The organism is Paraburkholderia suaedae (genome assembly GCF_040812055.1).
In the GTDB taxonomy this organism is placed as follows: Bacteria; Pseudomonadota; Gammaproteobacteria; order Burkholderiales; family Burkholderiaceae; genus Paraburkholderia.
This window is the reverse complement of the sequence record NZ_JBFOAH010000004.1, coordinates 173,014-288,356: the sequence shown is the minus strand read 5'-3', so window position 1 is coordinate 288,356 and position 115,343 is coordinate 173,014. Positions and strand designations below refer to the sequence as shown.

Sequence of the window (115,343 nt, the reverse complement as noted above, 5' to 3'; positions counted from 1 at the left end):
GAAAGGTGTTCATACGCGGGTCTTCAATGCAAAGAGTCCTTGCGGGCGCTTCTGGATAATCAGCACGATGAGCAGAAGCACGGCCACCTTCGCGGCAACCGCTCCGTAGAAAGGTTCGATAAACTGGTTGATCTCGCCGAGCGCGAGCGACGAAACGACTGTCCCGGCGAGACTGCCCGCGCCGCCCAACACCACCACCATGAATGAGTCGACGACGAAGCCCGTGCCCATCGACGGATTGACGCTGGCGATCTGCGTCAATACCACGCCGGCCAATCCCGCAAGGCCAGCGCCCAGGCCGAACGCGATGCGATCGACGCGCTCGGCGGGCACGCCGAGACAGCGCGCCATGTCGCGCAGCTGCGTGGTGGCGCGCATCAGCAAGCCGAGTTTCGTGAAGCGGACCACGGCGAAGGTTGCGACGAAGATCAATACGGCCAGCACGATTGCAAACACGCGGTTGTAGGTCACGAAAAAGCCAGGCGCGACCTGCATCCCGCCGTTGAGAAAGCCGGGCGTGATGAACTCGACATTCTGCGAGCCGAATAGCACCTGAATCAGCTTGATCAACGCGATGCTGACCGCCCAGGTGGCGAGCAGGGTCTCCAGCGGCCGGCGATACAGAAACCGGATGACGAAGAATTCGAGCAACATGCCGCACGCTGCGCAGATCACGAACGCGACGGGAATCGCAACGAAAATGTAGGCGTCGAACCAACCCGGCAGATAGGCCTGCATGAAACGTTCGACGAGATACGTCGCGTACGCGCCGATCATGATGAATTCGCCATGGGCGAGATTGATCACGCCCATCAGGCCGAACACGATCGACAGGCCGAGCGCCGTCAGCAACAACACGCCGGCGTAGCTCAAGCCGCTAAACAGAATCGACAACCCCTTGCCGAGCGACAGCCATGTGTCCATGTTGCGAATGGCGCCCTGCACCGCGGCCAGCACATCCGGGTCCGAGCGGACCGAATCCTGCGCCGCAAAGTTCGCCAGCGCGGTGCGCGCGGTTTCGCTCGGCACCTCGGCCACAGCCTTGATCGCCGCCAGCCGGTCGGCCTTCACATTGCTGTTCAGACCGCGTTTGGCCAGAGCCAGCGTGAGAATGGTCGCGATGTCCGGGTCGTGATGCGCCTTGACCGCGCGGGCAACGACCGCGGGATCGAGCAATGCAAAGAACTTGTCGACTTGCCGCGCAGCCGTCGCGCGGGTGTCCTGCTGCGGCGAGAAGAGGTCTATTTCGGCGGACGCCACCGCGAGCCTTCGCATCATCACGATGCTCGGCACATAGGGCGAATCCGCCGGCGCATTCGTGCGTGGCTGAAGCGTCGCGGCGTCGAGCGCGGGGTTTCCCTGCAGCGTCGCCTGACCGTCTGCGCCGCACACCAGCGCGCCGTTACGGATCGCATCGACGACCTTGCGCGCCCACGCACGCTCATGCGTATCGTCCGACACGCCGGTCTCGACGAGTTGCTCTAGCGCAGCGGCCTTATCGCCGTTCGTCGCGCAGAACGACGTGAGCATCGCAGCGCGGCCCGGCGCGGCGCTCGCGGTAGTGGCCCAGACAAGCGCCAAACAAGCGATCGCGAACAAGATCTGCCTGAAATTGATCATGGGTGTTTCCATTCGATCTGCTACGGGGATCGGCATGCTTGCGTATGCCGATCTCACTACTGCCTGACTATTCGACAGGAACCGTCAGGCCTTGCCGATGAACGGGCTGAACGGCACCGGCTTCTCGATGTCTTTGGACTTCCACATAATGTCGAAGCCCTGAGTCGCGTTGATCGAGCCGATCATGTCGCCACGCCACAAGTACTGGGTGGAAGCGTCCATCTTCACTGTGTAACCCGCCGGGTCGACCATCGACTCACCCGCGAGCGCCTTGCGCACCGCGTCCGCGCTGGTGGACTGCGCTTTTGCGACAGCCTGCGCCCACAGATTGACACCGAGATAGGTCGACACCATCGGGTCGATGACCATGTCCGGCCGATGCTTCAGGTTGTGCGCGCTGACGTAGTTCTTCCAGTCGCTCTTGAATCGGCGATTCTGCGGCGTATCGACGTTCTGGAAGTAGCACCAGCAGCTGAGGTGGCCCACCAGTGGCTTCGTATCGAGACCTTCCAGATCGCTGTCGACCACGTCGAGGCCCAGGATCGGAATATCGGTTGCGCGCACGCCTTGATTGATCGCTTCCTTGAACATCGCCGGAATCGAATCGCCGACCACGGTCATCACGACGATGGCCTGGCCGCCCGGTTGCGCAGCGAAATCCTTGATGTCGCGCACGATCGTCTGGAAGTTCGACTGCCCGAATGGAACGTAATGTTCGCGCCATGCCGAGTCAGGAATGTTCTTCGTCTTGAGATAGCCCTTGAGCATCTTGTTGATCGTGCGTGGCCACACGTAGTCGCTGCCGATCATATAGAAGCGCCTGGCGCCGCCGCCCTGGTCACTCATCAGGTAATCGATCGCCGGGAGCACTGAGCTGCTCGGCGGCGAGTTCAGATAGACGACGTTCTTCGACTGCTCTTCTCCTTCGAAGTGAAGCGGATAGAACAGCAGACTGTCCTGCGACTCGACCACCGGCAGCACCGATTTGCGCGACACCGACGTCCAGCAGCCGAATAGCGCCGCGCATTTGTCGCGCAGGATCAGTTGCTTGGAGAGCTGCGCATACATGGGCCAATCCGACGCCGGATCGACCACGACACCCTGAAGCTTGCGCCCCAGCACGCCGCCCTTGGCGTTGATCTGATCGATCGTCATCAGTGCCGTATCTTTTAGCAGCGACTCGCCGTTAGCCATCGTGCCCGACTGCGAAAACAGCAAGCCGAGCTTGATCGGATCGCTGGCTCCCGCGGCAAACGCAGCCTTAGGTAGCGCAGTGCCCGCAGCGCTCACCAATCCGGAGCCCACTGCCGACAGGAAGGTACGTCTTTTCATTTGCTTCACTCCGACATGGATTAGAAATCGCAAACGCAAAAAGCCCGAAACCAGACATGCCGGTTTCGGGCTTTTTTGGCCGGTGCTGCTCGAGACGCCTTTGTCTTGAGCAGCGAAATGGATGCTATGGACCCCCGTTGATTACGGCGAGTCAGCGCGACTCTATAAGCAATGGCTATGCCAGAGTGCATAGTCCATCCAGTTGAGTTCCGCGAAACCCTTGGTGATCCGCAATATGAATTGATCAGTTGCGTTCTGGTCCAAGCGGAAGGCATCATAAATAAAGCAGTCTGGGTGGCTGAACGGCTGAAACCGCACAGAAAGAGTGCGCGCGCGCCCCGGCGACGTGCCACACGCACAAGCAGTGAACTTCCCCACATAGCGACCATTGGTTTTGACGAATGACCCGAATTGATGCCGGCCGTACCTCGGAGCCAATCAGAATTGGCGTGCTCTACTCGCGCTCCGGCGTGACGTCAGCCGCGGAGCTCACTCAACTGCAAGCCACCATGCTTGCGGCGGAGGAGATCAATCGCGCAGGCGGTGTGTCAGGACGCGAGATCGAACTCGTCTGTCTGGATCCGCGATGCCAGCCGCGGCGTTATTCCGACCTCGCGGAACAACTGATTCTCGAACACCGGGTTCGCGTCATCGTCGGCTGTTATATGTCCAGCACGCGCAAGGCGGTCATTCCGATTGTCGAACGGCACAATGCGCTGCTCTTCTATGCGACACCCTATGAAGGCTTCGAATACAGCCGCAATGTCATCTACACCGGCGCGGCGCCCAATCAGAACACACTGCCGCTCGCCGGTTTCATGCTCACGCAGTTCGGCTCACGCGTGAGCATGATCGGTTCAGACTATGTGTGCCCCTACGAGTCGAACCGGGTGATGAGCGATCTGATTCTCGAACGCGGCGGAGAGAAGGTGGACGAAACCTATCTGTCGCTCGATGCGCCGTGGGAAAGTTATCTCGACGTCGCAAAGCGGATCAAGCACCTCGCACCCGACTTCATTTTCTCCACGGTAGTCGGCGAAGGCATTCCGCATCTGTACCGCGCGTTTGCGCAAGTCGGGCTCGATCCGTACCGCACGCCCATCGCCAGCCACATGACCAGTGAAGCCGAAATCGCCGTAATGGGAAACGACCTCGCTCAAGGACACATCACGTCGGCCGCGTACTTCCAGAGTGTGGATACAGTCGCGAACCATGACGCCCTCGCCCGCTATCGGGCCCGCTTCGGCGACGATCAGCCGGCCAACATGTGCTGGGAAGCTTCCTATTTCCAGATGCATCTGCTCGCGGATGCGATCCGCCGCGTCGGTTCCGACGACCCGACGCTGTTGCTGCGCGTGTTGCCCGGACTCGAGTTCGACGCGCCGCAAGGCCGCGTGCGTATCGACGAGCACAATAACCACACCTACCTGCATCCGTTGATCGGCCGGGTCGACGCGCACGGCCGTTTCGACATAATCGGACGCGCGCCTGAACGCGTGAAGGCGGACCCCTACGTCGTCTCTCACAGCACGCCAGCGTGGACCTCGCACGCGCATCCTCAACTTGCACGCGCGGGAGCGGATCGATGAAGCGGACCGCGCAGACACCGGCGATCCTGCGCGACCTGCGTTCGCTAAAAGTCGTTGTGATTCATCCGCAGGATCAGGATGGCGATGAATTGCTCGCGCAGCTTCAGCGTATCGGCTGTGACGTGCAGGTATGCTGGCCGCGCCTCGACAGCCTGCCTCCCGACACCGGCCTCGTCGTCATGGCGATGCGTCCTGAGGTGCTGTCAGTCGATTATCCGTGGCTCGGAACCAGCACCTCGCCGCCGGTGATTCCGGTCGTGACCTACGAAAATCCGATCATCATCGAAGCGGTGCTGCAGTTGAATGCGTTCGCGACGATACCGTCGCCGGTTCGCTCGTTTGGGTTATTGACCGCCATCGCCGTCGCGCTCACGCAATTCAAGGCATCCCGCGCGCGCGAACGATACATCGAGCGGCTCGAGCAGAAACAGGCGAAGGTTCGGGTGATCCAGCAAGCCACGCGGATCGTAATGGACTCCCGCGGCCTGTCTGAAGAAGATGCGTATCAACTGCTGCGCTCCAAAGCCATGCTGATGCGCGAACAGATCGAGACAGTGGCCGGCGACATCGTCAAGGCACATCAAACCCTGAGTTTCTAACGTCGACAGGGTGACGTCGCGCAGGCGCAATGAGAGTTCGGAGTTTGCGCCGGCAGCGACCACCGAACACGGTCTATCATCCCGCGCGCACCGCGTGCGACCCTGGCGCATTGATCCAGGTCGATGGCGGCAAGCATCCGTGGTTAGAGAAGCGGACGCCCCGATGCACGCAGATGGTGTACGTCGAGGGCCGGACAATCAGCCGAATGAGACAAAAATCTGCGGGCAGTCGCTTGAGGAGCCGCTTGCGCACAAGCGCGACAGCTCTGGGACGAGCCCACATTCAGCGAATCTGCAAGTTGTCGATTGTCATATAGTCATCTAGACGATGAAGCACCATCACCTAACTGTCACATAGGCTTCCTAGAATGTCGCAGACGTTCCGGCGCCTGCCGGATGCATTGACGGGGTAAGCATGGACGCAATCCACATCGAACGCCTCAGCAAGACGTTCAAGAACGGCCGTAAAGCTCTCGACGATATCGATCTGTGCGTCGCGCCCGGCGAGATGGTGGCCCTGATCGGCGCCTCCGGCTCGGGCAAATCGACCCTGCTGCGGCACATCGCGGGTTTCACCGTCTCCGACGCACAGCCGTCGCAGATCTCGATTCTCGGCCGCCCCATCCAGCAGAACGGCCGCCTCGTGCGTGAGGTGCGGCGGATTCGCCGCGATATCGGCTTCGTGTTCCAGCAGTTCAATCTTGTCAACCGGCTTTCGGTCGAGACCAACGTGCTCATCGGTGCGCTCGCGCGGCTGCCTTGGTGGCGCCGCGTGACCGGCCGTTTTCCAGGCAGCGAACGGGCGCTGTCGTCTGCCGCGCTGCGCGAGGTCGGCATTGCCGAACACGCACAGGAACGCGCGGCGAACCTCTCCGGCGGCCAGCAACAGCGCGCGGCCCTCGCGCGTGCGCTGGTGCAGCGGGCCCGCATCGTCCTCGCGGACGAACCGATTGCGTCGCTCGATCCTGAATCGTCGCGCCGCGTGATGGAGATGCTGCGCACGCTGAACCGCGATCACGGGCTGACCGTGCTGGTGTCGCTGCATCAGGTCGAAATTGCGATGCAGTACTGCCCTCGCACCGTCGCCCTGCGCCACGGCAAGATCGTCTACGACGGGGCCTCGGCCGCGCTTACGGCCGATCTGTTGAAACGGCTCTACGGCGACGACGCTCGCGAACTGCTCGAAGAAACCGATAACGGCCTCGCGCAACGACATGCCGATTCCGCCCCGTTGCCGCGATACTCCTTTGCACTCGATCCTGCACACTCTGCCTGAAATACCGCGTCGCTCCGATTCACTCTGTTTTGCCAACTGGATCAAACCCAATGAAATTCCTGCGCTCACTGATCGCCGGCGCCGCTGCACTTGCGTGCGTCACTGCCCACGCCGAAGATATCAATCTCGGCATCATCTCGACCGACTCGTCCACGGTGCTGTCGCAGCGCTGGCAGCCGCTTGTCGACGACATGAGCAAGCAAACCGGTTTGCACGTCAAGGCGTTCTTCGCGACTGACTACGCCGGCATTATCGAGGGCATGCGCTTTAACAAGGTGCAGGTCGGTTACTTCGGCAATGCGTCGGCGATGGAAGCCGTGGATCGCGCCAACGGCGAGGTGTTTGCCAAGGTCACCTATGCGAACGGCGACTCGGGCTACAAGTCGGTGCTGATCACCAACGTGAACAGCCGCTTCAAGACCCTCGACGACGTCTTCAAGAATACGAAGGATGTGACGCTCGGCTTCGGCGATCCCAATTCGACGTCGGGCACGCTGATTCCCGGCTACTACCTGTTCTCCCAGCACAATGCGCCGGTGAATACCTCGTTCAAGGCAGTGCTACCGTCGAGCCATGAAGCGAATCTGCTGGCTGTGGTCAACAACAAGATCGACATTGCGACCAACAACACGGAGATGCTCGATTCGCTGAAGAAGGATCATCCGGACAAGTTCGCCCAGGTGCGCGTGCTGTGGACTTCGCCGCTCATCGCATCGGACCCGCTTGTCTGGCGCAAGGACCTGCCGCAGGCTACCAAGGACAAGCTGCGCACCTTCTTCCTGAACTACGGCAAGACCGACCCGCACGAAAAGGCGGTGATGGCCGCGATTACAGGCTATAGCGGCTTTGCGGCGTCGTCGGATGCGCAACTGCTGCCGGTCCGCCAGATCGCGCTGTTTCAGCAGAAGCAGAAGATCGAGGCCGACACGCATCTGTCCAACGACGAGCGCAAGACCCAGCTAGCCGCGCTGGATGCCAGGGTGAGCGCGCTGAACGCGGCTGCATCGAAGCAATGAGCGCGGCCGATCTGAGTACCGCGCGCCCGACGCCCCCGGTAGGCGCGCCGCCGGGCGCTCTTGTGGGCAAGCGCAGCTGGCTGTCTCTGCTAGGCTGGGTTGCCCTTATTGCGGTGCTAGGGGTGGGCTGGCACGGAGCGGATATGCGGCCGCTCGATCTGCTGGAGGACTCCGGCAACATGGGTCAGTTCGCCAAGGACTTTTTCCCGCCGAACTTCGCCGAGTGGCGCACCTATCTGCACGAAATGTATGTGACGCTGTCGGTCGCGGTGTGGGGCACGGTACTCTCGCTCGTGTGCGCTGTACCTTGCGGGCTCATGTGTGCGCGCAACATGGCGCCGCAGTGGGTCGTACAGCCGGTGCGCCGCCTGATGGACGCATGCCGCGCGATCAACGAAATGGTGTTCGCGATGCTTTTTATCGTCGCCGTCGGGCTGGGTCCGTTTGCGGGTGTGCTGGCGCTCTGGGTGCACACCACCGGCATACTGGCCAAGCTGTTCGCCGAGGCAGTGGAAGCCATCGATCCGCGTCCCGCCGAGGGCGTGCGCGCGACCGGCGCGACGAGCCTTGACGAGATCATCTATGCAGTGCTGCCGCAGGTGCTGCCCTTGTGGATCTCGTATGCGCTGTACCGCTTCGAGTCGAATGTGCGCTCGGCGATGGTAGTCGGCATGGTCGGCGCGGGCGGGATCGGCGTGGTGCTGTACGAAGCGATCCGCTCGTTCGACTATGCGTCCACCTCTGCCGTGCTAATCATGGTTATCGTCGTCGTCACGGCAATCGATCTGGCCTCCGCGTGGTTGCGCGCAAAGGTCATCTGAGGACTAAGCGGGGCCGGCCGTGCCTCGGGGGCTCGTCGCCGCAGCGGCTATTCCTTCTGTCGCGGCCGGCTTGCCCGCGGCCCCAACGATCAGTACTTCCATCCGCGTCGCGCTGCCCGGCATGGTGGCGGGCGACTTCCCTTCGGAAGCGCGCCCCCTCAACGCGTGACCCGGCGACGTGCAATCTATTCGAATGACCACGCGCTTGCGAGCGCGACCGGAACGACGCCCAATTGCCGTCACCAGTCACGTTCTTATCCGATACAAAACTTTGCCGCGCCGCTGGTTCCCCGTCGGAGCACGGCCCATCAAAGTTCCTTAGCCGCCACTTCGAGCACCAGCTCGACGAACGCGCGGCCGGCATCTTCGAGCGCGCCGGAATTGTCGATGGTGGTCAGGCGCACGCCATCCGGCAGCGAGAACGGCGCGCGGCGCGCGAGCCTTGCCGCTACCTGTTCCGCACTCTCCCGTGCACGCCTGCCGAGACGCGCCTCCAGCAATTCAGGCGCGGCGTCGATATGGACCACATTTGTGGCGGGATAGCGTTCGAGCGTGCGGTGCAAATGCTGACGCGAGCCGTTGACGACGACGGCGCAGCCGCGCGCGAGCCACGTATCGAGCTCGATGCCGATGCCGTAACGCAGCCCGTGGCTCGACCAGTCGAGCGCAAAGAGACCGAGCGCCGAGCGCAACTCGAATTCTTCGGCGGTAAGCGCAACGTGCTGCTCGCCATTGCCGCTCGGCCGCGTGATGTAACGATGCGCAAACACGATCGGTTCACTCTTCACGCGATCACGCGCAAAGCCAAGCACCGAGTCCTTGCCCGCGCCCGACGGACCCATCACATAGATCAAACAGCCGTTCATTGCTTCTCCACGTCGGCGTTCTGAAACGGTAAACGCTGCCACAGCACGAAGGACTGGCCAGGTGCAGGCTCGACAAACAGCGCTGCGCTGTCGACAACCAGCGGACCGAGTTGCGTAATCCGCTGCTGCCACCAGGCGACCAGCGCCGCGCGCTCATCCGCTGCGTCGAGCGAGTTGGACAGCGTCATATGAAAACGGAATTCGTCGAACACGTATGGATAACCCCATTCGACGAGCAACGAACGCTGACGTTCCGTCAGCGGCGCGGCCAGACGTCGCGCACGCTCGGCGGCGGACGGCTTCGCACGCAACCCGCCGAGCGTGCGCAGCGCATCGGACGCGAGCGCACGCATGTCAGCTTCCCCAGCGGAAGTCGCGGGCTGCAGTGCGACGAAATCCCCAAGTGTCGCGGCTTTCACCGGCAACACGAAAGCCCGCTGCCGGTGCGACCAGCGGCGCGCCTGATCCAGCATCTCGCCAGGGCTTACGCCGTCAGTCAGACGAAAAGGAGCGACCAGCGTGCCATGCCAGCCATAGCGACGCGGCGTTCCGATGAGTTCGCTTACCGCGCGTGCGAGCGTGTCGGGCTGCGGTGGCGTGTACGCGACGCCGTTTTCCACATCGCCGCCCAGCCATTCGCAGCCGGCCTGCCACCAGCCGGACGCGCGCGACGGCGCGTAATAGACCGCAAAACGCGCGTCGGCCGACCATTCGACCGCTTCATTGACCACCCGGGCAGCCGTGCTCATACGTCGTGTTCCACCATCAGTTGCACGCGATCGGCCGCGAAGTGCGTCACGCCATATTTGATCGGCGTGCCCTGCACATCGACATCGACGTTCTCGACCCACAACACCGGCTGCTGCCGGTTGATGTTCAGCCGTCGCGCCACTTCCGGCTCGGGCAGCACGCTGCCGATGCGGCTCCATTTGCGCAGATAGTCGGCCACACCGAACTCAGCCAGCGCCCTGGTAATGCCGCCGGTGCGCTCCAGCACCTGAGGCAGATCCGGGAAACGCGCAGCCGGGTACCAGTTGCGCGCAAAGGTGAGCGGCACGCCGTCGGACTCATGCAACGATTCGATCCGGTAGACCTGCGCGCCGGCACGCAGACCCAGCGCCTTCGCCACGTTCGGCTCAGCCTTGACCCGCACCGCCGACAGCATCGCGCCGCGCGCCGCATGATGCTGCTGACGCAGATTCTCGGTGAAACGCGTACGGCGGCCGATCGTGTAGTCGATCGCGCCCGGCTGCACGAAGGTGCCGCGCCCCTGCTCTACGCTGACAAGACCTTGTGCGGCAAGCCCCAGCATCGCGCGTCGCACGGTATGGCGGTTGACGTCGAAACGCCTGGCCAGCTCGCCTTCGCTCGGCAGACGCCCATCTTCGCCGAAACCGCTGGCCGCTATCTCGGCAGCGAGAATTTGCTCGATCTGCCTCCACACGGCGACCCCTGCGCCACGTTCGAGCTGGACGCCCGGCGCGACGGTATCGTTCGATGTCATGGTGCTGTCATTCCCTTCGGTTCAAATGTTCGTCGTGACATGCATTGTAGTGCGCGACCCGTGATGGAAATATGAAAACCAGGTAGCGCAAGCAGTATCATTTTACCTATAGACGTCTAGACGTTTAGATGAATATGTGCTCCACTAATGACTCGCTGGATCGACAGGAACACCGATGAGTGCCTCTTTCGCCTCACCTTCCTCCGCCTCGCGGCGCGCATGGATGGCCGTGTTGGCGCACACGCCGTGCGTTGAACTTGAAGCCGCATTGAACCTGGCGCTGGACGGCGCGACCCCACCCGAATTTGACTGGCTGCGGCCGCCGGAAACCGGGCTCGCGATGGTGCGCGGCCGCATCGGCGGCAGCGGCGACGCATTTAATCTCGGCGAAGCCACCGTGACCCGCGCCACGCTGCGCTTGCGTCAACCCGCCGGGCACGCGCCAGTTGGCGTCGCATGCCATCTGGGCCGCGACCGCCGCCGCGCTGAGCTCGCCGCGCTCGCCGATGCGCTGCTGCAGTTGCCGGAACGACACGCGACTCTGCGTGAACACATGATCGAACCACTCTCCTTGCGCCTGGCGGAGCAGCGTGCGGCGCGCCGCGACGAGGCCGCGTCGACACGCGTCGAATTCTTCACGATGGTGCGGGGCGACTAATGGAAAACGCGACGGACAACCCAATGAACCTTTCACAGATTGCGCTTTCCACGCTGGCGCCAGGTTTTGCCGATCCGGTCCACGATACGCAGGCTGTATTCCGCACGTTGCTCGATGCGCTGTCGCGGCCGGGCACGGTGGGCGTCATCGAGAATGTGCTGCCTGCGGCACAAGCAACGGGCACGCATCGGTCGCGCGCCGATCTCGCTGCGTTCGCGGCGCTGCTCACCCTGTGCGACTACTCGACGCCCGTATGGCTTGCGCAACCCGACGCAGCCTTGGCCGCGGCGCTGCGCTTTCACACCGGCGCACCGCTCGTCGACGACGTCCATGAAGCCGCATTTGCCTACATTCACGATACCGCGCTGTTGCCCGAGTTGGAGCACTTCTCGCTCGGCGCTGCGCAAGCGCCTGAACATTCGGTGACCTTGCTGATTCGCGTCGATGCGCTAACGGGCGGTGCGCCGGTCGTGTTGAGCGGCCCGGGCATCGAGCACACTGCGACCGTCTGTCCGGTTGGACTGCCTGAAAATTTCTGGCGCCAACGCGCCGGACTCGCGCCGCTGTTTCCGTGCGGCATCGACTGCTATCTCGTCTGCGGCAGCACGCTGATCGGCCTGCCGCGCACAACTCAAGCGAAGGTGAACTGATGTACGTAGCCGTCAAGGGTGGAGAACGGGCGATCGAAGCATCGTGGCGTCTGCTAGACAAATCGCGCCGCGGCGATACGCGGTTTGCTGAACTGAGCGTGGCGCAGATACGCGAGCAACTGCGTCTTGCGGTATCCCGCGTGATGACCGAAGGCTCGGTGTATGACGAAGATCTTGCTGCACTCGCGATCAAGCAGGCCGCCGGCGATCTGGTCGAAGCAATCTTCCTGCTGCGGGCGTATCGCACCACGTTGCCGCGTTTCGGTTACACGCAGCCGCTCGACACCGAAGCGATGGTGGTCGAACGCCGCATCTCCGCGACCTTCAAGGACGTGCCGGGCGGCCAATTGCTCGGCGCGACTTACGATTACACGCAGCGTCTGCTGGATTTCACGTTGATGGCTGAAGCGCAGGCTGCGGGCAACCACGCTGATATGAGCGCCGAGCGTGAGCGCGTCGCGGCGAAGCCGGAAGCCATGCCGCGCGTTGTCACGCTGCTGAACAAGGAAGGCCTGATCGAACAGGAATCGCCAACGCCGGGTGCCGCGGAACCCGGCGACGTGACGCGCGAACCGCTCTCCTTTCCGGCAAGCCGCGCGACGCGTTTGCAAAACCTCGCGCGCGGCGACGAAGGCTTCCTGCTGGCAATGGGCTATGCGACGCAGCGCGGCTACGCAAATTCGCATCCGTTCGCAGGCGAGATCCGGTTCGGCTCGGTGACAGTCGAAATGGAACTCGACGAACTCGGTGAAGCGGTCGAAATCGGCGAGATCGACATCACGGAATGCCAGATGATCAATCAGTTCGCCGGCAGCGGCGAGGTGCCGCCCGCTTTCACCCAAGGCTATGGCCTCGCCTTCGGCCATTCGGAACGCAAGGCAATGGCAATGGCGCTGGTGGACCGCGCGCTGCGCGCCGAAGAGCTCGGCGAAACGCTCGCGTCCCCCACCCAGGACATCGAATTCATGTTGTCGCACAGCGACAATGTCGAGGCCTCGGGCTTCGTCCAGCACCTGAAACTGCCGCACTACGTCGACTTCCAGGCGGAACTCGAACTCGTGCGCCGCTTGCGGGCGCAGCACGCTGCGCAAGCATCACAAACGGATCACGATGAGAATCAGCAGGAGCAAGCCGCATGAACGCGCCTGAAACGCAACTCGCCGCAGCGCCGTTCGACAGCGCAGCGCAAGGCTACAACTTCGCCTATCTCGACGAACAAACCAAACGGATGATTCGCCGCTCGCTGCTGAAGGCGGTGGCGGTGCCAGGATACCAGGTACCGTTCGCTTCGCGCGAAATGCCGCTGCCCTTCGGCTGGGGCACCGGCGGGATTCAGGTAACCGCGGCAATCATTGGCCGCCGCGATACGCTGAAAGTGATCGACCAGGGTTCGGATGAGACCACCAACGCGGTCAATATCCGCCGCTTCTTTGCACGCACTACCGGCGTCGCGACCACGCGCCGCACGTCGGAAGCGACCATCGTGCAGACCCGTCACCGGATTCCGGAGACGCCTCTCACCGACAAGCAGATCCTGGTCTATCAGGTGCCGATGCCCGAGCCTTTGTACCGGCTCGAACCGCGCGTCGCCGAAACCCGCAAGCTGCACGCGCTGGCCGATTACGGTTTGATCAGCGTGAAGCTGTATGAAGACATCGTGCACCACGGCGGCATTGCCACGACCTACGACTATCCGGTGATCGTCAACGGGCGCTATCTGACTTCGCCCTCGCCGATCCCGAAGTTCGACAATCCGAAGATGCATATGAACCCCGCGTTGCAATTGTTCGGCGCCGGACGCGAGCGCCGCATTCACGCGATTCCGCCGTACACGCCTGTGCGCAGCCTCGACTTCGACGATCACCCGTTCGAAGTGCAACGCTGGGATCATGCGTGCGCGCTGTGCGGCTCGAAAGAGAGCTTTCTCGATGAAATGATCGTCGACGATGCGGGCAAGCGCATGTTCGTGTGTTCGGACAGCGACTACTGCCATGACCAACGCAAACAGCAGGCAGACAGTAAAGCTGAAGGAGAATCCGCATGACACCGCTGCTGAGCGCCCGCGCCATGACGAAGCAATTTGGCGGCCGTAACGGCTGCAGGAACGTGAGCTTCGACCTTTATCCGGGCGAAGTGCTGTGCATCGTCGGCGAATCGGGGTCGGGCAAGACCACCCTGCTGAACACGCTGGCACTGCGCAGCGAAGCCGATGGCGGCACGCTGCACTACAACGCCGCGCATGGCGAGATGCTCGATCTGCGGGAGCTGTCCGAACCGCGCCGCCGTCTGCTGATGCGCACCGAATGGGGTTTCGTTCAGCAGAATCCGCGCGACGGCCTGCGCAGCGGCGTCTCCGCCGGCGCCAATATCGGCGAGCCGCTGATGGCGGTCGGCGCACGCCACTATGGTCAGATTCGCCGTACCGCGACGCAATGGATGGAGCGGGTCGAACTCGACTCCGCGCGCATCGACGAATTTCCGGCCGCGTTTTCGGGTGGCATGCAGCAACGTTTGCAGATCGCCCGCAATCTCGTCACCGGGCCCCGGCTTGTGTTCATGGATGAGCCGACCGCCGGTCTCGACGTGTCCGTGCAGGCACGTCTGCTCGATCTGCTGCGCACGTTGACGAGCACGCTGCATCTGTCGGTGCTGATCGTCACACACGATATCGGCGTGGCGCGACTGCTCGCGCATCGTTTGATGGTGATGCAAGGCGGTGAGGTCGTCGAATCAGGCTTGACCGATCAGGTGCTCGACGATCCGCAACATCCCTATACGCAAACGCTCGTTTCTTCCGTCCTGCCGGTTTGAGGTTCATGATGTCGTCCATCGAATCACGCGCCTCCGAGCGCGCTTTCATCGAAAACCCGGCGCTGATGCTGCGCGCCGTCAACATCGGCAAGACGTTCACGTTGCACGCCCAGGGCGGTGTGCAGATCGAAGCGCTCGCTGGCGTGTCGCTCGACGTCGAACAGGGCGAATGCGTCGTGCTGGTCGGGCCGTCCGGCGCGGGCAAGAGTACGTTGCTGCGCTGTCTGTACGGCAATTATCTGGCGAGCGCCGGTTCGATCGCGATCCGCTCCGACGACGATGAAGCCAGGCACGTCGCCATTACCGGCGCCGAGCCCCATGACGTGCTGCGCCTGCGGCGCAATGTCGTCGGCTATGTGAGTCAGTTCCTGCGCGTGATTCCGCGTGTCACGGCCCTCACGCTGGTCGCCGAGCCGCTGGTCTCGCACGGTGTCGCCGAGGACGAAGCGCGCGAGCGCGCCGCTGCGCTGCTGGCGCGGCTCAAGGTGCCCGAGCGGCTGTGGTCGCTCGCACCCGCGACGTTTTCCGGCGGCGAGCAACAGCGCGTGAACATCGCGCGCGGCCTGATCGCCGGGCATCCGTTGCTGCTGCTCGATGAGCCGACGGCATCGCTCGACGCTGAAAATCGTGCGGTGGTCGCCGATCTGATCGTCGAAGCGCGCGAGCGCGGTGCCGCGATCGTCGGCATCTTTCACGATGAAGATACCCGCACCAAAGTGGCCACACGCCGCCTCGAACTCCAGCCACCGCTGCGTCATGAAGCGGCGCTACATTGACTTTCAATAGCAGACTCACTACGGAGCATGTAGATGTTGATCAGGAACGCGCGCATCGTGACGCGAGACGAAGTATTTACGGGCGTGGTGCGCATAGAAGACGGCAAGCTCCGCGACGTGGAACGCGGCACGACTTCCGCGCCCGAAGCCGAAGACTGGAACGGCGACTATCTGCTGCCCGGCCTGATCGAACTGCACACGGATAACCTCGAGAAGCATCTGGTGCCGCGCCCGGGCGTACAGTGGAACACGGATGCCGCCTTCGTGATTCACGACGCACAGGTTGCCGCGGCCGGCATCACCACCGTGTTCGACTCGCTTGCAATTGGCTCGCGCTCGGATGAGGGATTGCGTGGCCGCGAATTGCAGACGCAATGCGCCGAAGCGCTGACGCGTTTCTCCGAGCGTCAATTGCTGCGTGCCGAACACTTCTTGCATCTGCGCTGCGAAATTGCGACCGCGGATGTCGTCGAAGTGTTCGATTCGTTGTGCGCCCATCCGTTGCTGCGGCTCGCCTCCGTGATGGATCACACGCCGGGCCAGCGGCAATGGCACGACCGCGACCAATGGCGCCGCTTCCAGGAGCGCAACGGCAAGCTGAGCGACGAACACGTCACGACGGCGCTCGCCGAACTGGCCGACGAACAGCAGCGCTATGCCGATGTGCACCGGCACGCGATCGTCGCACGTTGCAAGCTGCTGGGCGTGCCGGTGGCGAGCCACGACGACACGCTCGTCGAGCATGTTGAACAGGCCGCTGCGGAAGGCATCGTGCTGGCCGAATTCCCGACCACGCGCCGCGCCGCCGAAGCCGCGCGCGAGTATCGCATCTCGACGATCATGGGTGCGCCCAACATCGTGCGAGGGGGTTCGCACTCGGGTAATGTATCCGCGCTGGAACTCGCCAAGGCCGATTTGCTCGACATCCTGTCGTCCGACTATGTGCCGTCCAGCCTGTTGACCGCGGTGTTCGAACTGGTCAACAAGGCCGGCTGGAAGCTGCCGCGAGCGATGGCTACCGTGTCGGCCGAGCCGGCGCGCGCTGCCGGCCTGCATGATCGCGGCGTGATCGCGCCCGGTCTGCGCGCTGACTTCGTACGGGTGACGATGCTCGATGCGCTGCCCGTGCCGCGCGCGACCTATCGCGCCGGCGCGCGAATCGTCTAAGCGGGGGGCGGCTGGTCACGGCGGTACTGTCATGTTGTGGGCAAGCAAAGGGCGTGCGGCAACAATGGCGGACATGAGACGAACCGCCCAACTGCACCGCACGGCCGCCTTGCTCTTTCATAGCCGGTCGGCCGCCTTGGCGCGAGGCGACAAGTGGCACCCCGATGCAGCAGTGGTCACGATCAACGTGAAAAAAGTTCAGATCCGCGGATGGGACGTCCGCGGAACCCGGTTATCCCTCGCGCGATCCATGACGCAGGATACGACCAAAGAAAGGATGCTTGGGGTCGTTGAACCCGGGCGTCGAAGGATGGCCGGTTGTGACGAGCGAGTCGACGAAGGCTTCGTCATCCGCGTCCAGACGATAGCTCAAGGCCGGTTGGTAATCGTCCCATTGCGCTTCGGTACGCGGCCCGGCGATGGTCGAACTGATATATCGGCTGTTCAGCACCCATGCGAGCGCGAATTGCCCCGCGCTCAGGCCCCGCGACTGCGCATGCTCGCCAACGCGCCGTGCCAGCTCCAGAGACTCGGGGCGCCATTCGGCCTGCTGCAGGCGGCGGTCACCGCGCCCTGCCCGCGTATCGGACGCCGGCGTCACGCCCAGTTCGTACTTTCCGGTCAGCACCCCGCGCGCGAGGGGGCTATACGAAATAACGCCAAGCCCGTAGCGATGCGCGGCCGTGAGTTGTTCGGTCTCGGCCTGCCGGTTCGCAATGTTGTACAGCGGCTGGCTGGCCACGGGAGCATCCAGCCCGAGCTGCCGTGCCGTATGCGCGAATTCAGCGATCTTCCAGCCGCGATGATTCGACAAGCCGTAGTACCGTACCTTGCCGGCGCGGATCAGATCATTCAACACGCGCACCGTTTCATCGACCGGCGTGTGATGATCTTCCGCGTGAAGATAGAGCAGATCGATATACTCTGTATTCAGACGCTTGAGGCTGGCCTCGACGGCATGGATCACGTGTTTGCGCGAGGCACCGCGCGCATTGACGTCGCCCTCGACCAGAGGACTGGCGCATTTGGTCGCCAGCACCCAACGATCGCGCTGGGCAGCGATGCAACGCCCGACCACACGCTCCGAATCACCGCCGGAGTAGGCGTCGGCGGTATCGATCGAATTGACACCCTGTTCACGTGCCTTGTCGACGATGCGTGCCGCAGTCGCCTCATCGGTCGGGCTGCCGAACAGCATCGTACCGAGCGTCAGCGTCGAAACCTTGAGGCCGCTAAGACCGAGTTGCCGAAATTCCATATGAAAATGCTCCAGTAATTCAAAAGGATCTCGGCCCGTTCCAGAAATCTCCTGTGACACGCCTGTTTGATATCTGGATGTCTAGTTGAATTCCATGGGGCGAGATGAGTTGTTGGATTCCCGCTTACATCGTCGTATTAACCGCCGTACTTCTCGGCGAACTCGAGCGCTGTGAGCGCGCGAAAATCGGCCAGGGCCGCGTCGATTTGCTCCGGGGTCCAGTCCCACCAGGCGATCTGCTGCAGCCGTTCCGAAGTGCGCGCATCGACGCGAAAGCGCAGCACGCGCGCCGGCACTCCGACAACGATAGCGAACGGCGGGACGTCTTTGGTCACGACCGCGCCCGACCCGACAGCGGCACCCGTGCCGATGGTAACTCCGGGCATGACGACGGCGTCATGTCCGAGCCACACATCGTGGCCGATTTCGACCCGGTCCTGCGCGCGCCATTGGAAGATGCCGTCGTCGTCGTCGAGAGAGAGCCCGTACGAGCGGGAGCGATAGGTAAAGTGGTGGTGGGTCGCCCGCCACGACGGGTGGTTGGGCGGGTTGACGCGCACGCCGGTGGCGATGTTGGCGAACTTGCCAATGTGCGCATGGGCGATCTGATTGTCGCCCATCGCATAGCTGTAGTCGCCCATGACCGATTCGGCAACATGGCTGCGTGGGCCAAGATACGTGTAGCGGCCAAAGTCGCTGGTGCGAACGACTGCCGTCGGATGAATCTCCGGATCTTCCGACAAGACGCTGCCGAGCGCCCACGGATCGGCAGCGACGCCATGATTAATTAGCATGAAAATTCGAAGTTCAATGTTGAGGTGACAGCGACAGCGCTTGCCTCGCCCTCACATAACGAGGCTGCGCAGATAGGCGGAAGCGCGTTCGGCGCAAGCGACCAGTACGAAGGTAGCGATCAGCAGGAACGACACCGTCTGGTACTGGAACAGGTTCATCGCAGTCAGCAACTGGAAGCCGATCCCGCCCGCGCCGACGAAGCCGAGCACAAGCGACGAGCGCAGGTTTTCGTCGAAGCGGAACAGTCCGATGCCAAGTAGCGACGGCAACACGCCCGGCACCACTGCATGACTCAGCACCTGCAGGCGGCCGGCACCGGTCAGTGTCAGCGCTTCGACAGGGCCCATGTCCATGTCTTCGATCACTTCGGCAAACAGTCGCCCAAGCATGCCGACCGAATGGACGGCCAGCGCAAGTGCGCCCGGAAACGGTCCAAGCCCAACGGCGGTAACGAACAGGAGCGCCCAAACCAGATCGGGGACTGCGCGCGTGATGCCGATCAGCGCACGCGACGCGTAGTAGAGCGGCTTCGACGGCGTAACATTCGCGGCCGCCAGGATCGACAGTGGGAAAGCAAGCAGCACTCCGAACACGGTGCCGAAAATCGCCAGATCGATTGTCTCGAGCACCGGCCAGAGGTTCGGCACGAACTGGTCGAACGCCGGCGGCATGGCACGCGAAATAATGTCGGCCATACCGTGCGCGCCGGTCACCAGATCCTGCGGACGCGCCTGAACCACGATCCACGCCTGCACGAACAGGGCAAGTACGACGACTACGATGCACACCGCCCAAACAGTGCGTGCCCCCGGCGAGCCGGTGGGCGCGCGCATTTCAAGAGCATTGTTCATGACGGTTCGTCCACATAGAGGCGTGCGATCTGCTGACTGGACACTTTCGAAGCCGTCCGGTCGAATTCCAGTTTGCCACGCCGCAGACCGACCAGCCGGTCGGCGTAGCGCGCCGCCAGTTCGGGCTGGTGCAGTACGCATATCACCGCGAGGCCGTCTTCGGTCGCGAGGCGGCGCAACAGCCGCATCACCTCGTCGGCTGCTTCTGGGTCCAGACTGGCGACCGGTTCGTCGGCGAGCAACACATGCGGACGTTGCGCCAGCGCGCGAGCGACCGCGACACGCTGCGCCTGCCCGCCCGAGAGCGTGCCGGCGCGCTGGCCAGCCAGATGCAGCAGACCGACTTCGTTCAGACAGGCTCGTGCCGGTTCGATTTCCTCGCGTGGCAGGCACCCCAACACGGTCGCCAGCGTCCGGTGCCGGCCCAGCGTGCCGCAGCAGACGTTCGCCAGCACACTGCGCCGTTTGACGAGATTGGCGTTCTGCGAAATCAGCGCGAGTGGCAAACGCGCCCGCCAGAGGGCTTCGCCCGAGAGGGTGGCGAGGTCGCGTCCAGCCACCTCCACCGAGCCGGCGGTCGGCCGGTTCAGTCCTACCACGCACTTCATGAAGGTCGACTTGCCGCTGCCATTGCTGCCGAGCACGACCACCATCTCGCCCGCCTGGACCGACACGTTGAAATCACGCAGCGCGACATGACCGTTCGCGTAACGCATCGTCAGGTCATTCACGGCTAATTTGACGCCGGGCGCAAGCATGGCGCGCGGTGCTGTCGCGCGCGTTCTGGACTCGGCGGCCGCGCACACGGCCGCCGGGTCTCGCGGAATGTCACCAGATGCGCTGAACTGAATATTCACAGTTTTGCCAGGTCGATGTGAAGCGTAGAAACCAGATCACGAATCTGGTTGTAGGCGGCATCCGATTGGGGCACTGTCTTCAGCTGCGGGTTCTGGTTCGACGCGAGAAACTTCTGGTCGGATTCCGGCAACTGGTGCAGGTCGAGCGAACTCAGGACGCTTGCCAGACGGGCCTTGAAATCCGCCGGCAAATCACCGCGCACGGCGAGCGGGTCCAGCGGAATCGGATCCGATTGCCACAGCGTGATATAGGCCGCAGGATCGTACTCGCCATGCAGCTTGGCGCTCGCGATCTCTTCGCTGTTCAGCTCACCTGCGTCGACCTTGTGGTTGCGCAGCGCTTCGAACGATGCCGTATGGCTGCCCGCATAGACCCCCTTCACGCCCTTGTCCGGGTCGATGCCGTTCTTGCTCAGACCGTAGGCGGGAAACAGATGGCCGGACGTGGAAGCCGGATCGGCGTACGCAAACGAACGGCCGTTGATGTCGGTTAGCTTCTTGATGCCGGAGCCGGGCCACGTGACGATCGACGCGTAATAGGTGGCCGGCTTGCCCTGTTCGCCGGCGAACGTGGCGACGGCCTCGGCGTGCGCGACCTGGTGGGCGAGCACGTAGCCGAGCGGGCCGAATTCTCCGAATTCGAGCTTGTTATTGCGCATCGCTTCGATCTCGGCGTTATAGCTGGTTGCGACGTAGAGCTGCACGGTACAGCCGAGCTTGTCGCCGATCATCTTGGCGAGGTCCGTATAGACAGGCAGCATGCGTTGCGCCGATTCGTACGGCTCGACGCCGAAGCGAACTACGCCGTCGTTCGGACAGGTACCGGCTGCATGTGCCGCACCGGAGACGAGGCACGCTGCATACATCACGGCCGCCAAAACTTTAGTTACCTTCATATCTTCCTCTGGTTGTATTAAAAGCGCACCGAGCGATTCAACGACGAATTAAAGCTTGCCCACGGACCTCCTCAAGGGAGCGGCACGGAACTCCTGTCCATCTCGTCGCGCATTCTAGAAATTGCATGTGACACGTCTGTGTACTTGTAGAGCCGTCTAGACGAATTTTTATCGCTGCCGGCTCGAGCCTGTCCGTGTGCCCGAGAGAGCGAGGCATGCGTCATACGATGCGCTCCCCTGCCCGCCAGGTCGCGCGGGGTACGGGCAGCCCATCGTGCACCGTGACGCGCACAAAATCGGCCCGCAAACCGGGTGCGATGGCGCCGCGGTCGGACAGCCCCACCCTGCTAGCCGGTTCGGCAGATACCGTTGCGATTGCGCGCGGTAGCGTCCAGCCAGCCTTGTCGACGAGCTCGAACGCCGCGGTCAATAGGCTCGATGGCACATAGTCTGACGACAGGATGTCGAGCAACCCGGCCTTCGCGAGCTCGAGCGCCGAAACGTTGCCCGAGTGCGACCCGCCCCTCACGATGTTGGGCGCGCCCATGATCGTCGAGATACCGTGTTCGCGCGCGGCTTGTGCGGCGAGGCGGGTGGTCGGAAACTCGGCGAGTACGATGCCTTCGGCCGCCGCCTGCTCGACATGCCCGACTACGGTATCGTCGTGGCTCGCCACCGGCACGCCCAGCGCCACGCAACGCGCAACGATCTCGCGGCGGTGCTGGTCGGCGTAGCGCTCCTGCCCATCCGTAAGCTCGGCTACCACGGCGGCGAAATTTTCGTCAGTCAGCTTGCCGTGCCGTTCCTGCCAGCGGCGCCACTGGTTGCGGTCGTGCCATTGCCGCTGGCCCGGCGTGTGATCCATCACCGACGCAAGGCGAAGCAGCGGATGCGTGTAGAGTGAATCGAACACCTCAACCACGTCGGGCGCAGCGATTTCGCAGCGCAGATGCAGGAAATGCTCGGCACGCAGCAATTGGCTTTCCGACAAACGTGCGAGCACTTGCGTGCACTGCGTTTGCAGATCGCCGTTGTGCATATCCACGTCGGAACGCGCGCCGATTCTGAGCGAATCAAAGACGGTCGTGATGCCGGCCGCGGCCACCTGCGCATCGTGAATCAAGAACGCGGCGTCGATGTTCCACCGCACGCCCGGACGCGGCACGAGATGCTTCTCCAGGTTGTCAGTGTGCAGTTCGACCAAACCCGGCAACAGATAGTCCCCTTTCCAGTCAACGGCCCCGCTTGCTGACGTCGTGCCCCGCTCCAGATCCCGAATGAAACCGTCTTCGATACGCAAGGTGCCCGTAAATTCCTCGTCTCGCGTGACGACGCGAGCGTTCCTGATCAGCATCAATGTGCTCCGTGTTTGCGTCGGCCTCAGCGTGGTGGTGCTGTGGGCCGCAGCGGTAGTGGTTGTAAGTCAAGGCGGCGCGTCGCGACTTTGCGAGCGCAGCGTCGCGTGATGACGGCCATCCACGCGCGACGCGAGGTAGAAGAAGCCAATGCTAGCGTGGCCGTCCCCGGGGTTCCTGCTCACTCAGAGAACCGTTGTGGCACCCTTATTCATCTACACGTCTAGACGTATCGGGTCATGCCAGGAGACCCATGGCCCGAGCGACGCACTTCATATTTTCATCTCGGTTACCTACTACGATGCGCGACAGCTTGTCTATTTCAGCTGGCGGGAATGACAACACGATGACATCGACTAATAAAGCAGCCGCAGACGCGAGTCAGGTAGCGTCAAATCATTGCTCGACGAGTGGCCGAACGGTAATGTCGCAGTAAGGCGCGCGGAGGGAAATGGAATCGATATACGAAGTACTGCTTACTTTATCAATTCGTACCGGCACATAGCTTGATATTCCTGTCGGACCGCCAGCCGGACAATCGGAACGGGTAACTGTCACTGGTCCATCGACCCGCTGTAGGGCCGCGCTTTTACCGTTGTGGCGCCAGCGAGCGCGGCCGGCGCATTGGGTCGAGTCACCGTCGTATAGCGCGAGGCCGACGATGCATCTATGCCCGAACATGACATAGATGTAATGTCAGCGTCAGTATCGCGTCAAGGCCTGCGTAGAGAATGAAGCTTACTCGCCTGCATCGTGGTGAGGTCCGAGGCTTCTCTCATCGTTCGTGAAGCCAGATGCAACTAACTCGAGAAGGTGTTTTATCATGAATTCTCTTATCTATGCAGCGTTAATTGCCGGTGCACTGGCCGCACCCGCAGTCTCTTTTGCACAGGAAACTACAGCGCCGGTGACACGTGCCGAAGTGCGCGCGGACCTGGTGCGATTGGAACAAGCCGGTTATCGCCCCAGCACCAAGGATGTGCACTATCCAGCCGATATCCAGGCGGCGGAGGCGCGTCTCCACGAGCAAGACCTGAGCAGCACCGCGGTCGGTGGCGTGCCAATGAATGGTTCCTCGCAGTCGGGCACGCCTGCAGCGGCCGTAGGTACTCACTCGATCTATTTTGGTCATTGATGGACCGGTGCCCAGTGACTCAACCCCGCAATCGCGACAAGTGGAGCACGCCGCTTGCGATTGTCACCAGCGGCGGCGAGCTCCCCCGCCGTCCGCGCAGCTCCGATTAATCCGCCACGCGGCAAGGGCAGATCCCGCCGTAGCGTACATCTGCGCGTCGCCAAAACTATTCTGCTCTCATTGCGACAGAACCGGCGAGCGGGTTGTCTTCGGATCGCGATCGTCAAAGGCCTCGGTAGTCATGCTTCCTCGCATGCAACTCAACACGCACCGCTAACGCGAACCGCTAGCCGAAGTGGAGCAAGAACCGGCTACTGCGCAAACTCGGGTGCGGCAGGAGAATCGAATGACCCTCGAATTTCTGACCCATCAAGTCATTTTCGACAGGGCGGTCCAGCATCTTATTCAGCAGCGCGCGGCAGCGCTCTTGCCGCACGGCGGCGGCGCATATCGCAGCTACTGCGGCGGCTGTCCAGTCGGCAACTTCATCAAGCCACGCGACTACTTGACAGCAATGGAAGGCGTTCCGGTTCGCTATGTCAGCAAGCAGAAGAACGAAGTACCCGCCTACATGGATGTGGGCGTCGCAGCGCTGAAGAGAGCGCTACTGCGCTCGAAAATCAACGTGTACGACCCGCAAACGGTCGGCCTGCTGAGCTGCCTGCAAAACGTACATGACATCTTCGGCGTCTCGGAATGGGGCATCAGGCTGCGGTCGATCGCGCGCCAATTCGGTCTCAACGCCGACCGACTTGCAGACGCTGCATGAGCCTGCCGTGCTGATAAGGTCGGCCGGGCAAAGTGTAGCGAAGGCCACCTACGACAAGAACTTCGCGAACAGCGCCGGTAGCATTCACGCAGCGCTTTTACTGCACAGGCTCGAGCAAGCGCCGTGCAGTGCCGCTATGATTGCAGTTGGAGTTTTCTTACCAACCCGCTGGAGTACGTTATGCCGGAAGTCGTTGTTTATGCAGTAGCAGGCCGCTCAGCCGAGCAAAAGAAAGCGCTGATGACGGGGATTACCAAAGCTGTGGTTGACAGCCTCGGTGTCGCCGCTGAACAGGTTGTCGTCCAGATCGTAGAGTCTCCAGCCGATTCCAAATCAAGAGGCGGCATTCCGTTCAGCGAGCGCCAGCGCCTGCCCTGAACCCGCGCGAGTCCGCGTCACGACCGGCCGGTGTGCGGTGGTGCCGCGGCGAAGCGGACGCGGACGCACTCCGCCGACGCGCTCAGGTCGTGACGCTTGAGTCAGCGGGGCTGCTTGATGAACGCCTCGAACTTGCTGGCGTAATCCGGATGCCAGCGCGACAACGCAGGCCGGTTCTCCACGATATCGCCTGCCGCCCATAGAATGCGCAGTTCGTCGAGCGAACGCGGCACGTCGTTGTCGGGACATAGTATGTAGAAGTCGCCGGCGTCCAGACGCTCGCACATGAAATCGACGGTCTGATCGGGCGTCCATGCGGCGAGCGGCTTTTCCACGCGGCCGTTGCGGGTCAGCTCCGTGAACACGAAACCAGGAATCAGCAGATGTGCGCTAATCCGGCAGTCGGCGGTATTGCGCAGTTCATGCTGCAGCGCTTCGGTGAACGCTTTGAGGCCGGCCTTCGCAACGTTGTAGGCGGGGTCGCCCGGCGGCGTCGTGATGCCCTGCTTTGAGCCGGTGTTAATCACGAGCCCCGGACGACCGCGCTTGATCATGTCCGGCACGAAGATCTGCGTACCGTGGATCACGCCCCACAGATTGACGCCCAGCACGCGCTCCCAGTTCCCGGTGGGACCGAATATCCCGCTGCCGGGCTGAACGCCTGCGTTGTTCATCAACACATCCGTTCCGCCAAAGCGTTCGACGACGGCTGCGTGCAAGCGGCGAACATCGTCGGCGACGCTGACGTCGGTCTCGACGGCGAAGACGTCTTGTGTGCCGTTTGCGGTCAGCGCGGCGATTTCCTCCACCGCTTGCGCGACGCGGTCGGCGCCGAGGTCGGCAACGCAGATGCGCAGCCCAAGCTGCGCAAAGCGCTTGGCAGCAGCCAGGCCGATGCCGGCGGCGCCGCCCGTGATCACGGCGACGCCGCCCGGCGTCAGGGCAGAATGTGTCATCAGAATCCTTGTTGATGCCGGGATTGCGGCGCCACTAAGCGACTGCGATCCCGATCCGTTGGAATGGTGAGTCGACGATCCTAGCATGAACTTTTGTTGCGCGATCGACAAGGCTCCAACTCGTTAGGTTCACTAACTATGTCGCGGCCGGCTAAGACTCGCCTGCAAGAATTCGGTCACGTTCACTGCCTGTCCACTTCCCGCCGTGTACCGAACATCGCGCCGGATCCTTTACGCCCTGAACCATCGCGTATGCATACAACGAGCGTCAAGTTGCCACCGCAGGCAATTTGAGCAAGTCGAGGAACGCACGGGCGACGGGTATGAGCGGCTCACCCATGCTTGCCTTGAAAACAGCCGCGAGCTCCCAGCAGGGTTCCTCGGCCTCGTGCAGGCGCGCCGTTGCGACCGGCGCGCCGCGCATGTTGCTCGCCCTTGCGGCGGCGACCGATTCGGGCACCATGCTGATCGCGAGCCCCTGTGCGGCCAGTTCAAGCAACATCGGCATGTCGTTGACCTCGAAGCTGGTCCGGCGCTGCAGCCCTGCCGCCGCAAAACATCGGTCGACAAGCCGCCGCACGCTCCACTCCGGGCGCAGGTCGGCGAACGTTTCGTCGACGAGATCGGCCAGCGCCAGCCCGCTGGCGCCCGCAAGTCGATGATGCGTCGCGCAGACGACGACCATTCCCTCGCATGCGAACATGTGCGATCCGAGATCGTCGAGCGACGTATCGGGGGGCTGCGTGAACGCGAGGTCGAGGCGCCCTTCCCGGACCTCGTCGATCAACGTGCGCGACCCGTCCAATGTCAATTCGATATCGATCCCACCGAACGCAGCCCGAAACTGTCCTAGCGAAGCGGGCAGGTCGATGAAAGGTGCGAGGCCGTGAATCGCACCGATACTCAGCCGGCCACGTGCAAGCCCGTGAACACGCGTGACGGCATGCCGGGCGTCGCGGGCGGCAGCCAATACCCGCTGCGCCTCCGCGAACAGCACTTCGCCGGCAGGCGTCAAAGCGACTCGTCTCGTGCTGCGATTAAACAATGGTCCGCCCAGGTCTTCTTCCAGCGAGCGGATCGACGCAGACAATCCGGACTGCACGAGGTTCAGTCGCCGCGCCGCGCGCGTGAAATGCCGCTCTTGCGCGACCGCCACGAAATGTTCCAGCTGCTTCAAATCCACGTTGGCACTCTTTCTTGCAGGAACGATTAATCACGAAAACCGCACAATTGAATCAGATCTTTCTATTGGAATGGTAACTCAATCTCCGCTATCGTCGATTCTCTCGGGACGTCAACGAACACTGGGCACGGAATGCGGGCGCAGTCAGACTTGACCCGCACGCCGGCTGCGAATCCTCGCAACCTACATGGAGATTGCTTCATCATGGATTACCGTCAACTGGGCCGTTCCGGCCTGAAGGTGTCGACCATCACGCTAGGCACGATGACGATGGGCGGCAAAGGCAAATTCGCGAGCGTCGGCGCGGTTGGCCTGGACGACGCGCGCCGGCAGATCGACATGTGCATCGACGCGGGCGTCAACCTGATCGATACAGCGGACGTCTATTCGAACGGTGCATCGGAGGAAATCGTCGGTCAGGCGCTCGGCGGCAAGCGCAAAGGCGGGGTGCTGATCGCCACGAAAGCCCGCTTTCCCATGGGTGACGGCCCGAACGACCGGGGTCTGTCGCGGCATCATTTGATAGAAGCCTGCGAGGCGAGCCTGCGCCGTCTCAAGACCGATGTCATCGACCTCTACCAGGTGCACGAATGGGACGGACTCACGCCGCTCGAAGAAACGCTCGAAGCGCTCGACCTGCTTGTCCGGCATGGCAAGGTCCGCTATGTCGGCTGCTCGAACTACTCAGGCTGGCACCTGATGAAGGCGCTACATGTGAGCGAACGCGATCGTCTGCCGCGTTTCGTGAGCCAACAGATCCATTACACGCTCGAAGCGCGCGAAGCGGAGTACGAACTCGCGCCGATCGCGCTCGATCAAGGCTTGGGCATTCTCGTCTGGAGCCCGCTCGCTGGCGGCCTGCTGTCGGGTAAGCACCGCCGCGACGCGACGCCCGAGGGCACGCGTCAGCTTGCCGGCTGGACCGAACCGCCGATCCGCGACGCCGAACGACTGTGGTCGATTGTCGATACGCTTGTCGAGATCGCCAGCGAGCAGAACGTCTCGGCCGCTCAGGTCGCACTCGCATGGACGCTCGGCCGCCCTGCCGTCGCGTCGGTCATCATCGGCGGGCGCAACGAGAAGCAACTGCTCGACAACCTCGGCGCGGCGAATCTCATGCTCAGCGCCGAACAGCGAGAGCGGCTCGATAAGGTGAGTGCGCCGCCCCTGCTCTACCCGTACTGGCATCAGGCGCAAACCGCGCACGACCGTCTCTCAGTTGCGGACCTGTCACTGCTCGGGCCCCATGTCAACGCATAGAGTGTGATGCGGCCGAAATCGCCATGAACGGTTGATCGTCTACGTCGAAAAGGCAGTGAATCTCACGCTTTCCAAAGCGGGACTGGCCGATCGACGAAAGCGTACCGACGACAGCCTTAGAACGATGTGCCTATCTGGAACTGGAACTTCTGGTACTGATCGCCTGTGTGCCTGACGAGCGGAAAGCCCAAGCTCAGCTTGAGCGGGCCGATCGGCGAGATCCAGGCGAGACCCAACCCATAGCCGTAACGCAGTCCGTTGGCGCCAACGCTACTGCCTTCGCTGCCCCATACGTTGCCGCCGTCGAGGAAGGTAAAGACGCGCAACGTGCGGTCATAGCCGGATCCCGGCAATGGAATGGTCAGCTCGATATTGCCGACGACCATCTTCGAGCCACCGATGGGGTCGTTCGTGGTCGCGTCGCGTGGCCCGAGCGAACTGGGCTCGTACCCACGTACTGAGCCGATACCGCCTGCATAGTAGTTCTTGAAGATCGGATAAGGCTTGCCGTTCAATCCATTACCATAGCCGCCCTGAAAATTCAGACCGAGCACGAAGCCGCGTGCGAATGAATAATAGTATTGCGCCTGAAGGTCAGCCTTGTAGTACGGTGTATCACCGAGCGGCGAACCATATTCGGCGTTGGCTTGCGTATAGTAGCCCCGGCTTGGCACAAGCGCGCTATCGCGGGCGTCACGCGACCATCCCACCGTCAACGGCACGTTGTTGGAGACACGCCCAAAGTTTGTAACGTAATCCTTGTAGCTCTGCGGCGTATTGGCGTCGATATCCAGACGGTTCTGCTCGAACCCCAGGCCGAAATACACCATGTCGGACTCTGAGAAAGGCACGCCGAATTTGAGGTCCGCACCAGCCGTGATGATTCGGAAGCTCGAGTCGGTCGAATAGTACAAGGGCTCCGTCGTGCGGTAATAGACGTCGGTGATGCGCTTGATGCCGTCAATCGTGAAGTACGGATCGACCTGCGTGACCGTCAATGTACGGTTGGTAGTCGAGGTGTTCACATTCAGCGCGAGGCTCGTGCCCGAGCCGAACACGTTGTCCTGCGATATGCCCGCCGAAATAATTGGGCCCTCGCCCGAACCATAGCCCAAGCCGAGCGAAATGGTGCCCGTGGGCTTTTCAGTCACCTTAACGTCGATATCGACCTGGTCCGGCGTGCCTTCGACCGGCGCCGTGGTGACGTCGACATCGGTGAAGTAACCGAGGCGGTTGATCCGGTCTTTCGACAGCGCAAGACGGTTAGAGTCGAACCACGAGCTCTCCATCTCACGCATTTCACGGCGCACCACTTCGTCGCGCGTGCGGGTGTTGCCGACCACATTGATGCGGCGCACGTAGACGCGCCGGCTCGGGTCGACCTGCAACGTCAGGTCGACCGTGTGGTTCGCCTGATCGATCTTCGGCTGTGCATTGACGGTCGCGAACGCGTAGCCGTATTCGCCAAGCTTGTCGACGATCGCCTTGGTGGTGGCCTGCAGCTTTTCAGCGGAGAAGCGCTCGCCCGGTTTGATCTTGATCAGCCTGGACAGCTCCGCTTCGCGATCGAGCAGATTGCCGGCCAGCTTGATGGAGGAAATTGTGTACGGCTCGCCTTCGTGCAGCGTGACCGTCAGATACATGTCCTTCTTGTCCGGCGTGATCGACACCTGGGTCGACTCGATGCTGAACTCGAGGTAGCCGCGATTCAGGTAATACGAGCGGACGTTTTCGAGGTCACCGGTGAACTTGTCTTTCGCGTACAGGTCGTTCTTCGTGTACCACGAGAACCAGTTGGGCGTGGACAACTGCATTTCATCGCGCAGCGTACCGGTGCTGAACGCCTTGTTGCCGATGAAGTTGATCTGGCGGATCTTCGCGCTCGGACCTTCGGCTACCGAGAACAGCACCGACACGCGGTTGCGGTCGATCGGCGTGATCGTGGTGGTGACCTCGGCCGCGTAGTAGCCGCGCGTCAGGTACTGGCGCTTGAGTTCCTGCTCGGCCTTGTCGACCAGCGCCTTGTCGTAGTAACGGCCTTGCGACAAGCCGACCGCGCGCAGCGCCTTGATCAGGTTGTCCTTTTCGAACTCATGGATGCCGGAGAAATCGATCGTGCCGATGGCAGGACGCTCCAGCACCTGCACGATGACGACATTGCCTTCGGTCGCGATCTTGACGTCGTTGAAAAAGCCCGTGGCATACAGCGCACGGATCGCTTCGGACGCCTTCTCGTCGGTGAACGTGTCCCCTCGCTTGATGGGCAGGTACGCGAACACGGTACCCGGCTCGACGCGTTGCAATCCGTCAATGCGGATGTCTTGTACCACGAAAGGTGTCGTCGCGTGGGCCGACACCGCCGCCACGCTCAGGCCGACGAGAGTCATCGCCCGGCTGCGGCGTACGGTTGAAGTTTGAACAAGCATGCGAAGGGAAGCCAAATGATAGACACACACGGTGGAGACCCGAGCGCAATACGCTGTGCCGCATATCGATCGAGCGCGCGGGTGATTGAGACGCGAGTTCTATTGCACTGTGATGGCAGACAGGTCTCCAACCCTTGCAATGCCGCTCACCAGCGCCAGCACTTCCGTCATGTGTGCAGCCTCAGCGCGTTGCATGCGAAACGAGAGTTCCGCGCCGCCGGGCAGACGGAAAGTAAGAATCAGATGGGCTGCCGCACCTGCGTCCTTGCCAACCTCCCAGGCCTCGCAAGGCATTGCGAATTTCACGCTGTTTTTCTTGCTGCGAATCCGCTCCGACATACCAATAGCGTTCGACAGGGCCGCCAGCAACTCGTGCATGACTGAGCAATGCAACGCAATGCGGGAAGTCTGATTGACCTTCAACATCAAATACTGACCGTCGCCGGTCAATTCGAAACCGCGTACGGAGTCGATCGCAAGGGAGGGTTGCGGTGCCATGGAGCAGTCCAGAAGCGAGCCAGGACTGAAGTGTAGGACGTGCTCCGATGTGTTGAGTTACGCGCCGTTACTGAATCTTTAATTCATTAAACAGGTGGGTCCGACGGGCAGCGTTGACTCCAGCACTGATCCAAATGTGCGGCTCCTTGTAGGTTTCTGGTGTCGCGCGAATGAAGTTTTGATGCACCTGCGGGCGGCTATGCGACCCGCAGGCCGTTGCATTGAAACTCTCAGTTTTCTGAACGACTAAGCGCGTGCGACTGCTTGGACCATTGCGATCACAGGCAGGCACTTGACGGTTTCATACTTTCCCCACGGAAACTAATCGCTACCACGGGGCTTGCGTCGAGGACAGAGCTCAAAAAGAGAGCCGAAACGTTGCGCCAACTCGCGCGCGACGGACTGCTTTCGCGCGAGGCGCATCGGTGATTGCCTTCCGCTGTCGGTAGTGCGGAAGTCCTTCCCAGTCCACCGCTTTTGCACACAACTGTTTTGCGCAAAGAGTCACTTGCAACCGTTACGTGATAGTTCGACTCTGCACGCAAAGAGACGTCGCAGTTAGCCAGCGATGCTCATGTAGAGCAATGTGACAATGGCACGAGACCTCATCTTGAGAATGAGAACCGGTTGTCTCCAATGCCGTTCAGAGCTTGCGTCGACAGCGCGCACGGACCTCCTGAACAATTGGTAATAAAGATCTAGCCTCTGCAGGAAATGACGCTGGTGGGCCTCTATCGGGCTCTTGCCAGACCTTGCTCTGTCAGCGGCGACAACGTATTCCCGGTGCATGCGGGCACAGCGAAATGAGCTCACCCGACATCGACATCAGCCTGACGTTTCATTTGCCCTTCAGCAGAAATTCCGAGCTTTGTGTACATTCGCGCTTGGGCGTTTTGGCACACCGGCACGTGTCCGAAGGCAACCTTCTTTGTTGCGCACATCTTTTTCTGCTAAACGCCCGGCAATTGAAAGATGCACGCACCTTCTTTGATTCGATCCCAAGCAGCCAGGCAGTTCTCAAGAAATGCAGATTATGCAAAGCCCTAGCCAGTGTTCCGTCACGATCGAATATGCCGTCACATCAAGCTCGTCCTGTGCTTGTGTCAGGTACAAGCGCGCGGCTGCGGGTCATCGCACGCCGCGCTAGCGTCCCGCCAAGACGCCTTTACGTTTTACACCAAGCTCAGGAATTCTCATGCTCGGCCTAGTCCGCATCGCCCTTCGGCGACCCTATACTTTTGTAGTCCTGGCAATCTTCATTCTCATCATCGGCCCGTTGTCCGCGATGAGGACGCCAACCGACATCTTTCCGGATATCAACATCCCGGTGATCAGCGTGGTGTGGCAGTACACGGGTCTGCCGCCGGACCAGATGGTAGGCCGCATCACCTCGCCCTTCGAACGCACGTTGACAACCACCGTCAACGACGTCGAGCATATCGAGGCGGAATCGGTCGCCGGCTTCGGGATCATCAAGATATTCTTCCAGCCGGGGGTGAATATCAGCACGGCGAACGCGCAGGTGACTTCTGTCGCGCAAACGCAATTACGGCAGTTGCCCGCAGGCACGACGCCTCCTCTGATTCTCAACTACAACGCGTCGACAGTACCGATCATCCAGCTGGCACTGTCTGGCAAGGGACTCTCCGAACAGAACCTGGGTGACCTGGGCCTGAATGCCGTGCGCCCGGTTCTCACGACGGTCGCGGGCGCAGCAATTCCTTACCCGTTCGGCGGCAAGACACGTCAGGTACAGATCGACGTCGACCCCGCGGCGCTCCAGGCTCGCGGCCTATCCGCGCAGGACGTAGCGAATGCACTAGCCGGCCAGAACCTGATAACGCCGGTGGGCACTGAAAAGATCGGTGACTACGAGTACACGTTGCAATTGAACAACGCGCCATCGGAAATCAAAGCCTTGGGCGATCTGCCGGTCAAGGCGGCCAATGGCACCACGGTCTATATTCGCGACATTGCGAATGTGCGCGACGGCAGCCCGCCGCAGACCAATATCGTGCACGTCGACGGGCGGCGCTCGGTGCTGATGTCGGTGCTCAAGAACGGTTCCGTTTCGACGCTCGGCATCATCTCCGGCATCAAGCAGCGGCTTGCTGCAGGCAAAGCATCGTGGCCCGCCAACCTGCAGATCGAACCCATCGGCGACCAGTCGCTGTTCGTGCGGGCGGCCATCACCGGCGTGGCGCGCGAGGGCGTGATCGCGGCCGTGCTGACGAGCCTGATGATCCTGCTGTTCCTTGGCAGTTGGCGCTCGACGATCATCATCGCAACCTCGATCCCACTCGCCATCCTCGGCTCCATCGCGACGCTGTCCGCGCTCGGCGAGACTTTGAACATCATGACGCTCGGCGGTCTCGCACTAGCGGTGGGAATTCTGGTCGACGATGCCACGGTGACGATTGAAAACATCAACTGGCACCTGGAGCATGGCAAGGAGGTGGAGACGGCTATTCTCGACGGCGCGGCGCAGATCGTCACGCCGGCGTTCGTCTCGTTGCTGTGTATCTGCATCGTGTTCGTGCCGATGTTCTTCCTGAGCGGCGTCGCGCGCTTCCTGTTCGTCCCGATGGCTGAAGCGGTGATCTTCGCGATGATCGCGTCGTTCATCCTGTCGCGAACCCTCGTGCCGACGATGGCGAAATATCTGCTGAAACAGCATGTGCAGGACGAGCACGCCCATGATACGAAGCGCCCGGGTCCGCTCGCGCGTTTCCAGCGGGGCTTCGAAGCGCGCTTCGAAAAGGTCCGTAGCGGCTATCGCGGGTTGCTCGAACTCGCGCTGACCCACCGCCGTCCGTTCGTCAGTGGCTTCCTCGGCTTTGTCGTGCTCTCGTTCGCGCTGGTGCCGTTCCTCGGCCGCAATTTCTTCCCTTCGGTCGATTCCGGACAGATCCTGATGCATGTGCGCGCACCGGTCGGAGTTCGCGTTGAAAAGACCGCGCAGATTTTCGCGGATGTGGAAGGCGCGATCCGCCGGATCATTCCACCGGCGGATCTCGGCACCGTGGTCGACAACATGGGTCTGCCCGTCAGCGGCATCAATACCGCGTACAACAACACCGGCACGGTCGGCTCGCAGGACGGCGACATCCAGATCGCGCTAAATGACGGCCATCGTCCAACCGACGAATACGTTCGCGTCATGCGAGAGAGATTGCCGCGCGAATTCCCGGGGGTCACATTTTCGTTCCCACCGGCGGACATCATCAGTCAGATCCTGAACTTCGGCTCGCCGGCGCCGATCGACCTGCAGATTCGCGGCAATAACCTGAACGCCAACTACACCTACGCGGACCGTCTGCTGCGCCAGGTTCGCGATGTGCCGGGCGTGGTCGACGCACGAATCGAGCAGTCGCGCGACAACCCGACATTCAAGGTCGATGTCGACCGCACGCGCGCGCAATTGCTGGGCATTACCGAACGCGACGTGACGAACAGCATGGTGGTGAATCTCGCGGGTTCCAGCCAGGTCGCGCCCTCCTTCTGGCTGAACAACGCGAACGGCGTATCGTATCCGATCGTGATGCAAACGCCGCAATACAACCTCGATTCGCTCGCCGCCCTGCAAAATCTGCCGATCACGGGCAGCGGCGGAAGCACTGCCCAGATCCTCGGCGGTCTGGCGACAGTCGAACGCAGCAGCAGCAATGAGGTTGTCAGCCAGTACAACATCCAGCCGATGGTCGAGATCTTCGCGACCACCCAGGGCCGCGACCTGGGCGCTGTGGCATCCGATATCCAGCGCATCGTGCATGACAACGCCAGCACCTTGCCCAAGGGCTCGGCCGTGGCGCTGTTGGGCCAGGTGCAAACGATGAACAGCGCATTTGCCGGCATGTTGTTCGGCCTGCTTGGCGCGGTGGTGCTGATCTATCTGCTGATCGTTGTCAATTTCCAGTCGTGGGCCGACCCGTTTGTGATCGTTACCGCATTGCCTGCCGCGTTGGCAGGGATCGTCTGGATGCTGTTCGCGACCCACACGACCCTCTCCGTACCCGCATTGACCGGTGCGATCATGTGCATGGGGGTAGCGACGGCCAACTCTATTCTGGTCGTCAGTTTCTGCCGCGAACGGCTTGCCGCACACGGCGACCCGTTCAAGGCCGCCCTCGAAGCGGGCTTTACACGTTTTCGCCCCGTGCTGATGACCGCGCTGTCCATGATCATCGGCATGATGCCGATGGCGCTCGCCCTCGGCGAAGGCGGCGAGCAAAACGCGCCGCTTGGCCGCGCCGTGATCGGCGGTCTACTGTTCGCCACCACCGCTTCGCTGTTCCTCGTCCCCGTCATCTTTTGTATCGTCCACGCGCGCCCCGGGCGCGCGGCTACCCCGGCATCCGTCTCGGGAGGTCCTGCTCATGTCGTCTGAATCCACTTTTCCCGCCAATACACCGTCGCGCCGCCCGCTTCTCGTAGCGGGCGTAGTCGGCCTGCTGGTCGTCGTGGGTATCGTCGTTGCCGGCGTCACGCTGCGAGCCGCCGATGCACGCAAACTGAAAACCTGGACCGACGCCCAGGCCGTACCGACCGTCAACGTGATACAGCCCTCGCGCGATGCCAACGGCCCTTCGCTGCAACTGCCCGGCCGCCTCGAAGCGTTTACGCGGGCGCCGATTTTCGCGCAGGTCAGCGGCTATCTGAAATCATGGAGTGTCGATATCGGCGCGCCGGTCAAAGCGGGGCAGGTACTCGCCGAAATTGAAACGCCCGAGCTCGACCAGCAGCTATTGCAAGCGCGCGCGGATCTCCAGAGTGCGCAGGCGAACGCTTTGGTCGCGGGTACGACGGCCAAGCGCTGGGAAGCGTTAAGCGGCACCGATTCCGTCGCCCAGCAGGATGTCGACCAGCGCACCGCAGACTACACCGCCAAGGAGGCGATCGTAGCGGCCGCGAAGGCCAACGTCGACCGCCTCGTCGCCACCAAGGCGTTCGCGCGCATCGTCGCGCCGTTCGACGGCGTGGTGACCGCCCGCGATACCGACGTAGGCGCACTGGTCAACGCCGGCAGCGGCGGGGTGGGACAGGAGCTGTTTGCGGTCTCCGAGGTCAAGCAGTTACGCGTGTATGTGCAGGTGCCGCAGAACTACGCACCAGCGATACACGACGGCACGACCGCCATCCTGACCGTTCCCGAGTACCCCGACCAGCAGTTCACCGCGCGCGTGGTTGCAGCGTCAGACTCGGTCAATTCGAGTTCGGGCACAACGCTGGTTCAACTGCTGGTGGACAACGCTGACGGCAAGCTGCTGCCCGGCGGGTTCGCCAGCTTGAAATTCTCGTTGCCCGCCTCCGCCGATTCGCTTCGTGTACCGGCCAGCGCGCTCGTCTTCGATAGCCGCGGCGTCGTGGTCGCCACGCTCGGCGCGAACGGTCACGTGTTGTTCAAGCAGGTGAAGATCGACCGCGACCTGGGCAACGCAGTGGAGATTGGCTCAGGGCTCGCCGCAACCGATCGCGTGATCGATACACCGCCCGACGGCCTCGCTGACGGCGACAGCGTACAGATTGCGACCGACAAGAAGGCAGTTGCACATGGTTAAGTATGGACTCCCGGCGCTTCTCGCGAGCGTCGTCGCGCTCTGCGCCTGCTCGCTCGAGCCGCAATATCAGGTCCCGCCGACGCCGACCGCTGCGCAATACAAGACCTTTGGGCCGTGGACCACGGCACAGCCCGCCGACCGGATAGACCGCAACGGCTGGTGGAAAATGTATGGCGACGCGCAGCTCGACGATCTCGAAGCACGGTTGCTTGCCAACAACACCGACTTGCGCGCGGCGTACGCACACTATGCCCAAGCGCAGGCCTTTGTGGCGCAGGTCCAGTCGGGACTGTACCCATCGGTCAGTGTGAGCGCCGTGCCGCTGCGTGAGCGTCAGTCCGCTAACCGGCCGTTGCGCGTTGGCGGCCCGAACGACTACAACTCCGTCACGCTTGGCGGTGAAATCAACTACGACCTCGACCTCTGGGGCCGTGTGCGCGACTCGGTGGTGGCCGGCAAGGACGAGGCGCAGGCGACCAGGGCCGATCTGGCCTCGGTCAGGCTGAGCCTGCAGGTCGAACTGGCGGACAGTTATCTCCGCTTGCGCGGCCTCGACCAGCAAACCGAGCTGTTGAACGAGACTGTCGTGGCATACGCGAAGGCCCTGCAACTGACACAAACGTTGCATAACAGTGGCATCGTGTCGGGCCTCGACGTTTCCCGAGCGCAAACGCAACTTTCGTCGGCGAAGTCGCAGCTTTCGCAGAACCTGGCGCAACGGGCATTGATCGAACACGCGATCGCGGTCCTGGTTGGAGCCTCCGCGTCCGAGTTCAGCTTGCCGGCCCAGACCGCCGCGATCGCGTTGCCGGCGATTCCGATCGGCCTGCCCTCGACGCTGTTGCAGCGACGGCCCGACGTCGCCGCAGCGGAACGCCGGGTGGCCGAGGCCAATGCGAAAATTGGCGTGGCGCGGGCGGCCTACTTCCCGGACATCACGCTGAGCTTGCAGGGTGGTGTGCAAAGCGCAGCCTATGCCGGCCTGGTTAGCGCGCCCAATCTGTTCTGGGCGGTTGGCCCGCAACTCGTGCAGTACGTATTCGACGGCGGGTACCGTCGTGCGCAACTCGATGCCGCCAAGGCTGCCACCGAAGAAGCGGGAGAACGTTACCGCAGTGTGGTGCTCTCCGCATTCCAGCAGGTTGAAGACAACCTTGCGTTGCTGTCATACCTCGGCACTGCGCTTGGTGAGCAACGGGATGCGGCAAACGCCGCCCAGTACTCGGTCGACCTCGCGTTACATCAATATCGCCAAGGCGTAGTGGGTTATCTCGACGTCGTGCAGGCGCAGACGGTCGCGCTCGATGCGCAACGCAGCGTGCTCGACATCCAGACACGCCAGCTGAGCGCGAATGTGCAACTCCTGGATGCGCTCGGCGGTGGATGGTCGAGCGATGAACTTGCTCAAGCGGCTGCAGCGCCGGCACTCGTCGCGACGGCAACGGAACGCAGCGCTAACTGAACGCCTCTGCACCGCGCGGGAACCGGGCACAAGCGCGTTCGTGATGTTGATCAAGGAAACCGACAGACCGCGACGTCAGGGTGATATGAGGGCGGAGCCAAATACGGGTTGCAACTGAGCCCGTATAGCACCATTGGTCCGCCACTACTCGGCATCCCCGCTCGCGCGCTGTTCGACGCGTCGAATGCCGCTCATAGCGAGCGGCATCGTGCCCATTGCGCTCATCCGCCGTGAAGCGCTTTGCTCAAGCCGGCATCGGACAGCGCACAAAGCGCCACCGCCGACCAGTCATGCTCAGCGCCGAGCCCTTGCGAGCGCAACGTCAGGAACCGGTCGTGCACGAGACTTGCCAGCGGCAGCGGAACGCCGAGTGCCTCAGCGGCTGCCAGCATCAGGCGGTTATCCTTCTGGCCGAGCGGCAACGAGAAGCCAGGCGGCTGGAATTGCTGCGACGCAATCAGCGCACCGTAGATCTTGTAGGGCGGCGCGTTGAAGTTTGCGCTCGTCAACAGCTCTACCAGACGCATCGGATCGATGCCGGCCTTGCCCGCTACGGCACAGGCTTCGCCCAGCGTTTCGATGATCACGGACAGCATGAAATTGCCGATCAGTTTCACCAGGTTGGCCTGTGACGGATCCTCGCCGACAATACCCACTGATTGCCCAAGCGTTTCCAGAAGCGGCACCGCAAGCTTGAGGTGTTCCTGCGCTCCGGCCGCCATGATGAAAAGCTTGCGCGTCGCCGCGGCATCGGGCCGGCCGAACACCGGCGCGGATACGAAGGCAAGACCCGCTGCACGGTACCTGGCCGCGTGATCCTGCGCGGCGGCGACACTGATGGTGCTCATCGAGATATGGAGCGCACCCGGTTTCAGCGTGCTGGCGATGCCTTCCTCGCCGAACGTGACCGCGGCGTGCGCGGCATCGTCGGCCACCATCGTGAACACCACGTCGGCCCCCAGCGCCGCGTGGGCGGGACTCGACGCGACGCTCGCCCCCGCTTCGCGCAATGGTTCGGCGCGTGCCGGACTCCGGTTGAATACCTGCACATCATGCCCGGCGTCGACCAGGTTCTTCGCAATCGCGGCGCCCATCGCGCCCAGTCCTACAAATCCTATTTTCATAGTGACACTCCAAATGGTTCAGCCGCGCCCCTGCGCGGCCTGTTCACACTGCAAATTGATAGACCTGACGGCTCACGTCTAGCGCCACGTCGCCGTGTTCGCCCAATGCCGTCATGCCGTGCTCTTCGAGCTTCGCGATCAGCGTCGCGATTGGATAAAGGAACGTATCGACGACACCGTTGGCGATTTGCCGGGGCGGCAATCCGTAATCTGGTACGTATGCATGTCCAGCAGCATGATTGCCTCCTGTTGCAATTCAAACGCTCGCAAAATGATGACCGCAGGGGACACTGTCATGCGGCCCGGCAAACCTGTACTCCACCGCGAATTAGAAGCTGTGCCGTACGCCCACGCGCAACGCGACCTGAGTCGGCGTCGACGAAGGTGACAGATAAGTCAGATCGCCACACGGTCTCGGGTCGCGCGCGAGAACGCATTGATCAGCTCACTTCATCGCCGCTCAGCGCTCGTAGAGTTTGAAGAGCGCCTGTGTGCCGTTACGTGTAAAGCCTTGCTCGGCGAGTTTCTGATAAAGACTGCGCACCAGATCCAGACCCGGCAGATCACGTCCCATCTGAGCGGCTTCCTCATGCGCAATCCGCATGTCCTTGATGAAATGCTCGATAAAGAAGCCAGGCGCAAAATCGCCTTTCGCGATGCGTGGCCCCAGGTTATTCAACTGGAAGCCACCGGCCGCACCGCCGCCAATCGCGCTCAATACGGTCTGCGCATCCAGTCCCGCGCTGTGCGCATAGGCGAGGCCTTCGCAGACGCCCAGCATCGTCGAGGCGATCACGATCTGATTGCACAGTTTGGTGTGTTGACCTGCGCCCGGGCCGCCTTGGAACACGATGTTCGTGCCGAGGCAGCGCAACATCGGGTCGACACGCGCGAGCACGTCGGCTGCGCCGCCTACCATGATGGACAGCCGTCCTTCGCGCGCGCCGACGTCTCCGCCCGAAACCGGCGCGTCCAGCATGTGCACGCCGCGGGCCGCAGCGTGCGCGGCCAACTCTTCTGCCAGTTGCGGGCTCGAAGTCGTCATGTCGATCAGCACCGTATCGCGCCGCGCGTTCACGATCAGACCGTCGTCGCCGAGGTACAGTGCGCGCACGTCGTCCGGCATGCCGACGATCGTGATGATCACGTCGGATGCTTCAGCGAGCGCCTTCGGCGAGGCGTGCCAGGTAGCACCCGCCTCGATGAGCGGCTCCGCCTTTGCACGCGTGCGGTTATAGACGTGCAACGGATAGCCCGCTGCGGCGAGCCGCGCCGCCATCGCGCCGCCCATGATGCCCAGGCCGATAAAGCCGACAGCGGGTTTGCTTGCAGATTGATTCATGATTGTCTTATCCGGTCAGAGTTTGTCGCGCAACAGCATGGAAGTCAAAGGATGCCGGTCGGCGACCACGCCGAGTGGCGCTAGCGCGTCGTTCACGGCGTTGGTCAAGGCACCGAGCGCACCCGTCACGCCGCCCCCGGCCATCCCCTTGATTCCGGCCGCCGTCGCGCGGCCAGGCGTATGCAACGCAATGATTTCGAAGTTGGGTAATTCAGTCGAAGTGGCGATCAGGTAGTCGGCCAGCGAGCCGTTCACGTTCTGTCCGGTCGCGTCGTAGCGCGTATGTTCCCGAATGTATTGACGATGCGACTCATGGCTTGCTCAGACCGTTTACCGCTTGAGACGCCAAGATATCTCCGATCAGGTAAATCGTCAATTGACGACATACAAATTTTGAGAAAAGTTTTTGCCTGCAGATGCTCAGGTTCTACGGGGCGCCTCCCGCTGATGCTTTCTGGACTTTTCCAAGGCTTTTTATCCGATGAGTCTGCCGTTTCAATCACAGCACCAGTGATCGTCGGTCGACGAAAAATTCGAACATTTTGACACCGGGGGAACTGCGGGAGTGTAAGTTCGCGGCAATTCCGCAGAGAGGGGGCACGCACGGAACGCCGCCGCCCCAGGATGGACGCACGTGAGTCGCATCGGCGACTCAGGCGGTTAAAAAGTGATGTCCGCTAGCTGTGAATACATCGAACCGGCAGACTGCACAGCGTGTCTCGCCCGGGCAGGTCCCAGCGCCGGCTTCAGTGACGGCATGCCGGCCAGAAAGGCGCGGACGTGCATCGCAATCACCGCTACTATCCGAGCCGCAGCAATCGGGCCCTTGGTGCGAGGGCGTTCATCGAGTTTCTGACGGAAAATATTCGCACGCCGGTCTCGCGGGAGCGCAATAGCCATAGGCATTGTGAGGCACCGACGGTTCTTTACTGGTGAGCTTGACTCAACAAACGAACGCCAACTCCAGCTCGTCTCAGGCGCGTGTGCTGGCCTTATTCAACGCGCTGGCCAGAATCACTGCATCGCTATTGAGTGGGATAGACCGTCCGCGGATTCGGGGACGGTAGACCCGGTCGCCCGCGCGGATATGCTCGCCAGACAGCGCGCAACGCCCCGCCGTGGAAGCGAGGCATGGTGCCCAGATTTGCTCCTCGTAGTTGCAAAGCGTCGCGTCATGCCAACGCAACGCGAAAAGCGAATTGGGTAGTTCCTCCACGACCGTCACTGTATAGGTGCGCTTGTCACCACCGTCCAACTTACGTGAATTAAGCGGCTCCCCATTCAGGCGGGGCCGGCCGGACAGGTCCGAAGCATTCCGCCTTGGGTCTGCCGGAGCGAGAAAATGATCGATACCTGCGAGCGGCGTCGTCGCCCACTTCCCTCGAACCTCGGGCGCCGCAGTGAGTCGGTCCGGCCGCGGCGACGATGGATGGTGGGATAAGGACAACGCAGGGAAAGCAGGTGCATCACACGATTCATTTTCTGACAGGATGTCAGGATTCGTAGTGGATTCAACGTTCATGATCGTTTGTCGTCCTTACGAAATAATGAAGCAGTTGCGAACAACCACGGCTCGAAAATCTCCCCGACCTGGGGCTACTGCATGCATATGATGGAGAAGTCGACTGTACGGCGATAAACGGTCCTGCCAAGCCACGGCACGAACGTGTACTCGTTATATGCGTTGCTTCCGATATGGATCCAGCTACGTAGAACATGTGACACGGTGATTCCTTGGAGACATTAAGAAGCGAACCGGTCGGGCGGCTGTCCGCAAGTGCCATGCGGTCGTCCTGCCGAACCGCGAGCTTTGCGCTGCAATAACAGCGAGCGTGTCGCGATGAGACAAGCGTAGGTCTAGCCGGAGGGCGAGTCTACTCTACGGTTGGATATGCCGATGCCGCGTTAGCGTAAGCGGCTTATACGGACGTATAAGCGCGGCAAGGAGAGACTTAACTGAGCTTGCCCTGTAGGACGATTCTGCTGTTGAGCGGCAAACGCAAAGCAACCAGAGCTGCCATTTTGAACTGACCGCCGACACAGCCTGGATTAGCGCTGAGCGCCAGGAATCGGACCTTTGCTCACCGCTGCCAGCTAACGTGGCTTCGCGGGTGCCGACGCTTGCGGAAGATCGGCGCTCGGCTTGAGAGGCTGGCTCATGAGATTGCAACGACGATCGTTTAACGGCGTCGGGCTCGCCGCATTGTCAACGCCGCACTGTAACCGCGCGCGAATAGCCTGGCAGGAGCGCTCGCGTACGACGGCCCTCAGTGATTACGGCCGTCGGGCAGACAGGGCTTGATACCAAGCGATTCCGCCTTGCGGACGAGGTCCGGCATCGAGCGCGCATTCATTTTTCGCATCACCTGGCCACGGTGAACCTTGACCGTGATTTCGCTCAGGTTCATCTCAGAGGCGATCTGCTTGTTCAGCAGACCGGACAGGACAAAGCCCATGACCTCTTTCTCGCGCGACGAAAGAGACTGGTACGAAGCGCGCAGAACAGTTAGTGCTGCTTCTGCCGTGAGCCGCTTGCTGTCTTGCGCCAGGGCCTGAGCAACCGCGTCGAGCATATCCTGGTCTTTGAATGGTTTCGTTAAGAAATCGAGCGCGCCAGCCTTCATTGCCCTCACCCCCATCTCGATGTCTCCATGACCGGTCATGAAGACGACGGGAATTTGGATGCCGCTATCGACGATTTCCTGATGAAAAGCCATGCCGCTTTTCCCGCGGAGTCGCACGTCCAGGATGAGGCAGCTGGATCGCGCAGGGCGAGGGAACCGGAGAAATTCGTCCGGTGACCCGAACGTTTCGACGCGCAAGCCGACGGAGCGCATCAGCAACTCAAGGGCTCGCCGGATTCCCTCATCGTCGTCGACAACATACACGACGGAACCGTCAGTTGCTCCGGGTTCATCCGTGATTTGACGGATCGGTCTACTAGTCATCTGGACACCTCGCGAAGCCCAATGCGGTCGTACCCCGCTGGCATGCGCTTATTTTACGCCCCACTATTGCGCGCGTCACCGGATCACTGACAGCTCGCAGTAAGAATTCATGAGCAGGCACGAATTCACCGAACCCGCCCAGAATCCGGCGATCGCTTTGCAGTTGACTGTCGCCCCGGATGAAGTCTTGCGCTGACCAACTTGCCAATGATCCCGCAGGGGTTCGCAACGAGTAAACTGATTGTAAATCGTTGCGAGTCGCGACCGGATCGCTCTGGCTGGCCCACCCGTCGTGCGGGCTGCGCCCAATCAATAGCGCAATGCAGCGTGCAAGTGTCGGCCCTGGCCGCCGGCGGAGAGGGGGCAATGATTGTCGCCAATTATCAGACGATTGACCGCGTCTATAGGACTGAGGGTTGGGCCCTTTACCATGCCCGCCGCCTGACGGATCAGACGCCGGCGTTATTGAAGCGCCTTCCTGAACACGCCGACGCAGTCCATCGTGCTCGTTTCAAGCGCGAATATCTGCTCCTTCAAACGTTGAACGCCGCGGGCATCACGAAACCGCTGACCCTGATCGACGACTGCGGACGGCTGGTGTCCATTCTGGAAGACTTTTCGGGCGAATCGCTCGAGACCGTTTTGTGCAGCGGCCCGCGCCCCGACCTGCCTCGCTGCCTGACTATCGCGCATCACCTGGCCGAAGCACTGTCCGGCATCCACACCGCACACGTCATCCATCGAGATCTGCGGCCGGCCAATATTCTGGTCGCGACCGAAACTGGCGATGTTCTGCTGGTGGATTTCAGTCTCGCGACGACCGAGGAACACACCGTCTCGCCAGAGGACGTTGTCGTATCCGTGGGCGAGTGGGCATATATGTCCCCCGAGCAAACCGGTCGTATGAATCGTCCCGTAGATTACCGGACCGATTGCTATTCGATGGGTGTGCTGCTCTATCGCATGCTCACCGGTCAACTGCCGTTCCAGGCAAGCGATCCGCTGGAATGGGCGCATTGCCATATCGCCCGCATGCCACCGCCGCCGTGCGTCATTGCGCCGGCGGTGCCGGAACCGGTGTCGGACATCGTGATGAAATTGCTCGCCAAACTACCGGAAGATCGTTATCAAAGCATGCGTGGCGTGCAATCCGATCTCGACCGGTGTGTGGCGCAATGGCGCGCCTGCGGCCGGATCGAGCCGTTCCGGCTCGGCACGGACGATCTCTCGGATCGCTTCCAGATCCCACACAGACTGTACGGGCGCGAGCGGGAATCAGATAGGCTCCTCGGTGCATTCGAACTCGTGGCGTCCACCGGCCGGGCGGCGCTTGCGACCGTTTCCGGCTACTCGGGCATCGGCAAGTCGGCGCTGGTCGACGCCTTGCGCAAGCCGATTGTCGCAAAACGCGGTTCCTTCATTTCAGGCAAGTTCGATCAGTACCAGCGAGACATTCCCTATGCCACACTGACGCAAGCGTTTGGCGAGTTGGTGCAGCAACTGCTGACCGAAAGCGCTGCACGCCTCGCAGGCTGGCGGCAACAACTGCAGGCCGCGCTCGGGGTCAATGGCCAGGTCATTCTCGATGTGCTGCCCAAAGTCGAGTTGATCATCGGCACGCAAGCTCCGGTACCGGCGCTGCCGCCGACGGAGGCTCAAAACCGGTTCCGCCTGGTCTTCCGGCAATTCGTGGCAGTGTTCACGAGCAAGGCACACCCGCTAGTGCTCTTCCTCGACGATCTCCAGTGGATCGACCCAGCCAGTCTGACGCTCGTCGAGCACTTACTCACCCGCCCGGATACCTGTTATCTGCTGCTGATCGGGGCCTATCGCGATAACGAAGTGAGCAGGGCTCATCCGCTTATGAAAAGCCTCGGTGCGATCCATCACAGCGGCACGCCTGTGGTCGACATCCGGCTCGCGCCGTTGTCCGCCGCGCATCTAAACCAGTTGGTGGCCGACACGCTGCATGCGTCACCCGCGTCCTGCGAGCCGCTCACACAGCTCATTTGCGAGCGCACCGAGAGTAACCCGTTTTTCTTTATTCAGTTCCTGGATGCGCTGCACAAGCAGGGATTGCTGCGGCGTGACTCGCAGATGCAGGCATGGTGCTGGAACCTTGAACAGATCAAAGCGAAAGACTTTGCCGACAATGTCGTCGATCTGATGCTGAGCAAGTTACGGCAACTGCCGATCCCGGCACAGGAAGCTCTGCAGTTTGCTGCCTGCCTCGGCAACAAGTTCGACCTGCGGATGCTCGCGCTGGTCAGTGGCCACGCCGAGGTTGAGGAAGATCTAGCGCCTGCGGTGCGCCAAAATTTAATCTTACGCACCCACGGCAGCGCAAAGTTCCTGCATGACCGGATCCAGCAAGCGGCTTATGCACTGATCCCCGAACGGCGCCGCAGTGAAGTACACCTGCGCATCGGCCGTGTGCTCCTCTCGAGCATGACGGCCGACGAACTCGCCGGGCATCTGTTCGATGTGGCGAACCAGTTCAACCGGGGCGCCACACTGATCACGGCACCGGAGGAGCGCGAGCGCGTCGCCGAACTTAATCTCACCACCGGCATGCGTGCCAAGGCAGCGACGGCTTACGCATCAGCACTGGCCTACTTCGCTGCCGGCCACGCACTGGCGGCGGAGAATGGTACGAAGCGGCACGATGCGCTCACCTTCTCGCTCGACTTTCAGCGTGCCGAATGCGAATTCCTCAACGGCTATCTGATGACGGCGGAACAACGACTATCGGTGCTTTCGCACCGCGCCGCGAATCTCGTCGATAAGGCCGCCGTCGCGTGTCTGCGCATATCGCTTTATATGAATGCGGGACAGGCCGATCGTGCGGTTGAAGTGGGCCTCGAATATCTCCGTGCCGTCGGCGTCACCTGGGCGGCGCACCCGCGAAAGGAGGAGGTGCAACAGGAGTACGAGCGATTGTGGCAACGGATGGGCAACCGCTCGATCGAGCAGCTTCTCGATTTGCCTTTGATGACCGATCCCGTGTGCCGCGCCACGCTGGACGTGCTAACTGCCTTTCAGCCGCCAGCCCATGCCACCGACATGAACCTGTATGGTCTGACCGCCAGCCGCATGGCGAATCTGAGCCTCGAGCATGGAAACAGCGATGGATCGGGATTCGCCTATGTCATGCTCGGCATGACCCTCGGCCCGCAATTCGGCGATTACCGATCCGGGTTCCGGTTCGGCAAGCTTGGCGTCGAACTCGTCGAGAAGCATGGGATGGATCGCTTCAAAGCCCGCGTCTACGCGGGCTTTGGCGCCTTCATCGCTCCCTGGACGAAGCACATACGTTCAGGTCGCGCCCTACTGCGGCTCGCCTTCGACACGGCCAACGAGACCGGCGACCTCACGTTCTCGGGCTATTGCGGCAACAACCTGATCACCAATCTTCTAGGTGCCGGAGATCCGCTCGGCGATGTGCAGCGAGAAGCCGAACACGGCTTCTCGCTCGCACAGAAGATGCAGTTCGGATTGGTCGCCGACGTCATGACTACCCAACTCGGGCTGATCAAAACACTCCGCGGCCTGACTCCTGTTTTTGGCTGCTTCGACGATGCTGCGTTCGACGAAGGCCAGTTCGAGCAGCATTTGGGAGCAGAGCCGGGGCTGGCACTCGCCACTTGCTGGTATTGGATTCGCAAGTTGCAAGCGAGTTTTCACGCAGGCCACTATGCTGGCGCCGTCGCCGCGGCATCCAATGCTGAGCCGTTGCTGTGGACGACGCCATTCTGCTTCGAGGTGGCGGAATATCATTACTATGACGCGTTAGCGCGCGCAGCGCACTGTGATTGCGTAGCGGCTGACGAACGAGCCAGGCATCTGGAGGCATTGTCCGTTCACCATGAGCAGCTTCAGAGGTGGGCCAACAATTGCCCGGAGAATTTCGCGGACCGCACCGCGCTGATAGCCGCTGAGATTGCCCGACTCGGGGCGCACGACTCCGACGCCATGCGACTGTACGAACAGGCGATTCGATCGGCCCGCGAGCACGGCTTCGTCCAGAACGAGGCAATCGCTTATGAGCGCGCATCAGCGTTCTACCGGACGCGTGGATTCGAGACAATTGCCGACACCTATATGCGCAAGGCGCGTGACTGCTTTGCGCACTGGGGCGCCGACGGCAAAGTCAAGCAGATCGACGCGCGCTCGCCGCAACTGCGCGAAGATCCGGCTTTCTCGGCCGCCACTGCGTTCGGCAACGTTGCGCAACTGGATCTGCTGTCGGTCACGAAAGCGTCGCAAGCTATCTCCGGCCAGATCGTGCTCGACGATCTCGTCGACACGCTGATGCACATCCTGCTTCAAAATGCCGGGGCGCAGACCTGTCATTTGCTGCTCGCACGCAACGAGAGCCTGGTCCTCGCGGCCGAAGCGAGCGTCGAAGAGCAGACGATCCAGGTACGGCGGCATCTGGGCCAGGCGCTGACCGCACGGGCGTCGCCGGAATCGTCCCTACGCGAATCGGTGCTGCCCGCGTCTATCGCCAACTACGTGCGCCGCTCCCAGGAGCGAGTATTGCTCACGGATGCGATGCAATCGAATCCATTTGCGGCAGACGACTACTTCGCCCGCCGGCGGCCGAAGTCGGTGTTGTGCGTGCCGATCATGCGGCGCGCTACGCTGATCGGCCTGCTGTATCTCGAGAACAACCTTGCCACACATGCTTTCACGCCCGAACGCGTGACCGTGCTGGAACTGTTGGCCTCCCAGGCTGCGATCTCGCTGGAGAACGCACTGCTCTATGCGGATCTGCAGCGGGAGAATAGCGAGCGCAAGCTGGCCGAGGAGGAGTTACGGGTGCGCGAATCACGCATCCGGCGGCTGGTCGAGTCCAACATCATCGGAGTGTTCTTCTGGAACCTGGCCGGTATCGCAACCGACGCGAACGACGCGTTTCTTCGGATCGTCGGCTATTCGCGAGAAGATCTGCTGTCCGGCCGGGTCCAATGGGCCACCATGACGCCTGCGGAATATGGCGCAGCCGACGCGCGGGCGCTTGAAGAACTACGGCAGCGCGGGAGTTCCATGCCCTATGAGAAGGAATATATCCGCAAGGACGGCAGTCGCATCCCCGTGCTGGTCGGCGGCGCGCTAATGGAGGGCTCGGAGGAAAGCGGCGTAGCGTTCGTGCTCGATCTGACCGAACAGAAGGCGGCCGAGGCGGAACTCGCGGCTCGGCGGACCGCGGCCGAACAAGCAGATGAGCAGTTGCAAGCGTTGCAGGTGGAACTGGCTCATGCAACTCGCGTAACAACGCTTGGGGAACTGAGTGCATCCATCGCCCACGAAGTAGGCCAACCGCTCGGTGCGATCGTGACCAGTGGTGAGGCCTGCCTGCGATGGCTCGGCCACAGCAATCCGCAGCCCGAAGAAGTGCGGGCCTGTGTGCAGCATATGATCGGCGAAGGTAGGCGCGCAAGCCAAATTGTCCAGCGTATCCGCACGCTCACCAGTAAGGCTACCCCGCGGAAGACACAGATCGAACTCAACGAAGTGATCAATGACGTTGTATCGCTGGTTCAGCGCGAGCTCTTGAATCATCGGGTTTCGTTGAATCTCAAGCTTGCCTCCGACCTGCCTCCCCTACTCGGCGATCGCGTCCAGCTTCAGCAAGTGCTCATTAACCTGGTCATAAATGGAATCCAGGCCATGGCTGACATCAGCGACAACCCGCGTGAACTGATTATCGAGTCCCATCGGGATAACGATGGACAAGTGGTCGTCGCTGTACAGGACTCCGGGCCGGGCATCGATCCGGAAAACGCAAATCGGCTATTCGATGCCTTCTTCACCACCAAGGCCGACGGAATGGGCATGGGATTGTCGATCTGCCGTTCGATCATCGAAGCCCACGGAGGACAGGTGCGGGCGACCAACATTGCCCGCCAGGGGGCCAGATTCCAGCTTAGCCTGCCTGGGATTGGCAGCGGCGCATCGTGAAGGGCAAGCCGGTGCGGAAATCAGAGCAATAACCGGCAATGGTCGAGAGCACGATCGAGACGCATCCGTATCGACGCTACGCTCACGAACGGTCTATACATTCGTATCATTTCCGTGCAGTGGTTTCCGAGCTACGATTGATTTGGTTCGCGCGCCACATCATTTGCGTGTGGCACGCTCCGCTTCTAGTGTGTCGAGGCCCGCCGCTTGTGTCTTCTCAAATCATTTCCATCGTCGACGACGATGAGGGTGCCCGGGTGGGGACCGCAAGTCTGGTTCGTTCGCTAGGGTGGCAGGCACGAGTGTTTGCATCGGCGGAAGAGTTTCTGGAGTCAGGATTAATCGACGAAACGTCATGCCTGATTTCCGATATACGCATGCCGGGCTTGTCCGGAATCGAAATGCACGACCGTCTGCTGGCCCTCGGGTACGCAATTCCGATCATCTTCACCACGGGATTCCCCACCGCTGCCCTTGAGGCAAAAATACGGGCCAGAGGTGCCCCTCCTTTCCTCGAGAAGCCGGTCGATGCCGCCACTATCGAGCGACTGCTAAATCTCGCGCTAGGTCAGCCGTAGCGCCTTGGCAATTCGTCGGAAGGCTGCCGTCCTGCCGGGCCCCACAGGCCCTCACAGCTTCAGTTCCCGCGCGTCGTCAGACGATTTGGGCACGCATGGCTTCACGCCACCGAATTTGGCCTTTCGAACGAGAACTTTATTGCGAAGGGCGCATTTCGTCGCCTCGGCAAGTACGCGGGTTATACGCGAGTATGAAATACCTATCTACAGGCAGCGGCGTTCGAATCGTTCGTAGAATGGTTTCGTGTGCCATGGGCCTGTACCTTGTTATCAAGGCCAGTGTGCAAGTGCGATGCGCCTGACATGGTCAGTCCTTTCATCACCAGTTCGCCGATCAATCCGGTTTGTTGACGATTGATGCTCACGTTCGTCTCGGGGCTCGCGCCGTGGACCTGCTGCGCAATCGTAGCAACGCTGTCAGTCGGTGATGGCCGCCGCAATCGCGGCATATCTGAAGGAGGAGCAGACGATGTTGACCATCGTGCTGATCTACATGTCCGGCTTCCTCGCCGTCGTGGCGACAGTGCTTGTCGCGATGATTAAGACCATGGCGCTTCCGAATCGTTGAGACGAGGAAATGTCGTATCTATCCGTTGACGTTATCCGCATCTGCGTAAGTTGCCCACGCACGTTCTCGACGTAGTGGAGGTTGCCATGTTCATTCAGCCCAATCAGATAGCACTGCCTTTCTCATTCGAAGTCGACCTATGCGCATGGGCAAACGCCGTGTACGAACAAGCCGTCGGAGAGGGCTTCATTCGCGAGCCATGGGAACCTGACGATGTGATCGTCCGGCGATTGCAGGTCTACTTCCACACCGGCCTGTCGCCTGCCGAAGCTGTGAGCGCGTGCTTCTGTCTGAACCACTAGCGCCGAGCGGCCCGAGCGCGGCCATCACGCCGAAGCTCATTGGCCGCGCACTCAATCGATCCGCAGCGGATCACCGTCGAATTCGACAAGGCAGCCGAAGCCGCCATGAAACAGCGCTTCACGCGCATCTTCCGCCTTTCCCGTGGCCGCGATCTCAGCCGCGTGCAGTTCGGCATCGTCTTCCGGCGCGAACCCGAGATAGCGCACGTTGGCGTTATCCCAGCGATTGCGCGCGTTATTGGACACGCCATACACGACCGCGAAGTGAAGGTCCGGATAGTCGATACAGCGGCGCGCCACCTGCACCATGTCGCGATGGCTGATCCATGTGAAGAGGTGGCGCGGTACGGTTGGCCGGTCGTCCGGCCGGAACGAGCCGATCCGGATGCATGCTACCGACATGCCGTGCTTGTCGGCGTACAACCGGCCAAGCGCCTCGCCGAACACCTTCGAGAGGCCATAACGGCTATCGGGGCGCGGCTCGACGGTGTTGTCGATCATCCGGTCGCGACGATGAAAACCCACCGCATGGTTCGAACTCGCGAACACCACGCGCTTGACGCCCGCTTGCCGCGCCGCTTCGAACACGTTGTAGCAACCCTCGATGTTCATATCGCGGATGCGTTCCCAGCGGTCCTCATCGGGAATGCCGGCGAGATGCACCACGACGTCGACGCCCTCCATAGCCGGCAGAAGGTCCTCGAGCCGCGTGATGTCGGCGGTCACGATTTCCTCGCCTGCCTGCGCCGGTGCCTGCGGCGCAATATCGGCGAGGCGCAGTGCATAGTGGCCCTGGAAACCGGCACGGAGCACACGTCCAATGTGACCGGCCGCGCCGGTAATCAGTACTCGAGTCATTGATACCCTCTCTGTGATTCAGGTAATACGGTTAATCGATTTCGCCTTTCTGTACAGCGTAGCCGGCCAGGCGCCGATGCTGCGCTTGAAGATACGCATCGCGCGATGGCACCAGGTGCTCCCGGCATAACGTGATCAGCGATTCCCGGTCGCCGGTTCGGAGCGCCTCGATCATCTGGTGGTGGTCGGCACGCGCCTTCTCCAGATACTGAGGAAACACGATAGATACCGAACGGATGGCATGCGTGCGGCGTTCATACTCGCGAATCGCCTCGGTTAGAACCTGGCTTTCCGACAACGCGAAGAACGCATGGTGAAAGGCCATGTTCGCGCGGAACACGCGCCGCAGGTCGCCTGCGATGGCTGCTTCGTCGTGCTCTGCCTGAATTGCCCTTAACGCGTCGAGCGCCTCGCTACTGACCGGAAAAACGATGCGCCTCGCCGCGTCTGCTTCCAGCAGTTCGCGTAGCGCATACAGTTCAGTGACCTCGCGCGGTGTGAACGACTTGACCAGCGCGCCCACATTCTTGCGGCGCTCCACCAGACCGCGCCGCTCCAGTTCCGCCAGCACCTGACGTGCGACGTGGCGTTTCAGGTTGAAGCGCTCGCACAGATCGTCTTCCACGAGCCGTTCGCGCGGATGCAGAACGCCCAGGACGATCTGTTCCTCGAGCTCGTCCGAGACGCTGCGTAGCGTCTCGTCGATATTGCGGTCGCGTTCGACGGTCTTCGCAGTGGGTGCATCGGAGCGTTTGGGCGTGGCAGCGTTGCGCATAAAAGGGTCCGCAAAATGATCTAAGCCGCGAGCCTATACGAAAATATGACCGTTAACCCTTGTTTCCGTGGCCGGGAACCGTCGTGGTCATCCGCGTAGCTTGCAGAAAGTCGAAGTCGCAGCCCTCGTCGGCCTGAGTGATCGTCGTCAGGAAAAGCTTGCGATAGCCACGCTCTTCGGGATCGACCGGGCGCGCCGGCAACGCGGCGAGACGAGCTGCAATTTCCTCGTCGCTAACGGCAAGTTCGATAGACCGCTCCGCCACGCTCAGGCGAATCCGGTCGCCAGTTCGTACAATCGCGAGAGGACCGCCGATAGCCGCTTCGGGTGTGACGTGCAAGACCACGGTGCCGGACGCCGTGCCGCTCATGCGGCCATCCGAAATGCGCACCATGTCTTTCACGCCCAGCCGGCCGAGCTTGCGCGGAATCGGAATGTAGCCCGCTTCCGGCATTCCGGGTGCGCCGACCGGCCCGATCCGCTTGAGCACGAGGACGTCGTGCGCTTCCACATCCAGTTCCGGATCGTCGATCCGGCGAGCCAGATCCTCGGCGTCCTCAAAGACGACGGCGCGCCCTTCGTGCTCCATCAGGCTCGCGCTTGCCGCTGACTGCTTGATGATCGCGCCGCCCGGCGCGAGATTGCCTCGCAGCACCGCAATACCGCCTTGCGGGAAGATCGGGCGCTCGAACGGCCGGACGACGTCCTGCGCGAAGCTCGCCGGCGCGGCATCCAGCTCCTCGCCGAGCGTACGACCGGTCACAGTGAGCGCGTCGAGATGCAGCAGCCCTTTTATCTCGCGCATGACGGTGGTCAACCCTCCGGCGCGATGCAGGTCTTCCATGTAGTGCTGTCCAGACGGCTTCAGATCGACGAGCACCGGCGTTTCACGCGCCATCCGGTCGAGCTGCTCGAGATCGATGCGAATCCCGAGCCGGCCGGCGATTGCCGTGAGGTGAATGATGCCGTTGGTCGAGCCGCCGATAGCGAGCAACACCCGCAACGCGTTTTCGATCGCCTTGGGCGTCAGGATCTTCGCTGGACTCAGGTCCTGACCGATCATCGCCACGGCCTGCGCGCCGGTGCGCTCCGCAATGCGGATGCGATCGGCGGTCACGGCAGGCGCAGACGCACCACCCGGCAGCATGATGCCCAAGGCTTCCGCGATGCAGGCCATCGTGCTGGCCGTTCCCATCACCGAACAGGTTCCGACTGTTGCGACGAGCTGATTGTTGACCGCGTCGATCTCGGCTTCGTCGATCTGGTCGCCGCGGAAACTCGCCCAGAAACGACGGCAGTCCGTACATGCCCCCACCCGCTCGCCGCGATGCGAGCCGGTGAGCATGGCACCCGTCACCAGTTGAATGGCCGGAACGCCCGCCGCCGCCGCACCCATCAATTGCGCCGGGACGGTTTTGTCACAGCCACCGATCAGCACCACCGCATCCATAGGCTGGGCCCGGATCATCTCCTCCGTGTCCATCGACATCAGGTTGCGCAGATACATGCTGGTCGGATGCGAAAAGCTCTCGGCAATCGAAATCGTCGGGAATTCGACAGGCAGCCCGCCAGCCAGCATCACGCCGCGCTTGACCGCCTCGATCAATTGCGGGGCGTTGCCGTGGCACGGGTTGTAGGCGCTGCCCGTGTTCGCGATGGCGACGATGGGACGCGACAGCGCGTCGTCGGTATAGCCCGCGCCCTTGATGAACGCCTTGCGCAGAAAAAGCGAGAAACCTTCGTCGCCATAGTTCGTCAGGCCCTGCCGCAAGCCGCTTTTCTTCTCGCTCATTACCGCTCCCAAATCGTCAATGAAATTATCAATAATCTTGACGGGAATGTTACCGATACTTATAGTCCGTCTGCAAGCGATTCTTTTCCGTCGCAATCGATGCCGCCTGTCCACTCTCTCCAACAGCATTCCGCCGAGGTCTTCATGAAGCATGTCGTGGCCTATCGATCGTTGCCTCCTGCCGTTCTGGGGCTACTTCGTGAGCACTGTTCCGTCGAGCTGGTCGACGTTTCCTCCGGCGACCTGGCCCCCTTCAAGCGTGCCTTGGGCGGGGCTCATGGAATGATCGGCAACAATCTCAAGATAACGCCTGAGATCCTCGACGCAGCGCCTTTGCTTCAGGTCGCGTCCACCGTTTCGGCCGGCTTCGATGCGTTCGATGTCCCCGAACTCTCGCGCCGCGGCATCGTTCTGACGAATACGGCGGAAGAAGTCACCGAAACCACCGCCGACCTCGTGTTCAGTCTGATCCTCGCGACCGCCCGGCGCATTTCGGAACTCGCCGACTGGACCCGGCGCGGCCAGTGGACCCGGACTGTCGGTGAGGCGCAATTCGGTGTCGACGTGCATCACAAAACGCTGGGCATCGTCGGACTTGGGCGCATTGGCAGCGCGGTTGCCAAACGCGCCGCCCTCGGCTTCGGCATGGACGTGATCTATTCCAACCGCTCCCGCAACCCCGAAGCAGAGGAGCGTTACGGCGCGCAATGGCGGCCGCTGCCCGAACTGCTCGCGACTGCGGATTTCGTCTGCGTGCTTGTGCCGTTATCGCCCGCCACCGAGCGCCTGATCGGCAGCGCCGAGCTCGGCGCCATGAAGCCGTCGGCCATTCTCATCAACTGTGCTCGCGGACAGGTCGTCGACGAAGCCGCCCTGATCGCGCATCTCCGTGAAGGCCGCATTCTCGGCGCCGGTCTCGATGTGTTCGAACGAGAACCGGTGTCGCCGGACTCGCCGCTGCTCCAGTTACCGAACGTGGTGGCGGTGCCGCATCTCGGTTCCGCTACGCGACAGACGCGCGAGAACATGGCCATGCGCGCGGTGCGCAATCTCATCGATGCACTCGACGGCCAGCTCTCGTCGACCTGTGTCAATCCTGAAGCGCTCCACGCCCGTTCGTCTGCGCAACAGATCGCCGGCTGAATGGCGCGAAATACTCCCACTTCAATCAAAAGGAACACGCGATGACCTCAGTCAACCGGCCCCGTGGCGTCTACTCGCCCGTGGTCACGCCGTTCACAAGAAACCTCCTTCCCGATCACGACCGCTATGTCCGTCATTGCCGATGGCTCATCGAACAGGACGTCGGACTCGCTGTTTTCGGCACCAACTCGGAAGCGAATTCGCTGGCAGTCAGCGAGAAAATGAAGCTGCTCGAAACATTGGTTGGCGCAGACATTCCGCTTGATCGCCTGATGCCTGGCACCGGCTGCTCGGCACTCACCGACTCGGTCGAACTGACACGCCATGCGCTTTCGCTAGGGGTGAACAATGTGCTGATGCTCCCGCCGTTCTACTACAAGGGCGTCACCGACGAAGGCCTGTTCCGCAGCTATGCGCAGATCATCGAGCGCGTGGGTTCCGACGCATTGCGCATTTATCTGTATCACATCCCGCCCGTGTCGCAGGTGCCGCTCAGCCTCGCGCTGATCGAGCGGCTGCTAGCTGCTTTCCCGGGCGTGATCGCCGGCGTGAAGGATAGTTCTGGCGACTGGAGCAACACCCAGGCCATGCTCGAGCGCTTCCAGCCGCATGGCTTCGATGTGTTCGCCGGCAGTGAAACTTTCCTGCTCGCCACCATGCGTGCGGGAGGCGTCGGCTGTATCACGGCAACCGGCAACGTCAATCCGGCGGCAATCGTACAGTTGTATCGTCACTGGCAATCGGCCGACGCCGATGCCCGTCAGGCAGCACTGGATGCCACGCGAGCGGTGTTCGCGAGGTTCCCGATGATCCCCGCGCTCAAGGCAGCGATCGGCATCTATTCGAACGCGCCCGAGTGGGGCGTCGTACGTCCTCCTCTCGTCGATCTGACGCCAGCGCAGTGCGATGCGCTCGCCACCGCGCTGCGCGAAATCGGCTTCTGCATGCCGGGGGTCGAAGTCACCGCCTGATGCGGTGCAAAAACATCCGCCGGTTGCCTACGCAACCGGCGGTCTTTTGTGGCTATTCATTGCTTCGGCTTCAGGCCCAATCGTCCAGCGCATATTCGTTCAGCGCGGCTTCATCGAAGTCGAATCCCAAGCCAGGACGCGTCGGTACGGCCAGCTTGCCGTCTGCGAACGACAGTTGCGTATCCACCAGCCGACGGAAATTCAGCACCTGATCGTCAGGAAAAAACTCGACATAGCGTGCATTGGGCGTCGACGCGACCAGATGCACGTGCAGATCGTGGAACCAGTGTGGACACATCGTCACACCCACGGCCGCGGCCGACGCAGCAATCCGTCGCCATTCGCTGATCCCGCCGCATACCGCCGCGTCCGACTGAAGGATCGTGGCCGCGCGCTTGTCGAGCAGCGCCTGATGCCGCCAGCGCCCCGCTTCTATCTCACCGGTCGCTACGGTCACCGGCGTGCGCCGACTCAGTTGCGCATGGCTTTCGATGTCATCCGGACCGAAGGGCTCTTCTATCCAGTACGGGTTGAATGGCTCGTACCGGCGCATGTATTCGAGCGCGGTCGGAACGTCGGACCAGGCGTTGTTGGCATCGAGCATCAGCAGCACGTCGTCGCCGATCGCTTCTCGTGCCGCGCGGATCCGCGCTTCCTCGCTGCGCGGATCGAGCCGCCCTACCTTCATCTTCACGGCGCGAAACCCCAGTGCCACGTAACCCGCCATCTCCTCGCCGAGATGCTCGGGCGTCTTGCCTTCGAGGTAGTAACCGCCACTGGCATAGGCCGGCACCGTGGCGCTACATGTGCCGCCGAGATACCGGCTCAACGGCAGGCCCGCAGCGCGTGCATTGCGATCCCACAACGCGATGTCGAGGATGGACAGCGCCCGCATGACCGAGCCGGCACGCCCTTGCAGCAATGACTCGTCGTACATGGCGCACCAGCAGCCTTCGACATCGAGCGCTGAGCGCCCGCGCAACAGCGGCGCGAACAATTCGCGCACTGCATACGTGACCAGCATGCCGGCGCGGTTGCCGCTATAGCAAAAGCCGATGCCGTAGTGGTCATCGGCTGTCCTGACGCGCACGACGGTGTAGTCGCGGGCGGTGACCAGACGGGTCGAGAATGCAGTATGGCGGTCGAGCGGCACGCGGATGGTGCGCGCCTCCACCGAAACGATCCCCGCACGTGCCTGATAGTCGGCTTGTTCAGGTTCAACGATGACGTGTTTCATAGCAGTAGGTCGACTGGAAAAAGATCACGAGGCTCACGGGACCGATCGTGCGGCCGCGCGCCCGGTCGCAGTGGGTTGGCCCCGCTGTGCCGCCCTGACGGCTTGCGTGCCAGGGCGAGCTGCCTATGCAGCGGTGGTGTGCGTCCCGACCGACCCGCCTGCCGGGCGCCGGCCGATGACCAGCAGCATTGCCAGCACGCCGATCAGATCCACCGCCGCGCCGAGCATGAAGCCGCTGCTGTAACCGCCAAGGTACTGGACTGCCAAACCCATCATGGTCGGACCGACGATGCCCGAGATGTTGCTCATCAGGTGAACAAAGCCGCTTACGCCGCCAAGATGCCTGCCCGGCACGAGCTCGTGCATGATGGCCCAGCACGCTTGCGACGAAGCCGTCAGGAACAGCACGGCGAATGCGACAAGCACTACCGCGGGCGTCACGGAATCGACCATGCTGACGCCCACCAGGGCGAGACCCGACAGCGCGAGCGGCACGATCGCCGAGACCTTGCGCGCCAGCAGTTTGTTGCTGCTGCGCTTGAAATACGCGTCGGCGACGAGGCCCCCGCCGAAGTATCCGATCCCGCCGCATGCCCAAGGCACTGCGCTCAGAAAGCTCATGTGCTGCATGTCGAGATGCAGCGCATTGGTGAAATAGCTCGGCATCCACGAGATGAACACGAACAGCGTGTAGTTCACCGCAAACAGGCCGACGCCAAGCGCGAGCGTGCTCGGACGAAACAGGTAGCTGCGCAGCGGCGTACTTTCGTCGCCGGCTTCTGCCGGATGCGCCGCGCTGCGGCTCGCTTCGACCATCTTGCGTTCGGCCTCGCCAACCCACGCGCTTTGCGCCGGCTTATCCGTCGCGAATATGCGCCACGCGACGATCCACGCGAGCCCGAACGCCGCGATAATGACAAACGACGTGCGCCAGCCGTAGGCAATGGCAATCAGTCCCACCACCGGCCCAGCGATTGCGCTGCCTACCGTCTGGCCGGAAAACGTAAAGCCGACCATGGTCGCGGTTTCTTGCCGGGGAAACCAGTTGGTGATGGTCCGGTTGGTCGTCGAATTCATCGGACCTTCGCCGAAGCCGAACAGCGCCCGGAAGACCAGCAGCGTGCCGAAGCCAGTCGCGGCCGCAGTCAACCCGCACAGCACGGACCACGTACCCATCGCCCACGAAAACACCCTGCGCGGTCCGTACTTGTCAGCGAGCTGGCCGCCGACGAATGCGAAGATGGAATAGCCGAAGAAAAAACTGCTGAACACCACGCCGAGTTGCGACGGCGAAAGATTGAGCTCCTTGTTGAGGACAGGCGCGACGACGCCGAGTGCGGCGCGGTCCATATAATTGATCGCGCCCGCGATAAACAGCAGCAAGGCGATAATGTAGCGATACTTCCCGGTTTTCATGTTGTCTCTATTCCATGTAATTAAGGATACCGAATTTTGTGATCTGGCACTTCTATCGTGCGCCATGGAGGTACTACTTGTTGACAAGCCTGGCGGGAAGCTGCGTCAAGATCAGGCATGCGGAGACAATCAGCGACCCCGCAATCAGGAACAGGCTTGAATCAAGTGAATGTGTGACCGTCTTTAGCCATCCCACGAGCGCAGGGCTTACGAACCCTGCGAGATTGCCTGTCGAATTGATCAACGCAATGCCGGCGGCCGCACCGGTGCCGCCGAGGAAAGACGTGGGCAACGCCCAGAACATGGGTAACGCCGTAATCACGCCCGAAGCGGCCAGCGTCAGACCAAGCAACGCAATATACGTATTGTTGCCCGCGTAGGCGCACATCACGAAACCCACAGCTGCCATGCATTGCGGCAACACCACGTGCCAGCGGCGTTCACGCGTGCGGTCCGCGTGGCGGCCGACCACAATCATCAGAATCAAGGCGGCAAGATACGGCACGACGGTGAGCAGGCCGATGGTGAAGGCGTCCGTGATTCCGGAACTTTTGATGATGGTTGGCTGCCAGAAGCCAACGGCGTAAGAGCCCATCACGATCCCGAACAGAATCGTGCACAAGGTCCAGACTTTGAGCGACGTGAACACCTGGCGCACGGAACCGTGGCTTTTGGTGCGTGCTTCCGCATCGATTTCCGATGCAATGAAGTCGCGGTCCTCGATCGGCAACCACTTTGCGTCCTTCACCCGGTCGTCGAGGAACCAGAAAATGACGGCTGCCAGAATCAGCGCGGGGACAGCTTCCAGAATGAACAGCCACTGCCAGCCGGCCAGCCCCGCGTTCCCCGCGAGGCGCTGCATGATGAAGCCGGAGATTGGGCCGCCGACAATGCCCGCCACCGGGTTGCCCGCCATCAGGAAAGCAATCATCTTGCCGCGCCGGTGCGACGGAAACCAGTAGGTGAGATACAGCACCAGCCCCGGGAAAAAGCCCGCTTCGGCCACGCCCAGAAAGAAACGCAAAACGTAAAACATGGTGGGCGTCGTCACCCACGCGGTCGCGGCCGAGAGCACGGCCCACGTGAGCATGATCCGGGCGATCCAGCGGCGCGCGCCGAGCCGGTGCAGCAGCAGGTTGCTCGGCACCTCGAAGAAAAAATACCCAATGAAAAAGATGCCGGCGCCAAAGCCGTACATCGCCTCGCTGAAGTTCAGATCGCCGAGCATCTGAAGCTTCGCGAAGCCCACGTTGACCCGATCCAGGTACGCCACCACGTAGCAGACGAACAGCAAGGGCATGAAGCGCCAGGTCACTCGGGTGTAGATGGAGTTGCTTGCCGCGCTGTCAGGTATGGGTATTACCGGGGTCTGCGTACTCAAGGGTTGTCTCCGCTATTTGATTGGACTGGCTACAGGGCGGCGGCTTTCTTATGGGTGTAAATGGCCGTTCCCGCTCGCGACACGCTGAGCCACATCGGACTCAGCTCATGATGCCGATCTGCCACGGCACGAATTCGTGATCGCCCAGCCCGAGCATTTCGCTTTTTGTGCGCTCGCCCGACGCGGCTGCAAGAATGGCGTCGAAGATTTTCTGGCCCGTGCTCTGAATCGACGCAGTGCCATCCAGGATGCCGCCGCAGTTCAGATCCATGTCTTCGCTCAGACGGGTGTACATCGGCGTGTTGGTGGCGAGCTTCAGCGATGGCACGGGCTTGGCGCCGAACATTGAACCGCGCCCTGTGGTGAAGGCAATCAGATTTGCGCCGCCTGCAATCTGACCCGTTGCGGAGACGGGGTCGAAACCGGGCGTGTCCATGAATACGAGTCCGGGCTGCTTCACCAGTTCGGCGTATCGATACACTTGCATCAGCGGCCCGGTGCCACCTTTCATCGCCGATCCAATCGACTTTTCGAAGATGTTCGCGAGTCCGCCCACCTGGTTGCCAGGGCTGACCTGGCCGTTGATCTGAACGTCTCGGCCAACCGAATACTCGTCTTTCCACCAGCGGATACGCTCAACCAGCTTTTCGCCGACTTCGCGGCTGACCGCACGCCGCGTAAGCGTATGTTCGACGCCGTAGATCTCGGGTGTTTCAGAGAGGATGGCCGTGCCGCCGTGACGGACCAGCAAGTCCATCGCCGCGCCAAGCGAAGGATTGGCGGTGATCGACGAAAAGCCGTCCGACCCGCCGCATTGCAGACCGATCTTCAGGTGGCTTGCGGGCACCGTCGTGCGCTTCACGCGATTGGCATCGGGCAACAGCGCCCGGACCGCAGCCACACCGGCCTCGATCGTCCGGCGCGTGCCGCCGCTCTCCTGCATGATGAACGTGTGCAGCCGCGAATCGGCCTTCAGACCTTCCTGGTCCATCAGTCCGGCCAACTGGTTACGCTCGCATCCCAGACCGACAATCAGCGCCGCAGCGAGATTGGGATGGCGCGCATAGCCCGCCATCGTCCGGCGCAGCAGCGCCATCGGTTCACCGCTCATTTCCATGCCGCAACCGATCGAGTGCGTAAATGCGACCACGCCGTCTACGTTCGGGTAGTCCGCTAGCCGTTCCGGGGTGAACCATTCGGCGATCCTGTGTGCAACGGTGGCCGAACAATTGACTGTCGACAGTACACCGATGTAGTTGCGCGTAGCAACCTCGCCGTTATCTCTCACGATGCCCTGGAACGTGGCGCGCCCAGCTTCGGGCACCATCTCGACAGGCCGGTAGTCGGCGCCGAATGCGTAGTCCCGGTCGAACTCGCGGAACTCGACGTTATGGCTATGGACCATCGTGCCTGGCGCAATATCCGTCGCGGCGAAACCGATCACCACGTTGTACTTGCGAACGGGCTCCCCCTTTTTGATGGGCGCCGCGGCGATCTTATAACCTGCGGCCACCTGGCTGCGGCAAACAAAATCTTCCGCAGGGACCGGCGTACCGATTGCGACGTCAATGCGCGCAATTACCACATTGTCAGCGGGATGCAACCGGATCACCGGCCCGCTTACGTTCTTGCTCGTCATCTCAGTCATCAGGCATTGCCCTTCTGGAAATTTGCGCCGGGCGTTCAAAAAAGGGAGCGAAGTGCGTAATCGCTTTCTCATCTCATCATTACAATCGATGCGCCGCGGCTCGAAGTTCGAACATTTCCGGCATCTTATGGCACTTCAGTTGCGAACTCAAGAGAAAGCGCTTACTCATTTTCCCTTTATACTACCGGTCGTGCCGCCGCCTACGCGTAAATGCCGGCACCCCGAACAGGAGATTGAGATGTGGCAACAAGCTGAGCGATACCCCGACCCCCGGGTGATTTCGCTAGACCCTTCCTTCGACAAATACCGCGTGGCCTTTTCGGCGGTCGAGCGGCTGGCCACCGGCTACCGGTGGACCGAAGGTCCCGTATGGTTCGGCGATGGGCGCTACCTGCTGTGGAGCGACATTCCCAACAACCAGATGCTGAAGTGGGAGGAGGAAACGGGGGTGGTCAGCGTGTTCCGCAAACCCTCCAACTACGCGAACGGCAACACCCGCGACAGGCAGGGGCGGCTCGTCACGTGCGAGCACGGCCGCCGCGTCACGCGTACCGAATACGACGGCAGCATCACCGTCCTTCTGGATTCCTTTGAAGGCAAGCCGCTCAATTCCCCCAATGATCTGGTAGTGAAATCGGACGGCTCCATCTGGTTCACTGATCCGCCGATGGGCATTTCCGGGCACTACGAGGGGATCAAGGCGGAGCAGGAACTCCCGCACTCCGTATATCGGATCGACGGCGTGACGGGCGAAGCGTCCATAGTCACTCGCGACCTGAAAGGACCGAACGGCCTGTGTTTTTCACCCGACGAGAAGCTGCTTTACATCATCGAATCGCGCGGTGTGCCCAACCGGATGATTCACGTTTATGACATGGACGCGGACGGCCGCGGAATCGGTAAAGGGCGCGTGTTCTACGACGCGGGGGCGGGCACGATCGACGGAATGCGCGCCGACATCGACGGCAACTTGTGGTGCGGCTGGGGCATGGGCAATGACGAACTCGATGGGGTCATGGTCATTTCGCCACAAGGAAAGATGATCGGCCGGATCGCCCTGCCCGAGCGCTGCGCGAATCTATGTTTTGGCGGACGCGCGCGTAACCGGCTGTTCATGGCGTCATCGCAGTCCATTTATGCGGTACACGTCAACACGCAGGGCGCGCTGGGTGGATAACCCGGTTCGCCGCGATGCGTAGCGCGGCCACCGGCATGCGCCGGCGGCGACACTTACTTTGAAACACTGACTTGATAACCCCGACATGCAAACCAAAGCCGTATTGACCGTTGTAGAAGCTACGCAAATCCTCGAAGCCGCGCGCGCGGAAGCAGAGAAGAACGAGTGGGCAGTCACCATCGCGGTTGTGGATGACGGTGGCCATCTGCTGGCCCTGCTCCGCCTCGACGGCTGTGCGCCGATAGGCGCTTACATTGCGACCGAAAAGGCGCGTACCTCAGCGCTCGGCAGACGCGAATCGAAGCAATACGAAGACATGATCAACAGCGGCCGAACCGCGTTCCTGAGCGCACCGCTGGCCGGCACACTGGAAGGCGGCGTCCCCGTCATCGTCGGCGGGCACGTTGTGGGCGCGGTGGGCGTGTCCGGTGTCAAGCCGGATCAGGATTCGCAAGTGGCCAGGACCGCAGCAAACAGCCTCAACGGCTGATTGATTGATACACGAAATTGTTTGGAGCAAATGATGGATGAAATGATCGAGCGAAGCGGTCTGCGGGTCGCGGCTGTCCTGAGCAAATTCGTAGACGATGAAGCGTTGAGCGGGACCGGCATCGGCAGCGAAGCCTTCTGGAAAGGCTTTGCTGCCCTCGTCCACGACCTCGCCCCGAAGAACCGCGCGCTGCTCGCAGAACGCGATCGTCTGCAAGCGGAGCTGGACCACTGGCACCGCGCACATCCGGGACCGGTGCGCGATCTGAAGGCGTACCGCGCCTTTCTCGAAAGCATCGGCTATATCGTGCCGGCGAGCGCAGCCGTTCAGGCGACGACCGAGAACGTCGACACCGAAATCGCCGGGCAAGCCGGCCCGCAACTCGTCGTACCGCTGTCGAACCCGCGCTACGCGCTCAACGCTGCGAATGCGCGCTGGGGTAGCCTGTACGACGCGCTCTACGGCACCGACGCTATTCCCGAAACCGACGGCGCGGAGCGCACCGCTTATTTCAACCCGGTCCGCGGTGCGCGCGTGATCGCGCGCGCCCGCGCATTCCTCGATGAAGCGGCGCCGCTCGCCAACGGCTCGCACGTCGACGCCATCGCATATCGCGTGGAATGCGGCAAGCTCGCCGTCACGCTCAAGCACGGCTCGTCGGCATTGAAGGTTCCCGCGCAGTTCATCGGCTTTCAGGGCGACGCCGGCGCCCCTTCCGCCGTCCTGCTCAAGCATCACGGCCTGCACTTCGAGATTCAGATCGACGCAACGGACTCCATCGGCAAGACCGACGCAGCGCGCGTGAAAGACGTGCTGATGGAAGCGGCTGTCTCGACGATTATCGATTGCGAAGACTCGGTTGCCGCGGTCGATGCCGCCGACAAGGTCCAGCTTTACCGCAACTGGACTGGCCTCACCAAAGGCGATCTGAGCGAGCAGGTCACGAGGAACGGCAAGACCTTCACGCGTCGCCTGAACGCCGATCGCACATACACCGCGCCGGACGGCTCGACAGTGAAGCTGCACGGCCGCTCGCTACTGTTCATCCGCAACGTCGGCCATTTGATGACGAATCCGGCGATTGTCGATCGCGACGGTCATGAGATTCCCGAAGGCATTCTGGATGCCGTGATGACATCGCTGGGCGCGATGCACGATCTGCAAAACAAGCTCAATTCGCGGACCGGATCGATTTACATCGTCAAGCCGAAGATGCACGGCCCGGCCGAAGTCGCGTTCTCCAATGAGCTGTTCGGCCGCGTCGAAGATCTGCTCGGGCTGCCGCGCCATACCATCAAGATGGGCATCATGGACGAAGAGCGCCGCACGAGTGTCAATCTGCAGGCATGCATTGCCGCGGCATCGGCGCGCGTGGCGTTCATCAATACGGGCTTCCTGGATCGCACCGGCGACGAGATGCACAGCGCGATGGAAGCGGGTCCGATGATGCGCAAGGGTGACATGAAATCGTCGGCATGGATCGCGGCTTACGAGCGCAATAACGTGTTGGCCGGCTTGAGCTCGGGATTGCGCGGACGCGCGCAGATCGGCAAAGGCATGTGGGCGATGCCCGACCTGATGCACGCGATGCTCGAACAGAAGATCGCGCATCCGCAAGCAGGCGCGAACACGGCTTGGGTGCCGTCGCCGACTGCCGCGACGCTGCACGCGCTGCACTACCATCAAGTCGACGTTCAGGCCGTGCAGCAGGAGTTGGAAAAGACGGGCTACGACAGCGTACGCGATGAACTGCTCAACGGCTTGCTGACGATTCCTGTCGTCGAAAAGGCGCAGTGGTCGGATGAGGAAATCCGCGAGGAACTCGAGAACAACGCGCAAGGCATTCTCGGCTATGTGGTGCGCTGGATCGATCAGGGCGTCGGCTGCTCGAAGGTGCCGGACATTCGCGATATCGGTCTGATGGAAGACCGCGCGACGCTGCGCATCTCGAGCCAGCACATTGCAAACTGGCTGCGTCACGGGGTGGTGTCGGAAGCGCTGGTGAACGAAACGTTCAAGCGCATGGCGAAGGTGGTAGATGCGCAGAACGCCAACGACCCGCATTACCAGCCAATGACCGGTCATCTGGAAACCTCGCTCGCGTTCAAGGCGGCGAAGGCGCTGGTTTTTGAAGGACGGATGCAACCTGGCGGGTATACCGAGCCTTTGCTGCACAAGTTCCGACTCGGCGCGAAGTCGTAGGCGCAGCTCGCCATCGTCACCGTGGGCCAATTCAGCATGCGTCGCTGGCGGCCATCGTCGTTCGCCAGCGACAGCCCACGCTCGGCTATTGTCTCAACCCGGTTTCGAAAGCCGGGCTTTTAACGCAGGTATCGCTGCACACACGGGACGATGAACTAAGTCCAAAGCGGAGCTTAACCTCCCGACTTGTCCGATTTGCACTGCAGCCGCGTGCACGACAACACGCCAATGGTTGCGCGCCGCCCGCACTCAACCTACCGATTCACGCTCGAGCATACTGCCTTTCGCGCGTCGTTTCGCCAGCCAATGCGACAGACGATCAAACCACAGGTGCACCACCGGCGTCGTGAAAAGCGTCAGCATCTGCGAAACCATCAGGCCGCCGACAATCGCGATGCCGAGCGGTACGCGTAACTCCGCGCCTGCGCCATGACCGAGCGCGAGGGGCAGCGCGCCGAACAGCGCGGCCAGCGTCGTCATCATGATCGGCCGGAAGCGCAGCACGCACGCCTGACGGATCGCCTCGCGCGGCGATAAGCCTTGCTCACGCTCGGCAACGAGCGCGAAGTCGATCATCATGATCGCGTTCTTCTTCACGATGCCGATCAGCAGAATAATGCCGATCATCCCCATGATCGAGAGATCCTGGCCAAACAGCATCAGCGCGAGCAAGGCGCCCACGCCCGCCGAAGGCAGCGTCGAAATAATGGTGAGGGGGTGAATCGCACTTTCGTACAGGATGCCGAGGATCAGATACACCACCACCAGCGCCGCGGCGATCAGATACGGTTCGCTCGCGAGCGACGCCTGGAACGCCTGCGCCGTGCCCTGGAACGAACCCGTCAAACTGTCGGGTTTGCCTGCCGCGACTTCGGCCTGGTGAATCGCCGTCACTGCATTGCCGAGCGATTGGCCCGCCGCCAGATTGAACGAAATCGTCACGGCCGGGAACAGCCCCTGGTGATTCACCGAAATCGGCGACACGTTGTTTTCAATCTTCGCCAACGTGCTGAGCGGCACCAGTTCGTTCGTCTGCGGCGAACGGACATAGAGGTGCGCGAGCGCGTCGGTGGTCAACTGGAAGCTCGGGTCGACTTCCTCGACAACGTGGTACTGGTTCAACTGCGTGAACAGCGTGGCGATCTGTCGCTGGCCGAACGCGTCATAGAGCGTGTCGTCGATGGCTTGCGCGGTGATGCCGAAGCGCGAGGCCGTGCTGCGGTCAATCACGAGCGTGGCGCTGGTGGCGGCCGCTTGCTGATCCGAAGTGACGTCGGCGAGTTGCGGGAGCTTCGACAACGTGGCCGTCAGTACGCCCGCCCAATGATCAAGCTCATCGATATCGGGGTCCTGCAGCGTGTACTGATACTGCGCCGCGCTGATGCGACCGCCCACCTGAATATCCTGGCGGACCTGCATCGACAATGAAATGCCCATCACCTTCGCCAATTGCGGCTTTAGACGGTTGAGCACCTGCGCGGCACTGTCGTGGCGTTGACCGAATGCCTTCAGGTTGATCATCACACGGCCCTGGCTTACCGTTGGATTCGGACCCATCCAGTAGTAGACGTTGTCGACGGCGGGATCCGCTTCGATGATATTGCCCAACTGCTGCATCTTCTGCGACATCGAGCGGGGCGAAACATCCGGCGCGGCTTGCGCGACGCCCATGATCAATCCGGAGTCTTCTTGCGGAAAGAAGCCCTTCGGGATTTCGACGAACAACGCGCCGGTCGCCACGATCGTCGCGATGGTCACGCCAAGCATCAGTTTCGGACGATTCAACACCCAATCGAGACCCCGCTCGTAACGACGCTCGACCGCAACGAAGCCTCTTTCGAGCCACACCTCCAGCTTGCGCATCCGCCCAGCTTCGTCCGGCTCAGGCGCACGGATCAGCCAGCCGCACAGCATCGGCGTGACAGTCAGCGAAACGAGTGCCGACATCACGATCGCCGCACTCACCGTCACCGCGAATTCGCGGAACAGGCGTCCGACGATGCCGCCCATCAACAGGATCGGAATGAACACGGCAATGAGCGAGATCGTCATCGAGACGATCGTGAAGCGCACTTCCATCGCGCCGAGCAGCGCGGCTTTCATGCGCGGCACGCCTTCTTCGATATGCCGCATCACGTTTTCGATTACCACAATCGCATCGTCCACCACGAAGCCCACCGCGATGGTCAGCCCCATCAGCGACAGATTGTCGAGGCTATAGCCGAGCAGATACATCACGCCGAACGTGGCGACCAGCGAGAGCGGGATCGTCAGGCTCGGAATGATCGTCGCCCAGACGTTGCGCAGAAACGAGAAGATGACCATCACGACGAGCGCGATCGTCAGCATCAGCGTGAACTGCACGTCATGCACCGACGCATTGATGGTCTGCGTGCGATCGCCCACCACATGCAGATGTGCGGCCGCGGGCAGCGACGCCTCGAGAGCGGGCAACTTCGCGTTGATGTTGGCAATCGTCTGCACGACGTTGTAGCCCGGCTGCTTGTGAATATCGAGGATGATCGCGCGTTCGTGCTGAAGCCACGCCGCTTGCTGGTCATCCTCAGCGGCATTGAGCACCGTGCCGAGGTCCGATACGCGAATCGGCGCGCCGTTTTTGTATGCGACCACGAGATCGCGATACCCGGAGGCAGTCGTGATCTGGTCGGTCGCGTTGAAGATCACCGAACGATCCGGGCCGTTCAGGCTGCCCTTAGGCGCGTTCACCGTCTGCACGCCGACGATCGAGCGCACATCTTCCAGCGTGAGGCCGCGCGCGGTCAGCTTGTCGGGATCGAGCTGAATGCGCACTGCGGGCCGCTGCTGGCCGTGAAAATCGACCAGACCGACGCCGGGCATCTGCGAGATCTGTTGCGCGAGATAGTCTTCGGCGTAGCTGTCGAGCTGCGTGAGCGTGAGCGATGGCGACGTCAGCGCCAGTGACAGCAAGGTGAAGTCGGCCGGGTTGACCTTTTCGTAGGTCGGCGGATTCGGCAGATTCTTCGGCAAGGTGCCGCCGGCCGCGTTGATTGCCGTCTGCACGTCCTGCGCCGCGCCGTTGATATCGCGCGTCAAATCGAACTGGATGGCGATGCTGGTGGTGCCGAGCGAGCTGGACGACGTCATCTGCGTGACGCCCGCGATCAGCGAAAGCTGCCGCTCCAGCGGCGTGGCCACCGAAGTCGCCATGGTCTCCGCGCTCGCGCCCGGCAACTTCGCCACGACCTGGATCGTCGGGAAATCGACTTGCGGCAGCGGCGCGACGGGCAGCAGAAAATACGCCACTGCTCCGGCCAGCAGCACCGCGATTGCGAGAAAACTGGTGGCAATGCGCCGCTTGATGAACAGTTCCATCAGGCTCATGACGGATTGTCCTGGTTAGCCTGGCTGCCCGCCGCGTTCGCGTTGGCCGGCGCCTCGGCCACCGCCGCTACCGTGGTCGCGGCCACGCGCACGCCCGGGTTCAACCGGCTTTGTCCATCGAACACAACGAGATCCGTGGACGCGATGCCGCTGCGGATTTCCGTCATACCGTCGACCGTGACGCCGGTCTGCACCGGACGCATCTGCGCGATGCCGCTCGCGGTAATCACGTACAGCTGCGTGCCGTTCTGCGTGTTCACCACGGCGCGGCTCGGCACCGCAAGCCGCTGTGCATCGGTACGCACCAGCACACGTGTGTTCACCAGTTCGCCCGGCCACAGCTTGCGATCCTTGTTGGCGAACGAGGCCTTGAGCCTGATCTGGCCGGTGGTGGCGTCGACCGTGCTGTCAATGAACACCAGCTTGCCTTCGGCGAGCGCCATACTGCCGGAGCGCGTGGTCACGTTCACGGCCAGCGGTGCCTTCGCCTGATTCGCGAGCAATTCGGGCAGCACGTCCTGAGGCACGGAGAACAACACGGTAATCGGCTCCATCTGCGTGACGGTGACGATGCCGGTCGTGTCCGTCGGATGCACGATCGCGCCGATGTCGGCTTCGCGCGCGCCGACCCGACCGGTGAACGGCGCAAAGAGCGTCGTGAAGCTGAGTTGCAGGCGGTCGCTCTGCACCAGCGCGGCATCCGCGGCGACCGTCGCGGCAAGTGCTTCCACTTGCGACTTCGCCGTATCGACCGCCTGGGTGGTCGCCGCGCCGATGCCGACCAGCTTCGAATAACGAGCGAGATCGAGCCGCGCATTATCGAGCGATGCCTGGTCCTTGCGTTGCGCCGCTTGCGCTTGATGCAACTGGGCGCTCAACGGCCCCTGATCGAGTTGCGCGAGCAGTTGCCCGGCCTGCACGTCCTGCCCTTCGGTAAAGGCCACGCGCTGCAGTTGGCCATCGACGCGCACCTTGACGTCCACGGCATTGAGCGCCAGGACCGTGCCCACCGCCGCGACGCGGATCGGAAAGTCGCGGCTCGCCGGATGGCCGGCGTTCACCGGCACGGCCGGCGCCGGCTTGACGGCCGGATGCCTCGGCCAGAACCACGCAACAAGAATCACGACCAGAACGGCCAATGCCGCGATCGTCGGCGCGCGGCTTCTACGCGCACCCGGCGCCTCGTGGTTCGGATGGTCTGCAGGTTTCATGAGCGGGAAGGCGTAGAAGAGGAAGCGGGACTACTGTCGCCATCAGCGGTTATGCCGAAGCCGCCACCGAACGCGCGAAACAGGCTGACCGACGCCTGAAGGCGCGCGAGCCGTGCCTGAACCAGCGTGTCTTCGGACTGGTACAGCGTGCGTTGGGCATCGAGGACAGTCAGAAAATCGACGGTGCCGAGCGTGTACTGGGCCTGGGCAAGCGTGGCGGCTTTGCGGGCGGCGGCGGCGGCGTTCTGGTCGGCCGCTTCCGCGAGTTCCTGCTGCTGTGCCGCCGAAAGCGAATCCTCGACGTCCTGCAACGCGCTCACCACGGCCTGCTGGTAATCCGCAACGCCCTTCGCCTCGGCCGCCTTGCTTGCATGCAACTGGCCGCGCAGCGCGCCGCCGTCGAAGATCGGCGCCGCCAGCGAAGCGGCGATACTGGCAAACGGGCTCGACAGGAAATGCGACAGCGAGTTGCTGGCGAGGCCGCCGTCGGCAGTCAGCACGATGTTCGGCAGAAAAGCCGCGCGCGCCGCGCCGACGCTCTGATTCGCCGATTGCAATTGCGCTTCCTTCGAGCGGATGTCGGGACGCGTTTCGAGCAGGCTCGCGGGCAGATTCGCGCGTGGCTGCGGAATGACGATGTCGGCGAGTGGGGCTTCGCTGACCGCGAATTGTTCGGGGGCCGTGCCCACCAATACGGCGAGTGCATGCACCGCAATGTCGAGTTGCTGTTGCAGCGCCGGCACGGCGGCCTGGAAGGTGGCGAGCGCATTGCGCTGCTGCTGCACCTGCAACTCGGTCGCGACGCCCGCGGCTTGTTGCGCGAGCAGCAACTGAAGAATACGCGATGCATCGTCGGAGATCGTCCGCGCGATCGCCAGACGGCGGCGCAAACTCTGCACCTGAAAATACGTGTCCGCAACCGACGCCGTCAGCGTCAACGCAACCGTATCTCGATCGAACCCGGAGGCGCGTGCAAGCAGGTCCGCTGCACGGGCGTTGGCAGCGTTGAAGCCCCAGAAGTCGACTTCATAGCTGGCTTCGGCGAACAGGCTCTGGCTTTTGGTTGTTGAACCACGGCCCTGGTGACTGCGATCGAAAGTACTGCCGAGCGTCAGCGACGGATACTGCGGCGCGCCGGCCTTCTCGGCATTGCCACGCGCCTCTTCGACGCTCGCGATAGCCGACGCCAGCGTGAAGTTGTTGCGCAGGCTGCGCTCGACCAGCGCGTCGAGCGCGGGGTCGCGATACTCGCGCCACCAGCCGCTTCTGACCGGCACCGTACCGGCCAGCGATGCCCCCGCCGCGGCGTCGAAGGCTTGCGCCAGCGGCGCACTCGGTCGCTGATAGGCCGGCACGAGCGAGCACCCGGCCAGCAACGCGACGGCCAGCGTCCCAACCGCGGCGCACACGGCAGCGCGCACCGCCAGGGAACGCGCATGACGAGTGACAGCGCGTGAAAGCGGCACCGAACGGGGCGGCCCTGACATGGAAAAGCCTCTGGCAACGTGGAGTCTCGCCAGATTAGCCAGCGGGTCCTGTCGGCGCTTTCGCCCAAAAGTTAAAAAATTTTAATGCGGCGCAACATCACGCGAGCCGCGCCCGCCAGCGGGCCGGAGCGAACGTTCGCAGGCGTCAGGGCGCGGGATCGAGCACATAGCCCGCCCCCGCCACGGTGTGAATCAGCGCCACCGGAAAGTCGCGGTCGACCTTGATCCGCACGCGATACATGTGCATATCAATGATATTGCCGCGCGGCTCGAAATCGTAATTCCACGCGGCTTCCAGCAGCATGCTGCGCGTCACGACCTGCCCCGCGCGGCGCGCGAGGCATTCGAGCAACAGGAACTCGCGATGCTGCAGGCGCAGGTCGCGGCCGGCGCGGCTCGCGGTCCGCGCGCGTGTATCGAGCACCAGGTCCGCGCATTCAAGCCGCGCGCTCATCCGGCTGCGATCCGCGCGCCGGGCCAGCGCTTCGATTCTCGCCAGCACTTCGGCAAACGCGTACGGCTTCACCAGATAGTCGTCGCAACCCGCGCGAATCCCTTCTACCCGTTCGTTCAGTCCGCCGAGCGCCGACAGCATCAGCACCGGCGTCGTGTCGCCGCCGGCGCGCAGTTGCTGCACGAGCGCTATGCCGTCGAGCGCGGGTAAGAGCCGGTCGGTCACGATCACGTCGTAGATGCCCTCGCGCGCATAGGCGAGTCCGGTCGCACCGTCGGCCACCGTGTCAACGATGAGACCGCTCTCAGTCAAGCCGCGCGCCAGGAACTGGCTGGCGCGCGTGTCGTCCTCGATCAGAAGGATTCGCATGTGCAATCCGGATAAAGATGGCCAACATGAAAGTTTTTTCATGTTGGCGCGAAGCGCCTGTAGGGCTTTGCGCGGCATACTGCGAACATCGCGGGTAGGCGCGTAGTGTAAAACGGCCGGCCGGCTGCGGCGCGGTGCGCGCTGATTGCGTCGGCTGATTGCGTCGGCTATTGAGCTGCTCATTGACTGGATAAAGGCATGTCGAATGTACTGGTCGTCGAGGACGACGAGCAGACCCTCGCGGAAATCGTCGAGGCCCTTAGCGATCACGGCTGCACGGTGCAAGCCGCGAGCACCGGCCGCGATGGCTTGATGCTCGCGGTCGCCAACCCGTATGACGCTATCGTGCTCGATCGCATGTTGCCAGGCGGCCTCGAAGGGCTCGGCATGCTGGCGGCGTTGCGCAGCGCCGGAGTACTCACGCCGGTATTGATTCTCAGCGCACTGTCCGCAGTCGACGAACGCGTGCGCGGTTTGCGTGCCGGCGGCGACGACTATCTGACCAAGCCGTTCGAATTCATCGAACTGACCGCGCGGCTCGACGCGCTGATGCGTCGGCGCGAAGCGGCACCGGGTGTGCAGGAGTACCAGGTCGGGCCGCTGCGGCTCGACCCGCTCAAACGCGAAGTGACCTGTGGCAGCCGCCCGGTGCCGCTGCTGCCGCGCGAATACCGGTTGCTCGAATATCTGATGCAGCACGCAGGCCAGGTAGTGAGCCGCACGATGCTGTTCGAGGCGGTATGGGATTACCGCCTCGACGAGCGGACCAATGTGATCGACGTGCACATCAGCCGCCTGAGAAAAAAACTCGACCCGGACGGGTCGGCGCCGATGATCGATACCGTGCGCGGTTCGGGGTACATGCTGCATGCGCCTGACTGAACTGCACCGCACCACCGGCTTTCGCCTCGCCACGCTGTTTCTGGCGTTGTTCGGCGTAATCGCCATTCTGCTTTTCGGCTACCTCTATCGAGAGATCACCGGCTTCGAACAGGAACGCATCGACGACTGGCTGATGCGGGAACACGCCGAACTGATACGCGAAGACCCCAACGAACTGGTTGCGCGGTTCCAGCATCAAGGCGAATTCGACCCACGCCGCCAGCGCCCGTTTGCGCTGTTCGATGCCACAGGCAGACATCTTGCCGGGGGATACCCTGGCCAGCAGCCGGCAATCCCCCATTTCGACGCGCCGTTTTCGATGCGCCTCGCGAATCTGCCGGGCCACCCGCCCGGACGATGCATCGCCGCGCGCCTGTCCGACAGCCGCATCGCGTTGCAATGCCAGAACACTCGCGAGCTGGACCACTTCGACGAAGAGCTGCTCCAGGCGCTGCTTTCCACCGCCATACTCACGTTGGTGATCGGCCTGATCGGTGCGAGCCTGATCGGCATCTCGGCCATGCGGCGGCTCGATGCGGTGACCGCATCAATCGAAGAAATCGTCGCAGGCAATCTCAGCCGGCGCTTACCGGTGCATTCGAAACGGGACGACGTGGATCGGCTGGTCGGTGTAGTAAATGGCATGCTCGACGAGATCGAGCGGCTGATGCACGAGGTCAAGGGCGTGTGCGATGCGATTGCGCACGATCTGCGCACGCCGCTCACGCGAATGCTCGGCGGGCTGGAACGGGCACAGCGGCGGGCGAAAACCGAAGCGGAGTACCGTGCGGCGATCGATGAAACCATCGTCGAGACCACCGGCCTCTTGCGCACCTTCAATGCGCTGCTGCGCATTTCGGAAATCGAAAGCGGCGTGCGGCGAAAAGGCTTTACGAACGTCGATCTGGCCGCTGTCGCAGACGACGTGTTTGAATTCTACGAGCCGACTGCCGAAGACAAGGGGATCGCCTTCGAAGTGCGGCGGAGCGTCACGAGGCCGCTGGAAATTCAGGGTGACCGGAGTCTGCTGTTCGAAGCGCTGGCCAATCTGGTGGAGAACGCCATCAAGTTCGCGCCGCACGGCGGCAAGGTACGGCTCACGGTGTTCCGCAGCCGGACGGGCGCCGGCGTCAGCGTGTCCGACGATGGGCCCGGCATTGCTCGCACCGAGCAACAAGCCGTGCTGCGGCGGTTCTATCGCGGCGAGGCGAGCCGCCATACGCCGGGCAGCGGACTCGGGCTCAGTCTGGCGCTGGCGGTGGCCAACATGCACGGCATGTCGATCCGTTTCAGCGAAGCGACGCCCGGATGCGAGGTCATGCTGTACAAGCAGAACGAATAACGCCGTGTGCAAGTTCCGTGCATACAGCTTCAAGGCCCGCTGATCCTGAAAGCGGCACGATCTCCCGGTCCTCACTTGCAAGCGCCGCCATCGCGCGGAGCGCGGCGCCGACGCGGCCAGTCACCACGATCCGTTAGCCTACGTCCACGCGTGCGCCGCCATCGTCCGTTTCCGTCAGTGCGCGGCCAGCACGAACGGTCGACCGGTGAGCCGCAGATGAAGAACGACGAGCCAGCGGCGCGGACAATCGGAGGCCACCTCGAGCGGCAACGCGTCATGCCCGGCAGTCATCGTGTGGTGGTTTTTTACCGCGAACTCGAAGGCGGCGTGCGCGAATTCGCGCGTCACGATCACGCCGCCGACGATCACCGCGATCGCGAGCAGGCGGAACGACGTGGTCATGAAGAACTGCTGCGACACCGGCAATACCAGCAGCGCGATGCAGAGCACCGCCTCGGCGCCAGCGGCCGTGAGCGACGCGACCAACAGATGGGCTCGCAGCATGTCGACGGTGACTGGCTTCATAATGTGGCTTCGTGATCTGACGGAACGCGTGGTGCGACTCATCGGCATAAAAACGCCGGGCGAAAAAATTCCATCGATGTACTTACGATTGAGTTGCAATAACCTGACAAAAACAATCGACACAAGCGGCTGACAACAACGCCGCTTCACGTCTTTCGTCACTACTCGAACCGGGCTGTTGAGGGGCGATACTATCGGTCCAAGCTGAAGGAAGGCTTAAGCATGTGCAGCATATAAAGCGGATCATGACGACCCTGGTTCAACTTCGGCTGCACGAACCGGCGCTCGCACAGTTATGCAATTAAGCATTCAATGGAATCAACAATGGCGTAGTCTTCGTAGAAGACGACGAACTGATCGGCTACGGCTTCGAAGCGGGACTGCGTCAGGCAGGCTTTTACGCCTAAGCACATTACCGGATCGTAATCATCGACCGTTGCTCTTGACGGTATGATTTCGGATCGACGCAACGCGGAGCAAAAGATGCGAATCCTGGTCATCGAGGACGAGCTGAAAACGGCGGCCTATCTGAAGAAAGGCCTGGAAGAATCCGGCTACGCGGTCGACGTGGCGAACGACGGCCCGCAAGGGCTGCTGCTCGCGCAAGAAGAAAACTACGACGTGATCGTGCTGGACGTGATGTTGCCCGGCATGGACGGCTGGACCATCGTCAAGACCCTGCGCAGCACCCGTACCACGCCCGTGCTGTTCCTCACCGCGCGCGACGATGTCGACGACCGCGTGCGCGGCCTCGAACTCGGCGCGGACGATTACCTCGTCAAGCCGTTCGCGTTCGTCGAAATGCTGGCGCGCGTGCGTACGCTCGCGCGCCGTGGGCCGCCGCGCGAAAGCGACCTGATCAAGGTGGGCGACCTCGAAATGGACGTGAACCGGCGGCGCGTCAAACGGGGCGGCACCCGCATCGATCTGACGCCGCGCGAATTCTCGCTGCTGCAACTGCTCGCGCGCCGCCAGGGCGAAGTGCTGAGCCGCACGCAGATCGCGTCGTATGTGTGGGACATGAATTTCGACAGCGACACGAATGTCGTCGAGGTCGCTATTCGCCGGTTGCGCACCAAGATCGACGACAACTTTCCCGTCAAGCTGATTCACACCGTGCGGGGCGTCGGCTATGTGCTCGAGCTGAAGGACACTGCCTGATGCTCGGCCGTTCGCTGGCGCCGACGCTCGCGCTTGCATTTGGTGTCACTACACTGGCGGTGTTCGTGCTGGTCGGCAGCTTTCTGTACCTCGGGCTCGAAAAGCAGATCAAGGCGCAGGACGATCTCGACATCGTGCTTGCGGCGCGCCACGCACGGCGGCTGATGGAGGAACTCGAGTCGGCGCGGGGAATTGGCGAGCATGGCGAGCGGCTGACCAGCATCGTGCTAGGCAATGCAGCGATGTCGATGGAAGTATTCGGCCCGGACGGCAACCGGGCGCTCGCACACAACATCGCTAAGACGTTCGCAACCCCGAACGCAGCCAGCGGCGCGGCGAGCGTTGCCGTATTGCCGCGGCTCGCGCGGGTAGCCGCCACCGCGCGCATCACCGAGGCCGACATCGGCGACTGGCGCGGCCGCGCCGGCGAGCCGATTCGCGGCATCCTCACCGACGTGCGGCTGCGCAACGGCGACACGGCGAGCGTGCTGGTGGCGCGCAACATGAGCGATCGCTGGCTGCTGCTGGACCATTACCGCGACAAGCTCCACCTGGCCGGCGTGGCCGGTGTGCTGCTGGCGATGCTGCTGGGCTATCTGCTGATCCGGGCCGCGCTGCGGCCCTTGCGCGATATCGCGGCAAGCGCGAGCCTCGTGACGGTCGACCGTCTCCATACGCGGATCGCGGTCGAGCGCGTGCCGAGCGAACTGGAGGCGCTGGTGACAGCGCTGAACGCGATGCTCGAACGCGTCGAGCAGGGCTTCCAACGGTTGTCGCGTTTCACCGCCGATCTCGCGCACGATATGCGCACGCCGCTCGCCAACATGCGCGGCGCCGCCGAAGTCGCGCTGGCCCGGCCGCGCTCCGTGGATGAATACGAGTCGCTGCTGGCGTCGAATCTCGAAGAGTGCGACCGCCTGTCGAGGATGATCGAAAACGTGCTGTTTCTCGCGCGAGCCGAGCATCCGCAGTTCGTCAAACACATGCGCGAATTCGACGCGGCGCGGGAGTTGACGCACATCGCCGACTACTTCGAAGGGATTGCCGAAGAAGCGAAGGTGCGCGTGCGCGTGAGCGGCGCGGCCAATCTGACGGCCGATCTCGAACTGTTTCGCCGCGCCGTCAGCAATCTGCTCGCCAACGCGATCCGCTATACCCCGCCGGGCGGCGAGATCGTGCTGGACGCGAGCGCCTCGTTACACGCAGTGCACGTCACTGTCTCGAACGAGGGGCAGCCGATCGCCGCCAGCAATCTCGAACGGATTTTCGACCGTTTCTATCGCGTCGATCCGTCGCGCAGTACGCTGCCATCGTCGGGGTTATCGCAAGGGTCCACCGGGTCGGCGGGGCTAGGGCTTGCGATCGTGCGCACGATCATGGAGCTGCACGGCGGCTCGGTGCATGCCGAAAGCGATGCACGCAGCACACGCTTCGTGCTGACGTTCAAACGGGGCGGATGACTGCCCGCCTGTAACGGCGAGGGGTGCAGCGCCCAAGCGGCACTTTATCGCGGCGTTGCATTGTTCGTCGCGGTGGTGGCGGTGTCCAGCGATCGATCCTCCCAGGTGCCGCCCAACGCCTTCAGCAACAACACGCTCGATTCCAACCGGCGCGCGGCGATCTGATCGGCGATGCGCTGATTCGTCAAATCGATCGTCTGCGCGGTCACGACGTCGAGATAGCTGACCGCACCCGCGTTGTAGCGGTTCGTCGTGAGCCGCAACGACAGATCGGCGGCGGTGGTCGCGCGCTGCTGGCTATCGGCTTCGTCGGCAAGCGCGTGCAACGCCGACAGGTTGTCCTCGACCTGCTGGAACGCCACCAGCACGGACTGGCGATAATCGGCGACCGTGCCGTCGTACTGCGCGTTCGCGCCATGAAGCGTCGCGCTCCGCTGGCCGCCGTCGAACAGCGTGCCGACCAGTTGCGAGCCGAGCGACCAGAACAGACTCGGCGCGCTTAGCCATGGCGCAAAGAACGTGCTCTCCAGGCCAGCGCTTGCCGACAGCATCAGATCGGGGAAGAATGCCGCGTGCGCGACGCCGATTCGCGCATTGGCCGACGCCACCCGCCGCTCAGCGGCGGCGATATCGGGCCGCCGCTCCAGCAATTGCGACGGTACACCGATGGGGATGGCCGGCGGCGACCCGAGCGAGCCGTTCGGCGGCAGCGTGAAGGTCGACGCCGGTTCGCCGATCAGCGTGGCGATCGCGTGCTGCATCTGCGCGCGTGACACGTCGATGTCGGTGTCCTGGGTGCGCGTCGCTTCAAGTTGCGTGGTGGCCTGCGCGACCGCCGACGCGTCGATCGCGCCGTTGTCCAGTTGCTGCTGTAACAGCTTTAGCGCAGCGGCGTACGCCGTCACGCTGTCGTCGAGCAGCTTCTTCTGCGTGTCGAGCGAGCGTAGCGCGAAATAGTCGGCGGCCAGATCGGCGCTCATCGACAGACGCACGCCTTCGAGGTCCGCCTCGCTCGCCTCAGCGTCGGCTCGCGCGCCGGTCACGGCGTCGCGCACCCGGCCGAACAGGTCCGGCTCCCAGCTCGCCGTCACGCCCACGGAATAGTCGGGCACGGTCTTGCCGGCGCGCGCTGTGTATGCAAGGTTCTGCGAAGTTCGCGAGCGGTCCTGCGCGACGCCGGCGGTGACGGTCGGGAAAAAGCCCGCGCGCTGATAGTCGACCATTGAACGCGCCTGCTGCACCATCGCGACGGCCTTGAGCACCGTCTGGTTCGACACGTCGATGCGTGCTTCGAGCTGGTTCAGCACCGGATCGTTGAACACGGTCCACCATGGACCGCGCGGCGCCGCGTCGGCAGGCGCGGCCTGTGTCCAGCCGGGCGCCGCGCCCGCGTACTGCGCCGGCACGACGGCACTTGGCCGTTGGTAAGGCGGCAAGGTCGAGCATGCGCCGAGCAGTGCGCCGAGCAGTGTGACAACGACCGAACGGCGCAGCAGCGGCCTTGAAGCAGGCAAGGAAAACATCGGCAAATCCTTTCGATGACAGGGCTCAGCCATGCGTGGCCGGCGCGATCTGAACGAGCTGACCGGTGCGCAGAGAATCGCCGGGGTTGTCGATCACGCGGTCGGTGGCCGCGAGGCCCGTCGTGATTTCAACGTGTGTGCCGAAATCGCGGCCGATATGCACGGTCTTCAGTTGAGTGCGGCCCTGGCTGTCGACCACCGCGACCGTCACGCCGTCCGGCCGGAACAGCAGCGCGCTGACCGGCAGATCGAGCGCCGGGGTACTCGCCTTCAATTCCAGGTGCACCTGGGCGTAAGCGCCAGGCATCAACGCGCCGTCCCGGTTGTCGACGTCGACCTCGACGCGCAACGTGCGGCTCGACGGATCGATCGCGCCGCTGTTGCGCGCCACCTTCGCGGCAATGCGCCGGCCCGGATACTGCGGCGCGCTCAGATACACGCCTGTACCGGTCGTCACGTAGGGCGCGTCATCCTGCGGCACGTCGACGAACACGCGCAACTCGCTCGTCTGCTGCAGATGAAACAGCTCGCCCGACATGCCAGCGGTGCCCGGCGTGCCGCCCGCCGTCACGAGAGCGCCGACATCGACGTTGCGCGCGGTGATCACGCCGTTGAACGGCGCGGTGATCTTCTCGTACGACACCAGTTCCGCGAGATGCGCGACATTGGCCTGCGCCGACGCGAGCATCGCGCGGCGCGCTTCCATATCGCCGGTCTTGGTGTCGGCGTCCTGCTGCGCGACCGACTGGGTTTTCAGCATCGCCTGCCAGCGCTGCGCGGTGGTCTTCGCGAGGTCGAAGTTGGCTTGCGCGGTGGCTTCGTCGGCGCGGGCCTGGCGCAGTTGTGCGTCCAGCTCCGGTGCTTCGATGGTGGCAAGCGTCTGGCCGCTCGTGACGCGCGCGCCGATGTCGGTGTTCCAGTGCGCCAGAAAGCCGCTCGTGCGCGCGTAGATCGACGCTTCCGCGAACGGCATGACCGCCCCGGGCAGCAGCAGTTCATGGACGGCCGGCGCGGCGCGCGGCGTGACGACCGACACGCTGAGCATGCTCTGCGCCTGCGTCTGTTGGGTGAGCGCGGCGCTGGCTTCGCGGCGCGGCAGAATGCCGGCAAGCAGCAGGACCGCGGCGAGTCCGGTGAGCGCAAACGGCCAGAGGCGGCGATGCCGCCTGGCGATCGCGGGGGTGCCTTCGGTGGTTCCGGCAGTGTCGGCGCGCGCGCTTTCGCCGGCGCCCGGAGGCCGCGCGGACGCGGCGTCCGCAGGCTGATCGGTCCGTCCGGCAAGGCGGGGCGGAAGAGATGAATCGTTCATGGGCGAGGTCTCGTCGAAGTCATTCAATGCGGGTGGCAAGGCCGTCTTGCTGGGTGTGGGTGTGGGTGCGCGCCGCGCGGCGTCGGTCGAGCCACGCGTGCACCATCCCGTAGACGACCGGCACGAACAGCAGGGTCGACACCGTGCCGAGCGCGAGGCCGCCGATCACCGCGCGCCCGAGCGGCGCGTTCTGTTCGCCGCCATCGCCGAGACCGAGCGCCATCGGCAGCATGCCGATCAGCATCGCGAGCGCGGTCATCAGCACCGGACGGAAGCGGCTGAAGCCGGCATCGTGCGCGGCCTGTAGCGGCGGCTGGCCGCCATGGTGCAATTCACGGGCGGTGTTGATCACCAGAATGCTGTTGGCCGTCGCGATGCCGATGCACAGAATCGTGCCGGTGAGCGCCGGCACGCTGACGCGAGTGCTGGTGCTAAACAGCATCCACGCGATGCCCGCGAGCGACCCCGGCAAGCCGCTGACGATGATCAGCGGGTCGAGCCACGACTGGAAATTCACGACCATCAGCAGATAGACGAGCCCGATGGCGAACACGAGGCCGCTTGCGAGGCCGCTGAACGAATCGTGCATCGCCTGCACCTGGCCGCGCACGACGATCGACGCGCCAGGCGGCAGTTGCGGCCGGATCTGGTCGACCAGCCGGGTCACATCGGCCGCGACGCCGCCGAGGTCACGCCCTTGCGTCGACGCGAAAATGTCGAGTACCGGCTGCACGTTGTAGTGCGAGACGACGGCCTGCTGGGTGCCGCGCGTCAGTGTGCTCAACGCGCCGAGCAGATTCTGCGGTGCGGGTCCACCGGGGACCGCCGGTATCGCGCCGCTCTGCGCGACCGGAATATTGGCGAGCGCCTGCAGCGAGTTGATGTCGTACTGCGGCATCATCGCCATTAGCGGATAACTGACGCCGTTGTGCGGATCGAGCCAGAAATTGGGCGAGGTCTGCGAGCTGCCGGACAGCGCGATCAACAGGTTCTGCGACACGTCCTTTTGCAGCAGACCGGCTTGGATCGCCCGCGTGCGGTCGACATTGACGTTGATCGCCGGCGCGTCGCCGGGCTGCTGGATGCGCGCGTCGACGAGGCCGCGCACGCCGCGCAGTTGCGCGAGCAGCTTGTTGGCGACGACGCGGTTCGCGTCGAGTTTATTGCCGACGATCTGGATATCGATCGGTGCGGGCAAGCCGAAGTTGAGAATCTGGCTGACGATGTCGGCGGGCAGGAACGCGAACGAGACCCCGGGGAAATCTTTCGCGAGTGTCGTGCGCAGCTTTGCCACGTACTGCGCGGTGGGTGCGTGCTTCGGCGCGAGCGAGATCATCACGTCGGCGTCTTCCGGGCCGATCGGGTCGGACGAATCGTACGTCAGGTTGATACCGCTGACCGGCACGCCGATGTTATCCAGCAGCGCCGCGAGCTGCGACTGTGGAATCACGCTACGCACGCGCGCTTCGACTTCGTCGGTCAGGCGCGCGGTGTCTTCGATCCGCGTGCCGGTCGGCGCGCGCAGATGCAGGCGGATCTCGCCGGTATCGACGGCGGGGAAGAAGTCGCGCCCGGCGAACGGCAGCAGCGCGAGCGAGCCGATACACAGCACGAGGAAGATCACGATGAAGCGCCGCGGACTCCCCAGCGCCGCGCCGAGCACGCCGCGATAGCGTTCGCGCAGTGACTCGAAGCGCTGTTCGAACGCGGCCTGGAAGCGGATCAGACGCGCGATCGGTCCGTTGCCGCTGACCGGCGTCTGGCTGCGGGCGCGCATCAGATACATCGCGAGAGTCGGCACCAGCGTGCGCGAGAAGAAATACGACGCGATCATTGCGAACACCACCGCTTCGGCCATCGGCACGAACAGATAGCGTGCGACGCCGGATAGCAGGAACATCGGCACGAAGACGATGCAGATGGACAGCGTCGAGACGAACGTCGGCACCGCGATTTCACCGGAGCCGTTCAGGATCGCGTCGTGCAGCGGCTCGCCGTTTTCCAGATGATGCGTGATGTTTTCGATCGCGACGGTGGCGTCGTCGACGAGAATCCCCACCGCAAGCGCGAGGCCGCCGAGCGTCATGATGTTGATGGTCTGGCCGAGCGCCGACAGTGCGATCAGCGAGGTCAGCACCGCGAGCGGAATCGACACTGCGATGATCAGCGTGGCGCGCCAGCTGCCGAGAAACAGCAGGATCATCAGTGCAGTCAGCCCGGCGGCGATCAGCGCCTCGCGCGCGACGCCCACCACCGCCGACTTCACGAACACCGACTGATCCGCGAGCGCGGTGATGTGCAATGCGCTCGGCAGGCCGGCCGCGATATGCGGCAGCATCGACTTGACCTGCTGGATGATGGTCAGCGTCGAGGTGCTGCCCGACTTTTCGATGGTCAGCAGCGCGGCGCGCTTGCCGTCGCTGCGCACGATGTTGGTCTGCGGCGCGAAACCGTCGCGCACATGGGCGACGTCGCGCACATACACCACGCCGCCCGCCACCGTTTTGACCGGCAGATCATTCAGCGCCGCGACGGTGTCGGTGCTGCCGTTCATCTGCACGTTGTATTCCTTGGTGCCGATCTTCGCGGTGCCGCCGGGCAGGATCAGGTTCTGCGCGTTGACCGCGTTGACCACGTCGAGCGGCGCCAGCCCTTTGGCCTGCAACGCGCGCGGGTCGATGTCGACCATGATCTGACGCACCTTGCCACCGAACGGCAACGGCACCGCCGCGCCTTGCACGGTCGCCAGTTGCGTGCGGATCGCGCTATTGGCGAGGTCGTACAGCTGCTGTTCGGACAGCGTGTCGCTGGAGAGCCCCAGTTGCAGGATCGGCACTGTCGACGCGCTGTACGTGATGATGTTTGGCGGCAGCGTGCCGGGCGGCAGCACGCGTAGCATCGACTCCGCGCTCGACCCCGCCTCGGCGATCGCGCGATTGATGTCCGCGCCCTGATGGAAAAAGATCTTTACCACCGAGACGCCGTTCAGCGATTGCGACTCGATGTGCTCGATGTCGTCGACACTCGAAGTCAGCGCGCGCTCGTAATTCGACGTGATGCGATTGGCCATGTCCTGCGCGGAAAAGCCGTTATATGACCAGACGATGCTGACGACGGGGATGTCGATATTCGGAAAGATATCGGTCGGCGTACGCAGTATCGCAAGCGGGCCGACGATAAAGATCAGCACGGCGAGGACCACGAACGTATACGGCCGGCGCAGCGCGAGCGTGACGATCCACATGGCGGGTTCCTGAAGAGAAGCGAGGGAAGGCGCGCGTGGTGCCGGGTGCCGCAAGTGAATTAGCGGGCATACGACACGTAACGCGGGCTTCATGAGTCAGGAGTGTGAAGCTTGGGCTCTTACAGGCTGCGGTCGGCTACATTACAGTTATGTTATCTGGCGGTCTTATGACAGCCGCGATGCGTCGCGACGCCTGGATAACAGAACGGTAATCCGCGAGTCAGTGCTCCGACAGCGTGAATGACAAGAATGGGAAGCGTGGTTCAGGCCACTCATTTCTTGCTCATATCCGGAGAGACATCATGAAACTGCTTACCGCTATTGCCGTTGCCGCCCTCAGCCTGCCGTTCGGCGCGAATGCCTTTGCTCAAACGACTTCGTCAGGATTGACGCGGGCCGAAGTGATAGCGCAGTTGCAGCAGGCACAGGCCGAGGGAGTGGTGCCCACGCGAAGCAACGACTATCCGCCGTCGGAGACCACGATCGCGCGAAACCGTGAGATCTACGCGATCCAGCACGGCACGGACCGCGCAGGTGGCATGGGAACGGCGGCAGCGCCCGCCGCTCAAACGGAGTCGGTGTCGAATTGAGCTCCGGCTGGAGCACCGACGGCCCCGGCGGCGGTCCAATTCACCGCCGCATCGAAGAGCTTCACGCCCGCCGAACCCCGCTGGCCGGACGTGTCGTTGTTCAGAAAAGCGCAATGCGACGGAACGAAGCTGTGCGAGTTCAGGAAAAGATCGCCTCGATATCCGGCGACCCGTCCTTCACCTCGTCGAAGTTCAGGGTCGCTTCGATATGCTGCAGGTGTTCCAGCATGTTCGCCGCAGCCTTTACTTCGTCATGCGCTTCAATTGCATCGATCAGATCACTGTGCTCGTGATGGGGGCACGCGGGGGCGTTGGGCTTGTCGTAAAGCGTGATGACGAGACACGTCAACGGCGCGAGTTCGCGCATCATCCGCAGGAGGATTTCGTTGCCGATCATCTCCGCAATCAGCACATGGAACTCGCCTGATAGCCGGATGATGGCAGGCCGGTCATTCTGCTTGCGCGCGTCGCTTTCCTGCCGCACGTGCTTGCGCAACGCGCGCACCTGCGCGGACGTCGCGGTGCGGCTCAATAGCCTGGCCATTTCCGGCTCGATCATGCTCCGCGTGACAAATACGTCTCGCGCCTGCTGAACGCTCGGGCTGGCGATAAAGGCTCCGCGATTCGGCACCAGTTCGACCAGCCCCTCATGCGCAAGCTTGTTGAGCACTTCGCGAATTTTGGTGCGGCTGACGCCCGAGACTTCGGCGAGCCGCTCCTCAATCAATTTTGTACCGGGTGCAAGGCGATGCTCGAGCACCGCCTTCTGGATGCGGCCATAGATTTCCTCGTTGGTAAACGGCGCCTTGGGCGCGGCAGTTTTACTGGCAGGCATGGAGGAGGCTCGGCACAAAGGTCATCTCACAACGGGAATGAATTGATGATAGAGCAACCGTGAGCGTTTTTGTACACAAAATTTGGTGAAACGCTCGGGCCGAAACCTTCTTCAAGGGGCCAAGCTCACCATTTTTTTGCATACAAACGGTAATCCGCGCTTGACGCGCCTGACAGCTAAAGACCTGTTTAGCGGGCAACTTTGCGGCCTCGTTGGCCACCCTTATTTGGTGCCCATGATTCAATGTTGGTGCGTCTTGGCACCATCTTCATGCGAGCGCTTGTCGATAGCCTCCGCCATCATCCCTGCTTTTCGCTTCAGAGAAGACACTCCCGAAGCGGCCCTCTTCGTCTGCAAGGCGTCTCCAGCATTGCATACAATCAAAAATCATATTGCGTACAAACCACACGCTTTATGTTGGCATAAAGTTTGCGTTACCAGAGTCAGCAAGCAACTTTTTCCGGCGCGGCCCGCCAGAAACTACCTGATATGGACATCATGACGCAGCGCACTCTGATTGGCATGCTGACGCCGTCTTCCAACACCATTCTTGAACCGGTCACTTCGGCGATGCTCGCGGGCCTACCCGACGTCAGTGCGCATTTCGGCCGCTTCCGGGTGACTCAGATCGCATTGTCCGAACAGGCGCTGGCCCAGTTCGACGACGAGGAAATTCTCGGCGCCGCGGGCTTGCTCGCCGACGCGAAGCTCGACGTGATCGGCTGGAACGGGACATCGTCGGGCTGGCTCGGGTTTGAGGCAGACGAGCGTCTGTGCCGCAGCATCACAGAACGCACCGGCATTGCGGCGTGCACCTCGGTGCTCGCGCTCAACGAGATTTTCGCCATGACGGGCGTACGTCGCTTCGGTCTGGTCACGCCCTATCGCGACGACGTACAGGCAAAGGTCATCTCAACGTATGGCAGCGCGGGCTTCGAATGTGTCGGTGAACGTCATCTGAACAAGCAGGACAATTTCTCGTTTTCGCAAGTCAGTCCGGACACGTTGCGTGAGATGGCGCGTGAAGTCGCAAGGAGCAAACCCGACGCAATTACGATTTTCTGCACCAATTTGCGCGGCGCGCCGCTCGCTGAAGAGCTCGAGGCCGAACTCGGCATTCCGGTGTACGACACCATCTCGACGGTGGTCTGGAAAGCGCTGCGGATCAGCAGCATCGATCCACGGCGCGTCACCGGCTGGGGCAGCCTGTTCCGGGAGGTCGCATGAGCGACGCGGCGGTCTTCGACCTCGTGATCCGCAATGCGGATATCGCCACGGCGGCCGACCGCTTCACCGCAGACATCGGCGTACGCGACGGGCGCATCGTCGCGCTGGGCAGCGGACTGGCTCGGGGCGCCAGCGAGATCGAGGCAGGCGGCCGCCTCGTCACTCCGGGCGGCGTGGATAGCCACTGCCACCTGGATCAGGACACCGGCGACGACAGCGTGATGGCCGACGACTTCCTGAGCGGTACGGTTTCCGCTGCCTGCGGCGGCACCACCACGGTGATTCCGTTTGCCTGCCAGCAGAAGGGTAAAACACTGCGTGCGGCGATCGATACGTACCACCAACGCGCCGACGACCGCGCGGTGATCGACTACGCCTTCCATCTGATCGTCACCGATCCCACGCCGCATGTGCTCCAAAAGGAACTGCCGCAACTGATCGAAGAAGGATATACGTCGTTCAAGATCTACATGACGTATGACGCGCTCAAGCTGAACGATCGTCAGATCATCGAACTGCTCGCATTGGCCCGCGTCCACGGCGCCATGGTGATGATTCATGCCGAAAACGCCGATTGCATTGCGTGGCTCACCGAAGCGCTGCTGGAGGAAGGCATCACTGCACCGGTCGGGCATGCTTTGTCCCGCCCGATGCTGGTCGAACGGGAAGCGACGCATCGCGCCATCAGCCTCGCGCAGCTGGTCGACACGCCCGTGCTGATCGTGCACGTCTCCGGCCGCGAAGCGATCGACCAGATTCGCTGGGCGCAAGGACAAGGTCTCGCCGTTTATGCCGAGACGTGTCCGCACTATCTGCTGCTGACCGAAGACATGCTCGAAGATGGCCCGCGCGGCTATCAATGTATCTGCAGTCCGCCGCCGCGCGACGAAGGCAACCGCCAAGCCGTCTGGGACGGTCTTTTGAACGGTACGTTTCAGGTGCTCTCCTCCGACCATGCGCCGTTTCGCTTCGATGGTCCGCACGGCAAGCAGGTGGCCGGCGAAAACCCGCGCTTCGATCAGGTGCCCAACGGCATACCCGGTCTCGAGACGCGCATGGCCTTGCTGATGTCAGAAGGCGTGATGAACGGACGCATCGACATTCACGCCTTCGTCGCATTGACCGCGACCAATGCCGCGAAACTGTATGGCCTCTATCCGCGCAAGGGTTCAATCGTAATCGGCGGCGACGCAGATCTGGTGATCTGGGATACAGATCGTGCCTTCACGCTCACGAACGATGCGTTGCACCACAACGTCGACTACACGCCGTACGAGGGTTGGCAGATGAAAGCGTGGCCAGCGTTGACGCTGTCGCGCGGCGACGTTGTGTGGGACGGCGCACAGCCGGGCGGCGCGCGCGGCCGCGGCGAGTTCCTGCCGGCTTTGCGTGCGCAACCGGCGCAACCTCGTCGGCCGATGAACCCGCGCATTGACGCGCACCGGGTGCTACCGCGCTTTGCCTTTCCCGCCGTCTATCGCGAGTAGGCACGGCTTGGTGGGCTCGCGCGGAACATGCAGTGCTTTCGGCACCGTCCGCGCCGTTTTACACGCTGTTTTTATAACGTACGTATTGTGATTTTCTCTGGAGAGCCTGATGTCCGAACGATTTTCGCGTCGCCAATTCCTCCAACGTGCTGGCGCGGGTGCAGCCCTGGTGTCGATCGGCCTGCCGCGCTTTGCGATGGCCGCCGGGCTCACGCTTGACGACATCAAGAAGGCCGGCGTGTTGCGCATCGGCTGCGAAGCGAGCTATCCGCCGCTGACGTATCGCGACACGAGCGGCGCGATGATCGGCTACGACGTCGATCTGGCCAACGCGTTTTGCCGCAATCTCGGCGTCAAGGCGCAGTTCATCGACACGGTCTGGTCGGGCGTGATTCCGTCGCTCTACACGAAGAAGTTCGATCTGGTGATGAGCAGCCTGAGCTATACGGCCGAGCGCGAAAAACACGTGGACTTCTCCGTGCCTTACGTGGAAGCTTCGCAGGCACTCCTGATTCGGGCGGCGGATCAGAAGCGCGTCACCGGCATCGCCGGCATGAACGGCAAGGTACTCGGACTCAAGCTCGGCTCGCCCGGTCAGATACTCGAGCCGAAACTCGATGCCCAATTGAAAGCAACGGGCGGCGCGGGTTTCAAGGAAGTAAAAACCTTCGACGACCATCCGGCCGCCTATATCGCGCTGGCAGAAGGCAAAGTGGACGGCGTGCTCAACACATTGCCGACGCTTGCGCTCGTGCTGAAGAATGCGCCGGGCAAATACGCCATCGTCAAGGGCATCGGCGCGGATAATTGGGCGGGCATCGCAGCACGTACGGATGACACCGCGCTGATCGGCTTTGTCGACCAGCAGTTGCGCAAGTTCAAAACGGATGGAACTTTGCATACGCTACAGCAGAAGTGGTTCGGTTTCGACATGAACTTGCCGGATGCGATTCCGGTGCTGTCCTGAGAGCGTGGCGTCCATGGACTGGAGCATTATCGTCATGGCGTTGCCGATCCTCGCGGTCGGCCTGCTCGCCACGCTGAAAGTTTGCCTCGCGGCCATCGCGATCGGTATCGTGCTCGGCTTTGCGCTGGGTTTCGGTGCGCTCAGCCGCTTTAGGGCCGTTCGCATTGCCGTGCTGGCGTATGTCGATTTCGTGCGCGGCACACCGCTACTCGTGCAGATCTTTCTCGTCTATTTTGCGCTGCCCGTCATCGGCATCAACTTCAACGAGTACTGGGCCGGCGTCATCGCGCTCAGTCTGAACGCGGGCGGCTTCATCTGCGAGATCGTGCGCGCCAGCATGCAGTCGGTCGATCGCGGCCAGACTGAAGCCGCGCAATCCATCGGCATGCGTCACGGGCAGATCGTTCTGCACGTGCTCTTTCCGCAAGCATGGCGACGCATCCTGCCGCCGCTCACCAACGAACTGATCTCGCTGATCAAAGGCTCGGCGCTGCTGTCTGCGATCTCTGTGTACGAACTCACGCATGCCGGTCAGGAAATCATCGCAACGTATTTTTCGCCTTTCGAGATTTTCCTGCTGATTGCCCTCTACTACTACGCGTTGATCTCGGCGCTGGCGTGGCTCTCGCGCTACCTCGAACGGCGACTGCCGCAATACTGACTTCATGAGCTCGGGTCCCCGCATGTCTTCCACCGTTACCGCCTCCGACCTGCCCGCAGCGTCCGCCATGGACGCCGCCGCGCGCATGCATGAAGGGGGAGCTGCACCGCTGCTGTCCATACAAGGGCTGCACAAGCGCTTCGGCGACAAGGTCATCCTGCCCTCCGTCTCGCTCGAGGTCGGGCACGGCGAGACCGTGGTTCTGATCGGGCCATCGGGTTCCGGCAAGACCACGCTCCTGCGCTGTGTCAACTTTCTGGAGAGACCGGACGGCGGCACGATCCGCCTTGCCGGCCAGCGTATCGGGCTGTCCGAGCAGGGCCGCGCGCTGCCAGAAGGCGAACTGGCGCGGCAACGCAGCCGCTTCGGCTTCGTGTTTCAGCGCTTCAACCTGTTCGCGCATCTGAGTGCGCTGGATAACGTCGCCACCGGCCCCCAGCGTGTCTTGGGCCTCTCGCGCGATGCGGCTCGCGCTCGCGCCCAGGTTGCCTTGGAAAAAGTCCACCTCGCGCAGCACGTCGGCAAGCGGCCCGCGCAACTCTCCGGCGGCCAGCAACAACGCGTGGCAATTGCCCGCGCACTCGCAATGGAGCCGCAGATGATCCTGTTCGACGAGCCGACCTCGGCCCTCGACCCGGAACTCGTCAACGAAGTGCTCGACGTGATGCGCGAGCTCGCCGCGGCCCACATGACGATGATGGTCGTCACACACGAAATGAGCTTTGCGCGCAACGTCGCGCATCGGGTTGTCTTCATGGATGCCGGCGCCATCGTCGAACAAGGTGCGCCCGGCGACGTCTTCGGCCGTCCGCGCGAAGAGCGCACCCGGCGTTTCCTGAAGCACCTGCACACCTGACCCGGACCGGACCACCTGACTGATGACTGTCCCACCTATCGAGCTTGACCTTGACCTTTTGCTGCACGGCGCCACCGTCGTGACGATGGACCCGGCTCGACCGCTGCTGAACGATGCGGCCATCGGCATACGCGGCAACCGTCTCGCCTTTGTCGGCCGCGCGCAGGATCTGCCTGTGCAGACTCGCGCGCGCACCACGCGCCGGCTTGCCGGACGCGTCATCGTACCCGGCTACGTGAACGTCCATACCCATGCCATTCTGTCGATGGTGCGTGGCGTCGCCGAAGACCTGGGCTTCGCGCCCGCCTACACGCCAGGGATTCCGCACGGCCATGACGTGCGCCCGGACGAAGCTATCGCGCTGGCGCGTCTGGGCGCGCTCGAAGCGATGCTGTTCGGCTCGACGCTGATCAACGACAGCTACGTCCACGCTGACCTGACGATGGAAGCCATGGCCGAGCTGGGCCTGCGTGTCTATTCATGCGGCCGCCTGCACGACGTCGATTTTTCCGGCGTGGCGGACGGGCGTTGGGAATACCATGCCGCGACCGGCGAGCGCACGCTCAACGATGCGCTGGCGCTCGCCGACCGCTGGCATCGCAAGGGCAATGGCCGCACCGGCGTGCAACTGGCCGTGCACGCGCCCGACACCTGTTCCGACGACTTTCTGCGTCTGATTGCCGATGCAGCGCGCTCGCACGATCTGGGCGTGACGACACATCTCGCGCAAAGCCGTACCGAAGTCAGCGTGGTGAAGCAGCGTTGCGGTAAAAGCCCGGCGCAGTTGCTCGACGAGGTCGGGCTGCTCAACGAAAGGCTCGTGGCGGCACATTGTCTGTATCTGGACGACGACGACATTGCGCGCGTCGGACGCGCCGGCATCACGGTGGCGCACATCCCCAAGGGGAACGCGACGGGCGGCACGATGGCGCCCACGCCGCGTCTGCGCGACGCCGGCGCGCGCATTGCTCTGGGCACCGACAACATGCACGCCGACATGACGGAGGTCATGCGCTGGGCGCTGGCCATTGCGCGCATCCAGTTAGGCGAAGTCTCGGCGGACTGGCAGCCCGCCGATGCGCTCACCATGGCGACGCACAACGGCGCGCAGGCGATGGGCCTCGGCGACGAACTCGGTCGCCTGAAGACGGGCTGGCTGGCCGACCTCGCCGTGTTCGATTTCCAGCGCGCGCATCTGACACCGCATCCCAATCCGTTGGGCACGCTGGTACATACGGGACTTGGACGCGATGTCGAGATGGTCATCGTGGATGGGCAGATCGTGGTGGACGGCGGCGCCCCCACCCGTTGCGACGCCGACGCCGTCATCGCCGCGGGAAAGCATGCCGCCACGCAACTATGGAAAAGGGCAAGCGCATGAGCACCCCGCACAGTGTCGTCTCGCAGTCGAAGCACGGCGCAGCGGGCGCCCCGCTCGCAGCTTCTCAAGCACGCACGTCGCAAACCGGTGCCGCCGTGCAGATGCGCGGCATCCGGCATCGTTTCGCCGCCGTGCCGGTGATCGAAGACGTCACGCTTGAAATTGCCGCAGGGGAACTGGTTGCGTTGCTCGGCCCATCGGGGTGCGGCAAGAGCACCTTGTTGCGCATCCTTGCCGGTCTGCAGGTGCAGTCCGAGGGCGAAGTGCATATCGGTGTCCAACGCGTGGACGGCCTCGCGCCACGCCAGCGCGGCGTGGGCATTGTCTTCCAGAACTACGCGCTGTTTCCGCACATGACGGTCGCCGCCAACGTCGCCTATGGTCTCGAAGCCAACGGCGTCTCGCGTCGGGATGCCGCTCGGAAGGCCATGCAGATGCTCGAGATGGTGCGCATGCAAGCCTTTGCGAAACGCTATCCGCGTGAGTTGTCGGGCGGTCAGCAGCAACGCGTGGCACTGGCCCGTACGCTTGCCGTCGAGCCGCGCATCCTGCTGCTCGACGAGCCTTTTGCGGCGCTGGACAAAAACCTGCGGCTCGATATGCAGATCGAAATCCGCCGTCTGCAGCGCGAACTGAACATCACGACCGTGATGGTGACGCACGATCAGGAAGAGGCCATGAGCATGGCCGACCGGGTCGCGGTGCTCAATCGCGGGCGGCTGGAACAATACGACTCGGCGGTGGCGATCTACGATCAGCCCGCCACCCCCTTCGTCGCCACCTTCGTCGGTACGGCGAATCTGCTGCCGGTCGCCCTGGGCGTGCAGGGCGACCAACGCCTGGCACAGTTCGCCGACGGCGCCGTGCTGGCCGTTCCTCAGCCAGGTCCGTGGCGCGAGCCCGGGCCGGCCCTGCTGGCCGTTCGCCCGGAACAATGGACGTGGCAGCTGCCACAGCCCGGCGCCAGCGCGCGTCAGCTGCTGGCTACCGTGCAATTGGCCATGCCGATCGGTCCGATGCTGGTGGTCGATCTGCAGACCGATGCCGGACAGACCGTGAAGATTTCCGTGCCACGCGCAGAGGGTCCCGACTTGCGCGCGGGCACGCGCGTCGCGCTCGATTTCAAGCCGGGTGCGCGGGTGCGCACGTTCAACGCGGCGCAACCCAGTGCCGCCAATGTTTAGCGCAGGGGCAAGATCGTCATGGTCCAACCTGTCGCCCGTTTGGTTATCCCGCTTCATGCTGTTCAACTATCCATCTGAGGTCCTATGTCGCTGATCGATCAACAACGTCGCAAGCTCCTGCAAATGATGGGAGCAGCGGGCGCCGTCGGCCTGTCGCTCGGTAGCCCGCTTGCCATGGCGGCATCCGAATCCGTTGCCGCTACGACCTTTCCGGGCGCATGGGAAGAGTCGCAACGCAAGATCCTGTTGCCGGCGTTTCGCAAGGCCGCAGGCGTGAGCGCGGTGCTCACCGCATCGCAAGCGGTCGACACGCTGACCAAACTGGTGGCCGCGCGCAACAACCCGCCGTTCGACGTCGTCATGATGGACGAGGGTCCCTATCTGCAGGGCATCGCGCAAGGCGTTTTCGAACCCATCCCGGCGGCCCGCGTGCCGAATCTCGCGAATCTGCCCGCGCACTTCATCGACCCGAAGGGTCTGGGCGCGTATGTGTCCGCACAGGTCTACGGCATCGCGTACAACACCGAGCGCGTGAAGACCGCGCCGAAGTCGTGGAACGATCTGCTCAAGCCGGAATTCAAGGGCCGCGTCGGGCTCGTCAGCCTCGACTCGACCTTGGGCACGGCATGGATGGTGGCGCTCGCCAAGAAGCTGGGCGGCGACGAAGATCACATGGACCCGGCGTTCGACTACATCAAGCGCCTGATGCCGAATGTCGGGGCCGTCGCCGCTAATCCGGGCGCGCTCGGCACGCTGTTCCAGCAAGGTCAGGTGGACATTGCCTGCCACTACATCAATAACGTGGAGTCGCTCAAGGCCAAGGGCGTGCCGGTGGCGCTCGCGCGCCCCGACAGCAACTGGGGCATGGTGCGCAGCACGATGAACATCGTGAAGAACACCCGGGCGGCGGATCTTGCGGCCGCGTATATCAATACCGCGTTGAGCGTCGAAGTGCAGCAGCAAATGACCAGTGCGCCCTACTACGTCGCGCCGACCAACGCCAAAGTGCCGTTCGGCGCAGCGCTCGCCGAGATTGCTCGCAACGCCAACGGGATGGCGTCGTTCGTGCAGGTCGACTGGGCACGCATCAATCCGCGCCGCGCGGAATATATCGACCGTTTCAACCGTCTGGTCAAGGTCTGACGCACCATGAACGCGAATCGCCGGATACCGCGCGACTGGCTGCTCGTGCTGCCGCTGGGCCTGTTCTTCATAGCGTTTGTCGGCGTCCCGCTCCTGCTCGTCGCGCTGATCAGCCTGCACAACGACACGGCCATGACGCACGTCGGCATTCGCCAATATCTGGTGTTTTTCGGCGACAGCTACAACAGGGTCATCCTCTGGCAAACGCTCTGGCTCGGCGTGGCGACCACGCTGGTGACGATCGTGCTCGGCTATCCGGTGGCGCACCTGTACGTGGTTAGCCCGGCGCGCTGGCGGCGTGCGCTGATCGTGCTGATCCTGCTGCCGCTCCTCACCAGTTCGGTGGTGCGCACGTTTGCGTGGGTCGTGATTCTCGGCAACGAGGGGCTGGTCAATGCGCTGCTGATGGCGCTCGGGCACACGGGCCAACCGGTCAAGCTCCTGTACACGCCGTTGGCGGTGATCCTCTCGCTGGCGCAGATCGAATTGCCGTTGATGGTGCTGCCGCTCGTCACCACGCTGACTTCGCTCGACACGCGCGTGCCCGAGGCGTCGCATGCGCTCGGCGCCAGCAGCTGGCGCACCTGGTGGAAGATCACGGTGCCCCTCGCGATGCCGGGTTTGCTCAGCGGCACCTTGCTGGTATTCACCGGCGCGGTCAGCGCGTTCGTCGTACAGACACTGGTGGGCGGCGGCCAGTTGATGTACATGCCGTTCTACATCTACCAACAGGCTATCCAGACGCAGAACTACCCGTTTGCTGCAACGCTTGCCGTGATTCTGCTGGTGAGCGTGCTGCTCGTGGTGACGCTGCTCAACTATTTCGGCCGCAAGACCAGAGGATTTGTCCATGGCTAAATCCACGCTTGCCATGCCGCCCATCGTGCCGGCGCGCCGCACCGCACCGGGCCGCCTGTCGTTCAACGCGGCGATGGGCCTGATGGGCGGCATCGGTCTGTTGATGCTGATCGGCCCCACGCTGATCGTGCTGGTGACGTCGCTCACGTCGGGCTACTCGCTGAAGTTTCCGCCGCCCGGGCTGTCATTGCGCTGGTATCGCGCGCTGATCTTCGATTCGCCGGAGATCATCGACGATCTGCTGTTGAGTCTGAAGCTGGCTGCCGCTGCAACCGCCTGCGCAACGGTACTGGCGGTCGCCGCCGCGGTGACGCTCGCGCGTCGTCGCACGTTCAGCGCGCGGCTGCTCGATTCGTTTTTCATGGCGCCGCTGACCATTCCGTCGCTGGCGCTGGGTCTGGGTATTTTGATCCTGTTCAACCTCGAAAGCGCGGGCCTCTCGTTCTACAGTCTGCTCGCCGGACATATCGCGCTGTGCGCACCGTATGTGCTGTACACGACGTCGGCCAGCTATGCGCAACTGGATCCCGCGCTGCTCGACAGTTCGACGTGCCTCGGCGCGAGCGGCTGGTTCACGTTTCGCCGTGTCGTACTGCCGGCGCTGACGCCAGGCATTGCGTCGGGGGCGTTCATCGCGTTCATGAATTCGTTCGACAACGTCGCGCTGTCGCTATTCCTCTCGGACGCGCGCTCCGAAGTGTTGCCCATCCACCTATGGCACATCATCGAGGACAGCCTCGACGTGCGGGCGGCCGCGGCCTCGGGCGTACTGATTGTCGCCACCTTGGTTTCCATGCTGCTGATGGAGCGGCTCACCGGATTGTCGCGGCAATTTCGCTAACCGTTGCAGCCAACACCGTCATTCGAACAGGCAGAAACCGTGCGCAAGATACTCTCGAACGTCAGAGCATTACAGGGCACCCAACAGCGTTATGAGGAGCGGCGCGTCGACGTGGTGATCGAAGGCGAGCGCATCGCCGCGATCATGCCTGGCGGCAGCGCGACCGACGGCGAGCGCATACCGCTCGACGACTGCCTGCTGGTGCCGGGGCTCATCAATGGCCATCAACATTCGCACGAGCATTTTCACAAGGGACGGCTCGAAAACCTGCCTCTCGAGTTGTGGATGCACTACGTGCGCGCGCCGCATCCCGTGAAGCTGACGCCGCGCCAGGTCTATCTGCGAACGTTGATTGGCGCGCTCGAATCGCTGCGCAGCGGCACGACCACGCTCGTCGACGACGTGAGCCTCGGCCAGGCCATTGACCCCGCCACGGTCGACGCTATCTTCCAGGCCTACGAAGACGCAGGGATTCGCGCGCTCGTCGGATTCTCGATGATGGATCGCGCGATCGTCGATAACTTCCCGGAGGTGGACAGCATCTTCCCACCCGCGCTGCTTGCGCAGCTGCGTGCGCAGCCACGGCCCTCGCCCGATGCGTTCTTCGCGCTGCTGGAAAATGAGTTGGCGCGTCACCATCCCCAGCACGACCGGGTGGGCATGCTGATCGCCCCTTCCGCACCGCAGCGCTGCACACCGGAATTTCTCGCGCGATGCCGCAAATTCGCCGACACGCACGATCTGCCGGTCATTATCCACGTTCAGGAAACGCGCTTGCAGGTGGTCACGGCGCAAGCGTTCTACGGCAAGTCGATGGTGATGCGCCTTGCCGAACAGGAATTTCTGCGGCCGGGCACGTCGCTGATCCACGCGGTCTGGTTGTCGGATGCGGAGATCGCCTGTCTGGCTCGATCGGGTGCAAGCGTGCAGCACAATCCGTGGAGCAATCTGATGCTCGGCTCGGGCATTCAACCGGTGCGCGCGCTGCTCGATGCGGGTGTCAACGTGAGTCTCGGCTCTGACGGCTGCGCGTCGACAGTCACCGTCAATATGCTCAACGTGCTGGGCAGCGCCGCAGCGGTGTCGAAAATACGCGGCGACGATTATTCGCGCTGGTTGTCCGCGGCCGAAGCGCTGCACGCGGGGACGATTGGCGGCGCGACAGCGCTCGGACTCGGCAGCCAACTCGGTGCGATCGAGCCGGGTTATCGCGCCGATCTGGTCGCTTACCGGACCGACGCGATCAGCTTCACGCCGTTAGCTGATCCGGTGCGGCAACTGGTGTATGCCGAGCGCGGCGCCGCTATCGACAGCGTGTTTGTTGCGGGCGACGCAGTCATGCGAAACGGACGACTCACGCGCGTCGATGAAGGCGCGCTGCTGCGGGAGATCAACGCCGCTTACGACGCACTGGGCGCGGAGTTCGACCTCGCGGATGAATCCGTCGCGCCGCTGCGCGCGGAGATGGAGAAGGTCTACGCGCGCGCCCAGGCACTGCGGGCCGACTGGCAACCTCATCCGGCGAAACTGGCCAGATGATGACGACGGACACCGCCCCCAGGCAATCCAGATGCCCGCGGGGGCGATGCAACGACAAAGCCCGCAGCGCCAGCTTCACTCACTCCACGACACCATCCGCGTAGTGCCCTTGCCCGCGCAAACGCTTCACAATTCTGCCGAACGCGTGCCACTGCTGCGCGATCAATCCGTTGCCATACAAACGCCCTGCACCATGCGGCATGGGTAGTTGATCGCGGATCCCGGTCGGCTCAACGGCGGCGTTCCATGAAGCGGTGCGGAACAACATGTCCCACCACGGAAATAGCACGCCAAAATTGCAGCCGTAAGCCGTGCCTTCATGGCCGTAGCCCATCGCATGGTGGCGGCGGTGAAAGCTCGGGCTGACAACGATGCGCTCGAGCAGCCAGCCATACGGCAGCCGTGCATTGACATGCTGGATGCTTTGCATGAAGTTGCTGACTGCGACCAGCACCACGAACTGGTTCGGCTGCACGCCGATAAACAGCGAGATCGCCGCGAAGAACGCTACCTGGATGATGTCGTCGAGAAAATGGTTGCGGTCATCGGCCCACAGCGACATCTGCTGCTGGCTGTGATGCACCGCATGCAGTTCCCACCACACCCCGAAACGATGCTGCCAACGGTGATACCAGTAGCCGGCGAAATCGAGCACCACCAGATAGATCAGGAACGACACTACTGGCTGATCCGTCACGCGCGGCCAGAGACTGTCGATATCGACGTTCGGTATGCGGTAGATCGCGATCAGACTCTGCCAGTGATCGAATAGCGGCTGCAGCATAAAAAAGAACGCAACGTTGATGATGCCGAGCTTGACGATCCATGTGTAGATCACGTCGGCGCGCAGCGCCTTGCGATCCTGCCACAGCTCGACGGGGCGCAGCGCTTCGAGCGGCCGTAACGCGAGATACGTCACGACGATTTCCAGCACGCCGATGATCACCCAATACAGTGCGTCATAGGTGTCTTCATCGTAACCCATCAAGCCAACGCGATAGAAGAACGGCTGCACGACGTCGACATATAACAGCGTCTGCAGCGCAGACACCATATTGTCGAGTTGCGCGACGATTTCATGAAACATCAGAATCCTCATGTTTTGCCGGTTCTGCGACTGCTCGTGTAATGGCAAGTTTGAGACGACTCGCCCAGCTTAGTCCGGATTGGGCGACACGACCGGCGCGCGGTTGTAGAAATAGATGCCGTGCGGCGAGCGACCTACCGCAATCGTGTCGATCAGCTTGCGGGTGGTCAGATCGATGATGCCCACATGCTTCGCAAAACGGAACCCCACCCATAGATAGCGCTTGTCGGGAGTTAGTTCCATGTCGTCGGGGCCAGGCATCAGGCCCGTGATATCGCCGACATCGGTGAGCGTGGTGTAGTCGATGATGCTGATGGTGCTTTCGACGCGATTGGAGACCACCACATGCTTACCGTCATCGAGGTTGCGAAAGTTGTGCGCGCCACGGCCCGTGTGGATCTTCTTGACGACCTGCTGCTTGTGCCAATCCACCACGGTCACATCGTCTTCGCCGGTCATGCCGACGAGCAGGTAGCGGTCGCCGGGCGTCATCCACAGACCTGCGGGTTCATTGCCTACGTGCATTTTCCAAAGCACTTTCTGGGTCGGCAGATCGATCGCTGCGAGTTCGCCGGAATCCTGCAACGTGACGAACACGGTGCGGTTGTCCGAGGCGAACGTCATGTGGCTAGGCGTCTTCGCCAGTTCGATATGCCTGGCCAGCGCCATATTTGTGCCGTCATAGCGGTAGATGTCGACGCGGTCCATACGCAGCGCAGCCGTGACGAACCACTTATGATCTGGAGAGAAGCCCAGTTGATACGGGTCCTCGATGTCATGCACGGTACGCTGCATCTTGCCGCTATGCGGATCGACAAACATCAGGTTGTTCGACACGGAATCAGCAACGATCAGGGAGCGGCTGTCGGGCGTGATCATCAGATGGTGCGGTTCCTTGCCGGTCGGCTCCGTGCCGATAACCTTATGCGTGGCCTCGTCGATCAGCGTCAGTTGCGATTCACCGGAATCGAGAACGATCACGCTATCAGCGGCATTCGCACCATTCGCTACGGCGATAAAGCCGCCCAGCACGGCGAGCGCTCCGATTCTTTTGATGGAAGCGAAAGAAGATGGCATTGGGATCGTAATCCGGTAGGAAGTTACTTTGAGCTTGAATGTAATAAAGATGCCGGGTTTTCTCGACCGCAGTCGATACCGTCACCCTTCAACGTTTGCAACGCCGCTACCGATGACACGACAGGCGTGACCCGATGCGGAATTTTGCCACGCAACCACGCAACCGCACGTTCGGCTTTCTGTGTGTCCAGCAACGGTTGCAGGCTACTGCAACGCCTCGATGCGTAGCACCGCCCGATCGTGCCGCGTCTGTTTGATACGACTGCATTCGCAATGCAACGTTCACGCGATCCGATTCGTCGCTTCGATCAAGCGTTGCTGCTTCGGTCGGAACTGGCGTGGGAGAAGATTGTTCTGTTTGCGCGTCGTTCGCAGAGGCGCCGTAAGCATACTCGCGTTGCGCCAGTTATGAAGCGGGACGGGCGAGCAGATTCGTGGTCAAGCCGTTTAGTAGTTGGCCACGATTTCATTCTTCGACACGAGGTCCGACACATCGGCCCGACCGCTCTCCAAGAGCTGTCTGTGCTTTCGAGCACCGGTGTCTGCGATGCCGACTGAGGCCGGACACGCATTACTGCCCGGCGGATGATGCAAGACGCGCTGGCAATGGCGCAGACCGCGCTACCGCCGCCGAGCGTTCCGGGCTTCGGCAGCAAGACTTTCAATGAGCATCGTTGTTGACAGCCTGTTCCTGGCCGAAAACCGGATCAGAACCCCAACTTCGCGGACAAGCGCACGGCCCGGCAACGGTAGAACCTTGATACCCGGCGTGTCGGTTACCGGCACCAGTTCGCCGGGAATGATCGAACAGCCCAGTCCCTGGCTGACCATCTTCAGAATGACCGCGGGCTCATCCACTTCGATGCTGTCTGTTGTCCATAAGCCGTGCTCCTTGAGAAAGCGATCAACGAGGTGGCCGCCGTGAGAGCGGCGGTCATAGCGAATAAAGGGCCGCTCGCGAAACAGGTCGCCCAGATCGCTCGGCCAGTCCTCGGGTGCCACACCGACATAGCGCTCCTGCATCAGCGGGATCCATTTCAAGTCGGAAGTCAGGCCTAGCCGAGGTTTGATCATGACGGCCATGTCCAGTTCGTGCGAATCGACCCACGTGAGCAATTGAAGCGATGTGCCGGGGACGATGTTCAGGTGCGCCACGGGCTGTTCGCGCCGGAACCGCAGCAGCGCTGCCGGAAGGAAGCTGTTCTGCACCGTGGCGATCACCCCGAGACTCATTGCGCCCCTGTCCACGCCGGTCTGGTTCCGCAGCTTCAATCCTTCGAACGATTCGAGAATGCGCGCTGCCTGCTCGAGTACGTCTGCCCCTTCGTCACTCAGCGTGACGGACCTGCCGGTGCGGGTGAACAACGGGTAGCCCAACTCGTCTTCGAGTCGCCGGATCTGCGTGCTCACTGCGGATTGAGTCAGCCCCAGGCGATTGCCCGCCGCTGAAAAGGATCCGGTTTCCGCAGCGACGACGAAGGTTCGGAGATAGCGAATCATATATTGATCTTTTCTATGCTTAGACAGAAATTTATGCGTTAGGTACCGAAGTTCAGGGTACCTATACTAGCGCGTCCGCTCGCTGTCGGTCCGGAAACGGCACACACTTATGGAGTTTGAAACGTGGATTTGGGAATTGCAGGAAAGACAGCACTAGTGTTTGGCGCGGCAGGCGGATTGGGCGGCGGGATTGCGCGAACGCTCGCCGCCGAGGGCGCGAAAGTCGTCGTTGCCGATATCGACGAAGATGCGATGGTCAAAACCGTGACGGATATGCGTGCGACCGGCGCTGCCGCACTGCCGCTCCAGTGGGATCTGTCGGACCTCAGCGTAGTAGAGCGCCGCATGCAGGCAATCGAAGACGCGTTTGGTGGCGTCGACATCCTGATCAACAACACCGGTGGTCCTCCGCCGACGCCCGCTGCCGGACAGTCTGTCGAGCTGTGGACAAAGAGCTTCGAGTCGATGGTTTTATCGGTCATCGCCATCACGGACCGGGTGTTGCCAGGCATGCGCGCGCGTAAATGGGGACGGGTGATCACCAGCACGTCGTCCGGCGTCGTCTCCCCGATCCCGGGGCTCGGCATCTCGAATGCGTTGCGGATGTCCCTCGTGGGCTGGTCGAAGACACTCGCGCGCGAAGTTGGCCGCGACGGCATCACGGCCAACATCGTCCTGCCAGGCCGCATCGCCACGCCGCGCATCACCTTCCTCGACGAGCAGAAAGCAAAGCGTGAAGGCCGCAGCGTCGCCGAGGTCAGCAGCGAAAGCGTGGCCTCGATTCCAGTCGGGCGCTACGGTGATCCGAAAGAGTACGCGGCTGTAGTCACCTTCCTCGCGAGCGTGCAGGCGGCCTATGTCACCGGCTCGGTGGTTCGCATTGACGGCGGGCTGATAACCAGCGTTTGAGGGCTAGTTCAAGGAATCTTGCTTATGACCACCGAGACACTTCCACTGCACCCCGACATCGCGCGCACGCTCGCCGGCATTAGCACGGCTACCGTGTCGACGGTCCTGCTGGAAAAAGGGCTTCGCAACGTCTGGATGCGTGGGCCAGCACCGCTTGCGGGCAATCAGACGCGTCAGGCCGGGCGCGCTTTTACGCTGCGCTTCGTCCCGGCACGGGAAGATCTCGCCACGCCGGCCGCGTGGGCTTCGCCTGTTTCGACGCGCACCGCAATCGAAGCCATGCCCGCGGGTTGCATCGCCGTCGTGGATGCCATGGGCGTCACGGACGCAGGGATTTTCGGCGACGTTCTGTGCGCGCGGATGCAAAAACGCGGTGTCAGCGCACTTATCACGGACGGCGTCGTTCGCGACCTGGTGGGCGTGATCGACACCGGCCTGCCGGTCTGGTGTCGCGGCACTGCTGCGCCCGCCTCCGTCGCGGCGCTGACCTTTGTCAACTGGCAAGAGCCGATTGCATGCGGCGCAGTCGCCGTGTTTCCGAACGATGTCGTCGTCGCCGATGCTGATGGCGCCGTCCTGATCCCCGCCGCGTTGCTCGACGAAGTGGTTGAACTCGCCGTGCGCAAAGAGCGCTTTGACGAATGGGCTGTGCGGCAAGTGAAAAACGGTGCTCCTCTGCCCGGACTCTATCCGCCGAACGCCGAGACCAAAGCGCGTTATGAAGCCGAAACCGCGCAATGAAAAGGACTGTGACGCCGCTATCCACAGCGCCACAGCTCCATAAAAATTGAGAGTCGCAAATGAGCAACGTGTTGAACGCCGATGCCAAAGGTGTGTTTGTGATCGCTGTTACGCCATTCACCGAAAGCGGTGAACTCGATCTGGCCAGCACCGATCGCATGGTCGACTTCTATCTGGAGTCCAGAGCAACAGGTTTGACGATCCTCGGCATCCTTGGAGAAGCGACGAAACTCACCGCCGAGGAATCGCGCACGTTCGTCAAGCGCGTACTGGCGCGCGTGGCTGGCCGCGTGCCAGTGGTTGTCGGTGCGTCGGCGGCGGGCTTCGCGCCGATGCGCGAACTGAGTATGAGCGTGATGGATATGGGAGCCTCCGGTGTCATGGTCGCGCCGGCTCCCGCGCTGCGCACCGACGATCAGATCGTCGCTTACTTCGACATGGTCAACACGACGCTCGGCGAGAACTGTCCGTGGGTACTGCAGGACCATCCGGTATCTACGGGCGTGCAGATGTCCACATCCGTGGTGCTGCGCGTGCTCAAAAATTCGCCGACCTGTGTCATGCTCAAGCACGAAGATTCACCGGGTCTGACCAAACTGTCGGCGCTCAGGGCGGCCAGCGACAAAGGCGATCTGAAACGCGTTTCGATCTTGACGGGCAACGGTGGCGGCCTGTTCCTTCCTGAGGAGCTCACGCGCGGTGCGGACGGCGCAATGACCGGTTTTGCATACCCGGAAATGATGGTGGATGTCTGTAATGCACATGCCAGCGGAGATATCGAAAAAGCACATGACATCTTCGATGCCTATTTGCCGCTCGCGCGTTATGAACAACAATCGAACATCGGTCTGGCAGTAAGAAAATACCTTATGGCGCAGCGCGGTGTGATCGCATCGGACGCGCTGCGCAAACCCGGCCCCAAACTGTCTGATGCGGATATCGCGGACATCGACCGTCTGGTGAGACGGCAAACCCGCCGGCTGCAGGAGCTCCAGTAGGCTCGAATGCCGCATGGCCCAGGGGAACCGGACTTCGCGCTCACCGGCCGCGCGAAATACGACGTGACATTTCGTGAATCACGTTGCTTTGATTAGGTATCCTCTTGAAATCTTCGAAAACCAACGATACCGTCCTCGTCGATTGAACGAGACATAGAAAAATTTTGCGATCCGTCTAAAGAATGAGCAAGCGGCGTCCGATAGTACTTGTGTAATACGTGGGAAGTTACTCGGCTCTGACAGAGCTCAATCGTGCCGCCGTGGAGGAATTGATAGTGAGTCGCCTGAGTTTAAACGCAAAGCTATGGGCTGCACTTGCCGTCATGTGGGTGGGTCTTCTGCTTCTCGCGGGCAGCGCGGTGCTCGAGTCCCGATCGACCATGCTCAGCGAACGCAAAGCCACGATTCGAAGCGTCGTCGAAGCGGCTTGGGCAATCGTCAACGACCTGGCCGCGCGAGCGGATCGCCACGAGATTACCGTCGACGCCGCAAAGGAACAGGCGATGGCACGGTTGAAAGCGATGCGCTACGGCAAAGGGGGTTATGTCTTTATCCTCGACTCGCGTCCGACCGTACTCATGCACCCCACCCTCCCGGATCTGCTCAACAAAGATGTCAGCCAGGCCAAGGATCCCACCGGCAAGTTGCTGTTCGTTGAACAGGTTGAGGCCGCCCAGACCAACGGCGAAGGCTATGTCGAATTTGTAGGGCGCGTTCCGAACGGCTCAGGATACAACTATGAGACGAAGCTTGCGTTCGTGAAACAGTTCAAGCCTTGGGACTGGTATATCGATTCGGGTCTCTATTTGACGGACGTTTCCGATGCGTTCCACACGATGTTGCTGGAATACCTGTTGATCGCGCTCGGCATCGGCGCGGTGGTTTCAGCGGCGATGCTGCTCATCAGCCGCAGCGTACGTCGGAGTCTGGGCGGAGACCCGTCACAGGCCGCCCGGATCGCTACCCAGATCGCTAGCGGCGACCTGAGCGCGACGGTCATGACGGCGCCGACTGATCGTTCAAGCATGCTGTACTCCATGAAGCAGATGCAGGAGCAGCTCACTTTGACGATCGGCAAGATCATTGTGTCTGCCGACGCGATCGCAACAGCGACCAGTCAGATTGCGGCGGGTACTACCGACCTGTCCGAGCGCACCGAAGAACAGGCCGCGTCGCTGGAGCAAACGGCTTCGAGCATGGAGCAACTGACCGGAGCGGTTCAGAACAACGCTGAGAACGCGCGCCAGGCAACGTCGATTGCCGACACCGCATCGCACGTCGCCCAACGCGGCGGCGAAGTCGTCGGCCGGGTCGTCGAGACAATGCGCGGGATCTCCGACAGCTCCGCGCAGGTCGCCGAGATCATTAGCGTGATTGAAGGCATCGCGTTCCAGACCAATATTCTCGCGCTCAATGCTGCCGTCGAAGCAGCGCGAGCCGGCGAGCAGGGTCGCGGCTTTGCCGTCGTAGCCGGCGAAGTCCGGGCCCTCGCGCAACGTAGTGCGACGGCCGCCAAGGAAATAAAGCAGTTGATCAGCGAGTCGGTCAGCCGGGTCGATGCGGGATCAAGGCTTGTCGAAGAAGCGGGTAGCACAATCAGCGAGGTTGTGGCCTCTGTTAGCCGCGTGACGGCAATCATGAGCGAGATGTCGGCTGCGTCGGCAGAACAGAGCACGGGTATCGGTCAGGTCAATCAGGCGGTCAGTCAGATGGATCGCGTGACGCAACAAAACGCGGCGCTAGTCGAAGAAGCCACAGCCACTGCGCAGTCGATGGCTGAACAGGCTCAGCTCCTGCGGCATGCAGTGGCGGTGTTTACGATCGATAGTGGCAGCGCGACGCATGACCCGAATGCCGCGACGCCGCGTCACGGACCGGCCGCGCCTGATATGGCCGTAAATCGTGAGGCTGCGACCCAGTTCTAACCGGTCCGCATCGGCGGAGACGGCACCTCGCCAGAAGGCAAGCAACCTAAATAACATGCCGGCGCGCAGCTGGCATTTCGACGATCGCGTCCTTGGATACTATGCAAAAGCTCAGCGAAAAAACGGTAATACGCAAGATTTTCTGGCGCGTGATTCCGCTTCTGATGGCCCTGTATGTCATCTCGTTCATCGACCGGATCAACGTGGGATTCGCCGCCCTCACGATGAACCGGGATATCGGCCTCACGCCTTACCTGTTCGGTTGGGGCGCGGGTATCTTCTTTGTCGGGTACTTCATTTTCGAAATCCCGAGCAATCTGATGATGGCGCGGGTTGGCGCACGCAAATGGATCGCCCGCATTCTTCTCACCTGGGGCGTTCTGGCGTGCGCGATGGCGCTTGTGACCGGGCCGGTCAGCTTCATCGTGCTCCGGTTCCTGCTGGGTGTCGCCGAGGCGGGCTTTTTCCCCGGCGTGATCCTGTACCTGACGTACTGGTTTCCCGTACGTTATCGAGCGCGTATTGTTTCGGCGTTCATGCTTTCCATCCCGGTTTCGATCGCCGTGGGTGCGCCGCTCTCGACAATGATTCTCGACATCAATGGCGCGTTGGGCCTCAAGGGGTGGCAATGGCTATTCATCATTGAAGGCTTGCCTGCCTTGCTCGGCGCGTTCGTGGCGCTGGGACTGCTGACGGACAGCCCAGATCGGGCACGCTGGCTCACTGACCAGGAGCGAGACTGGCTGAAGTACGAACTCGCCGCCGATGACGCCGCGCCGGGCTCCAGCGGCAAAATCTCCGGGTTGGGCAAGGCCTTGCTGAACCCAACTGTGATCCTGCTTGCCTTCATCTATTTCTGCGCAACGGGTGCGAACCTTGGGTTGTCGTTTTTCTTACCACAGATCATCAAGCAGCAAGGCTACAGTACCGTCGCGGTAGGCCTGATCACATCGATACCGTATATCGCCGGTTGCCTGGGCATGCTGCTAATCGGCAACCTGTCCGATCGATTCAACGAACGCCGCTGGTTTCTCGCCGGCACGATGGTATTGGCCGCCGCGGGGTTGGTCGCCGCCAGTGTCCTGGGGGCGTCCATCTGGTCAATCGTCGCGTTGAGCGTCGCGGCGATCGGCATCTTTGGTTGCAAGGGTCCGTTCTGGACGTTGCCGGCTTCATATTTGCGCGGCCCGGCCGTTGCCGGCGGAATCGCTTTCATCAACTCGATCGGCAACCTGGGCGGTTTCGCCGGACCCTATCTTGTGGGTCTGTTCAAGACGTCGTCGGATAGCTATGCAGACGGACTCCTGTCGTTGGCCGGCTTCTGCGTGGCGGCCCTGCTTGTCACGATACTTTTCATTCGGCCGCGGCGAGATGCAGAGCCTGCCTCATTTAGCGTCCTCGACGTCAGTCAACACTAGTTCGGGTTGAGCATCGCGAGGTACGCCTCATCCGGCGTGCGGTCTGCCAGGCTCGAATGAGGTCGACCCTGGTTGTACCCCATCAGGTAATCAGTGATCGACTGTCGCGCCTGGCTGACTGTTTCGTATGCTTTCAAATATTCCTCCTCGTATTTCACACTGCGCCAGATTCGTTATGCAAGGCTCAGATTCCAGCACTCCCACCCATCGCACTGACGGAATTTTCGGCGCCAGCGTACGCCGCCCAGTTGACACTGCCTCAACGCGCTGCGCCGCGCACATGCAATTAGCTTAATGTACTATCTGCATTTGATGCACGACTAGCTATGCGAAAGGGTTTTCATCATGCGTATCCTGATCGTCGAGGACGAACCGAAGATGGCCGCCTACCTTCGAAAAGGCCTGATGGAGGCAAGCTTTATCGTCGATGTCGCTAACGACGGCAACGACGGTTTGTTCCTCGCGCTCCATGAAGACTACGATCTCATCGTTCTCGACGTCATGCTCCCGGGCCTCGACGGCTTCGAGGTACTCAGGCGCTTGCGAGCAAAAAAACGCACACCTGTGCTCCTCTTGACGGCGCGCGATGCGGTTGAAGACAAAGTCGCCGGACTCGAATCGGGGGCAGACGATTACCTGGCGAAGCCATTCGTCTACTCCGAATTTCTTGCGCGCATTCGCGCGGTGCTGCGCAGACCCACGCTATCGGTCGACACTGTGCTGCGTGTCGGCGATATGGAAATCGACCTCCTCAGGCGGCGTGTTCGGCGCGGCAACGTCCGCATCGACCTGACTGCGCAGGAATTCACGCTGGTGAAACTTCTCGCCGAGAGGCAGGGCGAAGTGGTTACGCGTGCAGTCGTCACGTCACACGTGTGGGACATGAACTTCGACAGCGATACGAACGTCGTTGAAGTGGCTGTCAGACGTTTGCGCACCAAGATCGACAACCCCTTTGAGAAAAAACTGCTCCATACGGTCCGTGGCATGGGCTATGTAATGGAAGAGCGATCATGACTGCCGCGGACGGAGCGTACTCGCTGCTCAGGCGGCTGAGTGTCGCTTTTACTATCGTCGCTATACTGGTGCTCTCGATGGCCGGCGGCCTGCTTTATCATTCGCTCTCGAGCCAACTCATGGACCGCGACGATAACGAGATTTCGGTCAAGCTCGATGAGTTTCTGGCGGCAGCTCGCAGATACGGCTCGGCAGAGGCGATCGGCAGCAATAGCGACCTGTTTCGCGAGGAATTGCTCGCGCATCCCGCAATCTCATTCGCCATACTGGATGGCCAAGGAAGGATATTGGCCGACTCGGACCGGCGGGACCAGCGCTTGCGGTCGGTCGGGGCGGGCGATCCCGCAGAAAAACAGCCTTATTCATGCTCTCCGCCGTCCATCGGACCTTCGCGCTGCATATTCGGCGACGAGAAGTTACGTTCGGGCGAATCGATACGCGTGATACTTGCACATGAAGCGGCGACGCGCTACTCCGTCCTTCGCGGATACCAAGGCGATGTGTGGCTCGTGATCTTCGCTGGTTCAGCGTTGATGGGTCTACTTGGCTACGCCATTGCAAAGCGAGGACTATCGCCGGTCAAAATCATCGGCCAACGAATTTCGCGCATCGAAGCCCACAATCTTGGTGAGCGCCTCGCTGTTAGCGGTGGTCCCGTCGAACTCCGTGACATCGCGGGTCCGGTGAACCGGATGCTCGACAGGCTTCAACGCGCATTTGCGCAACTCTCGCAGTTCTCCTCCGATCTGGCGCACGATATGCGCACTCCGCTCGCCAATATGATCAGCGCATCGGAAATCACTCTTTCGCGCGAGCGATCCACCGAGGAATACGAAGCGCTTATCGACTCGAACATCGAAGAATGCCAGCGCCTTCAACGGATGATCGAGACCATGCTGTTCCTCGCGCGAGCGGATCATTCAAAGGAACTGCTTCGACCAGGCGTACTCGATTGCCATGAAGAGTTCGCAAGGCTCACCTCGTACTTTGAAGGAGTGGCCGACAACAAGGGCGTCCATTTCACCCTCGACGGTGCAATCCAGGTTCGCGCCGATCCGTCGATGCTTCGACGCGCCCTCAGCAATCTGGTATCGAACGCGCTTGCGCATGCTGACGCCGAATCGGAGATCGCGCTGCGCGCCTACCGGTGTGACGAGTACGTCGCCGTGGAAGTCACGAACACCGGCCAAACCATCCCGCCGGAGCATATCGGCAAGATCTTCGACCGCTTTTACCGTGTCAACTCTGCGCGGCAAGGGTCGGCGAAGAACATGGGGCTAGGTCTTGCCATCGTGCGATCCATCATGGAGTTGCATCGTGGCCGAGTCGACGTCGTGAGCCGCGCCGGCTTGACGACCTTTACGCTTTACTTTCCTTCCGTTACCGCGTGACACCCTGGTCGCCGTTGCGCGCGATCACCCGGCATCCTTTTCTCGCAGAGTTCCGTTAGCTGATCGGCGCAAGATGGCGCGCTCGCGCGGCGTCCGGCTTCCGTCCGCCTTCCGTCCGCGAGCCAACGGCGCATTCCGTGCTGCCTTCGCAAGATGTCCGAAATGACATCTTCCCGCCACCTCACAATCAGACGCGCAACACGAAAATACGCTCTCCAGCACTGAGGGAAGCCGTCGCCATCCCTCGGAGCCAAAACGTTTGTTCAACCATCGAGAGCGTTCGTGAACATTCGCTATAGCAAGCGTCTGCAGTTGTCTGTCGGGGCAGCGGGCATCCTGTTTCTTTGCGGTGCCTGGTTTTCCCTTCACTCGCGGACTTCCCCCGCGGCTACCGCATCAGCGCTGCCAGCTACGGCAGTCGAGCAGGTTCCGCCACTCCCCAATAGCGTGTACCTGTCGCCCGAGGCCCTCTCCAACGTCAATTTGCAGTTCGCGAAAGCGGAGCTTCGGCCCGGCGTGCATACGATTACCGCTACCGGTGTCGTTGCATTCAACGCGAAGCGGCTCGCGCAGCTAGGCTCTCCTTCCAGGGCAAGAATCGTTGCTGTCGATGTCGCTGCAGGCGACCACGTACGCGCGGGGCAGCGGCTCGCTACGCTCGACGAGTTCGACTTGAGCGACGTGCGCAGTCAGGTCGCAAGTGCGTCTGCCGCGGTGGCGGACGCGAAGGCTGCAGCCGGGACGGCCAGTGCAGCACTGCAGCGCGGCAGCGAGCTCGTCACCGGAGGCGGTATCGCGCAGAGCGAGCTCGACCGCCGCCGCGCTGCTGCGGTCAATGCACAGGCCATGCTGAAGTCGCGGCAAGCAGAGCTGCAGAAGTGGCAGGGCATGCAGCAACGCCTGATGCCGATCGGTGCCCCGGCGAGCCGAAGCAATGGCACGGCCACGCTAGCCCGACTCAGTCCGGGCGATTCACTGGGTGCGCTTGTCGCGCCGTTCGACGGTGTCGTCAGTAGCGTGGGCGCGGGCGCCGGCAACATTGTCGACATGTCGTCGCCGATTGTGACACTGGCCGATCTTTCGACAATGTGGGTGCAAGCCAACGTCCCCGAGCGCGATGCCGCGCAAGTACGCCCCGGTCAGACGGTGCTTGTCCACCTTGATGCGTATGGCAGTCGACAGTTCACCGGCCGCGTAATCGATGTTGCCGACCAGGTGGACACCAACACCGGCACAGTAGCGGTCCGCTGCGAGTTGCCCAACGGCGACGGCGCACTCCGCGCAAATATGTTCGGCACCGTCCAGATCCAGGCGCCGCTGGGTCGGGACACGATGCTGGTGCCTGACGCGGCGCTCCAGGATGTGAATGGACAGACGGCCGTATTCCTGCCTTCCGCCAATGGCCGTTTCAGCTGGCGCGCCGTTCGCACCGGTTATGCCGCTGACGGCATGACACAGATTCTCAGTGGCCTGTCGGCCGGCACCTCTGTCGTCGCCGACGGCAGCTACTGGCTGAAGGCTGCGCTCATGAAGGGCGCCATTCCCGACGAAGGCTGATCCGCGAGCGCATGCCATGATTACCAAACTTGTCGAGGCGGCACTGCGAAATCGCGCCGCCGTGTTGATTCTCGTTGCCGTGCTGATTGTCGCCGGGCTATACAGCGCGCAGCGATTGCCTTTCGACGCTGAGCCGGACATCTCGCCGCAGCAGGTGCTGGTGACGACCCAGGCGCCCGGGCTCGCGCCGGTCGATGTCGAACGCTCGATCACGGCGCCTGTCGAGCTGGCGTTACAGGGCTTGCCAGGCCTGCAGAGCGTGCGCTCGATCTCGCGTTACGGTCTCTCGGTGATTTACGTGCGATTTGCCGACGCTACGAACCTCTACCTCGACCGCAACCTGATCGGTGAGCGGTTGCAGACGATACAGCTTCCAACCGGCACGAGCGCGCCGCGGATGGGGCCGCTGTCGGATGGCCTGAGTGAGATCTATCAGTTTCAGGTGCGTGGCCACGGACAGTCGCTGATGACATTGCGCACACTGCTCGACTGGCAGATCGCGCCAAGGCTGCGCGAAGTGGAAGGCGTGGTCGACGTGAATGTGAACGGCGGGCTTCTGAAGACATACGAAGTGCAAGTCGACGACGATGCACTTACGCGTTACGGCCTGTCAGTGGGCGACATCTTCAACGCCGTGCAAATGAACAACGGCGCAACAGGCGGCGCGACAATCGAGCACAACGGCGGAGAATCGATCATCCGCGGCGAGGGTTTGCTGCGTAATCCAACCGACATCGGCAGCATCGTGCTCCGTACCGCTGCGGGCGGCACGCCGCTTTACGTTCATGACGTCGCTCATGTCGACGAAGCGCCAATGCCTCGGCTCGGCGCGGTCACGCGTGACGGCAAGGGCGAAGCTGTCGTCGGCGTCGTGCTGATGGGCATCGGGCAAAACACGCGCGTCGTCGCAGAGCGCGTGCAGGACGCGATCAAGGAAATCAACCGGACGCTGCCGCCCGGCGTCGAGGTTGCGCCCTACTATAACCGCGCGGACCTGATGGACCGGGTGCTGCATACGGTCGCTCACAACATGGTCGAAGGTGCCGTGCTGGTCATCGCGGTGCTGCTTTTGCTGCTCGGGAATGCACGCGCGGGGCTGATCGTCGCAACGGCGATTCCGCTGTCGATGCTCGTCGCCGTCATCGCCATGTACGGTACGGGAATGTCGGGCAATCTGATGAGCCTCGGCGCGATCGATTTCGGCCTGCTTGTCGACGGCGCGGTGGTGATGATCGAAAACGTCGTGCGGCGCCGCGCCGAGGCGCCCAATCGGCCGTTACGCCCGCTCGTGCTGGAGGCCGCCAAAGAAGTCTCCCGGCCTGTGACGTTCGCAGTCCTGATCATCACGGCCGTCTACCTTCCGATATTGAGTCTTCAAGGCGTCGAAGGAAAAATGTTCCGGCCGATGGCGATGACCGTTATCTTCGCGCTGCTCGCGTCGCTCGTCCTCACGCTGACGGTCATGCCGGTGCTCGCCAGCCTGTTGCTGCGCGGCAAGGTCGCAGAGCGTGAGAGCCGCCTCCTTCACTGGTTGCGCCTGCGCTATGAGCCGATTCTCGCGCGCGCCGCGCAACAGCCTGCGCTGACAATGGGGCTCGCCGTCGCGTTGCTCGCAGTCGCGGCCTTCGCCGCCACCAGGCTGGGCGCTGAATTTTTGCCGCGTCTGGACGAAGGGGCGCTGACCGTGACGACCACGAAGCTGCCCGGCATATCCGTGCCGTCCGCGGTTCAGGCGCAAACCATGGTCGAACGCACACTGATGCGCTTTCCCGAGGTGCAGTCGGCTGTCACGCTCGGCGGCAGTTCCGAGATTCCGACCGATCCGATGGGCGTGGAGCAAAGCGACACCTTCATCATGCTGAAGCCGCAGTCCCAGTGGAAGACGGCGAAAACCCAGGATGGGCTCGTCGCCGAATACTCCGCGGCGCTGGATCGCGCCGTCCCAGGTTTGACGCTCGATTGGGCGCAACCGATCCAGATGCGCATGGACGACATGATCGCGGGCGTCCAGGCCGATGTTGCCGTACAGATTCATGGCAACGATCTGCAAACGCTGCACGATACCGCCGAACGGGTTGCAGCCGTGATCTCGCGTGTGCCGGGTGCGGCAGACGTCGAGGCGCAGCAGACGATTGGCCAGCCTTACCTGCGTGTCGTCGTCAAGCGCGACGCGGTGGCCCGGTACGGGCTGAATGCGAGCCAGGTACTCGACCTCGTCCAGTCGCTCGGTGGCCGCAATGTCGGGACGATTGTCGACGGTGAAGGCCAGTTCGATATCCGCGTTCGCATGCAACGCAGGGACCGTGACGACGTCACGCGCATCGGTGCCCTACGCATCAGCAATGGCGATGGCCGTGCCGTGCCGCTGTCGGAGGTCGCGGACATTCGCATGGAGCCTGGACCGTCGACCATTGAGCGCGAGGAAGGCAGGCGCGTCATCCTCGTGCAGGCCAACGTGCGCGGACGCGACCTCGCCGGCTTCGTCCTCGCTGCACAACATGCGGTTGAGACGCAGGTCAAGTTACCGCCCGGGTACACCGTGTCGTGGGGTGGCAGCTTCAAGAACCTGCAGGACGCGATGGCGCGCCTTTACGTCGTGGTGCCCATCTCGCTTGTCGTGATCTTTGCGCTGCTTTACCTGATGTTCGGCAATGCCAGCCTTGCAGCGCTCATCTTCTGCAACGTTCCGTTCGCAGCGATCGGCGGCATTTTCGCCCTCTGGATACGCGGGCTGCCGTTCAGCATTTCCGCTGCGGTCGGCTTCATCGCGCTCTTCGGTATCGCCGTGCTCAACGGCGTGGTGCTGGTGAGCAGCATCGTTGAGATGCGGGGTCGCGGCCTGAGTGCGGTCAAGGCTGCGAAACAGGCAGCCGCAACGCGGCTCAGGCCTGTGCTTATGACGGCGACGGTAGCCAGCCTCGGCTTTCTGCCCATGGCCTTCTCGATGAGCTCGGGTGCGGAAGTCCAGCGTCCGCTTGCGACTGTCGTTATTGGTGGCCTTGTGTCGGCAACCTTGCTAACGCTGCTGGTTCTGCCGACCGTTTATCCGTGGTTCGATCGCCGCAAAGACGCGTCGCGTCTTGCCCAGGTGCACGAGCGCGAAACGCAATTCGCAGAATGATGGAGGGATGCTCTACCGTGATTGCCGCTAAACGTTCATCCGCCCTGTTGATGCCGCTACTGCTGGCGGCCTGCGCGGTAGGCCCTGACTTCAGGCAACCGGCCGCCCCGGACGGCGCTGGTTACACGCATGCTCCGCTGCCGTCGAAGACCGCAGCGGCCCCCGGCGCAGTGGGAGGAGCACAGCAGTTCGCTGTTGGCGGCGATATTCCCGGCCAATGGTGGGCGCTGTTTCAGTCGCCCGAACTGAACGCGATGATCGACCGCGCGTTCAAGGCGAGCCCGACCATCGCTGCCGCACAGTCCGCGCTTGCCGTCGCCCGTGAGAACGTGCTGAGCCAGAGGGGGACGCTCTTTCCGAGCATCGGCGTCGACGCATCGGGCAGTAGAAACGAAACCTCCACGGCGAGCCTTGCTCCCGTCGCCGCGAACAACCAGCGCATTTATTCGCTCGACACGGGTGAGC

The 115,343-nt window shown here is 62.2% G+C and carries 94 protein-coding genes and 1 pseudogene (2 of these 95 only partly in view); 53 read left to right on the top strand and 42 right to left on the bottom strand.

Features of this window, described 5'->3' with window-relative positions:
- From urtC to ABQJ48_RS08590, 3 genes are all read right to left on the bottom strand, one after another.
- Positions 1-13: the start of an urea ABC transporter permease subunit UrtC gene (gene urtC / locus ABQJ48_RS08600; protein ID WP_367837318.1), read on the bottom strand. It extends 1,124 nt beyond the left edge of the window; 13 of the gene's 1,137 nt are visible here — the first part of the coding sequence; the start codon lies at positions 11-13; the stop codon falls past the left edge of the window.
- Positions 10-1,620, bottom strand: coding sequence for an urea ABC transporter permease subunit UrtB (gene urtB, locus ABQJ48_RS08595; RefSeq protein ID WP_367837317.1), 1,611 nt, complete (start codon positions 1,618-1,620; stop codon positions 10-12). Before urtB ends, urtC begins: the two co-directional genes overlap by 4 nt.
- A gap of 84 nt (positions 1,621-1,704) precedes the next feature.
- Positions 1,705-2,952, bottom strand: coding sequence for an urea ABC transporter substrate-binding protein (locus tag ABQJ48_RS08590; RefSeq protein WP_367837316.1), 1,248 nt, complete (start codon positions 2,950-2,952; stop codon positions 1,705-1,707).
- A gap of 401 nt (positions 2,953-3,353) precedes the next feature.
- Here ABQJ48_RS08590 and ABQJ48_RS08585 point away from each other — a divergent pair, with 401 nt between their 5' ends.
- The 5 genes from ABQJ48_RS08585 (at position 3,354) to phnE (ABQJ48_RS08565) (ending at position 8,253) form a co-directional block, all read left to right on the top strand.
- A complete protein-coding gene (locus tag ABQJ48_RS08585; protein ID WP_367837315.1) occupies positions 3,354-4,541 on the top strand; it encodes a transporter substrate-binding domain-containing protein in 1,188 nt (395 codons plus the stop codon).
- Positions 4,538-5,140 carry an ANTAR domain-containing response regulator gene (locus ABQJ48_RS08580; RefSeq protein WP_367837313.1) on the top strand — a complete coding sequence of 201 codons (603 nt, stop codon included), beginning with the start codon at positions 4,538-4,540 and terminating at the stop codon, positions 5,138-5,140. Before ABQJ48_RS08585 ends, ABQJ48_RS08580 begins: the two co-directional genes overlap by 4 nt.
- A 415-nt stretch (positions 5,141-5,555) precedes the next feature.
- Positions 5,556-6,416, top strand: coding sequence for a phosphonate ABC transporter ATP-binding protein (phnC, locus tag ABQJ48_RS08575; RefSeq protein WP_367837311.1), 861 nt, complete (start codon positions 5,556-5,558; stop codon positions 6,414-6,416).
- Between the two features lie 50 nt (positions 6,417-6,466).
- Positions 6,467-7,432, top strand: a complete 966-nt coding sequence (gene phnD, locus ABQJ48_RS08570; RefSeq protein WP_367837309.1) for a phosphonate ABC transporter substrate-binding protein — start codon at positions 6,467-6,469, stop codon at positions 7,430-7,432.
- Positions 7,429-8,253: a phosphonate ABC transporter, permease protein PhnE gene (gene phnE, locus ABQJ48_RS08565; RefSeq protein WP_367837308.1), complete on the top strand. Its 825-nt coding sequence runs from the start codon at positions 7,429-7,431 to the stop codon at positions 8,251-8,253. The genes phnD and phnE (ABQJ48_RS08565) overlap by 4 nt, the downstream gene beginning before the upstream one ends.
- A gap of 308 nt (positions 8,254-8,561) precedes the next feature.
- Here the strand turns inward: phnE (ABQJ48_RS08565) and phnN are convergent, their stop codons facing one another.
- Genes phnN through phnF form a run of 3 tightly spaced genes read right to left on the bottom strand, consistent with a single transcriptional unit; the run spans position 8,562 to position 10,623 of the window.
- Complete coding sequence (gene phnN, locus ABQJ48_RS08560) at positions 8,562-9,119, bottom strand: phosphonate metabolism protein/1,5-bisphosphokinase (PRPP-forming) PhnN (protein ID WP_367837307.1); 558 nt, start codon at positions 9,117-9,119, stop codon at positions 8,562-8,564.
- On the bottom strand, positions 9,116-9,868 hold the full coding sequence (locus tag ABQJ48_RS08555; protein WP_367837305.1) for a DUF1045 domain-containing protein: 753 nt from the start codon (positions 9,866-9,868) through the stop codon (positions 9,116-9,118). Before ABQJ48_RS08555 ends, phnN begins: the two co-directional genes overlap by 4 nt.
- On the bottom strand, positions 9,865-10,623 hold the full coding sequence (gene phnF / locus ABQJ48_RS08550) for a phosphonate metabolism transcriptional regulator PhnF (RefSeq protein ID WP_367837303.1): 759 nt from the start codon (positions 10,621-10,623) through the stop codon (positions 9,865-9,867). The genes ABQJ48_RS08555 and phnF overlap by 4 nt, the downstream gene beginning before the upstream one ends.
- A gap of 175 nt (positions 10,624-10,798) precedes the next feature.
- Here phnF and phnG point away from each other — a divergent pair, with 175 nt between their 5' ends.
- The 7 genes from phnG to ABQJ48_RS08515 are packed head-to-tail and all read left to right on the top strand — an operon-like array spanning position 10,799 to position 16,685.
- On the top strand, positions 10,799-11,281 hold the full coding sequence (gene phnG / locus ABQJ48_RS08545; RefSeq protein ID WP_367837301.1) for a phosphonate C-P lyase system protein PhnG: 483 nt from the start codon (positions 10,799-10,801) through the stop codon (positions 11,279-11,281).
- 23 nt (positions 11,282-11,304) lie between these two features.
- Positions 11,305-11,931, top strand: coding sequence for a phosphonate C-P lyase system protein PhnH (gene phnH / locus ABQJ48_RS08540; RefSeq protein ID WP_367837299.1), 627 nt, complete (start codon positions 11,305-11,307; stop codon positions 11,929-11,931).
- Positions 11,931-13,070 carry a carbon-phosphorus lyase complex subunit gene (locus ABQJ48_RS08535; protein ID WP_367837298.1) on the top strand — a complete coding sequence of 380 codons (1,140 nt, stop codon included), beginning with the start codon at positions 11,931-11,933 and terminating at the stop codon, positions 13,068-13,070. The genes phnH and ABQJ48_RS08535 overlap by 1 nt, the downstream gene beginning before the upstream one ends.
- The gene (locus ABQJ48_RS08530; protein ID WP_367837297.1) at positions 13,067-13,975 is read left to right on the top strand and encodes an alpha-D-ribose 1-methylphosphonate 5-phosphate C-P-lyase PhnJ; all 909 of its coding nucleotides are present in this window, start codon (positions 13,067-13,069) and stop codon (positions 13,973-13,975) included. Before ABQJ48_RS08535 ends, ABQJ48_RS08530 begins: the two co-directional genes overlap by 4 nt.
- A complete protein-coding gene (gene phnK, locus ABQJ48_RS08525; RefSeq protein WP_367837295.1) occupies positions 13,972-14,742 on the top strand; it encodes a phosphonate C-P lyase system protein PhnK in 771 nt (256 codons plus the stop codon). The genes ABQJ48_RS08530 and phnK overlap by 4 nt, the downstream gene beginning before the upstream one ends.
- Positions 14,743-14,750: 8 nt before the next feature.
- A complete protein-coding gene (phnL, locus tag ABQJ48_RS08520) occupies positions 14,751-15,518 on the top strand; it encodes a phosphonate C-P lyase system protein PhnL (RefSeq protein ID WP_473094112.1) in 768 nt (255 codons plus the stop codon).
- A gap of 33 nt (positions 15,519-15,551) precedes the next feature.
- On the top strand, positions 15,552-16,685 hold the full coding sequence (locus ABQJ48_RS08515; protein WP_367837293.1) for an alpha-D-ribose 1-methylphosphonate 5-triphosphate diphosphatase: 1,134 nt from the start codon (positions 15,552-15,554) through the stop codon (positions 16,683-16,685).
- 232 nt (positions 16,686-16,917) lie between these two features.
- Here ABQJ48_RS08515 and ABQJ48_RS08510 read toward each other — a convergent pair whose 3' ends face one another.
- The 6 genes from ABQJ48_RS08510 to ABQJ48_RS08485 form a co-directional block, all read right to left on the bottom strand.
- The gene (locus tag ABQJ48_RS08510) at positions 16,918-17,943 is read right to left on the bottom strand and encodes an aldo/keto reductase (RefSeq protein ID WP_367837291.1); all 1,026 of its coding nucleotides are present in this window, start codon (positions 17,941-17,943) and stop codon (positions 16,918-16,920) included.
- A 137-nt stretch (positions 17,944-18,080) separates the two neighbouring features.
- On the bottom strand, positions 18,081-18,737 hold the full coding sequence (locus ABQJ48_RS08505; protein ID WP_367837290.1) for an LbetaH domain-containing protein: 657 nt from the start codon (positions 18,735-18,737) through the stop codon (positions 18,081-18,083).
- A 51-nt stretch (positions 18,738-18,788) separates the two neighbouring features.
- Entirely contained in the window at positions 18,789-19,589 is an 801-nt protein-coding gene (gene phnE / locus ABQJ48_RS08500; RefSeq protein ID WP_367837289.1) for a phosphonate ABC transporter, permease protein PhnE, read from the bottom strand.
- On the bottom strand, positions 19,586-20,320 hold the full coding sequence (locus tag ABQJ48_RS08495; protein ID WP_367837288.1) for a phosphonate ABC transporter ATP-binding protein: 735 nt from the start codon (positions 20,318-20,320) through the stop codon (positions 19,586-19,588). The genes phnE (ABQJ48_RS08500) and ABQJ48_RS08495 overlap by 4 nt, the downstream gene beginning before the upstream one ends.
- A 122-nt stretch (positions 20,321-20,442) precedes the next feature.
- Positions 20,443-21,342, bottom strand: coding sequence for a phosphate/phosphite/phosphonate ABC transporter substrate-binding protein (locus ABQJ48_RS08490; protein WP_367837286.1), 900 nt, complete (start codon positions 21,340-21,342; stop codon positions 20,443-20,445).
- 220 nt (positions 21,343-21,562) lie between these two features.
- Positions 21,563-22,699 (bottom strand): alpha-D-ribose 1-methylphosphonate 5-triphosphate diphosphatase, encoded by a 1,137-nt coding sequence (locus ABQJ48_RS08485; protein WP_367837285.1) that lies wholly within the window; start codon positions 22,697-22,699, stop codon positions 21,563-21,565.
- Between the two features lie 821 nt (positions 22,700-23,520).
- Between ABQJ48_RS08485 and ABQJ48_RS08480 the strand changes: the two genes are divergently transcribed.
- The 3 genes from ABQJ48_RS08480 to ABQJ48_RS08470 all read left to right on the top strand — a co-directional run bounded on the left by ABQJ48_RS08480 (position 23,521) and on the right by ABQJ48_RS08470 (position 24,979).
- On the top strand, positions 23,521-23,832 hold the full coding sequence (locus ABQJ48_RS08480; protein ID WP_367837283.1) for a DUF4148 domain-containing protein: 312 nt from the start codon (positions 23,521-23,523) through the stop codon (positions 23,830-23,832).
- Positions 23,833-24,178: 346 nt separating this feature from the next.
- Complete coding sequence (locus ABQJ48_RS08475) at positions 24,179-24,601, top strand: hypothetical protein (protein WP_367837281.1); 423 nt, start codon at positions 24,179-24,181, stop codon at positions 24,599-24,601.
- A gap of 180 nt (positions 24,602-24,781) precedes the next feature.
- Positions 24,782-24,979 carry a tautomerase family protein gene (locus ABQJ48_RS08470; protein ID WP_367837279.1) on the top strand — a complete coding sequence of 66 codons (198 nt, stop codon included), beginning with the start codon at positions 24,782-24,784 and terminating at the stop codon, positions 24,977-24,979.
- Positions 24,980-25,080: 101 nt separating this feature from the next.
- Here the strand turns inward: ABQJ48_RS08470 and ABQJ48_RS08465 are convergent, their stop codons facing one another.
- The gene (locus tag ABQJ48_RS08465; protein ID WP_367837277.1) at positions 25,081-25,935 is read right to left on the bottom strand and encodes an SDR family NAD(P)-dependent oxidoreductase; all 855 of its coding nucleotides are present in this window, start codon (positions 25,933-25,935) and stop codon (positions 25,081-25,083) included.
- A gap of 268 nt (positions 25,936-26,203) precedes the next feature.
- A complete protein-coding gene (locus ABQJ48_RS08460) occupies positions 26,204-27,118 on the bottom strand; it encodes a LysR family transcriptional regulator (RefSeq protein WP_367837275.1) in 915 nt (304 codons plus the stop codon).
- 204 nt (positions 27,119-27,322) lie between these two features.
- Here ABQJ48_RS08460 and ABQJ48_RS08455 point away from each other — a divergent pair, with 204 nt between their 5' ends.
- Positions 27,323-28,378 carry an aldo/keto reductase gene (locus ABQJ48_RS08455; RefSeq protein ID WP_367837273.1) on the top strand — a complete coding sequence of 352 codons (1,056 nt, stop codon included), beginning with the start codon at positions 27,323-27,325 and terminating at the stop codon, positions 28,376-28,378.
- 116 nt (positions 28,379-28,494) lie between these two features.
- On the opposite strand, the gene bamA is transcribed toward ABQJ48_RS08455, so the two are convergent.
- A complete protein-coding gene (gene bamA, locus ABQJ48_RS08450) occupies positions 28,495-30,765 on the bottom strand; it encodes an outer membrane protein assembly factor BamA (protein WP_367837271.1) in 2,271 nt (756 codons plus the stop codon).
- A gap of 138 nt (positions 30,766-30,903) precedes the next feature.
- Positions 30,904-31,302, bottom strand: coding sequence for a hypothetical protein (locus ABQJ48_RS08445; RefSeq protein WP_367837269.1), 399 nt, complete (start codon positions 31,300-31,302; stop codon positions 30,904-30,906).
- A gap of 1,195 nt (positions 31,303-32,497) precedes the next feature.
- Here ABQJ48_RS08445 and ABQJ48_RS08440 point away from each other — a divergent pair.
- The 3 genes from ABQJ48_RS08440 to ABQJ48_RS08430 are packed head-to-tail and all read left to right on the top strand — an operon-like array spanning position 32,498 to position 38,322.
- A complete protein-coding gene (locus tag ABQJ48_RS08440; RefSeq protein WP_367837267.1) occupies positions 32,498-35,689 on the top strand; it encodes an efflux RND transporter permease subunit in 3,192 nt (1,063 codons plus the stop codon).
- The gene (locus ABQJ48_RS08435) at positions 35,679-36,860 is read left to right on the top strand and encodes an efflux RND transporter periplasmic adaptor subunit (protein WP_367837266.1); all 1,182 of its coding nucleotides are present in this window, start codon (positions 35,679-35,681) and stop codon (positions 36,858-36,860) included. Before ABQJ48_RS08440 ends, ABQJ48_RS08435 begins: the two co-directional genes overlap by 11 nt.
- Positions 36,853-38,322 (top strand): efflux transporter outer membrane subunit, encoded by a 1,470-nt coding sequence (locus ABQJ48_RS08430; RefSeq protein ID WP_367837264.1) that lies wholly within the window; start codon positions 36,853-36,855, stop codon positions 38,320-38,322. The genes ABQJ48_RS08435 and ABQJ48_RS08430 overlap by 8 nt, the downstream gene beginning before the upstream one ends.
- A gap of 221 nt (positions 38,323-38,543) precedes the next feature.
- On the opposite strand, the gene ABQJ48_RS08425 is transcribed toward ABQJ48_RS08430, so the two are convergent.
- The 6 genes from ABQJ48_RS08425 to ABQJ48_RS08400 form a co-directional block, all read right to left on the bottom strand.
- Positions 38,544-39,446 (bottom strand): NAD(P)-dependent oxidoreductase, encoded by a 903-nt coding sequence (locus ABQJ48_RS08425; RefSeq protein WP_367837262.1) that lies wholly within the window; start codon positions 39,444-39,446, stop codon positions 38,544-38,546.
- 43 nt (positions 39,447-39,489) lie between these two features.
- Positions 39,490-39,648, bottom strand: a complete 159-nt coding sequence (locus tag ABQJ48_RS08420; RefSeq protein ID WP_367837438.1) for a hypothetical protein — start codon at positions 39,646-39,648, stop codon at positions 39,490-39,492.
- A 258-nt stretch (positions 39,649-39,906) separates the two neighbouring features.
- Complete coding sequence (locus ABQJ48_RS08415) at positions 39,907-40,788, bottom strand: NAD(P)-dependent oxidoreductase (protein WP_367837260.1); 882 nt, start codon at positions 40,786-40,788, stop codon at positions 39,907-39,909.
- A 15-nt stretch (positions 40,789-40,803) separates the two neighbouring features.
- A complete protein-coding gene (locus ABQJ48_RS08410) occupies positions 40,804-41,043 on the bottom strand; it encodes a hypothetical protein (RefSeq protein WP_367837258.1) in 240 nt (79 codons plus the stop codon).
- 718 nt (positions 41,044-41,761) lie between these two features.
- Positions 41,762-42,310: a DUF3331 domain-containing protein gene (locus ABQJ48_RS08405; RefSeq protein ID WP_367837257.1), complete on the bottom strand. Its 549-nt coding sequence runs from the start codon at positions 42,308-42,310 to the stop codon at positions 41,762-41,764.
- A gap of 745 nt (positions 42,311-43,055) precedes the next feature.
- A complete protein-coding gene (locus ABQJ48_RS08400; RefSeq protein ID WP_367837255.1) occupies positions 43,056-43,736 on the bottom strand; it encodes a response regulator transcription factor in 681 nt (226 codons plus the stop codon).
- Positions 43,737-44,102: 366 nt separating this feature from the next.
- On the opposite strand from ABQJ48_RS08400, the gene ABQJ48_RS08395 reads away from it, so the two are divergent.
- The 3 genes from ABQJ48_RS08395 (at position 44,103) to ABQJ48_RS08385 (ending at position 51,148) form a co-directional block, all read left to right on the top strand.
- Positions 44,103-49,700 (top strand): trifunctional serine/threonine-protein kinase/ATP-binding protein/sensor histidine kinase, encoded by a 5,598-nt coding sequence (locus ABQJ48_RS08395; RefSeq protein ID WP_367837253.1) that lies wholly within the window; start codon positions 44,103-44,105, stop codon positions 49,698-49,700.
- A gap of 209 nt (positions 49,701-49,909) precedes the next feature.
- Complete coding sequence (locus ABQJ48_RS08390) at positions 49,910-50,278, top strand: response regulator transcription factor (RefSeq protein WP_367837252.1); 369 nt, start codon at positions 49,910-49,912, stop codon at positions 50,276-50,278.
- 654 nt (positions 50,279-50,932) lie between these two features.
- A complete protein-coding gene (locus ABQJ48_RS08385) occupies positions 50,933-51,148 on the top strand; it encodes a hypothetical protein (protein WP_367837250.1) in 216 nt (71 codons plus the stop codon).
- A 51-nt stretch (positions 51,149-51,199) separates the two neighbouring features.
- Here the strand turns inward: ABQJ48_RS08385 and ABQJ48_RS08380 are convergent, their stop codons facing one another.
- The 3 genes from ABQJ48_RS08380 to ABQJ48_RS08370 are packed head-to-tail and all read right to left on the bottom strand — an operon-like array spanning position 51,200 to position 54,573.
- Complete coding sequence (locus ABQJ48_RS08380; protein ID WP_367837249.1) at positions 51,200-52,006, bottom strand: NAD-dependent epimerase/dehydratase family protein; 807 nt, start codon at positions 52,004-52,006, stop codon at positions 51,200-51,202.
- A gap of 31 nt (positions 52,007-52,037) precedes the next feature.
- Positions 52,038-52,781 carry a GntR family transcriptional regulator gene (locus ABQJ48_RS08375; protein WP_367837248.1) on the bottom strand — a complete coding sequence of 248 codons (744 nt, stop codon included), beginning with the start codon at positions 52,779-52,781 and terminating at the stop codon, positions 52,038-52,040.
- Positions 52,782-52,833: 52 nt separating this feature from the next.
- On the bottom strand, positions 52,834-54,573 hold the full coding sequence (locus ABQJ48_RS08370; protein WP_367837246.1) for an IlvD/Edd family dehydratase: 1,740 nt from the start codon (positions 54,571-54,573) through the stop codon (positions 52,834-52,836).
- 144 nt (positions 54,574-54,717) lie between these two features.
- Between ABQJ48_RS08370 and ABQJ48_RS08365 the strand changes: the two genes are divergently transcribed.
- Positions 54,718-55,716, top strand: a complete 999-nt coding sequence (locus ABQJ48_RS08365) for a 2-hydroxyacid dehydrogenase (RefSeq protein ID WP_367837245.1) — start codon at positions 54,718-54,720, stop codon at positions 55,714-55,716.
- A gap of 41 nt (positions 55,717-55,757) precedes the next feature.
- Positions 55,758-56,687: a dihydrodipicolinate synthase family protein gene (locus ABQJ48_RS08360; protein ID WP_367837244.1), complete on the top strand. Its 930-nt coding sequence runs from the start codon at positions 55,758-55,760 to the stop codon at positions 56,685-56,687.
- A gap of 70 nt (positions 56,688-56,757) precedes the next feature.
- Here the strand turns inward: ABQJ48_RS08360 and ABQJ48_RS08355 are convergent, their stop codons facing one another.
- The 4 genes from ABQJ48_RS08355 to ABQJ48_RS08340 form a co-directional block, all read right to left on the bottom strand.
- Entirely contained in the window at positions 56,758-57,924 is a 1,167-nt protein-coding gene (locus tag ABQJ48_RS08355; RefSeq protein ID WP_367837242.1) for a mandelate racemase/muconate lactonizing enzyme family protein, read from the bottom strand.
- Positions 57,925-58,047: 123 nt separating this feature from the next.
- Positions 58,048-59,340, bottom strand: a complete 1,293-nt coding sequence (locus ABQJ48_RS08350) for an MFS transporter (protein ID WP_367837240.1) — start codon at positions 59,338-59,340, stop codon at positions 58,048-58,050.
- Positions 59,341-59,413: 73 nt separating this feature from the next.
- On the bottom strand, positions 59,414-60,721 hold the full coding sequence (locus ABQJ48_RS08345) for an MFS transporter (RefSeq protein ID WP_367837239.1): 1,308 nt from the start codon (positions 60,719-60,721) through the stop codon (positions 59,414-59,416).
- 100 nt (positions 60,722-60,821) lie between these two features.
- Positions 60,822-62,369 (bottom strand): UxaA family hydrolase, encoded by a 1,548-nt coding sequence (locus ABQJ48_RS08340; RefSeq protein WP_367837238.1) that lies wholly within the window; start codon positions 62,367-62,369, stop codon positions 60,822-60,824.
- Positions 62,370-62,607: 238 nt separating this feature from the next.
- Here ABQJ48_RS08340 and ABQJ48_RS08335 point away from each other — a divergent pair, with 238 nt between their 5' ends.
- From ABQJ48_RS08335 to ABQJ48_RS08325, 3 genes are all read left to right on the top strand, one after another.
- Complete coding sequence (locus ABQJ48_RS08335; RefSeq protein ID WP_367837236.1) at positions 62,608-63,546, top strand: SMP-30/gluconolactonase/LRE family protein; 939 nt, start codon at positions 62,608-62,610, stop codon at positions 63,544-63,546.
- 85 nt (positions 63,547-63,631) lie between these two features.
- Positions 63,632-64,036 carry a heme-binding protein gene (locus ABQJ48_RS08330; protein ID WP_367837234.1) on the top strand — a complete coding sequence of 135 codons (405 nt, stop codon included), beginning with the start codon at positions 63,632-63,634 and terminating at the stop codon, positions 64,034-64,036.
- Positions 64,037-64,069: 33 nt separating this feature from the next.
- Positions 64,070-66,238, top strand: coding sequence for a malate synthase G (locus tag ABQJ48_RS08325; RefSeq protein WP_367837233.1), 2,169 nt, complete (start codon positions 64,070-64,072; stop codon positions 66,236-66,238).
- Positions 66,239-66,487: 249 nt separating this feature from the next.
- On the opposite strand, the gene ABQJ48_RS08320 is transcribed toward ABQJ48_RS08325, so the two are convergent.
- From ABQJ48_RS08320 to ABQJ48_RS08305, 4 genes are all read right to left on the bottom strand, one after another.
- A complete protein-coding gene (locus tag ABQJ48_RS08320; RefSeq protein ID WP_367837232.1) occupies positions 66,488-69,601 on the bottom strand; it encodes an efflux RND transporter permease subunit in 3,114 nt (1,037 codons plus the stop codon).
- A complete protein-coding gene (locus tag ABQJ48_RS08315) occupies positions 69,598-70,812 on the bottom strand; it encodes an efflux RND transporter periplasmic adaptor subunit (protein WP_367837231.1) in 1,215 nt (404 codons plus the stop codon). The genes ABQJ48_RS08320 and ABQJ48_RS08315 overlap by 4 nt, the downstream gene beginning before the upstream one ends.
- Positions 70,809-72,299, bottom strand: coding sequence for an efflux transporter outer membrane subunit (locus ABQJ48_RS08310; RefSeq protein WP_367837230.1), 1,491 nt, complete (start codon positions 72,297-72,299; stop codon positions 70,809-70,811). The genes ABQJ48_RS08315 and ABQJ48_RS08310 overlap by 4 nt, the downstream gene beginning before the upstream one ends.
- A 145-nt stretch (positions 72,300-72,444) precedes the next feature.
- On the bottom strand, positions 72,445-73,122 hold the full coding sequence (locus ABQJ48_RS08305; protein ID WP_367837229.1) for a response regulator transcription factor: 678 nt from the start codon (positions 73,120-73,122) through the stop codon (positions 72,445-72,447).
- Positions 73,123-73,320: 198 nt separating this feature from the next.
- Between ABQJ48_RS08305 and ABQJ48_RS08300 the strand changes: the two genes are divergently transcribed.
- The gene (locus ABQJ48_RS08300; protein ID WP_367837228.1) at positions 73,321-74,004 is read left to right on the top strand and encodes a response regulator transcription factor; all 684 of its coding nucleotides are present in this window, start codon (positions 73,321-73,323) and stop codon (positions 74,002-74,004) included.
- Positions 73,991-75,346 (top strand): sensor histidine kinase, encoded by a 1,356-nt coding sequence (locus ABQJ48_RS08295; protein WP_367837227.1) that lies wholly within the window; start codon positions 73,991-73,993, stop codon positions 75,344-75,346. Before ABQJ48_RS08300 ends, ABQJ48_RS08295 begins: the two co-directional genes overlap by 14 nt.
- A gap of 174 nt (positions 75,347-75,520) precedes the next feature.
- Here the strand turns inward: ABQJ48_RS08295 and ABQJ48_RS08290 are convergent, their stop codons facing one another.
- Positions 75,521-75,871, bottom strand: a complete 351-nt coding sequence (locus ABQJ48_RS08290; protein ID WP_367837225.1) for a hypothetical protein — start codon at positions 75,869-75,871, stop codon at positions 75,521-75,523.
- A gap of 483 nt (positions 75,872-76,354) precedes the next feature.
- Here ABQJ48_RS08290 and ABQJ48_RS08285 point away from each other — a divergent pair, with 483 nt between their 5' ends.
- Together ABQJ48_RS08285 and ABQJ48_RS08280 are read left to right on the top strand one after the other, a co-directional pair.
- A complete protein-coding gene (locus ABQJ48_RS08285; protein ID WP_367837224.1) occupies positions 76,355-77,032 on the top strand; it encodes a heavy metal response regulator transcription factor in 678 nt (225 codons plus the stop codon).
- The gene (locus tag ABQJ48_RS08280; protein WP_367837223.1) at positions 77,032-78,492 is read left to right on the top strand and encodes a heavy metal sensor histidine kinase; all 1,461 of its coding nucleotides are present in this window, start codon (positions 77,032-77,034) and stop codon (positions 78,490-78,492) included. Before ABQJ48_RS08285 ends, ABQJ48_RS08280 begins: the two co-directional genes overlap by 1 nt.
- Before the next feature lie 44 nt (positions 78,493-78,536).
- Here the strand turns inward: ABQJ48_RS08280 and ABQJ48_RS08275 are convergent, their stop codons facing one another.
- From ABQJ48_RS08275 to ABQJ48_RS08265, 3 genes are read right to left on the bottom strand one after another with little or no spacing between them, the layout of a single operon-like run.
- Positions 78,537-80,015 carry an efflux transporter outer membrane subunit gene (locus tag ABQJ48_RS08275; protein WP_367837222.1) on the bottom strand — a complete coding sequence of 493 codons (1,479 nt, stop codon included), beginning with the start codon at positions 80,013-80,015 and terminating at the stop codon, positions 78,537-78,539.
- Positions 80,016-80,040: 25 nt separating this feature from the next.
- Positions 80,041-81,324 carry an efflux RND transporter periplasmic adaptor subunit gene (locus ABQJ48_RS08270; protein WP_367837221.1) on the bottom strand — a complete coding sequence of 428 codons (1,284 nt, stop codon included), beginning with the start codon at positions 81,322-81,324 and terminating at the stop codon, positions 80,041-80,043.
- A 19-nt stretch (positions 81,325-81,343) separates the two neighbouring features.
- Complete coding sequence (locus ABQJ48_RS08265) at positions 81,344-84,568, bottom strand: efflux RND transporter permease subunit (protein ID WP_367837220.1); 3,225 nt, start codon at positions 84,566-84,568, stop codon at positions 81,344-81,346.
- A 302-nt stretch (positions 84,569-84,870) separates the two neighbouring features.
- Here ABQJ48_RS08265 and ABQJ48_RS08260 point away from each other — a divergent pair, with 302 nt between their 5' ends.
- Positions 84,871-85,158: a DUF4148 domain-containing protein gene (locus tag ABQJ48_RS08260; protein ID WP_367837219.1), complete on the top strand. Its 288-nt coding sequence runs from the start codon at positions 84,871-84,873 to the stop codon at positions 85,156-85,158.
- 139 nt (positions 85,159-85,297) lie between these two features.
- On the opposite strand, the gene ABQJ48_RS08255 is transcribed toward ABQJ48_RS08260, so the two are convergent.
- Positions 85,298-85,993: a GntR family transcriptional regulator gene (locus tag ABQJ48_RS08255; RefSeq protein WP_367837218.1), complete on the bottom strand. Its 696-nt coding sequence runs from the start codon at positions 85,991-85,993 to the stop codon at positions 85,298-85,300.
- A 498-nt stretch (positions 85,994-86,491) separates the two neighbouring features.
- Between ABQJ48_RS08255 and ABQJ48_RS08250 the strand changes: the two genes are divergently transcribed.
- The 11 genes from ABQJ48_RS08250 to ABQJ48_RS08200 all read left to right on the top strand — a co-directional run bounded on the left by ABQJ48_RS08250 (position 86,492) and on the right by ABQJ48_RS08200 (position 98,137).
- Positions 86,492-87,220 (top strand): maleate cis-trans isomerase family protein, encoded by a 729-nt coding sequence (locus ABQJ48_RS08250; RefSeq protein WP_367837217.1) that lies wholly within the window; start codon positions 86,492-86,494, stop codon positions 87,218-87,220.
- Complete coding sequence (hydA, locus tag ABQJ48_RS08245) at positions 87,217-88,707, top strand: dihydropyrimidinase (RefSeq protein WP_367837216.1); 1,491 nt, start codon at positions 87,217-87,219, stop codon at positions 88,705-88,707. The genes ABQJ48_RS08250 and hydA overlap by 4 nt, the downstream gene beginning before the upstream one ends.
- 109 nt (positions 88,708-88,816) lie before the next feature.
- The gene (locus ABQJ48_RS08240) at positions 88,817-89,674 is read left to right on the top strand and encodes a transporter substrate-binding domain-containing protein (RefSeq protein WP_367837215.1); all 858 of its coding nucleotides are present in this window, start codon (positions 88,817-88,819) and stop codon (positions 89,672-89,674) included.
- 13 nt (positions 89,675-89,687) lie between these two features.
- Positions 89,688-90,335, top strand: a complete 648-nt coding sequence (locus ABQJ48_RS08235) for an amino acid ABC transporter permease (protein WP_154565351.1) — start codon at positions 89,688-89,690, stop codon at positions 90,333-90,335.
- 67 nt (positions 90,336-90,402) lie between these two features.
- Positions 90,403-91,191 (top strand): amino acid ABC transporter ATP-binding protein, encoded by a 789-nt coding sequence (locus ABQJ48_RS08230; protein ID WP_367837214.1) that lies wholly within the window; start codon positions 90,403-90,405, stop codon positions 91,189-91,191.
- A gap of 22 nt (positions 91,192-91,213) precedes the next feature.
- A complete protein-coding gene (locus ABQJ48_RS08225) occupies positions 91,214-92,572 on the top strand; it encodes an amidohydrolase family protein (protein WP_367837212.1) in 1,359 nt (452 codons plus the stop codon).
- Entirely contained in the window at positions 92,569-93,756 is a 1,188-nt protein-coding gene (locus ABQJ48_RS08220; RefSeq protein ID WP_367837211.1) for an ABC transporter ATP-binding protein, read from the top strand. The genes ABQJ48_RS08225 and ABQJ48_RS08220 overlap by 4 nt, the downstream gene beginning before the upstream one ends.
- Positions 93,757-93,840: 84 nt before the next feature.
- Entirely contained in the window at positions 93,841-94,899 is a 1,059-nt protein-coding gene (locus tag ABQJ48_RS08215; protein ID WP_367837209.1) for an ABC transporter substrate-binding protein, read from the top strand.
- 6 nt (positions 94,900-94,905) lie between these two features.
- On the top strand, positions 94,906-95,757 hold the full coding sequence (locus tag ABQJ48_RS08210; protein WP_367837207.1) for an ABC transporter permease: 852 nt from the start codon (positions 94,906-94,908) through the stop codon (positions 95,755-95,757).
- Positions 95,750-96,598 (top strand): ABC transporter permease, encoded by an 849-nt coding sequence (locus ABQJ48_RS08205; RefSeq protein WP_367837206.1) that lies wholly within the window; start codon positions 95,750-95,752, stop codon positions 96,596-96,598. The genes ABQJ48_RS08210 and ABQJ48_RS08205 overlap by 8 nt, the downstream gene beginning before the upstream one ends.
- A gap of 39 nt (positions 96,599-96,637) precedes the next feature.
- Entirely contained in the window at positions 96,638-98,137 is a 1,500-nt protein-coding gene (locus ABQJ48_RS08200) for an amidohydrolase family protein (protein ID WP_367837205.1), read from the top strand.
- A gap of 79 nt (positions 98,138-98,216) precedes the next feature.
- On the opposite strand, the gene ABQJ48_RS08195 is transcribed toward ABQJ48_RS08200, so the two are convergent.
- The 3 genes from ABQJ48_RS08195 to ABQJ48_RS08185 form a co-directional block, all read right to left on the bottom strand.
- On the bottom strand, positions 98,217-99,224 hold the full coding sequence (locus ABQJ48_RS08195; RefSeq protein ID WP_367837204.1) for a sterol desaturase family protein: 1,008 nt from the start codon (positions 99,222-99,224) through the stop codon (positions 98,217-98,219).
- Between the two features lie 69 nt (positions 99,225-99,293).
- The gene (locus ABQJ48_RS08190; protein WP_367837202.1) at positions 99,294-100,301 is read right to left on the bottom strand and encodes a YVTN family beta-propeller repeat protein; all 1,008 of its coding nucleotides are present in this window, start codon (positions 100,299-100,301) and stop codon (positions 99,294-99,296) included.
- 621 nt (positions 100,302-100,922) lie between these two features.
- A complete protein-coding gene (locus ABQJ48_RS08185; RefSeq protein WP_367837201.1) occupies positions 100,923-101,801 on the bottom strand; it encodes a LysR family transcriptional regulator in 879 nt (292 codons plus the stop codon).
- A gap of 123 nt (positions 101,802-101,924) precedes the next feature.
- Between ABQJ48_RS08185 and ABQJ48_RS08180 the strand changes: the two genes are divergently transcribed.
- The 5 genes from ABQJ48_RS08180 to ABQJ48_RS08160 all read left to right on the top strand — a co-directional run bounded on the left by ABQJ48_RS08180 (position 101,925) and on the right by ABQJ48_RS08160 (position 107,792).
- Positions 101,925-102,710 carry an SDR family oxidoreductase gene (locus ABQJ48_RS08180; protein ID WP_367837200.1) on the top strand — a complete coding sequence of 262 codons (786 nt, stop codon included), beginning with the start codon at positions 101,925-101,927 and terminating at the stop codon, positions 102,708-102,710.
- A gap of 24 nt (positions 102,711-102,734) precedes the next feature.
- Complete coding sequence (locus ABQJ48_RS08175) at positions 102,735-103,451, top strand: ribonuclease activity regulator RraA (protein WP_367837198.1); 717 nt, start codon at positions 102,735-102,737, stop codon at positions 103,449-103,451.
- A gap of 59 nt (positions 103,452-103,510) precedes the next feature.
- Positions 103,511-104,449, top strand: coding sequence for a dihydrodipicolinate synthase family protein (locus ABQJ48_RS08170; protein ID WP_367837197.1), 939 nt, complete (start codon positions 103,511-103,513; stop codon positions 104,447-104,449).
- A gap of 323 nt (positions 104,450-104,772) precedes the next feature.
- Positions 104,773-106,374, top strand: coding sequence for a methyl-accepting chemotaxis protein (locus ABQJ48_RS08165; RefSeq protein ID WP_367837195.1), 1,602 nt, complete (start codon positions 104,773-104,775; stop codon positions 106,372-106,374).
- Between the two features lie 101 nt (positions 106,375-106,475).
- Entirely contained in the window at positions 106,476-107,792 is a 1,317-nt protein-coding gene (locus ABQJ48_RS08160; RefSeq protein ID WP_367837430.1) for an MFS transporter, read from the top strand.
- Here ABQJ48_RS08160 and ABQJ48_RS08155 read toward each other — a convergent pair.
- Positions 107,789-107,965, bottom strand: a pseudogene (locus ABQJ48_RS08155) (integrase core domain-containing protein); the annotation flags it as partial. The gene ABQJ48_RS08160 and the pseudogene ABQJ48_RS08155 sit on opposite strands and share 4 nt — an antisense overlap.
- A 172-nt stretch (positions 107,966-108,137) precedes the next feature.
- Here ABQJ48_RS08155 and ABQJ48_RS08150 point away from each other — a divergent pair.
- The 5 genes from ABQJ48_RS08150 to ABQJ48_RS08130 all read left to right on the top strand — a co-directional run.
- Positions 108,138-108,809, top strand: coding sequence for a heavy metal response regulator transcription factor (locus tag ABQJ48_RS08150; protein ID WP_367837193.1), 672 nt, complete (start codon positions 108,138-108,140; stop codon positions 108,807-108,809).
- Positions 108,806-110,200, top strand: a complete 1,395-nt coding sequence (locus tag ABQJ48_RS08145; RefSeq protein WP_367837191.1) for a heavy metal sensor histidine kinase — start codon at positions 108,806-108,808, stop codon at positions 110,198-110,200. Before ABQJ48_RS08150 ends, ABQJ48_RS08145 begins: the two co-directional genes overlap by 4 nt.
- Before the next feature lie 282 nt (positions 110,201-110,482).
- Positions 110,483-111,757 (top strand): efflux RND transporter periplasmic adaptor subunit, encoded by a 1,275-nt coding sequence (locus ABQJ48_RS08140; protein ID WP_367837190.1) that lies wholly within the window; start codon positions 110,483-110,485, stop codon positions 111,755-111,757.
- A 16-nt stretch (positions 111,758-111,773) separates the two neighbouring features.
- Positions 111,774-114,878: an efflux RND transporter permease subunit gene (locus tag ABQJ48_RS08135; RefSeq protein ID WP_367837188.1), complete on the top strand. Its 3,105-nt coding sequence runs from the start codon at positions 111,774-111,776 to the stop codon at positions 114,876-114,878.
- 17 nt (positions 114,879-114,895) lie between these two features.
- On the top strand, positions 114,896-115,343 hold the 5' end (the start) of the coding sequence (locus tag ABQJ48_RS08130; RefSeq protein WP_367837187.1) for an efflux transporter outer membrane subunit. It continues 1,049 nt past the right edge of the window; the window shows 448 of its 1,497 coding nt (coding positions 1-448); the start codon lies at positions 114,896-114,898; the stop codon falls past the right edge of the window.

Excerpts from the sequence above, each read along its gene's own strand:
- ABQJ48_RS08530 (WP_367837297.1), top strand. The coding sequence starts at position 13,067 with ATGAACGCGCCTGAAACGCAACTCGCCGCAGCGCCGTTCGACAGCGCA.
- ABQJ48_RS08280 (WP_367837223.1), top strand. The coding sequence starts at position 77,032 with ATGCTCGGCCGTTCGCTGGCGCCGACGCTCGCGCTTGCATTTGGTGTC.
- hydA (WP_367837216.1), top strand. The coding sequence starts at position 87,217 with ATGAGCGACGCGGCGGTCTTCGACCTCGTGATCCGCAATGCGGATATC.
- urtB (WP_367837317.1), bottom strand. The coding sequence starts at position 1,620 with ATGATCAATTTCAGGCAGATCTTGTTCGCGATCGCTTGTTTGGCGCTT.
- ABQJ48_RS08295 (WP_367837227.1), top strand. The coding sequence starts at position 73,991 with ATGCGCCTGACTGAACTGCACCGCACCACCGGCTTTCGCCTCGCCACG.
- ABQJ48_RS08290 (WP_367837225.1), bottom strand. The coding sequence starts at position 75,871 with ATGAAGCCAGTCACCGTCGACATGCTGCGAGCCCATCTGTTGGTCGCG.
- ABQJ48_RS08220 (WP_367837211.1), top strand. The coding sequence starts at position 92,569 with ATGAGCACCCCGCACAGTGTCGTCTCGCAGTCGAAGCACGGCGCAGCG.
- ABQJ48_RS08370 (WP_367837246.1), bottom strand. The coding sequence starts at position 54,573 with ATGAGCGAGAAGAAAAGCGGCTTGCGGCAGGGCCTGACGAACTATGGC.
- phnC (WP_367837311.1), top strand. The coding sequence starts at position 5,556 with ATGGACGCAATCCACATCGAACGCCTCAGCAAGACGTTCAAGAACGGC.
- ABQJ48_RS08445 (WP_367837269.1), bottom strand. The coding sequence starts at position 31,302 with ATGGCACCGCAACCCTCCCTTGCGATCGACTCCGTACGCGGTTTCGAA.
- ABQJ48_RS08490 (WP_367837286.1), bottom strand. The coding sequence starts at position 21,342 with ATGAAGGTAACTAAAGTTTTGGCGGCCGTGATGTATGCAGCGTGCCTC.
- ABQJ48_RS08270 (WP_367837221.1), bottom strand. The coding sequence starts at position 81,324 with ATGAACGATTCATCTCTTCCGCCCCGCCTTGCCGGACGGACCGATCAG.
- ABQJ48_RS08440 (WP_367837267.1), top strand. The coding sequence starts at position 32,498 with ATGCTCGGCCTAGTCCGCATCGCCCTTCGGCGACCCTATACTTTTGTA.
- ABQJ48_RS08175 (WP_367837198.1), top strand. The coding sequence starts at position 102,735 with ATGACCACCGAGACACTTCCACTGCACCCCGACATCGCGCGCACGCTC.
- ABQJ48_RS08340 (WP_367837238.1), bottom strand. The coding sequence starts at position 62,369 with ATGACTGAGATGACGAGCAAGAACGTAAGCGGGCCGGTGATCCGGTTG.
- ABQJ48_RS08190 (WP_367837202.1), bottom strand. The coding sequence starts at position 100,301 with ATGCCATCTTCTTTCGCTTCCATCAAAAGAATCGGAGCGCTCGCCGTG.
- ABQJ48_RS08310 (WP_367837230.1), bottom strand. The coding sequence starts at position 72,299 with ATGTCAGGGCCGCCCCGTTCGGTGCCGCTTTCACGCGCTGTCACTCGT.
- ABQJ48_RS08590 (WP_367837316.1), bottom strand. The coding sequence starts at position 2,952 with ATGAAAAGACGTACCTTCCTGTCGGCAGTGGGCTCCGGATTGGTGAGC.
- ABQJ48_RS08185 (WP_367837201.1), bottom strand. The coding sequence starts at position 101,801 with ATGATTCGCTATCTCCGAACCTTCGTCGTCGCTGCGGAAACCGGATCC.
- ABQJ48_RS08365 (WP_367837245.1), top strand. The coding sequence starts at position 54,718 with ATGAAGCATGTCGTGGCCTATCGATCGTTGCCTCCTGCCGTTCTGGGG.
- phnN (WP_367837307.1), bottom strand. The coding sequence starts at position 9,119 with ATGAACGGCTGTTTGATCTATGTGATGGGTCCGTCGGGCGCGGGCAAG.
- ABQJ48_RS08260 (WP_367837219.1), top strand. The coding sequence starts at position 84,871 with ATGAAACTGCTTACCGCTATTGCCGTTGCCGCCCTCAGCCTGCCGTTC.
- ABQJ48_RS08585 (WP_367837315.1), top strand. The coding sequence starts at position 3,354 with ATGACCCGAATTGATGCCGGCCGTACCTCGGAGCCAATCAGAATTGGC.
- ABQJ48_RS08305 (WP_367837229.1), bottom strand. The coding sequence starts at position 73,122 with ATGCGAATCCTTCTGATCGAGGACGACACGCGCGCCAGCCAGTTCCTG.
- phnF (WP_367837303.1), bottom strand. The coding sequence starts at position 10,623 with ATGACATCGAACGATACCGTCGCGCCGGGCGTCCAGCTCGAACGTGGC.
- ABQJ48_RS08555 (WP_367837305.1), bottom strand. The coding sequence starts at position 9,868 with ATGAGCACGGCTGCCCGGGTGGTCAATGAAGCGGTCGAATGGTCGGCC.
- ABQJ48_RS08225 (WP_367837212.1), top strand. The coding sequence starts at position 91,214 with ATGACTGTCCCACCTATCGAGCTTGACCTTGACCTTTTGCTGCACGGC.
- ABQJ48_RS08510 (WP_367837291.1), bottom strand. The coding sequence starts at position 17,943 with ATGGAATTTCGGCAACTCGGTCTTAGCGGCCTCAAGGTTTCGACGCTG.
- ABQJ48_RS08325 (WP_367837233.1), top strand. The coding sequence starts at position 64,070 with ATGGATGAAATGATCGAGCGAAGCGGTCTGCGGGTCGCGGCTGTCCTG.
- ABQJ48_RS08315 (WP_367837231.1), bottom strand. The coding sequence starts at position 70,812 with ATGAAACCTGCAGACCATCCGAACCACGAGGCGCCGGGTGCGCGTAGA.
- ABQJ48_RS08275 (WP_367837222.1), bottom strand. The coding sequence starts at position 80,015 with ATGTTTTCCTTGCCTGCTTCAAGGCCGCTGCTGCGCCGTTCGGTCGTT.
- ABQJ48_RS08215 (WP_367837209.1), top strand. The coding sequence starts at position 93,841 with ATGTCGCTGATCGATCAACAACGTCGCAAGCTCCTGCAAATGATGGGA.
- ABQJ48_RS08375 (WP_367837248.1), bottom strand. The coding sequence starts at position 52,781 with ATGCGCAACGCTGCCACGCCCAAACGCTCCGATGCACCCACTGCGAAG.
- ABQJ48_RS08405 (WP_367837257.1), bottom strand. The coding sequence starts at position 42,310 with ATGAACGTTGAATCCACTACGAATCCTGACATCCTGTCAGAAAATGAA.
- ABQJ48_RS08395 (WP_367837253.1), top strand. The coding sequence starts at position 44,103 with ATGATTGTCGCCAATTATCAGACGATTGACCGCGTCTATAGGACTGAG.
- ABQJ48_RS08470 (WP_367837279.1), top strand. The coding sequence starts at position 24,782 with ATGCCGGAAGTCGTTGTTTATGCAGTAGCAGGCCGCTCAGCCGAGCAA.
- ABQJ48_RS08350 (WP_367837240.1), bottom strand. The coding sequence starts at position 59,340 with ATGAAAACCGGGAAGTATCGCTACATTATCGCCTTGCTGCTGTTTATC.
- ABQJ48_RS08380 (WP_367837249.1), bottom strand. The coding sequence starts at position 52,006 with ATGACTCGAGTACTGATTACCGGCGCGGCCGGTCACATTGGACGTGTG.
- ABQJ48_RS08135 (WP_367837188.1), top strand. The coding sequence starts at position 111,774 with ATGATTACCAAACTTGTCGAGGCGGCACTGCGAAATCGCGCCGCCGTG.
- ABQJ48_RS08170 (WP_367837197.1), top strand. The coding sequence starts at position 103,511 with ATGAGCAACGTGTTGAACGCCGATGCCAAAGGTGTGTTTGTGATCGCT.
- phnG (WP_367837301.1), top strand. The coding sequence starts at position 10,799 with ATGAGTGCCTCTTTCGCCTCACCTTCCTCCGCCTCGCGGCGCGCATGG.
- ABQJ48_RS08165 (WP_367837195.1), top strand. The coding sequence starts at position 104,773 with ATGTGGGTGGGTCTTCTGCTTCTCGCGGGCAGCGCGGTGCTCGAGTCC.
- ABQJ48_RS08475 (WP_367837281.1), top strand. The coding sequence starts at position 24,179 with ATGACCCTCGAATTTCTGACCCATCAAGTCATTTTCGACAGGGCGGTC.
- ABQJ48_RS08435 (WP_367837266.1), top strand. The coding sequence starts at position 35,679 with ATGTCGTCTGAATCCACTTTTCCCGCCAATACACCGTCGCGCCGCCCG.
- phnE (WP_367837289.1), bottom strand. The coding sequence starts at position 19,589 with ATGAACAATGCTCTTGAAATGCGCGCGCCCACCGGCTCGCCGGGGGCA.
- ABQJ48_RS08250 (WP_367837217.1), top strand. The coding sequence starts at position 86,492 with ATGACGCAGCGCACTCTGATTGGCATGCTGACGCCGTCTTCCAACACC.
- ABQJ48_RS08415 (WP_367837260.1), bottom strand. The coding sequence starts at position 40,788 with ATGAATCAATCTGCAAGCAAACCCGCTGTCGGCTTTATCGGCCTGGGC.
- ABQJ48_RS08515 (WP_367837293.1), top strand. The coding sequence starts at position 15,552 with ATGTTGATCAGGAACGCGCGCATCGTGACGCGAGACGAAGTATTTACG.
- ABQJ48_RS08360 (WP_367837244.1), top strand. The coding sequence starts at position 55,758 with ATGACCTCAGTCAACCGGCCCCGTGGCGTCTACTCGCCCGTGGTCACG.
- ABQJ48_RS08145 (WP_367837191.1), top strand. The coding sequence starts at position 108,806 with ATGACTGCCGCGGACGGAGCGTACTCGCTGCTCAGGCGGCTGAGTGTC.
- ABQJ48_RS08210 (WP_367837207.1), top strand. The coding sequence starts at position 94,906 with ATGAACGCGAATCGCCGGATACCGCGCGACTGGCTGCTCGTGCTGCCG.
- ABQJ48_RS08255 (WP_367837218.1), bottom strand. The coding sequence starts at position 85,993 with ATGCCTGCCAGTAAAACTGCCGCGCCCAAGGCGCCGTTTACCAACGAG.
- ABQJ48_RS08465 (WP_367837277.1), bottom strand. The coding sequence starts at position 25,935 with ATGACACATTCTGCCCTGACGCCGGGCGGCGTCGCCGTGATCACGGGC.
- phnL (WP_473094112.1), top strand. The coding sequence starts at position 14,751 with ATGTCGTCCATCGAATCACGCGCCTCCGAGCGCGCTTTCATCGAAAAC.
- phnH (WP_367837299.1), top strand. The coding sequence starts at position 11,305 with ATGAACCTTTCACAGATTGCGCTTTCCACGCTGGCGCCAGGTTTTGCC.
- ABQJ48_RS08240 (WP_367837215.1), top strand. The coding sequence starts at position 88,817 with ATGTCCGAACGATTTTCGCGTCGCCAATTCCTCCAACGTGCTGGCGCG.
- ABQJ48_RS08320 (WP_367837232.1), bottom strand. The coding sequence starts at position 69,601 with ATGAGCCTGATGGAACTGTTCATCAAGCGGCGCATTGCCACCAGTTTT.
- ABQJ48_RS08335 (WP_367837236.1), top strand. The coding sequence starts at position 62,608 with ATGTGGCAACAAGCTGAGCGATACCCCGACCCCCGGGTGATTTCGCTA.
- ABQJ48_RS08535 (WP_367837298.1), top strand. The coding sequence starts at position 11,931 with ATGTACGTAGCCGTCAAGGGTGGAGAACGGGCGATCGAAGCATCGTGG.
- ABQJ48_RS08385 (WP_367837250.1), top strand. The coding sequence starts at position 50,933 with ATGTTCATTCAGCCCAATCAGATAGCACTGCCTTTCTCATTCGAAGTC.
- bamA (WP_367837271.1), bottom strand. The coding sequence starts at position 30,765 with ATGACTCTCGTCGGCCTGAGCGTGGCGGCGGTGTCGGCCCACGCGACG.
- ABQJ48_RS08355 (WP_367837242.1), bottom strand. The coding sequence starts at position 57,924 with ATGAAACACGTCATCGTTGAACCTGAACAAGCCGACTATCAGGCACGT.
- ABQJ48_RS08285 (WP_367837224.1), top strand. The coding sequence starts at position 76,355 with ATGCGAATCCTGGTCATCGAGGACGAGCTGAAAACGGCGGCCTATCTG.
- ABQJ48_RS08195 (WP_367837204.1), bottom strand. The coding sequence starts at position 99,224 with ATGTTTCATGAAATCGTCGCGCAACTCGACAATATGGTGTCTGCGCTG.
- ABQJ48_RS08455 (WP_367837273.1), top strand. The coding sequence starts at position 27,323 with ATGGATTACCGTCAACTGGGCCGTTCCGGCCTGAAGGTGTCGACCATC.
- phnD (WP_367837309.1), top strand. The coding sequence starts at position 6,467 with ATGAAATTCCTGCGCTCACTGATCGCCGGCGCCGCTGCACTTGCGTGC.
- ABQJ48_RS08235 (WP_154565351.1), top strand. The coding sequence starts at position 89,688 with ATGGACTGGAGCATTATCGTCATGGCGTTGCCGATCCTCGCGGTCGGC.
- ABQJ48_RS08300 (WP_367837228.1), top strand. The coding sequence starts at position 73,321 with ATGTCGAATGTACTGGTCGTCGAGGACGACGAGCAGACCCTCGCGGAA.
- ABQJ48_RS08265 (WP_367837220.1), bottom strand. The coding sequence starts at position 84,568 with ATGTGGATCGTCACGCTCGCGCTGCGCCGGCCGTATACGTTCGTGGTC.
- ABQJ48_RS08430 (WP_367837264.1), top strand. The coding sequence starts at position 36,853 with ATGGTTAAGTATGGACTCCCGGCGCTTCTCGCGAGCGTCGTCGCGCTC.
- ABQJ48_RS08480 (WP_367837283.1), top strand. The coding sequence starts at position 23,521 with ATGAATTCTCTTATCTATGCAGCGTTAATTGCCGGTGCACTGGCCGCA.
- ABQJ48_RS08160 (WP_367837430.1), top strand. The coding sequence starts at position 106,476 with ATGCAAAAGCTCAGCGAAAAAACGGTAATACGCAAGATTTTCTGGCGC.
- phnK (WP_367837295.1), top strand. The coding sequence starts at position 13,972 with ATGACACCGCTGCTGAGCGCCCGCGCCATGACGAAGCAATTTGGCGGC.
- ABQJ48_RS08205 (WP_367837206.1), top strand. The coding sequence starts at position 95,750 with ATGGCTAAATCCACGCTTGCCATGCCGCCCATCGTGCCGGCGCGCCGC.
- ABQJ48_RS08230 (WP_367837214.1), top strand. The coding sequence starts at position 90,403 with ATGGACGCCGCCGCGCGCATGCATGAAGGGGGAGCTGCACCGCTGCTG.
- ABQJ48_RS08330 (WP_367837234.1), top strand. The coding sequence starts at position 63,632 with ATGCAAACCAAAGCCGTATTGACCGTTGTAGAAGCTACGCAAATCCTC.
- phnE (WP_367837308.1), top strand. The coding sequence starts at position 7,429 with ATGAGCGCGGCCGATCTGAGTACCGCGCGCCCGACGCCCCCGGTAGGC.
- ABQJ48_RS08400 (WP_367837255.1), bottom strand. The coding sequence starts at position 43,736 with ATGACTAGTAGACCGATCCGTCAAATCACGGATGAACCCGGAGCAACT.
- ABQJ48_RS08580 (WP_367837313.1), top strand. The coding sequence starts at position 4,538 with ATGAAGCGGACCGCGCAGACACCGGCGATCCTGCGCGACCTGCGTTCG.
- ABQJ48_RS08425 (WP_367837262.1), bottom strand. The coding sequence starts at position 39,446 with ATGAAAATAGGATTTGTAGGACTGGGCGCGATGGGCGCCGCGATTGCG.
- ABQJ48_RS08150 (WP_367837193.1), top strand. The coding sequence starts at position 108,138 with ATGCGTATCCTGATCGTCGAGGACGAACCGAAGATGGCCGCCTACCTT.
- ABQJ48_RS08505 (WP_367837290.1), bottom strand. The coding sequence starts at position 18,737 with ATGCTAATTAATCATGGCGTCGCTGCCGATCCGTGGGCGCTCGGCAGC.